The 115,343-nt window shown below is 45.9% G+C and carries 88 protein-coding genes and 1 pseudogene (1 of these 89 running past the window's edge); 72 read left to right on the plus strand and 17 right to left on the minus strand.

Annotated elements, in window-relative coordinates; all coding sequences use genetic code 11:
* Window positions 1–214, plus strand: a pseudogene (locus tag IE165_RS11375) (hypothetical protein); the annotation flags it as partial.
* A gap of 113 nt (window positions 215–327) precedes the next feature.
* On the opposite strand, the gene IE165_RS11380 reads toward IE165_RS11375, so the two are convergent.
* Complete coding sequence (locus tag IE165_RS11380; RefSeq protein WP_189626750.1) at window positions 328–1,053, minus strand: 3-keto-disaccharide hydrolase; 726 nt, start codon at window positions 1,051–1,053, stop codon at window positions 328–330.
* A 154-nt stretch (window positions 1,054–1,207) separates the two neighbouring features.
* Between IE165_RS11380 and IE165_RS11385 the strand changes: the two genes are divergently transcribed.
* Window positions 1,208–2,038, plus strand: a complete 831-nt coding sequence (locus IE165_RS11385) for a UDP-2,3-diacylglucosamine diphosphatase (protein ID WP_189626751.1) — start codon at window positions 1,208–1,210, stop codon at window positions 2,036–2,038.
* Here the strand turns inward: IE165_RS11385 and IE165_RS11390 are convergent.
* Entirely contained in the window at window positions 2,035–2,556 is a 522-nt protein-coding gene (locus tag IE165_RS11390; protein WP_189626752.1) for an NADPH-dependent FMN reductase, read from the minus strand. The two genes, IE165_RS11385 and IE165_RS11390, sit on opposite strands and share 4 nt — an antisense overlap.
* A 219-nt stretch (window positions 2,557–2,775) precedes the next feature.
* Between IE165_RS11390 and IE165_RS11395 the strand changes: the two genes are divergently transcribed.
* The 5 genes from IE165_RS11395 to lepB all read left to right on the plus strand — a co-directional run bounded on the left by IE165_RS11395 (window position 2,776) and on the right by lepB (window position 7,622).
* A complete protein-coding gene (locus tag IE165_RS11395) occupies window positions 2,776–3,573 on the plus strand; it encodes a ParA family protein (protein ID WP_189626753.1) in 798 nt (265 codons plus the stop codon).
* Window positions 3,574–3,576: 3 nt separating this feature from the next.
* Window positions 3,577–4,494: a ParB/RepB/Spo0J family partition protein gene (locus tag IE165_RS11400; protein WP_189626754.1), complete on the plus strand. Its 918-nt coding sequence runs from the start codon at window positions 3,577–3,579 to the stop codon at window positions 4,492–4,494.
* The gene (locus IE165_RS11405) at window positions 4,494–5,249 is read left to right on the plus strand and encodes a DUF5683 domain-containing protein (RefSeq protein WP_189626755.1); all 756 of its coding nucleotides are present in this window, start codon (window positions 4,494–4,496) and stop codon (window positions 5,247–5,249) included. Before IE165_RS11400 ends, IE165_RS11405 begins: the two co-directional genes overlap by 1 nt.
* 73 nt (window positions 5,250–5,322) lie before the next feature.
* Entirely contained in the window at window positions 5,323–6,060 is a 738-nt protein-coding gene (gene dapB, locus IE165_RS11410; RefSeq protein WP_189626756.1) for a 4-hydroxy-tetrahydrodipicolinate reductase, read from the plus strand.
* Window positions 6,061–6,119: 59 nt separating this feature from the next.
* Window positions 6,120–7,622: a signal peptidase I gene (lepB, locus tag IE165_RS11415; protein ID WP_189626757.1), complete on the plus strand. Its 1,503-nt coding sequence runs from the start codon at window positions 6,120–6,122 to the stop codon at window positions 7,620–7,622.
* A gap of 132 nt (window positions 7,623–7,754) precedes the next feature.
* Here the strand turns inward: lepB and IE165_RS11420 are convergent, their stop codons facing one another.
* Complete coding sequence (locus tag IE165_RS11420; protein ID WP_189626758.1) at window positions 7,755–8,474, minus strand: pyridoxine 5'-phosphate synthase; 720 nt, start codon at window positions 8,472–8,474, stop codon at window positions 7,755–7,757.
* A gap of 124 nt (window positions 8,475–8,598) precedes the next feature.
* Between IE165_RS11420 and cdaA the strand changes: the two genes are divergently transcribed.
* Genes cdaA through IE165_RS11435 form a run of 3 tightly spaced genes read left to right on the plus strand, consistent with a single transcriptional unit; the run spans window position 8,599 to window position 13,294 of the window.
* On the plus strand, window positions 8,599–9,393 hold the full coding sequence (cdaA, locus tag IE165_RS11425; RefSeq protein WP_189626759.1) for a diadenylate cyclase CdaA: 795 nt from the start codon (window positions 8,599–8,601) through the stop codon (window positions 9,391–9,393).
* Window positions 9,394–9,438: 45 nt separating this feature from the next.
* On the plus strand, window positions 9,439–10,350 hold the full coding sequence (locus tag IE165_RS11430) for a DUF1338 domain-containing protein (protein WP_189626760.1): 912 nt from the start codon (window positions 9,439–9,441) through the stop codon (window positions 10,348–10,350).
* 10 nt (window positions 10,351–10,360) lie between these two features.
* Window positions 10,361–13,294, plus strand: coding sequence for an FAD-binding and (Fe-S)-binding domain-containing protein (locus IE165_RS11435; protein ID WP_189626761.1), 2,934 nt, complete (start codon window positions 10,361–10,363; stop codon window positions 13,292–13,294).
* Between the two features lie 43 nt (window positions 13,295–13,337).
* On the opposite strand, the gene IE165_RS11440 is transcribed toward IE165_RS11435, so the two are convergent.
* On the minus strand, window positions 13,338–14,186 hold the full coding sequence (locus IE165_RS11440) for a DUF2911 domain-containing protein (RefSeq protein WP_189626762.1): 849 nt from the start codon (window positions 14,184–14,186) through the stop codon (window positions 13,338–13,340).
* A 190-nt stretch (window positions 14,187–14,376) separates the two neighbouring features.
* Here IE165_RS11440 and IE165_RS11445 point away from each other — a divergent pair, with 190 nt between their 5' ends.
* From IE165_RS11445 to IE165_RS11695, 51 genes are all read left to right on the plus strand, one after another.
* Window positions 14,377–15,657 carry a replication-associated recombination protein A gene (locus tag IE165_RS11445; protein ID WP_189626763.1) on the plus strand — a complete coding sequence of 427 codons (1,281 nt, stop codon included), beginning with the start codon at window positions 14,377–14,379 and terminating at the stop codon, window positions 15,655–15,657.
* Between the two features lie 72 nt (window positions 15,658–15,729).
* Window positions 15,730–16,278, plus strand: coding sequence for a 3'-5' exonuclease (locus tag IE165_RS11450; protein WP_189626764.1), 549 nt, complete (start codon window positions 15,730–15,732; stop codon window positions 16,276–16,278).
* A gap of 393 nt (window positions 16,279–16,671) precedes the next feature.
* Entirely contained in the window at window positions 16,672–17,451 is a 780-nt protein-coding gene (locus tag IE165_RS11455) for a tyrosine-protein phosphatase (protein ID WP_189626765.1), read from the plus strand.
* A 30-nt stretch (window positions 17,452–17,481) separates the two neighbouring features.
* Window positions 17,482–18,531 carry a dTDP-glucose 4,6-dehydratase gene (rfbB, locus tag IE165_RS11460; RefSeq protein ID WP_189626766.1) on the plus strand — a complete coding sequence of 350 codons (1,050 nt, stop codon included), beginning with the start codon at window positions 17,482–17,484 and terminating at the stop codon, window positions 18,529–18,531.
* A gap of 137 nt (window positions 18,532–18,668) precedes the next feature.
* On the plus strand, window positions 18,669–19,037 hold the full coding sequence (locus IE165_RS11465; RefSeq protein ID WP_189626767.1) for a four helix bundle protein: 369 nt from the start codon (window positions 18,669–18,671) through the stop codon (window positions 19,035–19,037).
* 31 nt (window positions 19,038–19,068) lie between these two features.
* Entirely contained in the window at window positions 19,069–19,617 is a 549-nt protein-coding gene (rfbC, locus tag IE165_RS11470; RefSeq protein WP_189626768.1) for a dTDP-4-dehydrorhamnose 3,5-epimerase, read from the plus strand.
* 161 nt (window positions 19,618–19,778) lie between these two features.
* Window positions 19,779–20,627 carry a dTDP-4-dehydrorhamnose reductase gene (gene rfbD, locus IE165_RS11475; RefSeq protein WP_189626769.1) on the plus strand — a complete coding sequence of 283 codons (849 nt, stop codon included), beginning with the start codon at window positions 19,779–19,781 and terminating at the stop codon, window positions 20,625–20,627.
* Window positions 20,628–20,887: 260 nt separating this feature from the next.
* Complete coding sequence (gene rfbA / locus IE165_RS11480) at window positions 20,888–21,751, plus strand: glucose-1-phosphate thymidylyltransferase RfbA (protein WP_189626770.1); 864 nt, start codon at window positions 20,888–20,890, stop codon at window positions 21,749–21,751.
* A 207-nt stretch (window positions 21,752–21,958) separates the two neighbouring features.
* A complete protein-coding gene (locus tag IE165_RS11485; protein ID WP_189626771.1) occupies window positions 21,959–22,432 on the plus strand; it encodes a hypothetical protein in 474 nt (157 codons plus the stop codon).
* 108 nt (window positions 22,433–22,540) lie between these two features.
* Window positions 22,541–23,050, plus strand: a complete 510-nt coding sequence (locus IE165_RS11490; protein WP_189626772.1) for a helix-turn-helix domain-containing protein — start codon at window positions 22,541–22,543, stop codon at window positions 23,048–23,050.
* 6 nt (window positions 23,051–23,056) lie between these two features.
* Entirely contained in the window at window positions 23,057–23,536 is a 480-nt protein-coding gene (locus tag IE165_RS11495) for an adenylyltransferase/cytidyltransferase family protein (RefSeq protein WP_229826517.1), read from the plus strand.
* Window positions 23,537–23,579: 43 nt separating this feature from the next.
* On the plus strand, window positions 23,580–24,548 hold the full coding sequence (locus IE165_RS11500; protein WP_189626773.1) for an SDR family oxidoreductase: 969 nt from the start codon (window positions 23,580–23,582) through the stop codon (window positions 24,546–24,548).
* 71 nt (window positions 24,549–24,619) lie between these two features.
* Window positions 24,620–25,906 (plus strand): nucleotide sugar dehydrogenase, encoded by a 1,287-nt coding sequence (locus IE165_RS11505; RefSeq protein ID WP_189626774.1) that lies wholly within the window; start codon window positions 24,620–24,622, stop codon window positions 25,904–25,906.
* A 35-nt stretch (window positions 25,907–25,941) separates the two neighbouring features.
* On the plus strand, window positions 25,942–27,357 hold the full coding sequence (locus tag IE165_RS11510; RefSeq protein WP_229826518.1) for a lipopolysaccharide biosynthesis protein: 1,416 nt from the start codon (window positions 25,942–25,944) through the stop codon (window positions 27,355–27,357).
* Between the two features lie 4 nt (window positions 27,358–27,361).
* Complete coding sequence (locus IE165_RS11515; protein WP_189626776.1) at window positions 27,362–28,357, plus strand: polysaccharide pyruvyl transferase family protein; 996 nt, start codon at window positions 27,362–27,364, stop codon at window positions 28,355–28,357.
* Between the two features lie 12 nt (window positions 28,358–28,369).
* Window positions 28,370–29,482, plus strand: a complete 1,113-nt coding sequence (locus IE165_RS11520) for a glycosyltransferase family 4 protein (protein ID WP_189626777.1) — start codon at window positions 28,370–28,372, stop codon at window positions 29,480–29,482.
* A 232-nt stretch (window positions 29,483–29,714) separates the two neighbouring features.
* Window positions 29,715–30,956: a phenylacetate--CoA ligase family protein gene (locus tag IE165_RS11525; protein ID WP_189626778.1), complete on the plus strand. Its 1,242-nt coding sequence runs from the start codon at window positions 29,715–29,717 to the stop codon at window positions 30,954–30,956.
* On the plus strand, window positions 30,957–32,288 hold the full coding sequence (locus IE165_RS11530; RefSeq protein ID WP_189626779.1) for a hypothetical protein: 1,332 nt from the start codon (window positions 30,957–30,959) through the stop codon (window positions 32,286–32,288).
* A 14-nt stretch (window positions 32,289–32,302) separates the two neighbouring features.
* The gene (locus tag IE165_RS11535) at window positions 32,303–33,406 is read left to right on the plus strand and encodes a glycosyltransferase (RefSeq protein WP_189626780.1); all 1,104 of its coding nucleotides are present in this window, start codon (window positions 32,303–32,305) and stop codon (window positions 33,404–33,406) included.
* Window positions 33,403–34,707 carry a right-handed parallel beta-helix repeat-containing protein gene (locus IE165_RS11540; RefSeq protein ID WP_189626781.1) on the plus strand — a complete coding sequence of 435 codons (1,305 nt, stop codon included), beginning with the start codon at window positions 33,403–33,405 and terminating at the stop codon, window positions 34,705–34,707. Before IE165_RS11535 ends, IE165_RS11540 begins: the two co-directional genes overlap by 4 nt.
* On the plus strand, window positions 34,708–35,844 hold the full coding sequence (locus IE165_RS11545; protein ID WP_189626782.1) for a glycosyltransferase family 4 protein: 1,137 nt from the start codon (window positions 34,708–34,710) through the stop codon (window positions 35,842–35,844).
* Window positions 35,841–36,749, plus strand: coding sequence for an NAD-dependent epimerase/dehydratase family protein (locus tag IE165_RS11550; RefSeq protein WP_189626783.1), 909 nt, complete (start codon window positions 35,841–35,843; stop codon window positions 36,747–36,749). Before IE165_RS11545 ends, IE165_RS11550 begins: the two co-directional genes overlap by 4 nt.
* 47 nt (window positions 36,750–36,796) lie before the next feature.
* On the plus strand, window positions 36,797–37,768 hold the full coding sequence (locus tag IE165_RS11555; protein ID WP_229826519.1) for an MraY family glycosyltransferase: 972 nt from the start codon (window positions 36,797–36,799) through the stop codon (window positions 37,766–37,768).
* A gap of 29 nt (window positions 37,769–37,797) precedes the next feature.
* Complete coding sequence (locus tag IE165_RS11560; protein ID WP_189626784.1) at window positions 37,798–38,220, plus strand: WxcM-like domain-containing protein; 423 nt, start codon at window positions 37,798–37,800, stop codon at window positions 38,218–38,220.
* Between the two features lie 117 nt (window positions 38,221–38,337).
* Window positions 38,338–39,117 (plus strand): polysaccharide biosynthesis/export family protein, encoded by a 780-nt coding sequence (locus tag IE165_RS11565; RefSeq protein ID WP_189626785.1) that lies wholly within the window; start codon window positions 38,338–38,340, stop codon window positions 39,115–39,117.
* 15 nt (window positions 39,118–39,132) lie between these two features.
* Window positions 39,133–41,541, plus strand: coding sequence for a GumC family protein (locus IE165_RS11570; RefSeq protein ID WP_229826520.1), 2,409 nt, complete (start codon window positions 39,133–39,135; stop codon window positions 41,539–41,541).
* A gap of 261 nt (window positions 41,542–41,802) precedes the next feature.
* The gene (locus tag IE165_RS11575) at window positions 41,803–42,774 is read left to right on the plus strand and encodes a nucleotidyltransferase family protein (RefSeq protein WP_229826521.1); all 972 of its coding nucleotides are present in this window, start codon (window positions 41,803–41,805) and stop codon (window positions 42,772–42,774) included.
* Window positions 42,775–42,866: 92 nt separating this feature from the next.
* Entirely contained in the window at window positions 42,867–43,574 is a 708-nt protein-coding gene (locus IE165_RS11580; RefSeq protein WP_189626787.1) for a response regulator transcription factor, read from the plus strand.
* Between the two features lie 54 nt (window positions 43,575–43,628).
* Complete coding sequence (locus IE165_RS11585; RefSeq protein WP_189626788.1) at window positions 43,629–44,384, plus strand: tyrosine-protein phosphatase; 756 nt, start codon at window positions 43,629–43,631, stop codon at window positions 44,382–44,384.
* A gap of 481 nt (window positions 44,385–44,865) precedes the next feature.
* On the plus strand, window positions 44,866–45,303 hold the full coding sequence (locus tag IE165_RS11590) for a hypothetical protein (RefSeq protein ID WP_189626789.1): 438 nt from the start codon (window positions 44,866–44,868) through the stop codon (window positions 45,301–45,303).
* Window positions 45,304–47,032: 1,729 nt separating this feature from the next.
* On the plus strand, window positions 47,033–48,451 hold the full coding sequence (locus IE165_RS11595) for an exopolysaccharide biosynthesis polyprenyl glycosylphosphotransferase (RefSeq protein ID WP_189626790.1): 1,419 nt from the start codon (window positions 47,033–47,035) through the stop codon (window positions 48,449–48,451).
* A gap of 54 nt (window positions 48,452–48,505) precedes the next feature.
* Window positions 48,506–49,246, plus strand: a complete 741-nt coding sequence (locus tag IE165_RS11600) for a hypothetical protein (RefSeq protein WP_189626791.1) — start codon at window positions 48,506–48,508, stop codon at window positions 49,244–49,246.
* A gap of 24 nt (window positions 49,247–49,270) precedes the next feature.
* On the plus strand, window positions 49,271–50,899 hold the full coding sequence (locus IE165_RS11605; protein ID WP_189626792.1) for a hypothetical protein: 1,629 nt from the start codon (window positions 49,271–49,273) through the stop codon (window positions 50,897–50,899).
* Window positions 50,900–51,220: 321 nt separating this feature from the next.
* A complete protein-coding gene (locus IE165_RS11610) occupies window positions 51,221–51,961 on the plus strand; it encodes a tyrosine-protein phosphatase (RefSeq protein WP_189626793.1) in 741 nt (246 codons plus the stop codon).
* Window positions 51,962–52,005: 44 nt separating this feature from the next.
* Window positions 52,006–52,815, plus strand: a complete 810-nt coding sequence (locus IE165_RS11615; RefSeq protein ID WP_189626794.1) for a polysaccharide biosynthesis/export family protein — start codon at window positions 52,006–52,008, stop codon at window positions 52,813–52,815.
* Between the two features lie 57 nt (window positions 52,816–52,872).
* On the plus strand, window positions 52,873–55,242 hold the full coding sequence (locus IE165_RS11620) for a GumC family protein (RefSeq protein ID WP_189626795.1): 2,370 nt from the start codon (window positions 52,873–52,875) through the stop codon (window positions 55,240–55,242).
* Between the two features lie 17 nt (window positions 55,243–55,259).
* On the plus strand, window positions 55,260–56,774 hold the full coding sequence (locus IE165_RS11625; RefSeq protein ID WP_189626796.1) for a lipopolysaccharide biosynthesis protein: 1,515 nt from the start codon (window positions 55,260–55,262) through the stop codon (window positions 56,772–56,774).
* A gap of 125 nt (window positions 56,775–56,899) precedes the next feature.
* A complete protein-coding gene (locus IE165_RS11630; RefSeq protein WP_189626797.1) occupies window positions 56,900–58,222 on the plus strand; it encodes an O-antigen ligase family protein in 1,323 nt (440 codons plus the stop codon).
* Window positions 58,219–59,328, plus strand: a complete 1,110-nt coding sequence (locus IE165_RS11635) for a glycosyltransferase family 4 protein (protein WP_189626798.1) — start codon at window positions 58,219–58,221, stop codon at window positions 59,326–59,328. The genes IE165_RS11630 and IE165_RS11635 overlap by 4 nt, the downstream gene beginning before the upstream one ends.
* Window positions 59,321–60,262, plus strand: coding sequence for a glycosyltransferase family 2 protein (locus tag IE165_RS11640; protein ID WP_189626799.1), 942 nt, complete (start codon window positions 59,321–59,323; stop codon window positions 60,260–60,262). The genes IE165_RS11635 and IE165_RS11640 overlap by 8 nt, the downstream gene beginning before the upstream one ends.
* A gap of 1 nt (window position 60,263) precedes the next feature.
* A complete protein-coding gene (locus IE165_RS11645; protein ID WP_189626800.1) occupies window positions 60,264–61,235 on the plus strand; it encodes a hypothetical protein in 972 nt (323 codons plus the stop codon).
* A 10-nt stretch (window positions 61,236–61,245) separates the two neighbouring features.
* Window positions 61,246–62,346, plus strand: coding sequence for a polysaccharide pyruvyl transferase family protein (locus IE165_RS11650; protein WP_189626801.1), 1,101 nt, complete (start codon window positions 61,246–61,248; stop codon window positions 62,344–62,346).
* Between the two features lie 18 nt (window positions 62,347–62,364).
* The gene (locus IE165_RS11655) at window positions 62,365–63,570 is read left to right on the plus strand and encodes a glycosyltransferase (RefSeq protein WP_189626802.1); all 1,206 of its coding nucleotides are present in this window, start codon (window positions 62,365–62,367) and stop codon (window positions 63,568–63,570) included.
* Between the two features lie 4 nt (window positions 63,571–63,574).
* Window positions 63,575–64,408 (plus strand): glycosyltransferase family 2 protein, encoded by an 834-nt coding sequence (locus IE165_RS11660; RefSeq protein ID WP_189626803.1) that lies wholly within the window; start codon window positions 63,575–63,577, stop codon window positions 64,406–64,408.
* Between the two features lie 12 nt (window positions 64,409–64,420).
* Window positions 64,421–65,473: a dTDP-glucose 4,6-dehydratase gene (rfbB, locus tag IE165_RS11665; protein WP_189626804.1), complete on the plus strand. Its 1,053-nt coding sequence runs from the start codon at window positions 64,421–64,423 to the stop codon at window positions 65,471–65,473.
* Window positions 65,473–66,021 carry a dTDP-4-dehydrorhamnose 3,5-epimerase gene (gene rfbC / locus IE165_RS11670; RefSeq protein WP_189626805.1) on the plus strand — a complete coding sequence of 183 codons (549 nt, stop codon included), beginning with the start codon at window positions 65,473–65,475 and terminating at the stop codon, window positions 66,019–66,021. Before rfbB (IE165_RS11665) ends, rfbC (IE165_RS11670) begins: the two co-directional genes overlap by 1 nt.
* A 64-nt stretch (window positions 66,022–66,085) precedes the next feature.
* Complete coding sequence (gene rfbD, locus IE165_RS11675) at window positions 66,086–66,937, plus strand: dTDP-4-dehydrorhamnose reductase (protein ID WP_189626806.1); 852 nt, start codon at window positions 66,086–66,088, stop codon at window positions 66,935–66,937.
* Window positions 66,938–66,993: 56 nt separating this feature from the next.
* On the plus strand, window positions 66,994–67,848 hold the full coding sequence (gene rfbA / locus IE165_RS11680) for a glucose-1-phosphate thymidylyltransferase RfbA (RefSeq protein WP_189626807.1): 855 nt from the start codon (window positions 66,994–66,996) through the stop codon (window positions 67,846–67,848).
* 10 nt (window positions 67,849–67,858) lie between these two features.
* On the plus strand, window positions 67,859–69,379 hold the full coding sequence (locus tag IE165_RS11685; RefSeq protein WP_189626808.1) for a capsule assembly Wzi family protein: 1,521 nt from the start codon (window positions 67,859–67,861) through the stop codon (window positions 69,377–69,379).
* 29 nt (window positions 69,380–69,408) lie between these two features.
* Window positions 69,409–70,791 (plus strand): nucleotide sugar dehydrogenase, encoded by a 1,383-nt coding sequence (locus IE165_RS11690; protein ID WP_189626809.1) that lies wholly within the window; start codon window positions 69,409–69,411, stop codon window positions 70,789–70,791.
* A 176-nt stretch (window positions 70,792–70,967) separates the two neighbouring features.
* Window positions 70,968–72,134 (plus strand): alginate lyase family protein, encoded by a 1,167-nt coding sequence (locus tag IE165_RS11695; protein WP_189626810.1) that lies wholly within the window; start codon window positions 70,968–70,970, stop codon window positions 72,132–72,134.
* A 549-nt stretch (window positions 72,135–72,683) separates the two neighbouring features.
* Here IE165_RS11695 and IE165_RS11700 read toward each other — a convergent pair.
* The 4 genes from IE165_RS11700 to IE165_RS11715 all read right to left on the minus strand — a co-directional run bounded on the left by IE165_RS11700 (window position 72,684) and on the right by IE165_RS11715 (window position 77,240).
* Window positions 72,684–72,899 carry a helix-turn-helix transcriptional regulator gene (locus tag IE165_RS11700; RefSeq protein ID WP_189626811.1) on the minus strand — a complete coding sequence of 72 codons (216 nt, stop codon included), beginning with the start codon at window positions 72,897–72,899 and terminating at the stop codon, window positions 72,684–72,686.
* Window positions 72,900–73,473: 574 nt separating this feature from the next.
* Entirely contained in the window at window positions 73,474–73,752 is a 279-nt protein-coding gene (locus IE165_RS11705) for a hypothetical protein (RefSeq protein ID WP_189626812.1), read from the minus strand.
* A 224-nt stretch (window positions 73,753–73,976) separates the two neighbouring features.
* The gene (locus tag IE165_RS11710) at window positions 73,977–74,270 is read right to left on the minus strand and encodes a hypothetical protein (protein ID WP_189626813.1); all 294 of its coding nucleotides are present in this window, start codon (window positions 74,268–74,270) and stop codon (window positions 73,977–73,979) included.
* A gap of 438 nt (window positions 74,271–74,708) precedes the next feature.
* The gene (locus IE165_RS11715) at window positions 74,709–77,240 is read right to left on the minus strand and encodes a Kelch repeat-containing protein (protein ID WP_189626814.1); all 2,532 of its coding nucleotides are present in this window, start codon (window positions 77,238–77,240) and stop codon (window positions 74,709–74,711) included.
* 276 nt (window positions 77,241–77,516) lie between these two features.
* On the opposite strand from IE165_RS11715, the gene IE165_RS11720 reads away from it, so the two are divergent.
* From IE165_RS11720 to IE165_RS11760, 9 genes are all read left to right on the plus strand, one after another.
* A complete protein-coding gene (locus IE165_RS11720; protein WP_189626815.1) occupies window positions 77,517–78,995 on the plus strand; it encodes a glycoside hydrolase family 76 protein in 1,479 nt (492 codons plus the stop codon).
* A gap of 135 nt (window positions 78,996–79,130) precedes the next feature.
* Complete coding sequence (locus IE165_RS11725; protein WP_189626816.1) at window positions 79,131–80,939, plus strand: MSCRAMM family protein; 1,809 nt, start codon at window positions 79,131–79,133, stop codon at window positions 80,937–80,939.
* 3 nt (window positions 80,940–80,942) lie between these two features.
* The gene (locus IE165_RS11730) at window positions 80,943–82,382 is read left to right on the plus strand and encodes a glycoside hydrolase family 76 protein (protein ID WP_189626817.1); all 1,440 of its coding nucleotides are present in this window, start codon (window positions 80,943–80,945) and stop codon (window positions 82,380–82,382) included.
* A gap of 28 nt (window positions 82,383–82,410) precedes the next feature.
* Window positions 82,411–85,590, plus strand: a complete 3,180-nt coding sequence (locus IE165_RS11735; protein WP_189626818.1) for a SusC/RagA family TonB-linked outer membrane protein — start codon at window positions 82,411–82,413, stop codon at window positions 85,588–85,590.
* A 42-nt stretch (window positions 85,591–85,632) separates the two neighbouring features.
* Entirely contained in the window at window positions 85,633–87,693 is a 2,061-nt protein-coding gene (locus tag IE165_RS11740; protein WP_189626819.1) for a RagB/SusD family nutrient uptake outer membrane protein, read from the plus strand.
* Window positions 87,694–87,755: 62 nt separating this feature from the next.
* Complete coding sequence (locus tag IE165_RS11745) at window positions 87,756–88,571, plus strand: DUF3823 domain-containing protein (protein WP_189626820.1); 816 nt, start codon at window positions 87,756–87,758, stop codon at window positions 88,569–88,571.
* A 23-nt stretch (window positions 88,572–88,594) separates the two neighbouring features.
* Window positions 88,595–90,775 carry a hypothetical protein gene (locus tag IE165_RS11750; protein WP_189626821.1) on the plus strand — a complete coding sequence of 727 codons (2,181 nt, stop codon included), beginning with the start codon at window positions 88,595–88,597 and terminating at the stop codon, window positions 90,773–90,775.
* Between the two features lie 122 nt (window positions 90,776–90,897).
* Window positions 90,898–93,198, plus strand: coding sequence for a GH92 family glycosyl hydrolase (locus IE165_RS11755; protein WP_189626822.1), 2,301 nt, complete (start codon window positions 90,898–90,900; stop codon window positions 93,196–93,198).
* A gap of 134 nt (window positions 93,199–93,332) precedes the next feature.
* Complete coding sequence (locus tag IE165_RS11760; RefSeq protein ID WP_229826522.1) at window positions 93,333–95,813, plus strand: glutaminase family protein; 2,481 nt, start codon at window positions 93,333–93,335, stop codon at window positions 95,811–95,813.
* A 111-nt stretch (window positions 95,814–95,924) separates the two neighbouring features.
* Here the strand turns inward: IE165_RS11760 and IE165_RS11765 are convergent, their stop codons facing one another.
* Window positions 95,925–96,128, minus strand: coding sequence for a hypothetical protein (locus IE165_RS11765; RefSeq protein ID WP_189626823.1), 204 nt, complete (start codon window positions 96,126–96,128; stop codon window positions 95,925–95,927).
* A 187-nt stretch (window positions 96,129–96,315) separates the two neighbouring features.
* Window positions 96,316–96,591, minus strand: a complete 276-nt coding sequence (locus IE165_RS11770) for a hypothetical protein (protein WP_189626824.1) — start codon at window positions 96,589–96,591, stop codon at window positions 96,316–96,318.
* 435 nt (window positions 96,592–97,026) lie between these two features.
* On the opposite strand from IE165_RS11770, the gene IE165_RS11775 reads away from it, so the two are divergent.
* On the plus strand, window positions 97,027–98,133 hold the full coding sequence (locus IE165_RS11775; RefSeq protein WP_189626825.1) for an Rpn family recombination-promoting nuclease/putative transposase: 1,107 nt from the start codon (window positions 97,027–97,029) through the stop codon (window positions 98,131–98,133).
* A gap of 1,272 nt (window positions 98,134–99,405) precedes the next feature.
* On the opposite strand, the gene IE165_RS11780 is transcribed toward IE165_RS11775, so the two are convergent.
* The 3 genes from IE165_RS11780 to IE165_RS11790 are packed head-to-tail and all read right to left on the minus strand — an operon-like array spanning window position 99,406 to window position 108,207.
* A complete protein-coding gene (locus IE165_RS11780) occupies window positions 99,406–101,340 on the minus strand; it encodes an OmpA family protein (RefSeq protein WP_189626826.1) in 1,935 nt (644 codons plus the stop codon).
* A 21-nt stretch (window positions 101,341–101,361) separates the two neighbouring features.
* Complete coding sequence (locus IE165_RS11785; protein WP_189626827.1) at window positions 101,362–102,378, minus strand: PorP/SprF family type IX secretion system membrane protein; 1,017 nt, start codon at window positions 102,376–102,378, stop codon at window positions 101,362–101,364.
* 3 nt (window positions 102,379–102,381) lie between these two features.
* Window positions 102,382–108,207: a CLIPPER-2 domain-containing protein gene (locus tag IE165_RS11790; RefSeq protein WP_189626828.1), complete on the minus strand. Its 5,826-nt coding sequence runs from the start codon at window positions 108,205–108,207 to the stop codon at window positions 102,382–102,384.
* 1,219 nt (window positions 108,208–109,426) lie between these two features.
* Here IE165_RS11790 and IE165_RS11795 point away from each other — a divergent pair.
* Window positions 109,427–110,950: a gliding motility protein RemB gene (locus IE165_RS11795; protein WP_189626829.1), complete on the plus strand. Its 1,524-nt coding sequence runs from the start codon at window positions 109,427–109,429 to the stop codon at window positions 110,948–110,950.
* A 197-nt stretch (window positions 110,951–111,147) separates the two neighbouring features.
* Here the strand turns inward: IE165_RS11795 and IE165_RS11800 are convergent, their stop codons facing one another.
* The 4 genes in view from IE165_RS11800 to IE165_RS11815 are tightly spaced (at most 18 nt apart) and all read right to left on the minus strand, a layout consistent with a single transcriptional unit that may run on beyond the window.
* The gene (locus tag IE165_RS11800; protein ID WP_189626830.1) at window positions 111,148–112,323 is read right to left on the minus strand and encodes a glycoside hydrolase family 76 protein; all 1,176 of its coding nucleotides are present in this window, start codon (window positions 112,321–112,323) and stop codon (window positions 111,148–111,150) included.
* A gap of 9 nt (window positions 112,324–112,332) precedes the next feature.
* The gene (locus tag IE165_RS11805) at window positions 112,333–113,463 is read right to left on the minus strand and encodes a glycoside hydrolase family 76 protein (protein WP_189626831.1); all 1,131 of its coding nucleotides are present in this window, start codon (window positions 113,461–113,463) and stop codon (window positions 112,333–112,335) included.
* Window positions 113,464–113,474: 11 nt separating this feature from the next.
* Window positions 113,475–114,620: a SusE domain-containing protein gene (locus tag IE165_RS11810; RefSeq protein ID WP_189626832.1), complete on the minus strand. Its 1,146-nt coding sequence runs from the start codon at window positions 114,618–114,620 to the stop codon at window positions 113,475–113,477.
* A gap of 18 nt (window positions 114,621–114,638) precedes the next feature.
* Window positions 114,639–115,343, minus strand: partial view of a RagB/SusD family nutrient uptake outer membrane protein gene (locus tag IE165_RS11815; protein WP_229826523.1) — the final stretch only. 930 nt of this gene lie beyond the right edge of the window; only the last 705 of its 1,635 coding nucleotides appear in the window; the start codon falls outside the window, past its right edge; the stop codon is at window positions 114,639–114,641.

Here is a 115,343-nt window from a genome sequence, read left to right on the forward strand (position 1 = left end):
GTACCAATCGACTTATTCCGGCAAGAACATCAACACCATCGGGAAAAAGAACAGTGATTTCCAGGCTGCCACCTTCAACAGCAATTCACAGCCGCTGTATGTGATCGTGGATACCGAAGGAAAGGTGCTGCTACCTCCCACTGGGGCAAACTACGATGTGGATGCCTACAAAGCATATCTTCAACAAGGGATCGATTTGTTCAAAAATAGATAATGGGACATCGAAGTCTACGCAGGCATGGCGAGTAGGTTCATCTACTCGCCATGCTTTTTTTTTGACCAATCCAGGATTTAATTTGGTATGCGCCGTGAGCCTCCGTCTACGGGCTACAGTCTCCTTATCTTGATATTTCTGAATGCAACGGAGTCGGTATGGTTCTGCAAAGCGATATGGCCCGATGCATATTTTCCGAATTGCGGATAGGCTTTCATGCCGCTTTGCTGTATGCCTTGCTGAAAAGCTTCGCTTTGTACATCGTCCTCAAACGTTAACATATCATTGAGCCAAAAGCTAACTTTCCCGTTCTTTTGCACGATACGACTTTTATTCCAGTTGTTGTATGCATGTGGTTTTGAACGTTGCCCGCTGCACGCAACAGCATATAGACATCCTGCCCAGTGTGTCGAATCAATTTGATGGCGGTGCTCCGCATTTTCGTTGTCCAAAAGCTGCATTTCCAGTCCTGTGGCAAATGTCGCTGCAAAACGGCTGTCTTCCTGTACGTTTAAAAATACGCCGCTATTCCCGCCTTTGGCTACTTTCCATTCTAAGGCCAGCTCAAAATCGCGATACAGGCTATCGGTCACTAAATCGCCAAAAATACCTTCCTTTTTCTTCGGGTCGCAAACGAGTTCGCCTCCGTTTGCCGTCCACTTGGAAGCCGTATCACCTTTATTGTAAAGATGCCAGCCATGGAGGGAATTGCCGTCAAAAAGAAGGTGCCAGCCCGCGGCCTGTTCTTCCTGGCTAAGCCGGTTGTGCTCTTCTTTCTTAGCGGTACAATTTGTGCAGGTCAGGAGTATGGAGAAAAGTAGTAGGGGTAGAAATCTCATGTTACTTATTTTAGTATATACGAATATAGCGTTTGTTGGGAGGAGTGGCAAGGCTGATACGGTCACGAAGTAATTACTGAAAAAAAATTGATAATTATTTAACGTATTGACAATCATCTATTCATATAAGAATGGTTACTTTGAAAAAACGCATATGAAGCGAGAAGTTGAATTAGTCGTTATTTCCGATGTACACCTCGGAACCTATGGATGTCGATCGGAGGAATTATTACGGTACCTGTCATCCATCAATCCCAAGAAGCTTATTCTTAATGGTGACATCATCGATATTTGGCAGTTCCGGAAAAGCTATTTCCCAGAGTCCCATTTACGGGTTTTGAAATATATCCTGGATCTGGCTTATCAAGGTTGCGAAGTAACCTACATTACCGGCAATCACGACGAGATGCTGCGTAAATTTGGGAAGATGCAGTTTGGGCATATCACCCTGACCAATCGCCTGCTCTTGGATCTAGACGGGAAGAAAAGCTGGATTTTCCATGGCGATGTTTTTGACGCTTCGATCCAGCATACCAAGTGGTTGGCGAAACTCGGCGGCTGGGGATATGATCGTTTGATCCAGCTGAACAACGTGGTGAATTGGGTGCTGACCAAATTTGGAAGAGAGAAGTATTCGCTGTCTAAGCAGATTAAAAATTCGGTCAAGAAGGCCATCAAGTTTATATCCGATTTTGAAGAAACCGCCTCGCACCTGGCCATAGAAAACAAGTATGACTACGTGATCTGCGGCCACATCCATCAACCGCAAATTCGTCGTATAGATACAAAAAAAGGAAGCTGCATATACATGAATTCCGGCGACTGGATTGAAAACCTTACGTCATTGGAGTACAACCAAGGTGTCTGGGAGATGTTTAGCTACGACGAGAAGAAAGACGTTCTTTTGGATTATCCGGCCGAGGCTATGCAGTTTCGCAGCAATTTGGAGGAGCTGCTGGAAAATATCATCAAGGGTACCCTTTAAAACTTGCTGATTTCAGCCATTTGCTCCCATACAAATTTCTGCGTCAGCTCGTCTTTCAATTGTCCCGCTGTGTCGAGCTCATCTTGGATTTTTGGCAGGTGGATTTTTAGCGGTAATACGTGCATACGCAAGTAATTGCATACACCAGTGAAGTGGTCCACACCGCGGACGTTCCCGAATTTGCCAGTAGACAGCCCCACTAAGGCCACCTTTTTGTGGTAAAAAGATGCCGGGAAAGCACATGCGTCGATAAAAACCTTCAAGATGCCGGGAAAGCTGCCGTTGTATTCGGGGATGATGAAGATAAATTTTTGCGCTGCGGAGACCATCGCCTGTATAGGTTCAAAGGCAGCGCTACGTTTGCCATACAGGTCGGTGCTGCTGATGTCGGCGGGTAGGTCTGATAGCGAGAAAACGCGCCATGATTCGCCGCGACGTTGCAGCTCATCTTGGTAATAATGAGCTACTTTCAAGGAGTTGCTCCGTTCTCTGTTTGTTCCTGATATGATTACATTCATGTGATAAGTGCACTAACAAAAAGGCCCAAAATCTTTGTAAAGTGATAACGCTATTTTTCGTATCTTAGCAGCCTTAGCCTTTGATTAAGGGCTTTTGCCAAAAATACTAATTTTAACATCATTTAAGCATTTCCTTCATGTGGACAATGTAAATTTGCGTTAATTTTGGGCAAGATCGATATCATCGGCATTTAGGTTTTTAGAAAGGATTTCAATCTCATGGGAAAAATTATAGCAATTGCTAATCAAAAAGGTGGCGTAGGGAAGACAACAACTTCGATCAATTTAGCGGCTAGTTTGGCTGTTTTGGAGCACAAGACGTTGCTGGTTGATGCCGATCCGCAAGCGAATTCCACGTCGGGTATTGGCTTTGATCCGCGGGGCATAAAGGCCAGCGTATACGAATGCTTGGTCAATGACCTTGATCCACGTGAAGCGATCCAGCATACCGAGACACCTAACTTGGACTTGCTTCCCGCACATATTGATTTGGTAGGTGCCGAGATTGAAATGATCAACATGCACGAGCGCGAGTTCAAGATGCTCAAAATGCTAGAAGTGATCAAGGACGATTATGATTTTATCATCGTCGACTGTTCGCCATCATTGGGGCTTATTACAATCAACGCGCTAACGGCGTCCAACTCGGTTATTATCCCGGTGCAATGTGAGTATTTTGCCTTGGAGGGATTGGGGAAATTGTTGAATACCATAAAGATCGTCCAGACCCGTTTAAATACCAATTTGGAAATCGAGGGCATTTTGCTGACGATGTATGATGTGCGTCTACGTCTTTCCAATCAGGTGGTAGACGAAGTGCGTACCCATTTTAGCGAGTTGGTTTTCGATACGATTATCCAGCGGAACACCCGATTGAGTGAGGCGCCGAGCTTTGGAATCTCTGTGATCATGCATGATGCGTCCTGTAAAGGTGCGGTGAATTACCTGAACTTGGCGCGGGAGATCCTTCAAAAGAATGGTTTAGTTACAGAAAATACGCAAACAGCGACAGTATAAAGTATGGCATTACAGAGAAAAACAGGGCTAGGAAAAGGGCTTGGCGCCTTATTGCAGAATGAGGATGTTCAGATGCCGCAACGTGCGGAGGCGAACGATGCTGGGGCTAAGGAGGGGAGCGGCGGCGCCGCCGGCAGCATTAATTTTATAAAGATTGAACAGATTGCTGTCAACCCTTTTCAGCCGCGTACCGATTTTGACGAACAAGCCTTACGTGAACTTGCAGATTCCATAGAAACACAGGGATTGATTCAGCCCATTACCGTTCGGCAGCGAAGCAAGAATGAGTACCAACTGATCAGCGGTGAGCGACGGTTACGGGCTTCCAAGCTTGCCGGTATCGAAGAGATACCCGCTTACGTCCGCACCGCCAATGATCAGCAAATGTTGGAAATGGCATTGATCGAAAATATTCAACGGGAAAACCTGAACGCTATCGAAGTGGCTTTAAGCTTCCAGCGAATGATTGAAGAGTGTAACCTGAAACAGGAGCAACTTGGTGAGCGTGTCAGTAAAAATCGCTCGACCGTAACCAACTACCTACGTTTGTTAAAGTTGCCGCCAGCGATACAGGCAGGCATTCGGGACGGTGAAATTTCAATGGGCCACGCCCGCGCGTTGATCAATGTGGGCGAGGTGGATAAACAGCTTTTTGTTTTTCAAGAAATTGTCGATAAAGGCCTTTCCGTGCGAATGACAGAGATATTGGTGCGCAACATTCAGCAGCAGAGCAAACCGGCAAAAGCCCCGGTGGGCAAACAGCTGGATTTCCAGTATCAAAAGATCGAAGACGATCTGGCGTCTCGTTTTTCTACCCGCGTACGGGTGAATCTAAAAAATAGCAAAGGTAAAGGGGCTATAGAAATCCCCTTTGATAGTGAAGATGATTTAAGCCGTATCTTGGAGTTATTGGATTGGTAATGCGATATATAGTTACAGCGTTATTTTTGTTTTTTTCGTTCTTTGTAGTCCAGGCGCAACAGGATTCGACGAAGGCGGCTACCTTAAAGGAGAAACTGCAGACCGCCGATTCTATAGCCACCGCGCAGGATACGACGAAGAAGGATACGACGAAGAAGGAGGAGACGAGAAAAGAGCGGAGAGAGCGGGAAAGGGCGCAGAAAGAACGTGATAAGTATTACTACAAAGGCATCAAAAAGGATTCGGCCCGTTTGGCGATCGAGCACGTCTCCCGCGTAGCATGGAAACGCTCGTTGATGGTGCCCGGTTGGGGGCAGTACACCAACGGCGGGCTATGGTGGGTCAAAGTACCGATTATCTACGGGGGCTTAGTTACGGGGTATCTCGTTTTCGACTACTGGCAGTGGTATTATAAAAAATTTCTCGACGAGCTGGCGTTTCGGGTGGAAACCAATGGACAGGAAGGCTCGCGCGATCCCGACTTACAATTTTATAGCACACAGGGATTGGTCACACAGAAAGACTATGCACGGCGAAACCGCGATCTAACGATTTTGATAACCGTCGGGTTTTGGGGCCTTAACGCGATAGAAGCCTATGTAGATTCCATGTTGAAGAACCGTTGGAACATCGGTTCGGCCATCACGATGAAGGTCGGCCCGACATTTGTGCCCTCCTATGGATTTTCCGGAAATAGCGTGTTGGGCGGCTATGGCATGGCGCCGGGCATAAAGCTAACCATGAATATTAAATAAACAACATCGGTTGCACGGTAGGAGACGTCAAGTCCTCCCATGGTCTTCCGTAAATAACCAAAAAGATAGTTAAATGAAGATAGTACTATTAGGGTATGGAAAAATGGGGCAGCAAATCGAACAGTTTGCGCTGAAACGGGGCCATGAAATCCAACTCATTGTGGACAAAGACAATCGAGCATCGATCATGGCGGCCGATCTGTCGGAAGCCGATGTGGCAATCGATTTTAGCGAACCGGCTGCCGCTATACACAATATCAGCCTGTGTTTTGAAGCGAATCTGCCTATCGTTGTCGGAACGACGGGCTGGTACGATCATTTGGATGAGATAAAATCGGTCTGCGAAGAAGCAGATCAATCCTTGCTTTATGGATCCAATTTCAGTATCGGTGTCAATGTATTCTTTCATGTAAACCGGCTGTTAGCAAAGGCTATGGCCCCCTATAAACAATATGATGTGCAGGTGGAGGAAATCCATCATATCCATAAGTTGGATTCGCCCAGCGGCACCGCCATCACCATTGCCGAAGGCATATTGGATGGGGTGGAGGACAAGTCTAAGTGGATAAACAACCTCGTCGGTGAAGGGGAAGAGCTGGTGCCCAAAGCAGATGAACTACTGATCGAGAGCCATCGGATCGACGAAGTTCCGGGTACACACACCGTGCTTTATAGTTCGGAGGTCGATCAGATCGAGTTCAAACATACGGCACATAGTCGTGCAGGATTTGCCTTGGGCGCGGTAGTTGCGGCCGAGTGGCTGCGGGGCAAAAAGGGGTTCTACCAAGTTACTGAAATGTTTAACTTTTAGTCGGTAGCACCATGCTCGTGCGACTTTTACTTTAATTTTTGACTTTATAATTTTAAGACATGTGGTATATCATTTTTACAGTATGCACCGTTGCTGCGATCTACGGCCTTTGGTTGCTCTACAAAAAGGCAGGTAAACAAGGCTGGGAGGCTGTTGTCCCCTTTTACCGGGAATATGTCATGGCGCAGCTTACCGCAAGACCTACCTGGTGGGTTGTACTACTGTTGGTGCCCATCGTAAATATTTTTATTTTCTACGGACTGTACCTCGACCTCTTGAAAAGCTTCGGGAAGCGCCGCTTTTGGGAGACAGCTGTAGCAATATTGCTTCCCTTTATCTTTCTCCCCCTATGGGGACGTGACCCCAAGGTGGTATATTTAGGGCCGTCGAACACCGATGAGTTCCATAAAAAATATCCGTACCACAAATCGGTCGGTAGGGAATGGGCGGATGCCATTATTTTCGCTACCGTGGCCGCTACGTTGATCCGTGGCTTTCTATTGGAAGCGTACATGATCCCGACGGGATCCATGGAACGTAGTTTGCTGATTGGGGATTTTCTTTTTGTAAGTAAGTTAAACTATGGACCACGCGTACCGATGACGCCCTTGGCCTTTCCATTCGCACACCATACCATGCCGGTTACGGGAGGCAAGGCATATTCAGAGCTTATCCAGCTACCCTACAAAAGACTACCGGGCTTCCAAAAGATTGAGCGGAATGACGTGGTTGTCTTCAACTTTCCTGCGGGAGACACCGTCGTGCTAGAACACCAAGACCAAACCTATGCCGATATGGTTCGCTATATGGGGAAAGACGTGGTGCACAACCAATTTACCGTCGTGACGCGTCCTATAGATAAGCGGGAGAATTATATCAAGCGCTGTGTTGGACTGCCAGGAGATGTGGTGTCTATGGAAAACGCGCAGCTCATCGTGAACGGTGCACCTGGATTTGTGCCACCGGAAATGCAAATGGATTATTTGGTGTATACCGACCAAAATGGGCTAAACCCAGAACGGATGAAAGATCTACGTTTGGAGTATGGCGGAACCGACAATCCCGAAATCTTTCGGGTTTTTATGACCGCCGATGAAGCTGCTGTGGTAAAAGGCTGGGGAAATGTGAAGGATGTTGTGATGGGGGTGTTGGACAAGTCGCAGATGATGGGCGATACCTATCCGCACGATAAACATTACAGATGGAATTTCGATAATTTTGGTCCTATTACCATTCCTGCTGCAGGCTGGACCGTGACCTTGGATTCTCTTTCTACACCGATGTATGCACGAGTGATCCGAGATTACGAAGGAAACTCCTTGGAGAAAAGAAACGATGGATATTATATCAACGACCAAAAGGTAACGAGCTATACGTTCAAGCAAAATTACTACTGGATGATGGGGGATAACCGCCATAATTCCCTAGACTCGAGGGCTTGGGGTTTTGTGCCGGAAGACCACATCGTTGGTAAGGCTTTATTTACTTGGATGAGCTATGATGAACAAGGAAGCTTTTTGAGTAAAATCCGTTGGAGCCGGATATTTAAGGGAATTAAATAGCAGGTCGGATCTCACTGCACACATTCCTGTCATCTGCGTCATAAGACGGCGACACTGATGCAGGTTTTCGATATGTTCGAGCGGTAGCACTAGCGCAAGTATAGCGTGTTGTGCTACCGCTCGCGTTTGTTATTAAGCTTTTAGTTCGGCTAAATAGCGTTTTATCGTTTCCTCTAGTCCCCAAAAAAGAGCATCGGCGATCAAGGCGTGCCCGATACTCACTTCCAGCAAGCCAGGTATATGTTCGTTAAAGTAGCGCAGGTTATTGCAGTCCAAATCATGGCCCGCATTTAACCCAAGGCCTACTTCCTGCGCTTTTTTCGCAGCTTTAAAGTAGGGCGCGATAGCCGCTTCCTTGTCGAAGCCAAATTTTGCGGCATAAGCCTCCGTATACAACTCCACTCGGTCGGTTCCGGTTTCTGCAGCCGCCTCCACCATCTCCTCCTCCGGATCCACAAAAATGGATACCCGGATACCCTGTTCCTGAAACAGCTGTACCATTTCCTGGAGGTAAGACTGATGTTTGATGGTATCCCAACCATGGTTTGATGTTAGCTGCCCCAATGTGTCCGGCACCAAGGTTACCTGTGTCGGCCTATTTGCCAATACCAAGTCGATAAATTTCTGTTCTTGGCAATTGCCTTCAATGTTGAATTCCGTGCGGATCTCTGCTTTTAAATCGTATACATCTTGGTAGCGGATATGCCGCTCGTCGGGACGTGGGTGCACCGTAATGCCCTCGGCACCATATCGCTCGCAGGCGAGCGCCGTGGTCAATACATTGGGGATATTGCCTCCACGCGAATTGCGCAGCGTCGCAATTTTATTGATGTTTACAGATAGCTTCGTCATCGGTTTTTTTGTCTTTCCTACAAACTTATCGAAATTTACGTTTATATAAAATTTAATTTGGAGCGTTTCCAAACCCTGCTAAAAGCAAAAAAGTACTTTATATTTCTTAAATTGCACTACGTACATGGAAAATTTCGATCTGAATATATTTAGTGGCTTTCGCTTGCTCGACATCATAGATATCTTTTTGGTAGCTATCATTATTTACTATGTCTACAGTTTGATCAAAGGCACGATTGCCGTTAATATCTTGCTCGGAATAGCCCTGTTCTATGGTATTTATTTGGTCGTTAAGCAGATGGAGATGCGGTTGCTGACCGAGATCTTCGGCGGTTTTATTTCGGTGGGCTCGATTGCACTCATTGTGGTGTTTCAGCAGGAGATCCGTCGCTTTTTGATCCATATCGGGAAGAATATTTCGTTACGGCGGAAGAAGTTCTTTTGGTCATTCCTGACAGCCAAAAAAACCAATCAGGTTGATAACAGCGAGCGGGTGAAACCTATTGTAGATGCTTGCCGGAGCATGTCCAAATCACGTACGGGTGCACTATTGGTGTTTTCCCGGTATTTTGATGAAGAGTATTACCAATCGAGTGGCGAGTATATCGATGCGCCGGTATCAAAGCGTCTGCTTGAGAGCATTTTTTTTAAAAATAGCCCCCTGCATGATGGAGCCGTGGTGATTGTCGATTTCAGGATTATGACAGCGAGCAGTGTGCTGCCCCTCTCCGACAGTGAGGATCTTCCTCCGCAGTTCGGATTGCGGCATCGGGCGGCGATTGGGGTCACCGAGGTGTCCGAAGCTATTGCGGTTATCGTGTCGGAAGAAACCGGCGAGATCTCATTGGCCAAAGATGGCAATGTCAACATGAACCTCAGTCCGGAAGAACTGGAAAAGCTGCTGCGGGAAGAGCTGTGATTTTTTTCCTATCTTTAGGATCGGTAAACCTTAAATAACGGCATTATGTATTTCGACGAGCAAAAACCTTTGGATATTGTGCTGAACGATCTATTTGCACATTACCGTGCCCATGTGGCCGATGTCAATAAAATTACGGATGCGTTGCTGGCAGAAGGGGTGGTCGCCTCACAGGATGATCTCGTAAACGATCACATTGCTTTCCGGACATTGGGCGTTCCACATCTAGGTATCGCTTCCTTTGAAAAGATCTTTTTGGCCTATGGCTACCAGCGGCGAGACCACTATGTTTTCGAAGCGAAGAAACTGGATGCCTATTGGTATGCTCCACCAGCCGCCCACTACCCGAGGATTTTTGTGTCCGAGTTGCAGGTACATGCCTTAAGCGCCGAAGCACAATCTATTATACGTCACTATACTGATCCGATTCAGGCAGATCCTGTAGACGGTCTGGATTTTTCGGATGGTGCTGCCGTTGCCGCTTTTTTGCAGCAGCCCTTATGGCCCTTGCCTACTTCAGCCCATTATCAACGGCTCTTGGAAGAAAGCGAGTATGCCGCTTGGGTGATCTATAACCGATATTACTTAAACCATTACACCATTAGCATTCACGAACTGAAAGATGGCTACCATACTTTGGAAGCATTTAACCGCTTTTTGGAAGGTATCGGCATCAAGCTTAATAGCGCTGGAGGCAAGATAAAGACGAGTGCAGATGGCCTGCTACGGCAAAGCAGTACGGTTTCAGCGCTGTACGAGGCCACTTTTTCAGATGGGAGGTCGTTGGCTATTGCTGGAAGCTATGTGGAATTCGCGGAGCGTAGCCCCTTGCCATCCTTTCGGCATCTTCCGAAAGAGGAATTGAAGCCCGAGCACCGGCGAGACGGCTTCGAAAACAACAATGCGGATAAAATCTTTGAAAGCACGTATACGCAACAGATAAAGGGCGATAAGTAGCAGCAAGCCTATGGACGAACAATTGCGCGAATTGGCGGCCGAAATGGCCGGGGAACTGCATTGGGATGCCAAAATGCGTATCCTCTACGCGACGGATGCCTCTGCATATCGAGCATTGCCCCTGGCGGTCGCTTTTCCACGGGATGTGCACGACCTCCAATTGCTCATCGCCTTTGCGCGCCAGCAATGCACCTCCTTAATACCACGCACTGCAGGCACCTCTTTGGCCGGTCAGGTAGTCGGCAACGGTATTGTCGTTGATGTGTCTCGCTATTTTACCGAGATACAGGAAATCAACAGCGTAGAAAAGTGGGTGCGGGTGCAGCCTGGTGTGGTGCGCGACGAGCTGAATCTCTTGCTCCGGCCTTACGGACTTTTTTTTGGTCCCGAAACATCAACCGCAAACCGAGCCATGATCGGCGGTATGGTGGGCAACAATTCCTGCGGTTCCAATTCGTTGATTTATCAAAGCACACGCGAGTATACACTGGAGATCGAAGCGCTGCTGAGTGACGGTTCCGCGGTGTCGTTTAAGGCGCTATCCTTTGCGGATCTCTGTGCTAAATGCACATTGCCCAGCCTAGAAGGCAATTTGTATCGGCATATGCGATCGCTTTTAAGCGATTACGGCAATCAGGAAGAAATACGAAAACAGTTTCCTAAGAAAGAGGTTACCCGGCGCAATACAGGCTATGCGATCGATTTATTGTTGGATTCCGATCCATTCACCGCAGGGGCAGATCCGTTTAATTTCTGCAAATTGATTTGTGGGTCGGAAGGGACGCTAGCCTTTATCACCTCGGTGACATTGCGGCTTGTGGATTTGCCCACAGAACCTTCTGTGCTGCTATGTGCCCATTTCAGTCAGGTCGAAGATGCGCTATCGGCCAACCTGATTGCGCTTCGGTACAAGCCCTTGGTCAGTGAGCTGATGGATCGTTACATACTAGATTGCACAAAAAACAATATAGAACAACGGGAAAACCGATTTTTTGTGCAAGGCGATCCCGGAGCAATCTTGGTGGTGGAGTATGCTGGGCGAACAGTGGAAGAGGCCTACGCGACGATAGCGGACGTAGAGCAAGCTATGCGTCAGGCTGGTTTGGGCTATCATTTTCCGGTGGTATCGGGGTCGGATAAAAAGCGGGTTTGGAATTTGCGTAAAGCCGGTTTGGGTTTGCTGAGCAATACGCCAGGCGATGAGAAGCCTGTTGCCGTTATTGAAGATACGGCTGTTGCGGTGGAAGATCTGCCCGCCTATATTGCGGAGTTCAATCGCTTACTAGCGTCTTATGGGCTTTATGCGGTGCATTATGCGCACGCAGCCACGGGCGAGCTGCATCTGCGGCCCATCCTCAACCTGAAGACCGAAGAGGGGCGTAGCCAGTTTCGGCGGGTAGCCACAGCGATTGCCAAGCTTGTGAAGAAGTACAAAGGATCGTTGAGCGGTGAACATGGCGACGGACGCCTACGCGGCGAATTCATTCCGCTCATGATTGGCCAGCATAACTATAGGTTGCTACAGGCCATAAAAAAACAGTGGGATCCACATGGGATTTTTAACCCGGGCAAGATTGTCGATACGGCAGCCATGGACAGCGCGTTACGCTACGACGAGGTCAAGCCCTTTCGGCAAGCAATCCCGTCGGTCTTCCGTTACGAGGGGCAGCATATCCTGCAGCATGCAGAACAGTGCAATGGCTCTGGCGACTGCCGCAAAACCGAGCTCTCGGGAGGCACGATGTGCCCCTCTTACATGGCTACTCGAAGGGAGGAAGATACCACGCGTGCGCGCGCCAACATCCTGCGGGAAATGCTGTCTACTTCCACAAAAGCCAATCCATTTGATCACGAAGAGATCAAAGAGGTCATGGATCTCTGCTTGAGCTGTAAAGGTTGTAAGTCCGAGTGCCCGTCAAATGTGGATATGGCAAAGCTAAAGGCCGATTTTCAGCAAGCATATTATGATGCTAACGGCGTGCCTTTGCGCAGTTGGTTGATTGGACATGTCGATCGGATCATGCGTTTTCTCGTGCCGATATCGCCGTTGTACAATTGGGCTGTTAGCCATCCCGTCGTAGGCCGTTGGGCCAAGCAACTGCTGGGTTTTGCGACAGCGCGAAATCTTCCGCTGCTGGCAGGGCAATCCCTTGCCAATTGGTTTAAAAGTCGTCCGCGCAAGCAAGCGCTACAGCGAAAAAAAATCTATTTCTTTTTTGATGAGTTTACCAATCTACATGATGTGGAAATCGGCAAAAAAGCCATTTTGTTGTTGGAAGGTTTGGGTTATGGTGTAGAGGCCATCAAGCATCCGGCCAGCGGACGGGCGCTGCTTTCCAAAGGGTTTTTGCGCGAAGCAAAGCGTCTTGCCAATAGGCAAGTAGCCCTCTTTTCGTCGCTTCTGCAAAAGGATCATTATTTGGTTGGGGTGGAGCCATCCGCTATCCTCAGCTTTCGGGACGAATATATCGATCTGGTGGAAGAAGATCGCCTGGGCGATGCAAAGGCATTGGCCAGACGGGCCTTGACCGTAGAAGAGTTTCTCTATCAAGAGTTGGTTGACGGCGCCTTCGCTGCCGATCGCTTTCATGAGGAGCCGAAGCATATGCTATTGCATGCCCATTGTCAGCAAAAGGCTTGGGGACTGCAAGATAAAGTCGCGCAACTGTTGCGTGTGCCTAAAAACTATACGGTAGATGTTTTGCCATCGGGCTGTTGTGGCATGGCCGGATCCTTCGGCTATGAGCAGGAACATTATGTGCTTTCCCAACAAATAGGCGAGTTGTTGCTGTTTCCCAAATTGCGGGAGAAACCAGCAAACGCTGTCGTTGCAGCGCCCGGAACATCCTGCAGGCAGCAGATAAAGGAAGGGCTTGCCGTGCAAGCCCTTCATCCGGTCGAAATATTGTTTGCGGCGCTAAAGCCCGGCGATGGCAGCCGTTAACAGCTACATCGTCGAATCGTTACCCGTAATACGCCGGCGTCATTTATTTTTTTGCGGCCGTGATAACCTGTGTATTCAGCTTAACATACTCCGCGTTGTTGGCTGCTTTCGCCATTTCCATACCCTCGGTAGCCGTCTTGATCGCGCCTGCTTTATCGCCTGCCTTCAATTGGATCTGTGCCTTCCAGTATTTGATATGCGGTGCTTTGGTGTTACCTTTGTCTGCTTCATTGGCCCAGGCAAGGGCTTGGTTGATGTCCAAGTTGTTGTTGAAATAATACTGTGCAGCCTGAAAATAAGGTTTCTTTTCCCCTTTCATTGCTTCATCAATAGACGCCAAGATCTCTTTTGACTGATCAACCGCGATCGGGAAGGTAACTTTGGTGTTTTCCCAAGCGAGGGATAGATCCGCACCCTTTGGGGTTACATTTTCGAATGTCATGGTAAAGGTTTCCACCTTATCGTTCAATTTCTTGGCTTTGGCCGCAAAGCGTAGGAAATCCTCTTCCTGCTTGTACTGATAGGCGCCCCATTGGTTCGCATTTTTACTCAAGATAATGGTCCAGTCACCAGTTTTTTTTGGGATAGTAAAGATGCCGTAGGTACCAGCGGGAACTTTGTTTCCTGCAATGCTTACTTCCTCTTCGAATGTGATGCTTGGAATATTATTGGCTCCGGTGCGCCACACTTGGTCATAAGGCTCCAATGCACCAAAAATGGCTCGTCCGTTGGTGTTGGGGCGCTGGTAAATCAAGGTTACCTTCTTAATGCCCAATCCTTGTTCGATCTTGGTGCTGCTGCTTGCTTGCGGGAGTTTTACTTGCGCCTGTGTTTCTGCCAAGCTAACGAAAATAATGCCTGCGGTAAGCAAGGCTAAAAATCTCTTTTTCATGTTGTTCTCTCTTTTAATGTTCTCCCGGCGGCTCGCCAGGTTCACGTTGTTAAAATTACAAATTTTTTTACGCTATTGCGCGATGTGTAGGCTGCTTTGGGCAAGAAAAGTGCTGCTTTTGCCAGCCGGCGTCGGCGGTTGCAGGCTTCTGCAAAGAAAAGTACAGGTCGAAATTGCTTATCTTTGTAAGATGGCAACAGCAATACCTTTAGCAGAGCGGATGCGGCCGAAGCGCATCGACGATTATATTGGGCAGGCGCACATTATCGGCGAGGGGGCGGTATTGCGCAATGCCTTGCAGCAGCAGACAATTCCTTCCATGATTTTTTGGGGTCCGCCGGGCGTGGGAAAGACGAGTTTGGCTTTTCTGATGGCAGGCGAGCTAAATCGGCCTTTTTTTTCATTGAGTGCGATCCAGTCGGGGGTGAAGGATATTCGGGAGGTTATCGATAAGGCAGAGAAGCTGCGTAATTTTAACCAGGAGCAGCCTATCTTGTTTATCGATGAGATCCATCGTTTCTCCAAGTCCCAGCAAGATTCCCTCTTGGGGGCAGTTGAGCGCGGGCTGGTCACGCTGATTGGAGCAACGACAGAAAACCCTTCTTTTGAAGTGATATCCGCTTTGCTTTCGCGCTGCCAGGTCTATGTGCTGGAACACCTCTCCGAGCAGGATTTACATCACATTCTTGCGCAGGCCATCGAGCGCGACAGCTATCTGCAGCAGCATCCGGTACAGATTGATGAATACGAAGCCTTGTTCCGTTTGTCTGGCGGTGATGCGCGTAAGCTCCTTAATGTGTTCGAGCTGGTCGTACACGCCGCGGTGAGCCAACAGCAGGTGATCACCAATGATTTTGTCCTGAAACAGGTGCAACAGAACATGGCGCGGTACGACAAAACCGGCGAGCAGCACTATGATATTATTTCCGCTTTTATCAAGTCTATTCGCGGGAGCGATCCCAATGCCGCGGTCTACTGGCTGGCGCGCATGATCGAAGGTGGCGAAGATCCTTCATTTATTGCACGGCGCCTGCTGATCTTGGCTTCCGAAGATATCGGCAATGCAAACCCGAATGCGCTTTTGCTGGCCAACAACTGCTTCCAGGCCGTCAACGTCATTGGTTGGCCAGAATCCCGTATTATCTTGTCGCAAACAGTGACCTATCTTGCTTCATCAGCCAAGAGCAATGCTTCGTATGAAGCGATCAACAAAGCACAGGCGCTCGTCCGTCAAACGGGCGATCTCTCGGTTCCCCTGCACCTGCGGAACGCGCCCACCAAGCTGATGAAGGATCTGGACTATGGATCCCAGTATAAGTATGCCCATGCGTTTCCCGGTAATTTTGTCTTGCAGGAATTCCTTCCGGACAAACTGCGGGGCAGTTTGCTGTATGATCCGGGATCCAATCCGGCGGAAAGCAAGCTGCGGGAATCCCTCAAAAGCAAGTGGAAAGATAAGTATGGTTATTGATCGGTTGTTCTAGTTAATCGGGCCAAACCACATATCCCATAAAATTCACTATCTTTGTACAAATATCACACAATGACCTTTACAGCGATAGATTTTGAACTGGCGACGGCCGTTTATACGAGTGTGTGTGCGGTAGGTATCGTAAAGGTGGTCGATGGCGAGATCGTGGAGCAATTCCATAGTTTAGTGCGTCCGCCCGACAACAAGTACATGTGGCAAACCACCCGTGTGCACGGCATCAAGCCGCGCGATACAGCTTCCGCCCCTACCTTCTTGGAGCTTTTCCCACAGATTGAGCATTACCTGCAAGGTGCCTTCATGGTCGCGCACAACGAGAAGTTTGATCGGGAGGTGCTGATGAAGACCATGGCGCTCTACGGGCTCAATTACAAAGCGCTTGCGCTATCGCCTACCTGGGCGTGCACCAGCGTTATTTATCGGGCCAAGGGATTCAAAAAGACCAAGCTTAGCATTTGCTGCCGCATTATGGGCATCGATCTCAGTCATCACGATCCACTTTCGGACGCGAAGGCGAGTGCACAATTGTTTCTTCTGCAGGATACGGTCAGCAGTGCGCTCATCGCGCAGCATTTTCCAGACGACGAGCAAGAGACTGGATAGGTTAACATCTGTTTCGCCTTTCGCAGCTACTTTCCGGTTTTTCTCTTTTTTATTTTTGCAGATCAACCTGCAGAAACGCAGTTCTTCACATCTTGAAATGAGTAATTTCTTGCTGACCCAGGGCCTTATGTCCAAGCTTTTTGATTTTGTTCCAAAACAAATCGCATCCTTTTTTGTTAAAAATAAAAACCAGATGTAGGAATGGCACAATATATGCATACGGCTTAGGTGCAGCAAGTTAATTGTACTTTCTAACGATCAAAAAACTCGGTTTCTGCGTTTATGTCTTAAATTGTAGCATATTGGTTACATTTTTCGTTTCATAAAAAGAGATAAAGAATGTATAATTGCAGTTCAACCTAATTTGAATTGTTAATAAAGTAAGATAGAAACATGTCATTTTGGAATAGATTATTTGGGCGTAAAGAAAGAAGCAATGAGTCTGACGGTAGGTTAGCTTGGGTGGGCTGCGATATGCACAACCACATTCTGCCAGGCATTGATGACGGCAGTAAAACAGTGGAGGAATCATTGCTGCTGCTGCAAGGCTTAAAGGATTTGGGAATTAATAGGTGTGTGTCAACGCCGCACGTCATGCAAGAGGTGCATAACAATACGCCCGCAACGATAGCTGCAGCGCATAAAGCGCTGAAAGCAGGCATAGAGGATGCGGGAATGAAGTTCGATATACAATACTCAGCCGAGTACATGATCGATGATCAACTGCAGACCATTATCAACCAAGACCAAGTTTGTCTGTTGCCAAACCAGCATATGCTCATTGAGATGTCCTACCTCGCCGAATCCAAAGCGCTGTTCAAAACAATCAAAGATATCCAAGATAAGGGCTACCAACCAATATTGGCACATCCCGAACGTTACAATTACTACCACCAAAATTTCAAGATCTACAAAGAAATCAAAGATGCAGGCTGTCTGCTGCAGCTTAACCTGCTTTCTATATCTCGGTATTACGGAGAGCATGTCAAATCGGCTGCGCTGATGCTGATTAAATCGGGTATGTATGACTTGGTCGGCACCGATATGCACCACGAACGCCATCTCCATGCCTTGCGCCAAGTTGCGGTGAAATATGATAGCTATGCCTTGTTAAAAGATAACCCCATAAAAAACGCGACCATTTTCGACAATAGCCAAAAGCTCGCTATTTAGAATATACTTTCTTTCGGTTATCTTTGGTCTATGCAAAAGACCATCATCATTACCGGCGGCGCTGGATTTATCGGATCGCACGTGGTTCGTGAGTTTGTTAAAAAATACCCACATTATCGTATTATCAACATCGATGCATTGACCTACGCGGGCAATCTCGAGAATCTACGCGATATTGAACGGGAAGCGAACTATTTCTTTGTCAAAGCCGATATTACCGATGCAGCGCACATCTTGTCCATTTTTCAGGAATACCAGCCCGATGGGGTGATACACCTTGCTGCCGAATCCCATGTAGATCGATCCATTACCAATCCTACGGCGTTTGTGATGACCAACGTTATCGGGACGGTCAACCTGTTGAATGCAGCGAAAGAGATATGGAAGGATAACTACGAAGGAAAGCGCTTCCACCATGTATCTACCGATGAGGTATTTGGCGCCTTGGGCGATACCGGTCTATTTGCAGAAGATACCAAGTACGATCCGCATTCACCCTATTCGGCATCAAAGGCTTCGTCAGATCATTTTGTACGGGCGTATCATGATACTTATGGGCTTCCGATCGTATTAACGAACTGCTCGAATAATTACGGGCCAAACCACTTCCCCGAGAAATTGATTCCGCTTTGCATCCATAATATCCTTCATGGAAAGCCGCTGCCTATCTACGGAGATGGCAAGTACACCCGCGATTGGCTATTTGTCATTGATCATGCTAAAGCCATCGATTTGGTATTCCACCAAGGGAAAAATGGCGATTCCTACAATGTGGGCGGCTTCAACGAATGGCAGAACATCGATTTGGTAAAAGAATTGTGCAAACAGATGGATGAAAAACTGGGACGGCCAGCGGGTACTGCTGATCAGTTAATTACGTACGTGAAAGATCGTCCCGGACATGATCTCCGTTATGCGATTGATGCCAGCAAAATCAACGAGGAGTTAGGTTATAAACCATCTGTAACTTTTGAGCAGGGCTTGTCGATCACTATTGATTGGTTCTTGAATAATGAAGAATGGTTGAATCATGTCACTTCGGGGGATTACCGGAAGTATTATGAGGAACAGTATAGATAGTTAGAGGGTGATAGGGTTAGAAGGTGATATAGTTAGAAGGTGATAAAGTTAGAGGGTGATATGGTTAGAAGGTGATATAGTTAGGGTGTTATATATAGATCAGGATATAAGGTTAAAAAGTTAGAGGGGGTAAGTCTATGGTTACTTCGCATAAGGATTTAAAGCTGTGGCAAGAAAGCATGATACTTGTTGAGGATGTCTATAAAATTGCTGTAGACTTTCCAAAAGAAGAAATGTTTGGTCTAACCAGTCAGATTAAAAGATCAGCCGTTTCAATTCCTTCTAATATTGCGGAAGGGGCTGGAAGAAGAGGAAAGGCCGAATTTATTAGGTTTCTTTATATTGCATTGGGATCGACAAGTGAACTCGAAACACAATTGGAAATTTCTGTTCGGTTGGGCTTTATGCAGAAGAATGAAGAGATCTTTAAGCGAGTGTATTTTGTTAAAAATATGATAACTAAACTGATCAAGAGTTTAAATAATAAACATGCTTATATCCATTAACCATTATAACTTTATCAACAAAAAGTTAAGCATGAACGTAACAGAAACAAAAATAAAAGGTTGCTTTATTGTAGAGCCAACAAAGTTTGGCGATAGCCGCGGTTATTTTTTCGAGAGTTTTAATGAACAGACTTTTAATAAACTTACGGGCACGGAAACGCATTTTGTGCAAGATAATCAATCCTATTCCACGCGAGGTGTTTTACGCGGATTACATGCCCAGGCTGGAGAGCATGCGCAGGCTAAACTTGTACGTGTATTGGAGGGCAAAGTAATTGACGTTGCGGTGGATGTAAGACCCGGTTCGCAAACCTTCGGGCAGCATGTGGCCGTGGAGCTTTCTGTGGAAAATAATCTACAGCTATTTGTGCCTCGGGGATTTTTGCATGGCTTCGTGGTTTTAAGCGAGACAGCAACTTTCTTTTATAAGTGTGATAACTTCTATAACAAGGCAGCGGAATGTGGTGTGAAGTTTGACGATCCGGAGTTAGCCATTGATTGGGGCATTGCTGCTGACGAATTAATTATTTCGGATAAGGATCAAGTGCTTCCGAGCTTTAAAGCGCTGTTTGTTGATTAATGGCGTGAAGAGGATATAAAGTGAAGAGGTTATAAAGTGAAGAGGATATAAAGTGAAGAGGTTGTAAAGTGAAGTGGTTATAAAGTGAAGAGGTTACATAATATAAAACATCAAGTTATTTGTCACTGTGTTACCGGATCACCCTATCACAAAAAAATTACATGAAAATACTTATTACAGGATCTTCAGGGCAGTTGGGGTCGGAATTGCGCGAGCTGTTTGGAGAATCATCTGGGCATGAGCTCTATTTTATGGACAGCAAGCAGCTGCCTTTAGAGCAGACGATGATCATACAGGGTATTTTGGGCATATATCAGCCAGAGCTGATTATCCATGCTGCTGCGTATACCGCGGTGGACAAAGCGGAGTCCGAAGGCCTTGTTGCCGATCAGGTGAATCACCTGGCATCCGAAGAAATTGCGCAATATTGTCGATTGCACGATGTGAAACTGATCGCTATATCGACAGATTACGTGTTTGATGGCTCTTCAGCCAGTCCGCTGACAGAAGATGCAGCAGCGGCGCCAATCAATGTTTACGGCGAAACAAAACTGGCGGGCGAGCAGGCCATCCAAAAATGGGCGCCACAGTATATCATTATCCGAACATCTTGGGTCTATTCTACCTATGGCAGCAATTTTGTAAAGACGATGATGCGATTGATGACCGAGCGGGAGGAGATCTCGGTTATCGCCGATCAAATTGGTTCGCCGACCTATGCCCGAGATCTCGCCGAAGCTATTATTCATATTATAGAAACGGGTAACTGGAAAAATGGTATCTTCAACTTTAGCAATGAAGGGGAGATATCTTGGTACGATTTGGCCGTCGCCATTCGCGACATAAAAGGATTGCAGTGTAAAATCAACGCCATCCCTACGGAGCAATATCCAACACCTGCCAAAAGACCAAAATATTCCCTGCTTGATAAAACAAAAATTAAAGATAGTTTTGGGGTGGAGGTGCCCCAGTGGAAAGATAGCTTGGTAGCGATGTTGGGGCGGATGTGAGGTGGTGATAAGGTGAGGAAGTGATAAGGTGAGGAGGTGAGGAGGTGAAGAAGTGATATGGTGAGGAAGTGAAAAGGTGATAAGGTGAGGAAGTGATAAGGTGAAGAAGTGATATGGTGAGGAAGTGATAAGGTGATAAGGTGAAAAAGTGATAAGGTGAAGAAGTGATATGGTTATAAAGTGACAAATAGGTTGTCGATTAAGACTTCGTCACTTTCATCACTATGTGACCTCGTCACTATTTTAAAAATAAAACAACGATGAAAGGAATTATACTAGCCGGCGGTTCCGGCACGCGTTTGCACCCACTAACCTTAGCTGTCTCCAAGCAGCTGATGCCTGTTTACGACAAGCCGATGATCTATTACCCCTTGTCGACGTTAATGTTGGCGGGGATCAAGGATATATTGATTATCTCGACACCGCAGGACTTGCCTAACTTCCAAAAGTTACTGGGTGATGGGACGCAATTGGGCTGTCGCTTTTCCTATAAGGAACAGCCTTCGCCGGATGGTTTGGCCCAAGCTTTTATCTTGGGCGAAGAGTTTATTGGCGATGATAAGGTGGCTTTGATCCTAGGGGATAATATTTTCTACGGATCGGGTATGTCCAAATTGCTGCAGTCCTGTGCCGATCCCGATGGGGGGGTCGTATTCGCTTATCCGGTACACGATCCAGAACGCTACGGGGTAGTTGCGTTTGATGGCGACAAACGTGTCGTATCTATCGAAGAAAAGCCCAAAGAGCCGAAGTCTAACTATGCCGTTCCGGGGCTTTATTTTTACGACAACGAGGTGGTGGAGATCGCAAAAGCCATGCAGCCTTCCGAGCGTGGCGAGCTGGAAATTACGGATATCAATAAGGCCTACTTGGCAAAAGGGAAGCTGAAGGTGGGTGTCTTTGATCGGGGAACTGCTTGGTTGGATACCGGAACGATACAGTCGCTGATGCAGGCGGGCCAGTTTATCCAAGTTATCGAGGAGCGCCAGGGCATGAAGATCGGCGCGTTGGAGGAGGTGGCCTACCGCATGGGCTACATCGACAAAGATCAATTGCTGTCGCTCGCCCGCCCGTTGATCAAATCGGGCTATGGCTTGTATTTGAGCCGCTTGGTCGACGCGTAGGCCCGCTTAAGTACCGCGCTTCCCGTCATCTTTTTTACGGCAGCATCCAAAATAATTTGCATGCAAATAAAAGTGAATGCTAATTTTACTTTATTTGTATGCAAATTGTTACATATGCCTAACCTATATACCTCCGTTTTTTATTCGCCGATTGGCTTCGCATGCCATAGCGTACGTTTTTCCCCACTACCATTATATGTTTAACCGATGGATGATTTTAGCTACGAAATTATTGGTACGCTTGCTGTCGTAGGCTTCTTGTTTTTAGGTCTAAGCGAATGGGCGAAATACCGACGCTTTAAGCGCTATATCCGTTTGGTTGCCGATATACGGTTGCACCCTGCACAAAAACAGGGGCAGCACGTCGTTACGGGTAGTTTGGGCTTAACGATGTCGCAAGCCGAGCCAGGCGTCAAAGGCCTTGCGGTGCTGTCGCTTTCGTTTCGCCACGATGCCTTTTCTATTCCCACAGCCGACAAGCTGTATTTTAAAGCAGACAGTATGCCGTATCTTTCTGTCGGTTTTCGAATACGGCGGCATGATCTGCGACCGCTTCGCGGCAAGCGGGTATCGATTCGGGTGAAAGGGCGCCTCCATTTTAAAGATGGTGGCCAGCGCTGGGTGAAGGCGACTATCGCAGTCGGCATACCACTTGAAGAAGCCATGCCTGATGCCCATTAATGGCCATCGTGCTAAGCGTGCTTGGTGGAAGCCCATAGTGGATGTCACCCATAACTTGCATAAACGGAAAAGAAAGAGTACTTTTGTTACTCGATTATACCCAGCGCTATGTTAGATGCATTGATAACGTCAAAAACACGTTTAAAATTACTGATCAAGTTTTTTGTGTCGGCCAAAAATACGGGCTATCTGCGTGGTATTGCCGAAGAATTTGGTGAATCGACCAATGCCGTGCGCAAGGAGTTGAACCTGTTGACAGAAGCTGGCTTTCTAGAAAAAGCGCAGGCACAGCGCAAAATTCTGTATCAGGCGAATACGCAGCATCCGCTATTCAGTCCGCTGCAGCGTCTGGTACACTCTTTCTTGGGTATTGATCAGGTCATTGATCAGGTATTGGAGCGGGCGGGAGACGTGGATCGTGTGGTGTTGATTGGCGCCTATGCTAAGGGACAGGAAGCGGAATGTGTGGATATCGTTATTTTGGGCGAAAACCTAAACTCGGCATATTTATTGCAGTTAGCGGAGAAAACTTCGCCATTGATCAAAAAAAAGGTAACCGTGTCCTTTGCAATGCCCCAAGAGGCAGGCCATATTATCCTGTATCAAAAAGCAAGTTAATCTTACATGAAGGAAGAACATCGAAAACAAACACCTATGGATAACCATGCAGACACTCGTGTCGGTATCACGTTTTCTACTTTTGATCTGTTGCATGCCGGGCATATCATGATGTTGGCGGAAGCAAAGCGGCAATGTGATTATCTGATCTGCGGCTTGCAGATGGATCCTAAGTTGGATCGTCCAGAGAAAAACAAGCCTACGCAAACGGTAGTAGAACGCTATATACAATTGCGCGGCTGCCAGTATGTCGATGAAATCGTGCCCTACTCCACCGAGCAGGATCTGGAGGATATCCTACGTTCCTTCAAACTCGATGTACGCATCGTGGGCGATGAATACAAGGATAAAGATTTTACCGGACGCAGCTATTGCGAGGCGAAAGGTATTGAGCTGTATTACAATAGCCGCGATCACCGCTTTTCGAGCTCGGGCTTACGAAAGATTGTAGCCGAGAAAGAGGTGGAGAAATGCAAAATCCAGTAGTTTATCCAAAAAAATAATCAGTGTACATATCAATAAAACAATCATGAGTAAAATATTAATCACGGGAGGCGCCGGTTTTATAGGATCCAATCTTACCGAGTATTTTCTTTCGAAAGGTCATCAAGTTGTTGTTTTAGACAATTTTGCGACCGGCCACAGGCACAACCTGAGTCAACATGATGCTAACCCTGATTTTGAGTTGATCGAAGGCGACATTCGAAATATGGCAGATTGCGAACGTGCGGTACAGGGGGTAGACTATGTCTTACATCAGGCTGCTTTGGGCTCCGTGCCCCGTTCGATTAAAGATCCACAAACTTCCAATGAGGTTAACGTATCTGGATTCTTAAATATGTTGGTTGCAGCGCGCGACGCTGGCGTTAAGCGTTTGGTTTACGCAGCTTCCTCATCTACATACGGTGATTCTGAAGCCTTACCTAAAGTTGAAGATAAAATCGGAAAACCGCTTTCCCCTTACGCCATTACGAAGTATGTAAACGAGTTGTATGCTGATATTTTTGCGAAAACATATGGATTTGAAACAATTGGCTTGCGTTACTTTAACGTCTTCGGTAGACGTCAAGATCCCAACGGCGCTTATGCAGCGGTGATCCCCTTGTTTGTCAAGAAATTTATGAACCACGAGAGTCCGGTTATAAACGGTACCGGGGACTACTCGCGGGACTTTACCTACATAGATAATGTCATTCAAATGAACGAGCGCGCAATGTTAACGGAAAACCCGGAAGCGGTTAATACGGTGTACAATACGGCGGTCGGCGATCGTACGACGTTAAATGAATTGATAGGCTATTTGAAAGAGTTCTTAACCGAGTATGATCCAGCGATAGCGCAAGTCGATGTTATCCATGGCCCCAATCGGCAGGGTGATATACCGCATTCTTTGGCTTCGGTAGAGAAGGCTAAGAGGTTATTAGGCTATGAGCCAACGCATGTTATCCGCGAGGGTTTGGAGGAAGCTGTAAAATGGTATTGGAACAATCTTAGGTAGCCATAATACCATTGCCATTAGAACAAAAAGTGATTTCGTTCATCGAATAAAATAAACAGAAAATTAATAAAATGAAAAAAATAGCAGTTATCGGTTTAGGGTATGTTGGATTGCCTTTGGCACGTTTATTTGCCACAAAATATCCCGTTATTGGCTTTGATATCAATCAAAAGCGTATAGACGAACTTCGATCAGGAAAAGACCTGACCTTAGAGGTTGAAGACGATATTTTACAGGAGGTGTTGGTTAAAGAAAATCCTTTTGCTACGGAAGAAACAGGATTGTATTGTTCTAACCAACTTACTGATATTGATGCTGCGAATTTTTATGTGGTTACCGTCCCTACTCCGGTAGATAAAAACAACCGTCCCGATCTCACACCGCTGTATAAGGCTTCCGAAACTGTAGGTAAGGTACTGAAAAAAGGCGATATCGTCGTTTACGAATCTACTGTCTATCCAGGAGTTACCGAGGAGGAATGTATCCCTGTGTTAGAACGTGTTTCTGGATTGAAGTTCAATGAAGATTTTTTTGCGGGCTACTCTCCTGAACGGATCAATCCAGGGGATAAGGAGCATACCGTGGAAAAGATTTTAAAAGTAACAGCGGGCTCAACACCAGAGATAGGTAAGGAAGTCGACGAGGTCTACAAATCGGTTATCACCGCTGGCACGCATTTGGCACCTTGTATAAAAGTTGCTGAAGCCGCGAAAGTAATTGAGAATTCCCAACGTGATATCAATATCGCATTTGTCAACGAGCTAGCTAAGATCTTTAATATTTTGGACATTGATACGCATGCAGTCTTGGAAGCCGCAGGAACGAAGTGGAATTTTTTGCCCTTTAAACCAGGGCTAGTTGGCGGGCATTGTATTGGAGTAGACCCATATTATTTAGCACAAAAGGCACAAGAACATGGGTATCACCCCGAAATTATTTTGGCAGGACGTCGCTTAAACGACTCCATGGGGGAGTATGTAGCATCGCAAGTGATCAAATGCATGATTAAGAAAGGAATCAATGTAAATGGTGCGGAAATTTTGATGCTCGGCGTTACCTTCAAGGAGAATTGCCCAGATGTACGTAACACGAAAATTGTGGATGTCATTGCAGCGTTGGAAGATTATGGCGTGAAGGTAACAACGTTTGATCCTTGGGCAAATCCAGCGGAAGTAGATCATGAGTATGGACTTAAATGCCACAACAACTTATCTGAGGGGACTAAATATGATGCGATCGTTTTGGGTGTTGCTCATAAGGAGTTTTTAGGGATTGATTTGAACAGTTTGAAGAAGGGAAACGCTATCATATACGATGTGAAAGGTATTATTTCGGATAAAGCAGATTCTAGATTGTAGTCGTTTTACTTTCGCCAACATTAAAACAAAATTAGGTGGTAAATAATAGGAAGAGCCTTCTCTCGTTAACTGTAATTTACACTATAGGAAACTTGTCGTCGAAATTGATAAGTTTCCTTCTTGTATTTTTTACTACATACTTTCTAAGTAGGGAAGAGGTTGGACAATTTGATTTGATTTTAATCACGGTAAATCTCTTGCTCCCTATCGTTTCCTTTCAGTTATCAGATGCTAGTTTGCGCTGGCTCCTAGATGCTAAGATCGATATTGAGAGGAAGCGAGGCGCCGTTTCAACTATATTTTTTTTCCTCATATTCTCCTTAACGGTTTTCTCTTTCGGGTATCAAATTTACAATCATTATAATCCGTCGCCTTATTCTTCGTACCTTAATATCCTTTTGATATTGCAGGTTTTCTATATCTTTTTGCAACAAACAATCAGAGGGATGGGGTTGAATAAGCTTTATGCATCCAACAGCGTCATTAACGCGATTATTTATTGTTCGTTAGTAATAGGTCTTTTAAAAAATTCTGATTTAAGGTTAGAGGCCCTATTAATATCAAATATTGTAGCATTGGCTGTAACGGCCTCACAATTGGTTTTAAGGGCCAGATTATATAGCTATATAAAATTCAAGTATTCTTCTGTCAGTCAGCTGCGATCTTTTCTTAGCTACTCGATACCATTGATGCCTAATTCTTTGAGTTGGTGGGCCATATCTTCCTCCAACCGTTATCTAATATTGTCGTATGTTGGCGCCGTGGGAAATGGAATTTTTGCAATATCATATAAAATACCAACAATAATGACTATGCTATTAGGCATATTTTCGCTTGCTTGGCAAGAAAAGTCCATACTATCTTACGAGGATGATGAAAGAGATAATTACTATTCTTCGGTATTCAAAAAATATTTGAAAATAGTTTTTTCAATATCGTTTTTAATAGTTGCAGTCAATCAACCTTTTATTAAATATTCCGTCTCAGATTCTTTTTTCGAATCTTATCAATACACCCCCATACTGATCCTTTCAACAATTTTGAGTTCTATCTGTGGCTTTTATGGGACGGGTTTTCTAGGGGCAAAAAAAACTAGAGGTCTTTTGATCAGTAGTATAATCGGTGGAGTCGTAACGATATTGTTTTCATTTCTGTTGATTCCGCTAATTGGACTTTTCGGCGCTGCATTTTCAATCGTTATAGGCTATTTTGCCTTATTAATAATTCGAATAATTGATTCACGAAAATTTTTCCGTTTAGAATTCCCGATTAAGGACTTCATCGGATACTTACTAATTTATTTGGTTATAACCTTATTAGGGTATATCGAAAATATATATTTTATTATTATAAATGTGCTTATAGCTTCTTTATCTGTGTTTTTATTAAATAAAACGATGATTTATAAGGGTTACGCGGTTTTTCTAAAAAAAATAAAATCTAAAAAATAAAAGTATGAAATTCGGACTTTTTACATACAAAAATCGGAATAATAGCTTTAATGTAGGTGATCACATTCAAAGTTTAGCAGCAAAACAGTATCTACCGCAGGTTGATAAACTCATTGAACGTGATTCTTTGAGTCTTTTAAAATTGGAGGATAAGATAGCTGTAATTATGAATGGCTGGTTTACTCATCATCCAGAGAATTGGCCTCCGGTGCCTAATATTGTGCCATTATTTGTGTCATTTCACCTGAACTCTGCACATGCCGCGAAAGTCTTAAATAAAGAAGAAAATGTAAAATACTTCAAAAAGCATTCTCCAATAGGCTGCCGAGATACAGGAACTGTTAAATTCCTGAAGGAAAGAGGGATCGATGCATTTTATAGTTCGTGTCTGACTACTACGCTCGACAAGAAATATAAGTCAAATGAAAGAGGGGAAGATATATATATGGTTGATGTATTATATAAAGACGATATGTTTTCGCAGTATAAAGCATCACCAAGAAGAATTCTTTCAGATATAAAATCAGGAAGAATTTTAAAGTTGTTTAAAAGAGGCAGACAAATAAAGAATATTTTTCCTAAATCTATTTTAGCCAAAGCACAATATATAACTCACTCCTACAGAAATGATGATTATAACGAAGCGGAGAGATTTGCCTTGGCTGAAGATCTCTTGAAAAAGTACGCTCGAGCTAAGCTGGTGATAACCTCAAGAATTCATTGTGCATTACCTTGTCTAGCGATGGGAACCCCTGTTTTGTTTATAACAGGTGGTGGATTGTTCAATAAAAGTGAGATGTCGAGGTTGCAGGGCATCATTGAGCATTTAAACGTTGTTTCTACGGAACCATTAGTTCTTGATAAATCGATTGCAACTGTTGCTAGAACTTTGGATCCAAAGACAATTGATTGGGATAACATAACGAACCCGTCCAGTCATACTAGTTATGCAGAAAAATTGAAGAGTACTTGTGAGACTTTTATAACCAACCTTAGGTAAATTGTCTGTTATATGAAACTTCTATTTTTTATTTCTTCTTTGAGAGGTGGTGGTGCTGAAAGAGTTTTATCTACTGTTTGTAATGAGCTGGTGGATCGAGGTCATGATGTTTTTTTGGTAACAAACTTGCGAATCAATTTTGCTTACGACATAGACCCTAGGATAAAAACTATTGAGCTTTTTCCTGTGCCTCATCTAAAGCATAACGTTGTTAAAAGATACTTTTCATTATATAGACATATAAGAAAAACAGTAAAGGAGATAAGGCCAGACATTGTCACAAGCTTCATGGTTGACCTTAATATTCATATTATATTAGCCAATATGCTCTCGAAGGTTCCGATTGTCGCTTCGGAGCACTATTCATTTGATAGTAAGCATTCTTTTTTTCGTTATGTAAGTCGATTCTATATCAATAGACTTGCATCAAAAGTCGTGTTATTGACTAATTATGACTATGAATTTTTGGGTAAAAGACTTCCAAATAAAATCGTTATACCAAACCCTATAAATTACGAACCAGTTTTGGAAGATATGGTCCGACAACGTACCATTTTAGCTGCCGGTAGTATAAACCGGTGGTTTCAAAAAGGGTTTGATAATCTGTTAAGGGTTTGGTCGGAAATTTACAGTAGTTATCCTGATTGGACATTGAAAATCGCGGGTCAAGGTAGTGAAGAAAAATTGAACTACCTTAAAAATCTCGTATCGCAAATGGGGTTATCTGAATCGGTCGTTTTTATGGGATTTCAATCGGATATGCAGTCTGTTTTTCAGGAATCTGAGGTATTCGTGTTATCTTCGAGGTACGAAGGTTTGCCTATGGTTTTAATAGAGGCGATGTCGCAAGGATGTGCTTGCATAAGTTTTGATTGTATATCAGGTCCTCGAGAGATTATTGAAGATCGAGTTAGTGGTGTTTTGATTGAAAACCAAAATTTGGACGAAATGAAAAATAAATTGATCGAGGTTATGTCAAATTCTAGATTTAGAACCCAGCTTCAAAGAAACGCTGTAATCGAATCATTGAGATTTAGCAAAAGTAAAGTTATCGATAAATGGGAAATGATGTACAATGAGCTATTAGGAGCTAGTGCAAACTCCTCGGTAGATAAAGCTAAGTAGGATAACGGTTAGATAATATGGGGAATTAATCTTACAACCGCGAGTCTGCTTTTTTGTGTGCATGAGGTTATTTATCCATAGTAGAAGATTGTACTTCGACGCTACTCGTAGCAATTATTTCTGAAATTTCGGATTTTTGATATATTTATTATGTTTTCAAGTGATGTATAAATTATTCGCCTACATTTATAGGATTTTGGCAACTCCCAAGATTTTAGTGACATTTAATCTGTTGAAAAAGAATGAACTTACCGATACATATGGTAATTTTAAACATCAAAGGTTCAAATTACAGCTATTGCTAACACAAACTCTGTCTAATATCCCGCTTTACAAAGATGTGGATTTGAATGTGCGATCAGATGATTTTGATTATTCTGAGTTTCAAAAATTGCCTATTATAAGTAAGGAAATTATTAGGAAAAATTCTGCTGATTTACTGAATGCCAATTATAGCAAGCCAAAAGAAGTTTTTCCGCATACCTCAGGAGGATCGACAGGATCGCCAGTACGTTTTTTTAGAACTAAGGATCAAACAAACCAAGGGTTAGCAAACTTTTATTATGCGGTTCATTCTAACGAAGTAAATATTTTTGATCGCTCAGTTGATCTTTGGGGAGCAGAAAGAGACATGCATAATCCAAAGAAATTCTTCGATTACAAAAAGCTTATTTATAACAAAACTACATTAAACACTTTTGTTTTAAGTGATGAAATAATAAAACGGTATATTCATAAGCTTAACGATGTAAAGCCAAAATTTATTAAGGCTTATGTTCACTCCATATATGATATAGCAAAATTTATAAACAGTAATAACTTGAAGATTCTTTTTACCCCTGTCATCCATTGCACAACAGGACCTCTTTATCCAGAAATGGAGATTGAGATACGAAAAGCTTTCAACAATTGCCATGTCTATAGCTTTTATGGTTCAAGAGAGGTGTCTGCAATCGCCACTGAAACACCGACGAAAGATGGTATGTACGTTTTATATGATAACGTTTTCGTAGAAATACTAAATGACGAAGGGGAGCCTGTAAAGTATGGGGAAGAAGGCGAAGTTGTAGTTACTACGTTAAATAATTTTTATATGCCATTGATTAGATATCGTATTGGCGATCGTGCCATTAAAGGAGATCATCATAATTTTGGCACATTAATCTTAAAGAAAGTAGTTGGCCGGACACTTGGGAGTATTAAAAGAAAAGATGGGAGCTCCATCGACGGACAGTTTTTTACAACATTGTTTTTCAATAAAAAGGGTATAAAAAATTTCCAATTGATTCAAAAAGATATCTTGTTTTTAAAACTTAATATTGTTAAATCGGAAATATTTGATTCAAAAGAGTTAGATGAGATAATTCAACGGGTTAAAACTGAACTTCCGGATGTCGTTTTGGACACGGTTTTCTGTGAAAAAATCGATTTGACGTCGACCGGCAAGATTATGTACGTTTATTCAGAACTGTAAATGAATACAAAGGCTATTTCTTACTTCTCGGTACTTCTTGGGATCTATTTTACAATTTATACAGGTATTCTATATAAGGATCCTACTTTTGTAATAGTAATTGTAATAATGGCTTTGTTGAGCTTAATTTATAAACCAGAATTAAGACAGATCTACTTAACTGCCTTGTTCAGTTGTGTTACCATGGGTGCAATTATGATAGGAGTCTTTCAAGAGTCTGGGTCTTTTTTCGATCTCGGTGGGGATGATAGTAAGTTTTTTAGGTATTTTCTTGAAGCAAGTGACGGCAATACCTCGTTGTACCAATTCAGATACGGCAACTACCTCGCTCTTGGTTCAGGTTTTGTTTCTTTGTTGAAAATCTTCGGCCTCGTTCAAATCACGCCTTTATCTGTTTATCCGCTAAATTGGTTTATTGGTGCGAATGTCTGCGTAGCAACCTTCTTTTTAGCCAAGAGATTCGGACTAGATTCTGCAAGATCAAAAATGGTGGCAATATTACTATCCATTTATCCCTTTTTTGTGTTTTATGAGGTGAAAATTTTAAGAGATATTTTCTCGGGTCTTTTATTAATGTCTTTTTTACTTCTGTACACTTCGCGGCTAAAGATAATCGTTCGTATATGTTTTATGGCAGTTATTGCGTTGATTTGTCTGAAAGTTCGCGGAGAATTTATTCTTTACATGGTGGGATATGTTGGGGTAGACAAGTTTTGTGATTTGTATTACAGTAACCAAAGATATAAAGCTATTTTTCTAGCCTTAATTGCAGGTGTTGTTCTGTTGTTCAGCTACAATATCATAATTGGGTTGAGTGGACGAGAAGCAAATGAAGTCAGTGAATTATCTGAATCATATCAGGCAAGTCGAACTAGCGAAAGTTCTGAAGGTTCATTGGGAGCAAAGCTGAAAAGCGGCGGCCCTATATTTACTCCGATAATAATGTTATATATGTGGCTAAGCCCATTCCCACCTCCATTTTTTTTAAAGCAGAATGCCTATAATCTAATTATTTCGGTCGGGGTGATATTTTGGTACTTATCATGCCTCAAAATGCCATTTTATATAAGTAGTTTTTATAAAAGAAGTTCCAACACTGAGAAAAGGAGAGTTATCAGTAAGTTGTTAATCTATATTGCTTTAGTGTCGGCTATGATAGCACTGACGTCAGCAGATTCTAGGCACCTTATATCCTTCTACCCGCTCGCTTTTATATCCTTTGCACTTTTAAAGCAAGATTTTCCGTTATCCCGCTATGGGGTTATGAATTTCTTAGTAGCGATTGGTGTAGTTATTATTATTACAATATATTTTATTCTTAAGATTTTCTAAGCAGATTTTTAGATATGAAAAAAAAGCAAATTCTCATCGCGCTGCCTAATGATGTATTAGGTGGAGCGGAGCAAGTACTAAAAATGATTGCGAAATACTGGTTAGAACAGCATGCATGTGTTCATATTTTCTTCCTAAAGAAGCGAAGCACAGGTGCATGGGAGAGTCTAGATGGCGACTTAAATTTACACTACACGAATGCTGCTTCGGAAAAGAAAGGCCTAATTCAATTTTTTTGGAACCTCCGAAAATTTAAAAGTATAACTTTTGATTATACGTTTACCTCGCATGTTCATTTAAACGGTTTTTTTGGTTTGTTGCGGAAATGTAATGTTGTTAGAACGGAATTTTTTGTAGCTCGCGAATCGACTTCCATATTTGAACGATATTCAGGTTTAAAAAAAGCTTATTTTTCAGCTTACTATTATATGGGGTATTCTGCAATTGATCTTCTTATCTGCCAAACAGAAGGAATGAAGTGTTCCCTTGTGGAGGCATTACCATTTATTGAAAAGAAAGTTGATGTAAAAGTAATTCACAATCCGGTTGATTTGAAGGCTATCCAGTCTGCGGAACAATCAAACGATCTTGTCCAGTCATTCGGGAAATATTTTGTGGCCGCTGGAAGATTGATTCCAGAGAAGGGCTTTGATCTTTTGATCCGAGCTTTTGCAGAAATCAAAACAATCGATAGAAACTATAAACTTGTTATTTTGGGCGATGGCCCTCTTAAGGGAAGATTGGAAGATTTAATCTCTGAATACCGATTAAGTGATTCTGTAGTCTTAGCGGGCTTCGTAAAAAATGTTTTTCCTTTTTTTAGGGGCGCAGAATTGTGTATCGTATCTTCTCGAATAGAAGGATTTCCAAATGTGCTTCTTCAGATGATGTCACAAAATAAGAAAGTAATTTCAACTAACTGTGCGCATGGCATCGAGGATATTCCAGGTTTATTTATGGCCGAGAAGGAGAACGTTACATCCCTAACAAACGCTATCTCTTTAGCGCTAAAGACGGATGGAACCAATAACCGCATGATTTTTGATGAAGAGTTGAAATTACGTTCGATAGATAGCTTTATCAATAGCGTTTTAAATTATGTAAACAAAAAGCAATGAGAAATTTAGTAATTCTTCAAATCATTTTTCTTTTTTGTGTCCAGAGCTATGAGGCGATAGGCCAGATAGACGTTAAACTTTATGGTGCTAAAGGAGATGGTAAAAACGATGATACGCCTAGTATACAAAAGGCAATAGATGAAGCCTCTAATAGAGATGTAGAAGTTTTATTTCCAGCAGGAGTATACAAGGTTTCTACAATTAATATTAAAGCTAGTCTCAGAGGGATTGGAACTGTTAGAATAGTCCGGGGAAATTTTGCCTCCGCGGATCATTACAATTTTTGTAAAGCCCAAAATCAACAAAACTTAGTCATCCAAAATATAATTTTTGATGCGAATGTCGTAGCTAGCAAAAGCTCTAATGTAAGATCAAAAGGTATACCGCTCTTTGTGGTTTCCTGTAAGTATATTGAGATAAAAAATTGTGCATTTAAAAACTCAAGCCGAAGCGGATTAAGAATTGAAAACTCTTCGCATATCAAGGTCAATAGCTGTAGCACTGAAGGAACTCGAGGCAATTTTGGAGATGGTTATTACATAGCCAAAAGTAATCAAATCAATTTTTCAGACTCTAAAGCGAATGATTATACAAGAATCGGCTTCGTAGTTGAGGAAGGTTCTTCAAACATTGTTTTTGAGAATTGTTTGGCATCGTACGGGCATAGCGCCTCGAAACTAACCGGCGGTACAGAATATAATGCGGGATTTTGGTACGAAAACTCTTCGAACATCACGACGAAGAATTGCATAGCAAGGAATAATACCCATAGAGGGTTTGTAGCTTCGAATGGGAAGGGAATTAATACCGATGCAAATTTTCTGTTCGAAAGCTGCGTAAGTCAAAAATGTCCGATCGGTTTTTCCTTTTCATCGAAAGGAAAAACAGCCGTTTTCGTAAATGCGATCAAATGTAAGGCCTATGATGTTGATCGAGGTTTTGTTGCTACAGCTAGAACAGATAGAGATAAGTTTGAATTTAACCAATGTGAAGTGTACATGAAAAAGTTGGCAGCAAATGCAGCTAACAGCATAGCTTTTATGTGGGAAAGCCCATCTTCAACATTAAGTAAGACTAGAGTTGGATCGAAACCAAAATTCATATATTCTAACTCAAAGATATTCTATGATAAAAATGAAAATTTGTCGTTGATAACGAATGGGAGAGTAAACAATGGAGATATCAGTACGCATAGCGGCGGAGAAGTCGAGATAGTAATCAACAATGTTTCGAATTCTTTTTCGAATTCAAAACTCATTTTAAAATCAAGGCGAGGAAAACCGAGTTATATTAATAAATAAATGGAAGAATCAAGATCAATTTTGATTGTAACAAACGTCGATTGGTTTCTTATTTCTCACCGCCTTGTATTGGCTGAAGCAGCATTAAAGGCGGGTTGGAGAGTTTACGTTGCATGCGAAGATTCAGGGCGAAGTGATGAGATAAGGGCTAGTGGGGCAGAATTTATACCTTTTACGTTTTCTAGGTCTGGAACCAATATAATACAAGAAGCGAGGTTATTTTTTCGGTTTAAAGAATTATATAAAAGGCTTCGACCCGATGTTGTGCATCAAATCACGATTAAGCCCGTGGTTTATGGAAGCCTTGCTGCTCGATTAGAAGGGATACCTGGAATCGTTAACGCAATAAGCGGTTTAGGTTATATGTTTGCGCATGGGGAAGTGGGTGTATTTCAGCGATTTATTTTGAGATTAATGAAAATAGGTGCAAATCGAAGAGGTGTATCGTTCATTTTTCAAAACGATGATGATAGGTCTATTTTGACCCGGTTTAATGTTTTAAATCAAGCGAACAGGGTTGAGATAATTAAAGGTTCCGGTGTCGATTTAAAGAAATTTGGTTTTTCTCCGCTACCAGATACTGGCTTGATCAAAATATTATTACCGTGTCGTATGTTGTGGGATAAGGGTGTAAAGGAGTTACGGGAAGCAAGTGAGTTGCTCAAAGCGCGTTATAGTGATAAAATACAATTTGTTTTGGTAGGGATGGCCGATGATAAAAATAAAGCAGGTGTCCCCGAGACATATCTTAGGGATTGGGATGATGGAAAATATGTTGTTTGGATGGGACAACAGTCAGATATGGTTAAATTCTATAGGGCGTGTCATATTGTTGTATTGCCTTCATATCGCGAAGGTTTACCAAAGACGTTGATCGAGGCCTGTGCGATTGGACGGCCAATAGTAACTACAGATGCTGTAGGTTGTAAGGATTGTGTCGATCAGGGAGTAAATGGCATTAAAGTTCCTGTTAAAGATAGTTCGGCGTTAGCTACAGCCCTCGAAGAAATGATTAATAATCGGGAATTGATGATAAGAATGGGAAGCGCTGGTCGTGAAAAAGCGGAAAAGGAATTTGATGTAGTTGGTGTGATCGATAAACACCTGCAAATTTATAACTCAGCTTTGAAAACGTGAATGTGACCGTAACAGGTGCGTCGGGATTTGTTGGACAAAACCTCGCACGATTTTTTCTGAAGGAAGATATCAATTTTTTTCCGCTTTCAGTCCGAGATCGGAAGTGGGAAGAGATGATGCCGATGGTAGGGTCAGCTTTAATTCATCTAGCTGGCAAAGCTCACGATACATCGAACACTACAGATCAACGAGTTTATTTTGAGGTTAATAGAGATTTGACAATCAGGATATTTGATAGATTTTTGGCATCCGAAATACGTGATTTCTTTTTCATAAGCTCTGTAAAGGCTGTAGCGGACACTCTCGTTTCCCCATTGACCGAAGAGATAGCAGGATCTCCCCTCACTCCGTATGGAAAGTCAAAACGCGAAGCGGAGGAGTATTTATTAAATCAACAGTTGCCTGAAGGAAAGCGTTTGTTCATCATTCGACCCTGTATGATCCATGGTCCCTACAATAAAGGGAATCTAAATCTACTTTATAATGTTGTGCGAAAAGGAATTCCGTGGCCGCTAGCAGATTTCCAAAATGAACGTTCATTTTTAAGTGTAGATAACTTATGCTTTTTGCTGGGAAGAATGATGCGGGATGAGACCTTATCCTCTGGCGTCTACAACTTCGCGGATGATAGTCCTATATCTACTAACGCGTTAGTGGGGCTTATCGGAAATTGTATAGGCAAGTCGACAAAGTTATGGCATTTTCCAAAGACTATTGTTAAAAGTATAGCAAGCATTGGCGATGCTATACCTTTTCCACTAAATTCAGAGCGACTTAAAAAGTTGACGGAATCTTATGTTGTATCTAATGCGAAAATTAAGCGTGAATTGAATTTAGATAAGTTGCCTTTAACGGTAGAAGATGGTCTGAAAAAAACGATCCTTTCGTTTGTTAAACCAAGCTGATAGGTAGCTGAAGAATCTACCATATTAAAAACGTGAGCATAATTGACATGATAGCATATTTTGCAGTATTTTTAACCCTATTTATCATTGAGCTTTTTTATTTTAAAGTTGCGAAAAAGTTCAATATTATAGACAAACCCAATCTGCGGTCGTCGCACACAAATGTTACTCTGCGGGGAGGAGGTATTATTTTTTATTTCGGAGCCGTTATCTATTTTTTCTTTTCTGGTTTCCAATATCCGTGGTTTTACTTGGGGTTAACATCGATGACCATCGTTTCTTTTTTAGATGATGTTTTCACCTTGTCGAATAAGATACGGTTACTATTCCATTTTGGATCAGTCTTATTGATGGCTTACCAATTAGATGTTTTTGAAATGCCTTGGTATTTTTTGCTTATAACTTTTATTGTAGTAGTGGGGGTTATCAATGCTTATAACTTTATGGATGGTATTAACGGTATAACAGCATGCTATAGCCTGGCAGTTGGCGGACTATTGATGGTTGTAAATCGGCAGATCAACTTCGTGGAGCAAGATCTCCTCGCTTATAGTATGCTTGGTTTATTGGTCTTTACATTTTTTAATTTTCGAACAAAAGCAAAGTGTTTTGCGGGAGATGTGGGATCGGTTGCCATTGCATATATCCTATTATTCGCTTTAGGTGCGCTAATTATCAAAACTGGTAACATGATATATTTTTTATTCTTAACTGTATACGGCGTTGATACTGTTTGGACTATCCTCCGCCGTATTTACAGACGGGAAAATATATTTGAAGCGCATCGGTCACACTTGTACCAATATTTGGGTAATGAAGCTGGAGTCAATAAGCTTGTGGTTTCATTTGCTTACGGTGTATTGCAGCTTATTATTGGTTGGCTCGTAATTAATATGGCCGACACTGACACACAGTCGCAGTTATTATTTTCCATTTCCTTATTATCCATCACTAGTATAGCGTATTTATTTTTCAAGCAAAGGGTCATTAAGGAATATGTTAACGGATCAATAAGGTAGAAACATCAAATTAAATTAACACAGACAGTATGGTTGAGATTCTACACGGAGGAAAGGCTCAGGATCATAGAGGACAAATAAGATTTGTCAATGATTTTGATATGTCGAATGTGAAACGATTTTATATTATAAAAAACACCGATACTAAACTTGTGCGCGGCTGGCGGGGACATCGCATAGAGCAGCGTTGGTTCTACGTATTGTCTGGGTCTTTCACTATCGATTTAGTAAAAATAGATGATTGGGATATGGCTTCGAGGGATTTACCTGTTGATAGAAAATTATTAAATAGTACCGAGCAGCAATTACTACACGTGCCGGATGGTTATGCCACTGCTGTACAAGCAAACGAAGAAAATTCAGAGCTGTTGGTTTTCGCTGATTACGGAGTCGAGCATGCGTCATTTGACGATTATACTTGGAGCACAACGCACTTTATAAATAGAGTATGAGCAACAATTGGTAAACACGCAAGGTGTATTCCAAATAAAAAGCTATTTTTGTAGCAATGTCGGAGAAAATTGGAGAGCTTTTTGCTTTCAGGAATCGAATTAATTTAAAGAAAATATATGTGTAAACGTATCATAGGTGTAGGTGTTTCGCTTATCATAGCCTTAGCGTTATTCTGCACCTCCTGTGCCAGCAGAAAAGATATAGTCTATCTGCAGCCTGACTCGGTGGAATTAAATGCTAGCTATTCTATTAATGCCCCCAAATTACAACCAGGCGATATTTTAGCTATTTCTGTAACGGCAGATGATGTGAGAGCAACGCAACCGTTTAACCAAATTTCTTCCTACCAAGGAACAGGCGGATCTATACAAGCCGCAAACCCGTTTATTCCAACCTATACGATCGACAGTAATGGTGAAATCGATTTCCCAAAGCTCGGTAAGATAAAGTTAACAGGGAAGACGAGAGTGGAAGCCTTGGACATGATACGAGACGAAGTCAGCAAATATATTGTTAATCCAGGAGTCAGTGTAACCGTTAGAAATTTCCGGGTAACTGTGCTTGGAGAAGTTTCTCGTCCAGGTACATTTCCTATAGATAACGATAGGATAACAATTCTCGAAGCACTCGGCCTCGCCGGCGATCTAACTATATATGGTAAACGACAAGATATACTTGTAGTCCGCGAACAAAATGGAAAGAAAAAGGAATACAGATTAGATCTGACAAAAAGAGAGACTTTCAACTCACCCGCTTATTATTTATCGCAGAATGATGTGGTGTATGTTGAACCAAATGGTGCTCGTATACAGACTTCTAGATATACTCAAACTACATCAGTTTTTGTCTCGGTTGTCGGTTTAATTATTACAGTGATCTCTGTTCTCACGCGTTAATCTTTAATGTTTAGTATGATGAAAGATAAAGTCTACCAAAAGTCGCGAGATATGGATGATCAGGACATTAATCTGAAACAATTAGTAGAGCAATACGCGTTTTACTGGAAATGGTTTGTTTTATCAATTTTTGTCTGCCTCTTCGGAGCATTTCTTTACCTTCGTTACGCGCAGCGCATTTACAACGTAAACGCTAAGATCTTGCTGCAAGATGAAAAGCAGGCTTCTGGCGATATGGCAGGGTTATCGGAATTATCGAATATGTCTGGAATTGGAGGTACTTCAGGCGCATTCGTCAACGATCAAATGGAAGTAATTAAATCGCGACGAATAATGCGAAAGGTAGTCGAAGCGAATCGTTTAAATATATCTTATTACTCTAAGGGGAGTATAATATCATCTGAAATTTTAGAAAGTGAGTCTCCTTTAAAACTGATTTTAAATGAGTCTAATACAATTCGTTTAGATTCTATAAGCTATTCTTTCACAATTAGTAAAGTTGGAAAATCCGTTAAAATCAAAGATGAGGTAAACGGAATTCGTGATTATAAATTGGGAAGTCCGATTTCATCACCGATCGGAAATATTTCGCTTGTTCCTCAGAGAAATACACAATGGGAAGGCGATTTGACAATCGCTTATCAGCCCACTGATGTTGTTATAGACGGTCTTAGATCGTCCGTCGAAATATCCCCTAATAAGGAACGACAATCATTTTTGATTAATTTCTCGATGAGTCATACATCTAAAGACAAAGCTCGGCTCGTTTTGAATTCGTTAATTCGTCAATACAATGCAGATGTTACGGAAGATAAAGCCATGGTTACAAAAGCGACGTCAGCATTTATTGATTCAAGATTGGGATTGATTTCTAAAGATCTTGCGTCAGCAGACACGCGCGTTGCAGATTTTAAAGATCGCAACAATATGGTCGATATGGCGGCAGAGGCACAATTATATATGCAGAACGCAACCACCAATGAACAGAAATTGGTTGAATATCAAACACAATTGCGTCTTGCAGATATGATGAGGTCTGCGATAAGTGATAAAGATATCTCTCTTTTGCCTTCTAATATAGGATTAAATGACCCTTCTATTCAGGGAAATATACAAGGCTATAATGATTTGATATTAGAGCGGGATGATTTGTTAAAGTCTGCTACTCCTGATAACCCGGTTATACAGAATTTAAATAAAAATATAGCAGAAATAAATAAGAGTCTGAATTCATCGTTGGATAATTACAGACGAGTTTTACAAAGCAACGTTAGCTCTCTTCAAGCTCAGAAAAATAAGTTTGAAGGAAAACTCGGACAATTGCCCAACCAGGAGCGCGGATTTAAAGATATTTCGCGGCAACAACAAATTGTGGAATCACTTTATCTTTTCTTGCTACAAAAGCGAGAAGAAACAGAGATTAAGGCTTCAGCAACACCTGCTAATTTGAAAATTGTGGATGAAGCATATGGGTCGAATATACCTGTGGCTCCAAAAAAATCAATAGTTTTGCTGGGTTCCTTTCTAGTTGGATTACTTATCCCGTTAGGAATTCTTTATCTGAAATTCCTTCTCGACAACAAGATCCATTCTCGAAAAGATATTGAAGAAGCCTTCGGTGCGCCTATTCTTGGCGAAGTACCCTCTTCGGACCATCCAATTATCGAAGAAAATGATCGATCATCTTTAGCTGAAGCTATTCGGATATTGCGCACCAATATTTCCTTTATGTTGGGGCATAAGAAAGATCAGTCTTCAGTACTTTATGTAACGTCCACGACATCCGGCGAAGGAAAATCGTTTATTGCCACCAATCTCGCGAAGATACTTGCGATGTCGGGAAAGAAAGTACTGTTGATTGGTGCCGATATCCGCTCGCCGAAGGTATTGGATTATTTGGGACTATCGCACCTACAGCATACGAATATCGGGATTACGCAATACCTGATCAATCCCGAGATGTCAGTGTCTAATATTGTGATCAAGAAGCCAGAACCCTATAATTTCGATATTATCTATTCGGGCTATATTGCACCCAATCCGGCTGAGCTGTTGATGAATGGGTACTTTGCGGATGTCATTGCCTATGGGCGTATGCAGTATGACTATGTGATCGTGGATACGGCGCCAGTGAGTTTGGTGACGGATACGCTGTTGATTGCCGAACATGCGGATATGACCATCTACGTAGCGCGTTCGAACTACTTAGATAAGCGTTTGCTTAATGTGCCTAAGGAACTGTATGAAGATGGCAAGCTGAAAAATATGGCCGTTGTCATCAACGATGTGGATTTCAAACGCGGTTACGGCTATGGCTATGGCTACGGCTATGGCTATGGCGAAGGCACGAAAGAGGTATCCCTTCGCAAACGGATCAGCAAGTTTTTGAAAGATCCCTTCAACAAAAAGAAGGATAAGCTTTAGACTCGCTCGCCTGTTTCGAAAATCCCGATAGATTATCCCTATCGGGATTTTTTTTCGGACAGGGCTTTAGCTTTATTCACTCGGCAAGCAGCGCGATTGCTCGATATGCGCAACACCCTATAAAACTTTTTTTATAGGCAATCCGGCAGTTCGCTTGGCATTAAACTTGCTTTAAGGATTGCCGTCAACCTACTTCCATGTTTTGTTCCCTCCTTGTTGGGTGATGGCATACGGTTGGCCCATAGTACATAAAAAGAAGATATGCATACAACAGATCAGGCGATGAAGCCTATATTGGTGATTTTGGCCGCAGGCATGGCCAGCCGTTACGGATCGGCAAAGCAGGTGGATGGCTTCGGGCCAAACAATGAAACGATTATCGACTACTCGATTTACGATGCGATCAAAGCAGGCTTTGGCAAGGTGGTCTTCGTGATTCGCGAAGAGTTTTTAACAACCATGCAGGCTAACTTTGATGCCAAACTACGGGGCAAGATCGAGGTAGCCTATGCGTTCCAAGATTTCAACTTGAAGAAATTCGGTGTGGATACGGTCGTGGAGCGCGAGAAGCCGTGGGGAACGGCGCACGCTGTGATGAGTGCCGAGCAGGCGATTGATCGCCCTTTCTGTGTCATCAATGCTGACGATTTCTACGGTTTCGATGCCTTTCAAAAAATGCACGACTTCCTCGTCAACGAGGCGCACGATGAGGAGATGGCCATGGTGGGTTTCGAAATCGGCAATACGCTGTCCGATCACGGCTATGTGTCGCGCGGTGTCTGCGCGATCGACGATAAGGGCTACATGCAAAGTGTGACAGAGCGCACGAATATCTACCGCGGTGCGGATGCCTGCGCCGACAGCATTGTCTATAAAGAGGGCGAGCAGGAGCACCCTTTGTCGGCGGAAACGCTGGTGTCGATGAATTTCTGGGGCTTCACGCCCAAGATTATTGATGTGGCGCGTTCCCTGTTTCCCGATTTTGTGCAGAAAAACAAAAGTAATCCCAAAGCGGAATTCTTTATCCCGTCCATTCCGGATTACATGGCGAAAATGGGCTTGGCACGGTTTAAGGTTATCCCCACGTCATCGCCTTGGTTCGGGGTGACCTATAAAGAAGATAAAGAACAAGTGCGCGACAGCATACGTCAGCTCGTAGCCTTACAGACGTATCCCCATACGTTATATGCGGCAGACAAACGGGTGGATGCTGCCTTGTATTTGGAACAATAGCACGAACATAGCGCGCTATCCGTTCGAATAGAGCTTGTTTATCGTTTCAGGGCAAATCTCTGTTACAACATTATTTTTTAAATCCCACCCTTTTGGGTGGGAAAGTTTACGCCCTGCTGCGGTATTTTTGGATTATCATCTACCTACGAAAAGCAATGGTTAATCTAAATACGTACAGCATGGCGGTAATCGATAGCCGACCGGCTTATTTACAGAAATTGCGCGACTATTTCCAAGAGTCAACGGCATTCCATTCCATAATTGCCGTGGGTAGCATTGACGAGTTTTACGATCACCTGGGGAGGCAAGAATTCGATATCGTACTCTGTGGCATAACGCCGGCTCTGCAACCTGTGCAGGCTCTGTTCCGTGATTTGCAGAGCCGGTCTACCGCCAACAAAACGGTGCTGCTTGCGCCGTTGGAACAAAAAGCCGACATTTTTCGGGGCATCTGTTTTGGTGCCACGGCATTTCTGCCGGAACGCCTGCCGCTACCGATTATGGAGCAGCGGCTGCTTTTCCACCTGCAAGACAACTACTGGCTCCATGCCGAGCTTGCCCGGCAGATGCTGCATTACTTCGAGCAGCAGTATGTCTGTACCTCCGGCATCCTGCATCCGTTAACCGAAGCGGAGCATGCCTTGCTCTTGCTTGTTGGCGAAGGAGCCTGTCTGCAAAAGGTCGCCGAAGCGCATAAGCATGAAGAGAACCAGATCAGGTCCCTTGTTGGGGGTATTTTTTACAAACTGCATCTCATACATCGAAAGGAAAGGGCGCTGTCCCTTTGTCCAGTCAGTTGAGCCGATCTACCAGCACCATAAATAGCAGCCTAAACCATTTATTTTTTTCACGCCATGTTCTCTATTTTTAATCGTAAAAGACGCTATAATGATTTAAGTTGGATGGCCGTAGATATGCATACGCATGTGCTGCCCGGTCTGGATGATGGCAGCACCTCGGTGGCCGATAGCACAGCGATGATTACCCGCATGCACCAATTGGGTATTGTGCAGTTTTATGGTACGCCCCATGTGCAGCAGGATATCTACCCGAATGATAATGAGGCGATCTTATCTGCCTACCGGCAATTGGAGGATGTTCCTGTCCTTAAAAATATCTATATCGACTATGCGGCGGAATACACGGTAGAGCAGGCCTTCCTGCAACAGATTTCCCATACAGCGGACAGTCTCTTGCCGCTCGCTGGCCGCTACATCCTAATTGGCATGTCCTACGTCAGCGAGAGTCCGGACATAGTTGCGGTGATCAATGCCTTGACGCAGAAGGGCTACACCCCGATGTTGGCCAATGTCGAGCGTTATGTGTATTATCACCAGGATATGAGTCCGCTGAAAAAATTTAAGGACCTCGGCTGCTTGCTGCAAGTGGGGCTGCTGTCCTGCTACGGCTATTACGGCTCTAAAGAGAAGCAGGTGGTAAAAAGTTTGCTGGACCAGGGTCTGATTGACCTGCTGGCCACTGATATACACTACGAACGGCATGTGAAGGCTATTGAACACTTCGTCGGAAAACAGGATCTTTCTACCTACTTCGCTGCCAAAATCAAGAACAAAACGTTGTTCTTGGCCAATCAGGGTATCGATGCCTAGCATGCCGCCCATGCGATCGCATGCCCAAACCTTTGCAAAACCAATCCTCATATACAGGTAGTTTCCTTTCGGAGCTTCGGTGTCTGTGGTGGGAGACCGCTCCATCTGCAGGACTGCCTTTTTTTTAGCACAAGATGTTTCTGCTCGCAAGAGAGAACGCTTGTGCTTTTTTTTGTCCCTCGCCGTGACCAGGTTGTCCCTCGCCGGGACAGGGGCGTTACTTTTGAAGGGCAAAAGTAACCAAAACCCCGTCGCTGATTTTTGTTGCATCCTTATTGGGCAGTGCATGGGCAAGTTCCTACAGACGCAACAAAAATGATGCGACATTGCTGTTAATGATGGGCAGAAGCGATAGTGAGCGTGCTGCTGATGATCGCGTTACGCTAAAGCTGTTGTGTATTACGTGAAGAAGTGAAAAGGTTAAGATGTCATAAGGTTAAGATGTGATAAGGTGATGAAGTGACGTGCCAGCTCTTAAATAGTGAGCAGAAGCGATAGTGAGCGTGTGCCTGAAGATCGCAATACTGTAGATAGCGAACGACAACTTTTTGATAAGGGAGAGCATGCAACGGAACTTTTGGGTCTCCTTGCAAGTGCTGGCTGGCAAAGAGCATGTTTGGCGGTTTTGAGGGCAGGGCAAGCATGGAATCATGTCGCCATCGCATCCAAAGCGATGGCGGCGTTATTCCGGCTTCGGCCAAACAGGGTGCTTTGCGCAGGAAGGGCCTGTGCGACAGAGCACCTCAAGGAGACCAAGGCTTTTGATCACTTTTGGCCTTCAAAAGTGATGCCCTGCCGCGACGAGCGGCGAAAGGGATTAAGGGAAGCTACCAAAGGATTGAACAGCAACCCCGCGGAAGCGACATGCATCCTTGTGGGGCAGTGCATGGGCAAGTCTCTACAGACGCAACAAAAATGATGCGACATTGCTGTTAATTATGGGCAGAAGCGATAGTGAGCGTACTGCTGATTTTCGCGTTATGCTAAAGCTATTGTGCCTTGAGTGGAGAAGTGAAAATGTGAAGAAGTGAAAAGGTTTAAATGTGATAAGGTGAAGAAGTGATAAGGTGAAGAGGTGAAAAGGTTAAGATGTCATAAGGTTAAGATGTGATATGGTGATAAAGTGACGTGCTGGCTATTAAATAGTCGGCAGAAGGGATAATAGTTTGCTGCTGATCATCGTAATCTGCATTACTGTAAGATAGCGAACGATTGCCGTTGATAAGGAAAAGCGTATAACGGAACTTTTAGGTCTCCTTGCCTGTGCTGGGTGGCAAAGAGGATGTTTGGGGGTTTTGAGGGAAGGGCTAGCATGGAATCATGTCGACATCGCATCCAAAGCGATGGCGGCGTTATTCCGGCTTCGGCCAAACAGGCTGCTTTGCGCAGGAGGGGCCTGTGCGACAGAGCACCTCAAGGAGACAAAGGCTTTTGATCACTTTTGGCCTTCAAAAGTGATGCCCTGCCGCGGCGAGCGGCTATTTAATATAAAAGGGCCGCCGAGGCGACCCTTTCACTGCTTATGAAAATTATGTTTCCCGGGGAGAGAAACGATAAGTCAAAATTACAAATAAAATTTGATCAACCTGTTATCCAATAAGAAAAATGTTGTAACATTTATAATAGTTGTGGCGTTTTTCCTACAACACAATCGATTGTTCTTTTTTGTGTCTTTTTCACCTTTTATCCTGACTCAGGTAGTCAAGGCTATTCCATCGACCTTTTTTGAGGTGCCATTTCGGCAAAATTGCCTCGAGCCCTTCTAAACTTGACAGCAAGCGTACCTAGACTTAAGTCTAGTTCTGCAGAAAGTGCTGGAAATCAGTTTTTTTAAAGTCTTTGGCCTTTCTGTACCCCTCAAAGGCTTGTAGTTGTTGGGTGTCGCGGTTATTTAACCCCTTCTGACCGCGGGTCGTTTGATGAGGGTAATTCCAGCAGTAAAAAATATTTTTTGTTTGGAGTTGACAGCTAAGATAAAAATACTATTTTTGTGGCCATTAACCTACACGGTCAATGCTACTGCTGAGCGGCCGTTTAAGAAAAGGAAAAACATGCGGATCGGACGACACTGATCATCAATAAATAGTTTAGTTCGATTTGTTACAATAGATACCATGAAAAATATGATTTTCGTTACATTTTAACTGTGAAAAATACGGTTTTTATAAGATTTGTAGTCAATTAATATAAAATTAGCGATAATGTAGCATAATGTTTACAATTAATAGCTATATTTGGGTCTACAATTTACAGATTAACACCGAGTGGGGCAAAACCCGCGGATATTGTACGGCAAAATACATCAATCTAAGCTAAAAACTTGTAAAAAGGCTGTACTTATGAAAATTTTGAACAAAATTAGTGTTTACGAAGACTAAAAATTGAAAAAAACAGAAAGCATTAGAATTAAATAGTCTTTTTGAAGAAGAAATCAAGAAAAAACAGCTTGTTCGTGTTAATTTCATATTAACCTAACATCAGGTTTTGGAAGATCCCATCTTATGCATGAAAAAACATGCATGGCTGTACCTCTTTTGCTTATTGTTTAATCAATACGAATGAAGATTCACTTATAGGAATGTCATTTCCTATAGCGTTCTTTTTAGTCTGAATAGGTAAATATGAAAACGAATTAATCTTGTAGAACTATGCATAGATATGTCCAAAACCGCGTGCTGGCATTTTTAAAGATACTCCTTGTCATGACCGACATCGTATGTTTGAATATTGCCTTCGTTGTTGCCTTCTCGTTGGTGACAGCCTATGGCCTTGTAGACGCCACAGAGGTAAAAAGTAGCAATTACTTCTCGCTATGGATGATGTTCAACCTTATTGCTGTCGTTTCGGCGATGTTTTTCAAGCTGTATGCGGACAACACCATCGAGCGTTTGGAAAATGTTTTCCGCATGACGGCGCGTACCGTTGCCACGCTGCTGCTGATCTTCGGCGGCTGTACATTTATCGGCCACACGTTCTCCGGCATGCCTTATTTCTTAGGGGCCGTTTTCGCTACGGTGCTCTTCTACACGGCGGTGTCGCGCTTTCTGCTTACCTATGTATACACCGTGCTGCCGCGCCGCCTGAAATGGAGCAAGCGCGTGGCTTTGATCGGGCACAACGATCACCTGGGGCCTCTTGTTGGAAGCTTTTCGCCCAACAACCCTTTCTACAGCGTGGATACCATCCAATATCACGACGCTATGGAGAAAGCCAGCAAAGACGAGAAGGTCGCGCAGTTCAAGCGTTACTTCGAGCAGGTATCCAAACTGGGTATCCACGATGTTTTTCTGGTCAGCACGCCAGATATGACCAGCTACAGCAAAGAGCTGATCATGGCTGCCGACCACGAATGTGTGCAGCTCAACTTTGTGCCGGCTGTGACAGCCAGCATCAACTATGGCAACGAAGCCACTGAGCGCGTCACGATGCAGCTGCCGGTATTGCGCTCGCACGAGGAATCCCTGTCCACCATGGAAAACCGCATTAAGAAGCGCTTGGTGGATCTGTTTATCTCCAGTATGGTGATCGTCTTTATCCTAAGCTGGTTGGTGCCCATCATTGGGCTGATCATCAAGATACAGAGCCCCGGCCCAATTTTCTTCAAGCAGCCGCGCTCCGGACGCAACAACAAATCCTTCGGCTGTTACAAGTTCCGCAGCATGGTAATCAATAATGAGTCTGGCAACAAGCAGGCAACAAAAGGCGATAAACGTATCACACCGATCGGTGCCTTTCTGCGCAAGACCAACCTCGACGAGTTTCCGCAGTTTATTAATGTCTTCTTGGGGCAGATGAGCGTCGTCGGGCCGCGTCCGCACATGCTTTCGCACACCGAGCATTACAGCCAGCTCATCCAGCACTACATGGTGCGTCAGTTCGTGAAACCCGGCATTACCGGATGGGCGCAGGTCAATGGCTACCGCGGCGAAACAAAAGAACCGGAACTGATGGCCAAGCGCGTCGAATTTGATATCGAGTACATGAGCAACTGGTCGGCCATGCTGGATTTTAAGATCGTCTGCATGACTGCCATCAACATGGTTCGGGGAGAAAAGAACGCCTATTAACAAACGCGTATAGTAGAAATCCAGATAAATTTTAACACCTATTCAGAAGTAATTATGAACATTAGATTTACTTATTTAGCGATGCTGATAAGCTTACTGACCTTCGCTGCCACCACCGAGGCAGTAGCAGGGGACGGGGAGCGCGACAGCATTCCGGAGTCGGCCTATGAGTACGGCTACCCCAATCCTTTCGCACTGGGCGTGCATGTGGGTACCACCGGTGTGGGGCTGCACATTTACCAACCGTTGGGCAACCACTTTGGTCTGCGCCTTGGTGGATCCTTTATGCCGTTCCGCACCAGCATCGTGGGCAACTATGGCAACCGCGATGTCCGCTCGGACGTATCGGCCAAAGCCAACAACGTGTCCCTGCTTGTCGGCTGGGCGCCATTTGCGCAGCAGCGCGGGTTTTTCCGCACGTTCAACATCCAGGTGGGGGGCGCTTATTTCTTTGACCTAAGCGGCAAATTGGAGTCGCGCTTGGTGGATGGCTATCAGTATGGCGACATCAATGTGCATCCCGATCGCGTCGGAACCATCACCACGCATGTCAACTGGAAAGAGACCGTAAACCCCTATGCCGGAATCGGCTGGAGCAACATTGTGCTGGATAGCCGCTTTTCGGTAAGTATAGACCTGGGTGCCTACTACCTGTCCAAACCAAGTGTCAGCATGGAAGCAACCGGCCTGTTGGAAGAAAACGTCAACAATGCACCGACGATCGAGAACAACATCCAGAATTACCGCTATTTGCCGCGTGTAGAAGTTGGTTTTAGCTACAGGTTTTGGAAATAGGTAAACGTTAAAATTATTGTGATCATGAAATTCAGAAAATTAGCGATATACAGCTTGGCCCTGGCGCTCGCAGGCAGTGCGGCGTCATGCGAAAGTCCGTTGAAGGACTTCAACCTGCAGATCAGTACCGAGGTCATCCAGCATTACGCTACCCTCCGTGTGGTGAACAGCAACAATGCATCCGTTGCCAACGCAACCGTGACGTTGGTATCGGGCGATACCCAAGATATTTACAATTTGGACGGCCGCAAGGACTTCAAAATAACGGGCGACTTGGTATCCTTCGGTTTGGATCCGGCGCGTATGCCTACCGCAGCAAATCCGGTGCGTTTCCGCGTCGAGATCAGCGCTCCCGGCTACACCACACAAATCGTTCCCGTAGCAATTACCGACGCTTCGGCGGGTATTGAAACCATCGTCTTGACACAGCCGGCCAACTTGCCGGAAGGTGCCGAACAGATCGTGGAAAATGTACCGTTGACCAGCACCGGTGCTACGACAGCAGCCACCACCGTTGCCGTTGCTTCGGCTACCGAAGGGACAGCCGGAAACGTACAGCTCACCATTCCTGCCGGTACACAGTTCTTAGATGCGCAGGGCAACACCTTGGTTGGTTCTTCCGTGCGCATCACCATCACTAGTGTGGATGCCAACAACGACGAAGCCGTAGACCTATTGCCAGGGGGCAACCTCGTAGCGGATGAGGTGGTCGCCGAAGATGGCAGCACCACATCAGGAGCCTTTGCTTCGGCAGGCGTCGTGGACGTGAAAATGTTGGTTAATGGCGTTGCGGTCAAATCGTTTAGCCAGCCTATTGGTCTTTCCATGCCGTTGAATCCAAATTATGTGAGCCCCGCTACCGGCCAGGCCCTTACCACGGGACATGTGCTGCAGATCTTCAGCAATAGCGATAGCGACCGTGTTTGGACATTCGAAGAAAACAATGCCGTGGTTGGAACTGCCGCTACCGGCTTCCGTGCCAATTTCAGCATCGACCACTTGACGTTCTATATGGCGGGCGAGTTTGGCGAAGCCTGTGAGGCCGCGCGCAGCGTGGTGTTCTCGGGCGACTGGATGGCGAATGGCTCCACCTATCCGATCATCGTGGAAACCTGGTGGGGCGGCCGTGTGCTGACTACAACGGACTATTCCATCAGTGCAAGCAACGCAACGATTGCGATCAACAATGTGCCGGCCGTCGGAACATCCATTGTGGTGAAAAGCGGTGCCGGTAATATTTTGGAGCAGGCTCCGCTGGGCGCTTGTGGTGCCGTGACCAACATGCGTTTGCCAAATCCAGGCGATGCAACCGGTACGGTTTCTACCTTGCAGCTGTATGTACGCTGTCCAGATGCCACATCCACCATCACCCTGTTGCCAACATTCCAACTGTACTACCGCGTGACGGGAACATCCGAATTCAAGTACCTCGGTGCGGTGGATAACGGGTTCTTGCGCACCACCTTGTTGAAAACAGACGGTACACAGTATGATTTCCGCGCTATTTGGAAAAGCCACGTGAAAACGGTAGGTGCCAAAACAATCCAGGCAGACAACAGCGCAACGGTGGGCATCCAGCCGGGTGATATCATCGGCGAAAAAGCAGGTGCCACCAACTTGGCCATCTTGACCGAGGAATGTGGTAATCTGTAACGAATACGAATAAAGAAAAACAAAACGCTCGTAGCCGAGCATGCAAGATCTCAAGTGTTAAGCTTGTAATTGTAGGGGAATATCCCGGCAGGTCGCTCCTGCCGGATATTTCTTACAAACATCAAGTCCACCGCAGATCGAAAGGAAATGTAAACAGCGTCACCTGTGTTTACCTTGACCTGTGCATTATCAGGGAAATGCGAACAATGTCACGTTGTTTTCATCACCTTGTCAGTATTAAATACATCAACCGGCAGGTTTAGCGTGCGGTCAGAACAACGTCACCTCAACATGCTGTCATTTTGCAACTTGTAACAACACATGTTCCATATCTTCAACAAAAAACGCAACAATACCCTCGAATGGCTACAGGTCGATATGCATTCGCATATCCTGCCCGGCATAGACGACGGCTGCAAGACGGTTGAAGACAGCGTGGATTTACTGCAGCGCTTATCGGCATTGGGCTTAGATACCTTTTATTTTACGCCCCATATCTTTCAGGATATGTACCCCAATACGCCCGAGCGCATCGGCCAGGCCTTTCAAAGCCTACAGGCTGCTGCCACACCCTTGCTATTGGGGGGCTATGCAGCAGAATATATGGTAGATGGGCATTTTGACCAGCGCATGGAGAAGGACGATCAGCCTTTGGCCAGTCTTCCCGGCAAGCATGTGCTTATCGAGATGTCCTACATCCAGGAAAGCAAAAGCGTGGAAAAGAACATTTTCGATTTACAGATCAAAGGTTACCAGCCCATCTTGGCGCATCCGGAGCGTTATGTGTTTTATCACGAAAACCCCAAAGCCATCGAGCGGTTTAAAGATCTGGGTTGCCTCCTGCAGCTCAATATCCTTTCCGTCTTCGGTTACTACGGTTCGCGCGAAAAAAAAGTAGCCAAATATCTTTTGGATAGGGGGCTCATTGACTTTGTCGGAACGGATGCACACCATGATCGGCACGTCCAGATGCTGGAACGCGGACTGAAAAAGGAGGATATCAAACCTTACTTTAAAAAATGCAACCTAAAAAACCAGTCCTTGCTGCACTGTACAACATAAAGAAGCAAAAACTACAACTACAACTACAATACAAGTTTAATCACATGAAAGAAACAATCCCTAACCCACCACAAGTACGCCTCACATGGCTGGCGCTTATCGCCTTGTTTTTTATGGCGAGTTGCGCCTCGGTAAAAAATACTGTTTACTTTCAGGATCTACCCATAGATTCTGTGCGTGTTGTCAAAGAGGCCGCCGCATTTACTGAGCCTGTTATTCAGGCTGATGATATTCTGAGCGTCACGATTCAAACCATTGATCCAACAACAGCAGCAGTGGCCAATCAGGCTGTAGCTGTACAGGCCGTCGGCGCAAGTTCTGCAACTAGTTTGGGAAATCAACTAATTTCAGGGTTTCTAGTCGATAGAGATGGCTATATCCACATGGCGCTTATTGGTAAAGTTGATGTCAAGGGTTTAACTACTTACCAAGCTCGTGAACGTATTACTAGCTTAGCGACACAGTATTATAAAGATCCTACGGTACAGGTTCGTTTTGCTAACTATAAAATCACCGTATTAGGCGAAGTTGCACGCCCGGCAACTTACACGGTGCCGAACGAAAAAGTATCGATATTGGATGCTTTGGGTATGGCGGGCGATTTGACGATCTATGGAAAACGAGAGAATGTTTTATTAGTACGTGAGCAGAATGGTGCAAAAGAGTTGATTCGTCTTAATCTAAATGATAGTAAACTGTTTCAGTCACCTCATTTTTATCTCCGCCAGAATGATGTGTTATATGTAGAGCCAGGTAAAGCCAAAGCAGCTGCGAACAATGCTGCTCGGACGCAAACTTTCGCAATTATTGGGTCAGTTTTGTCATTATTAATCGTTGCTGTCACTCGACTGTAAAATAGGCAGTAGCAGCTTGGTGTCTTTACGTAGATTTTAATTTCAATAATGAAAGTTATGAACGCAAAAAATGAATGGGATTCTGAAATTGTTTTGGAAAAAAAGGTTATAAATAATAAAGAACTTCTCAAGGGATTAAACAAAGCTATCCTAAATTGGTACTGGTTTCTTCTATCATCTATAGTGTGCATTGCTCTTGCATTCTTCTATTTGCGATATACTGTGCCGCAATACAAAGTTCATGCTAAATTGCTTGTATCTGATGATAAAAAAGGTGGTGGTATGATGTCTTCCACAGCATTGGTCGAGTTGAGTGGATTAATGGGGGCTACAAGTTCTGTAGATAATGAAGTCGAAATATTAAAGACTGCTGATTTAATGCGAGAAATGGTGCTGACAGAAAAAGCATTTATCACTTTTTATATAAAAGGAGCAGTTCACGATATACCAACTTATAAGACTCCATATAATATTGAACTAATTAGTTCTCCAGATTCTGTTATTGAAACTAGACGCTTTTCAATAAGTGAAAAAGCGGCAGGATTGCTCGAGCTGACAGATACAGATACTCTATTTAAAGTTAAAGCAGGAGAGCCTTTCTATATTCATAATGTAGGAAATGTTCAAATTTCGAAGATATTAGATAATGAAGAGCAGCTTCCCGCATCTTATTCATTCAGTATAACTCCAATTGCTGATGTAATCGATTCTTATACAGGGGCGTTAAACGTCGAAATAACCAATAAAAATGTTTCGACAATTGATTTAACCTTTGTCAGTTCAATCCAAAAACAGGGCGAGCAATATTTGCGTACATTTATTGATAAATACGTAGAACGTAATCTTCATGATAAAAATGTAATTGCTGATTCCACTTTGTCATTTATTAATAGCAGACTTAAACGAATCACTAATGAATTGGCCGGTGTTGAAGATAAGATTTCAGGATACAAACAATCAACTAAATTATCCGACATTTCGGAGCAAAGTAGAATTCTGTTGGAGACGTCAGCATCCAATACCAAAAGCTTAGCGGAAGTTGAAGTACAGCTCGCTGCAATAGAGAGCATGGCTGCGTATTTGAAAGATGATAAAAACCCCCGTGTCGTACCCTCGTCAATCATTCCTCAGGATGTCGCATTTAATAGCTTAATTTCAAGGTATAACGAACTTGTCTTGCAAAGGGAACGACTGCTTTTGGCGAATACTGAAAATAATCCTCTGGTAGAAAATATAAATTTACAGATCTCAGGAGTTCGTACTGATATGGTGACGAATTTGGAATCTACCAAACGAAATTTGCAATTGCTTAAAGCCAATCAATTAAATACTTCTAACAACATTACTAATCAAATACAGCAAGTTCCGTCGATTGAACGTGGGTATATTGATCTCGCTCGCTTGCAGCAGATTAAACAGGCCCAGTACATCTTTTTACAAGAGAAGTGGGAAGAAACCGCAATTAGTCGGACTGCAAATGTGTCCAATTCGAAGGTTATCGATACTCCCAAATCTGAAAAATATCCCTTCTCTCCCAAAAGGAAACTAATTTACTTTATGGCATTGTTTATTGGAGTACTTATTCCGGCTGCTGTTTTGTATGTCAAGGAGATGTTCAGTTTCCGGATATCTGATATTGAAGAACTGAAAAATATTAGCAATGTTCCTATTCTTGGATTTATTTCACACTCTAATGAGGATGGTCATGTCGTCATCAATAAGAGTTCAAGATCTCCAATAGCTGAACAATTTCGAGCTCTCAGAACTAACTTAGAATTTAGTTTAAATGGCGGAAAGAAAATCCTCTTCACATCGTCGATGTCGGGGGAGGGCAAATCTTACGTTGCATTAAATCTAGCAGTTTCATTAGCATTGCTCCAAAAAAAGGTTTTACTTATGGAATTGGATTTACGTAAGCCTTCAATCACTTCTAAATTAGGTTTGCCTGCGGGAAAGGGGTTTTCTCATTACATCGTTAGGCCTGATATGATTTTAGAGGAAATTATCATGCCTTCTCAAGCTCACGAAGATGTAGATTTAATACAGGCGGGAGCGATTCCTCCAAACCCAGCAGAATTGCTGCTAAGCGAACGAACGAACGAACTGATGAAGATTTTAGAAGATAAATATGATTTTATTCTAATTGATGCTCCGCCCGTCGGCATGGTAACGGATGCTCAAATCCTGTCAAGATATTCGGATACCTGCTTATACATTATTAGGCAAAATTATACCTTCAAAGAGCAATTGAGTATTCCAAAAGATTTAGTTCAAAGCGGTAAGATTGGCAACATTCAGTTTATTGTAAACGATGTGAAGGCTCCGGGGGGATTTTATAGCAATTACGGTTACGGTTATGGTTACGGTTATGGAAATTACGGAGACATTAATAATAAAAAGAAGTTTTTGCCTTTCTTTAAAAGATAGGCGGTCGTTGAGTTGATATGGCAAATAAGAGAATACTAAAGAATACATTCTATTTGTATGTCAGAATGATTGCTACAGTTGTAGTGACATTGTATACATCCAGAGTTGTTCTGCAAATGTTGGGAATATCAGATTTTGGTATTTATAATGTTGTTGGTGGGTTTGTTTTGATGTTTGGAATTTTTACAAATAGCATGGCATCGACATCGCAACGTTTTTTTTCTTTTGCTTTGGGAAGTAATAATATAAAGAGATTTAATGAGGTTTTCAGTGTCACGATGTCTATATATATATTATTGTCTATTGTGGTTCTGTTGCTAGGCGAGACAATTGGATTATGGTTTCTGAAAAACAAATTGGTGATCGAACCTTCCAGACTTGAAGCGGCTCAATATGTTTATCAGTTTTCTTTGTTGTCTTTCGTAGTTACTATAATTAGAATACCTTTTAATTCGATAATAATCTCTTATGAAAGAATGAATTTTTACGCTGCTATAAGTGTTTTAGAAGTCATCTTAAAACTTTTGTGTGTGTATATATTAGTTGGATCTAGTAGGGATAAATTAATTGTTTACAGTATTCTATCGTTCTTTGTATTAGTATTAATCACCTTTTGCTTTGTTTCATTTTGTTTTATTAAATTTAAACGGATCAAATTCGTCCTAAATTTTAATAGACAACTTTTCTCTGAAATCGCGAGCTATTCCGCTTGGTCTACTATTGACAGTATAGCAAATATTAGCAAAAATCAGGGCGTTAATGTACTTCTAAATATTTTTTTTGGTACGGTAGTCAATGCTTCTAGAAGTGTAGCTGTACAAGTTAATTCACAAGTGGTTTCTCTTGTAGGAAATCTTCAACTAGCTACCGCCCCGCAATTAACTAAATTGTATGCTTCTGAAAAATTTGATGATCTCAGAAAGCTTTATTTTCAAAGCTCTAGATTAACGTTCTTTATGTTATTTACGCTTACCTTACCGTTGTTTCTCGAAATTGATCAATTAATAAGTTGGTGGTTGGTTGAGGTTCCGGCAAAGACAATCTCTTTTACTCGCCTAATGTTAATTAATTCTTTGGTCGACAGCTTTTGTGGGACAACAAACATCTTAGCACAAGCTACTGGCAAAATTAAAATTTACCAATTAATAGGTGGGCTGATTATGTTTCTTAATTTGCCTATTTCTTGGCTACTATTGAGAATTGGCTATCCACCAGAGTCCACATTTTTTGTGTCTATTGCAATCAGTTTTTTAATAGTGCTCAGTCGGCTGATCATAGTTGAAAGACTGACTAAATTTGCAGCATCACGGTATGTGAAGTCAGTCATATGGCCAAGTCTTCTTGCTAGTTCGATATCGGCTTCGATAGGCTTTGTTATTCACAACGTTCTACCTCGAGGTTTTTTCTCTTTATGCATAGTTTTTTCTATTTCAATATTAGCATCTGTTTTGAGCTTCTATTTTATAGCAGCATCCCGCAATGAAAGAGGAATTGTTCTAAACTACATTCAATTAAAGCTGAAATTGAAATAAATGGTAGTCTTTCGATTAATAAGTTATAGAAATGGAGGATATTGCTAGTGACGATTTCCGATAAGAATAGAGAAAAGATAATTATTGCGATCATGGGGCTAGCGATATTTTTGACAGTGCCACTTATGATAAGTAAGTATTTATTAATTGTCCCATTTTTTTGCGTTCTTTCGATATATTTTTATCTCAAAAACAGACAGAGCGTAGCAGTAGCCATATTATTTTTTATAGTGATGTGTACTCCTTGCTTCCAAATTCAGGGTGTCGATGGACAAATCACTAGACGAATATCATATTTTATTTATTTTTCCGTTATTCTATTGCTTCTGGTTCATCATAAAACTCATGGAAAGTCGAAAATGCTTGGATTTTCTCCCATTTGGTATTTAGGTGGAGCAGTGATCTTTGTCGAGTTTTGCTACTATGCTATTGGACTGAACGAATCAGATTTTCCACTGAGGCACAGTATCTTTAGAATGATCGAGTTTGTATTAGTTTTCATCTTGATTTACAAGAGCGACATCGGTATCAATAAGTTCTTCTACCTTATGTCAGTCGGTTTTATTGGAATAAGCGCATATGTTATTTTAGAGACATTTCTAAATTTCGCACCCTATAAACTCTCTAGTGCTGGCGAACAGAACGTTAATTCTAATATCGAAGCATATCAAATAAGAGCCAAAGGCCTGTTTATGCACCCCCTATTGCTTAGTGCATATACACTCTTTTATTATACATTAATCTTAGTAAGATATTTCTTGGTCAGGCGCCTTCCAGTTTTTATGCTATTACTTTGTGTGTGTACTGGAATCTTTTCAATGTCAAGGACAACAGTTCTTCTATTTATCGTAGGATTTATAGTGTTTGTAGTTTTAACCAAAATGTATAAGAATATTTATTCTCTTATCGGAATAGTATTACTACTTTCGATATTCTGGTTTCTCGGAAATTTATATCTAGATGACTTTATTGAAGGCAATCTTGCGAGATTTCAGCAAGTTGATAATCAAAGTCACCGATTTGCGGGTTATGAGACAGGTTGGAATGTGTTTTCTTCAAACTTTTTTGGACTAGGTGTGGAAGATCTGATGAATAAGATAAAAGTTAAAAAATTGAATGCGATAGGGCTTTGGACTGACTTTGGAACCTTAGACAATTTTTTTATTACACACCTTGCGAGTTATGGAATCTTGGCGATAATACACTTTAGCTTCTTCTACTTTTACCTATTTAAATCTTACAAATTTTATGGTGTTAATAGCAATTACTTTAAAGCGCACTTTTTTCTTTATCTCATCATGTCTTTGATTGGTCTATCTTTCGATTTAGAATTCTACACAATTATTTTAATTCTTTGGGCCTCTTGTTCTGCTATACTTCTGAAATATAAACGTTTAGAAAATAATGGTATTAATGTATATCCTTTTTCTAATAAATCCTATTTATGATGTCAAAGAAAAAAATTTACGTCTGTCACGAAACCGGTAATAAAAATCATTATATCGGATTAGAAGCATACTGTGATGCTAACGAAATCTACTGCTGTTACAGAGAATTTGCACTTTTTTACCAAATAAAGATGATTGTAAAAACTGGAAAATTAAGTCTTTTACTCAAGTTATTTGTAAATGTTGGTTTTTTGATTTCTCTGTTAATTTCGAAAAATAAAATTGTGGTTTTAGGCGCGGCACCTTATGACTGGTCTATGCTTATATTTTATCCAATGTCCTCAAAACACATGTTTTTTTATCATAGTTCTTGGGTTAACTGGGATGGGAGCTGTGTTCCTAAGTCGGCTGACCATTTTCTTTCCAAGAGAGTTAAAGCGTCGTGGCGATCTTTTCTTGAGTGTGGCGTTAAGGGAGTGTTTTGTGTTAGTAAAAGGACGCAAAGTGAGATTTTAAAAGCATATCATGTTAATTCACCTACATCAGTCGTGAACCATTCTCTGGATAGAAATATTTTTGGACGTGAATCAAGGGTTAATCATTCTGGAGATTTATTAAAATGTCTTTATGTCGGACGAATAGTTGAAAAGAAGGGGATTGCAGAAATTCTATCTTTAGCATCAAGGCTTCCTCACATTGAATTTGGATTTGTCGGTAATGGGGATAAGCTCGAGTATTTGAAGATCAACAGTAAAGGGTTAAGCAACATAAAAATTTACGGTCATCAGGTCAAATCTAAAGTCGCTGATATCATGAGAAAATATGATATTTTACTTTTACCATCTAAAAAAGGATATGGTGCATGGCAAGAACTTTTCGGTATTGCGCTAATTGAGGCTATGTCTATGGGTTTGATTCCCTTAGCAAGTAACCACTTTGGCCCAAATGAGATTATAACAGATGGTTTTGATGGATATCTGATTGACGAAAAGAAACTTGAATCTGAGATGTATGAGAAAATTTTGTTTTTACAGAATGCGGAGCCAACTTTAATAACCGACATTAAGCAAAATGCCGTTTTAGCATCATTGCAATATGACAAGAGTGCAATAGCAATCAAATGGGGACTTATTTTGCAAAAGTATTTAAAAGGTAGTGATGTCTAAACTAGCAGTTGTAATTCCGGCTTATAAGCCGGATTTTTTGGAAGAGGCTTTGGAATCTCTGAAAGCACAAACCAATACTGAATTTGTTGTTTATGTCGGGGACGACTTTGGCCCGAGCGAGATTAAGATTATATGCGATCGTTACAGATCCGATCTCAAGTTATTTTATGTTCGATTCGATTCTAATATGGGCGGTTCAAATCTGGTAGGACAATGGAATCGCTGCTTGGAGATGGTTCAGGATGAGGAATGGGTTTGGTTGTTTTCGGATGACGATACTTTAGATGAAAATTGCGTTCAATCTTTTTACGAGGAATTGAATAGCGAAAATGATCATATCGATATTTTTCACTATAACATCAATATAATTGATGATGCTGGTACCGTTAAATCCGCTGAAAAACCTTTTCCCGAGCTACTGGATGTTGAATCATTTATATTACAAAGAAGTTCGGGAGTAATTAAATCGTATGTCGTTGAGTATATTTTTAAGAAAGAAATTCTGACAGATTTAGGTGGGTTCGTGGATTTTCCTACCGCTTGGCATAGTGACGAGGCAACGGTAATGTATGCCGCTAGAAAAGGTGAGATTAAAACAATAAATGGAGCTCGCGTCAATTGGCGTTCAAGTCCATACAATATCACTCCTAATGCGAAAAATAAAGACGTTGTTTTGCAAAAGGTCAAAGCCAGCGTTGAATTCGCATCTTGGTTATACCATTTTATGAAAGAAAACAATTTAAATTTTAGTAGCAAATTAGGATATTATATGTGTAAACGTTTTAGCTATGAACTGTATATGTACAGACGCGTTTTGCCATTCACTGTTCTGGTGAATTATCTTGTTTCATATCATAATAACCTGCGGATAAAGTCGCTCTTACCCTTATCCTTTCTGATGCTACTAAAATACGAGTTGTTTAAATCGAAATAGCATGAAAGCATTTGTATACCCGATGAAAAGTTTAGATTCACTTGAAATGGAAAATCCCTACCTAAGCCGATTTGTCAAGGCTGTGGATCGAAATTTTCCCGTTGTTAACTTAGGTAAGAAATCCGTCGGCATGTTATCCGCTATTAAACACGTCTCAAAGGCCGATGTTTTTTTTCTAAATTGGGTAGAGGGTTTATCATGGTATCATTTGCCTTTTTTTTATCTTTTTTTGCTCTTGTCTAAGGTACTAAAAAGGCGTATTATTTGGATCCATCATAATATTGAACCACACGGAGGGAAGACGTTTTCTTCCAGGGCAATTATCCATGCCTTAGAGCGGTTTTCGTCTAAAATAATTATACATACGAAGCAAAGTTACAACTATTTAAATCCGTCCTGTCATGGTCGCTGCATCTACCTATTGCACCCGTATTTTAGCACAAGTTTAGCGGTCGGAGCTAAAGAAAGGTTTGATATTTTGATTTGGGGCACTGTGAGAAAAAGTAAAGGTATCCTAGAATTTGTTACCTATCTGAAAGACCATGACGCTAAATTGAAGGTTTTAATAGTGGGTAGATTTCAAGATGACGTTTACTATAACAACGTATTAGAAATGTGCTCAACTAGCAGCAATATAGTTATTGAGAATCGATTTATTAAAGATGAAGAGTTTTTGGATTTACATGCCGTAGCAAAGAAAATAGTGTTCATCTACAATGGTCCCAGTGTTTTGAATTCAGGAGCGTTAATCAAGTCTCTTTCAACCGGTCGGGACATTATCGGACCGCATAGAGGAGCTTTTGTAGACTATGAAGAATTAGGACTAATTAAGACCTTTACTAATTTCGACGATATTATTTCTCTAGCAAAACAGAGTTCCGATAACAAAAAAAGGATGGCAACGCTTGAAAGTTCTATCGAAGAAAATACTTGGGATAAGTTTGGTGACATTTTAAATGAAAAAATAGCGTAATATACTAAGGATGAATATCTTATTTTATCAAGGAAAAACACAATATTCTAATACTGGCGATGCTTTAATTAATAAAAGTTTAGTAGAACATTTTCGACCTTACGCAAATATTCTAATAAATGACAAAGGTATGCCTTCCTCTTATCTAAAAGAGCTGAATTTGAAGCAAACGGAGTTATCAGGCGAAGGTGGCATTGGTTTTATCTCGCTACTAATAAGGACGGCGTTTATCAATTTGTCGCGTAAAAAAACTCGAATATATTATTTAGCAACCCCCCCCGGACATCAATTTGGCGGCGGTGCAAAGAATTTTATTAAACACTGTTTGTTGCTGGTCCTATATTTACTACTCTCTCTCTTAAGGGTAAAGATAATTAAAATAGGTTTTTCCATTGGTCCTATCGACAAAGGAGCTGAATTTTTGGAAAGATGTAAAAGTTGTTTTGTGCCTTATTATTTTGTGAGAGATCCGCTATCATTGGCACTGGTCCATCGTATAGGCATTAAGCACGCTTCGCTTTTTCCTGATCTTGCATGGACATATAACGCGAATCCTACGGAGGTACCCACGGACGCAATCTTTATTTCTTTTAGAAATCAAGTGGTCACCGGAATGGATGGTAGTAGATATGCTAGCGAACTTGTTCATAAGATTTGTGACATTGTTATCAGCTCATTTTCGAGGTACAAAATTGTTATTGGTTATCAGGTTCAAGAGGATCGTGAATTTTGTAGATCGTTATACAATGTAATTAAATCGCATAGAGATGTAGAATTTGACGATACTCAAATTTTACTTGAATCAGCTGAGCGTTTCTCTAAATATAGTGTGGTATTAACGAACCGGTTACATGTAGCGTTATTAGGCTATCAATATGGTGCTCTTCCCATAATTTTGTCGGATATCAATAAGCATCAGAAAATAAAAGGCATTTTTGAACATGCAGAAGCATCTTCTTTGCTTCTCGACGTAAATACTAGTCAAACAATACTCACAAATTCTGTCAATAACTTAGTCGCTAACTTAGCAACCCATTTGAGGAACCTCGAAAGCAAAGAATTGCAATACGCAGACCTCTCAAAAAAAGTTGTTAGGCATATTTTTCATTAACTACGTTAGCAGTTCAGTATGAAAAAGAAAATTCTATTGCTCACAACGATTTATCCCTCTCCGGATATGACGTTATTAAACGGGACGAATGTTTGCCACTACTTCGCAAAGGAATGGGTCAAGCAAGGGTATGAAGTCCGTGTGATATTTAATTATCCAGTTTATTCAAAGGTCGTCCATAAAGTAGCTGATTTTTTTGGACGGCGTGCAGCTTCAATCGGTCAAAGTTACTTTATAACAAAAAGGATTAGTGAAAAAAAGCATTATATAATGGATGGTGTTTCTGTACTTAGAATACCCCTATATAAATGGTTACCGAAAGTTGCTGTAAAGAAGCCAATTTTGTATAATCAGATCGAGTTGATAAAGACTGAGCTAGATCAAAATCAATTTAGGCCAGATTTTATTGTAGCTCATTTTTGTTATCCACATCTGGAGATAGTCGCTAAATTGGGCAAGTTTTACAATGCAAGAACGACTATAGTAAACCATATCCAATCTTTGCCTTTACATAGATATGTTGGAAGAAATTATAAAGATTATTTCAAAGCCATAGATGTCTGGGGTTACCGATCAGAGAGCATCAAAAAAGATTTTGAGACCCAATTTGGCACGCAGAACAGATCTTTTATCTGTTATTCGGGAGTTCCAAAGGAATTTATTTTGGATAATCCTAGATCTTTCCGTGATAAACTTTCAAGATACGTTTACGTTGGTTCTTTGATAACTCGCAAATACCCGCTCGCGGTTTTAAGAGGTATTTTAGGCGCGAAATCAGTGAATAATTTCAGTTTAGATTATGTTGGGGAAGGGGCTGAACGATTAAAAATTGAGAAGTTTCTGTCCAGTTCGACGGAGAAAGCAAACGTAAAATTATGGGGTAATTTGCGTAGGGAAGATGTGCTGGATAAGTTAGATGCCGCCGAATGCTTTATTATGATAAGTCGTGGTGAAACGTTTGGATTGGTCTATCTTGAAGCCATGTCAAGAGGTTTAATCGTCATTGCGTCTCGGGGAGAAGGGATGGAGGGAATTATTGAAGATGGTGTAAACGGTTTTTTTTGTGAACCAGGAGATCACATACAGTTGGCGGAAGTAATTGATCGAATAAATACCCTCTCTTCTGGAGAGAAGGCAACTCTGTCGAAGAATGCAATTGATACAGCACATAAATTCTCTGATGAGAAAGTAGCGGCAGACTATCTAGAGGCTATAATAAACTAAAAGAATGCAAATATCTATTGTTACCGTTGGAATGAACCACCTTAAATATTTGAAAGACCTCCTTTCATCTATTTATACAAAAGGTGCTATTGAGGCTTCCTTTGAAGTAATTTATGTGGACAACTGTTCATCGGATGGATCCGTGGAATATATCTCTGAAGCCTTCCCACAGGTTCGGATTATCCAGAATACATCACCAAAAGGATTTGGAGAAAATAATAACGTAGGCGCCGAGGTAGCGGCAGGAAAGTATTTAGCGATAATAAACCCTGATATAATTCTTTTTGAGAACAGTCTGGACCTTTTGCTCGCTTTTGCAGAATCTTACCCGAATGTGGGTATTGTTGCGCCAAAATTGTTAAATCGTGACGAAAGCTACCAGTATTCTGTGAGACGGTTTATTACACCTTGGTTATTTTTATCGAGGGCTATTTCCAAAGGGGACGATGCCGGTAAATTTAAAGGTAATGCTTATTATTTATCCAAAGATATAGACATCGATAAAACGCAATTTATAAATTGGGCCGTGGGGGCAGCTTATTTTATTTCGAAAGATTTTTACGATGATTTGAATGGGTTTGATCAGGACTATTTCCTTTATATGGAAGATGAGGATTTATGTCTCCGAAGTTGGAAAAGAAATAGGCCTGTCGTTTATCATCCGCAAGCAACGTTGATACATAATCATATGCGTTCCAGCAAAAAAATCGGTAAGAGTATGAGATACCACTTTGAGAGTTTGTTTACTTTTTGGCGGAAACATGGAATTAGTTTAGGGGATTATGCAAGATCAGCTGAAGAGCGTGGCAGTAGTGGTAACAAATTTTTTAATGTGTAAAATAAAAAAATAATGGAAAGTACTATCCTAATCACCGGCGGAGCTGGATTTATCGGCTCCCATGTCGTTCGGGAGTTTGTTAATAAGTATCCGAACTATCAGATCATCAATCTCGATGCGTTGACCTATGCTGGAAACCTTGAGAACCTATCGGATATCAAAGATGCCCCAAATTACAGCTTTGTAAAAGCGGACATTACCGACGCAGGTCTGATACTTGAGATCTTTAAGCAATATCGGCCTGACGGCGTCATCCATTTGGCAGCCGAGTCGCATGTTGACCGCTCCATTGCCGATCCCACGGCCTTTGTGATGACCAATGTCATCGGTACGGTAAATCTTCTAAATGCCGCAAGAGAGATTTGGAAGGACAATTATGAAGGGAAGCGCTTCCACCATGTTTCCACGGACGAAGTGTTCGGTGCATTGGGCGAGACAGGTCTATTTACGGAAGAAACGAAGTACGATCCACATTCGCCCTACTCTGCCTCGAAGGCTTCTTCGGACCATTTTGTACGTGCCTACCACGATACCTACGCATTGCCCATCGTATTGACCAACTGCTCCAACAATTATGGGCCGAACCATTTTCCGGAAAAACTGATACCCCTGTGCGTCCACAATATCTTGAACGGCAAGCCACTGCCGATCTATGGCGACGGGAAATATACCCGCGACTGGCTGTTCGTGATCGACCATGCCAAGGCGATCGATTTGGTGTACCATAGCGGTGTGAACGGATCATCCTATAACGTTGGAGGATTCAACGAGTGGCAGAATATCGATTTGGTAAAAGAGCTTTGCAAGCAAATGGATGAAAAGCTGGGACGCCCTGAGGGCACCGCTGCCCAGTTGATCACCTTTGTGAAAGATCGCCCGGGTCATGATCTGCGTTACGCCATCGATGCAAGCAAGATCAATAGAGAACTGGGATACGAACCTTCTGTCACCTTTGAGCAAGGTTTGTCGATTACGATCGATTGGTTCTTGAGCAATGAAGATTGGTTGAACAATGTAACCTCTGGGGACTACCAGAAATATTACGAAAAACAATACGAAGATTGATGAAAGCCACAGAAACAAAATTAAAAGGCTGCTTTATTTTGGAGCCAGCCAAATTTGGGGATAGCCGGGGTTATTTCTTTGAGAGTTTTAGCGAGCAGACCTTTAATCGGGTGACCGGTACCACGACGCAGTTTGTGCAGGACAACCAGTCGTACTCGACTAGGGGCGTGCTACGTGGCTTACACGCACAGGCCGGCGAATTTGCGCAGGCAAAGCTGGTTCGTGTCCTGGAAGGAAGGGTGGTCGATGTAGCCGTAGACGCCCGCCCCGGTTCAGCAACCTTTGGGCAGCACGTGGCCGTGGAACTGTCCGCAGATAACAACCTGCAGCTTTTTGTACCGCGTGGCTTTCTGCACGGTTTTGTGGTGCTAAGCGAAACGGCAACCTTCTTTTACAAATGCGATAATTTTTACAACAAGGAGTCGGAATGTGGGGTCAAGTTTGATGATCCGGCCTTGGGTATCGATTGGGGCATCGCAGCGGAAGATTTAATCATTTCGGATAAGGACCAGGTACTTCCGAGCTTTCGGGAGGTCTTTGGAGGATAGTTCGAGCGCAGAATTACGCTGAAGGCACTTAATAGAATCAGTTAGCAAATAAGAATAAAAAAGAATGAAAATACTCGTAACAGGGGCAGGCGGACAGCTGGGCTCTGAACTGAAAGATCTCGCTGCCCAGTATAGCACAGATAGTTTTGTGTTTGTGGATAGGGATGAAATGCCATTGGATAAGTTGGATAGGGTAAGGACTGTCTTGGCGGATGTTCAGCCAGATATTATTATCAGTGGCGGCGCCTACACGGCGGTGGACCGTGCAGAATCCGAACCGGACCTGGTCGATGTGATCAACCACCTGGCTGTGGAGGCCATGGCGCAGTGGGCAAATGCCAATGATAGGAAATTGATCCATATCTCGACCGATTACGTTTTTCAAGGTACGAGCGCAGCACCACTCAAAGAAGATGAGCCTACCCATCCGATTAATGTTTATGGCTTGACAAAGCAAAAAGGTGAAGTGGCCATCACGGACTCGGGGGCCGATGCAGTCATCATCCGCACGGCATGGGTGTATTCGGCCTATGGTGCCAATTTTGTGAAGACGATGATTCGGTTGATGGGCGAGCGGGAGGAGATATCGGTCATTGCGGATCAGGTCGGATCACCCACCTATGCGCATGACTTAGCGAAAGCTATTTTGGATATTATCTATACCGATAAGTGGCAAGCAGGTATCTACCATTTCTCTAATGAGGGCGAAATCTCCTGGTATGATTTTGCTGTGGCGATACGTGACCTGAAAGGCTTGAACTGTAAGATTAATGCAATCCCAACCGCGCAGTATCCGACACCGGCCAAACGTCCTAAGTTTTCGCTTTTGGACAAAACAAAGATCAAGGCACAGTTTGGTGTTGCCGTACCGGAATGGAAGGAAAGCTTAAAGCGGATGTTAGAGAAGTTGGGATAATTGATTTTCTGCACATACCGCTTTACATATAAAGAAACTACCAATCGATAAAAAATATGAAAGGAATTATACTAGCCGGCGGATCCGGCACACGTTTGCACCCCTTAACACTTGCCGTTTCCAAACAATTGATGCCGGTGTACGACAAGCCGATGATCTACTATCCACTATCAACCCTGATGTTGGCCGGGATCAATGAAATTTTAATCATTTCCACACCAGAGGATTTGCCTAACTTCGAGAAATTGTTAGGTGATGGTTCGCGTATAGGCTGTAAATTTACGTATAAAATACAGCCTTCGCCAGATGGTCTTGCACAGGCTTTTGTCTTGGGAGAGGAATTCATCGGTGCTGATAAGGTAGCTTTGATTTTGGGTGATAACATTTTTTATGGTTCCGGTATGTCGAAGTTGTTGCAATCCTGTGCTAATCCTGACGGTGGATGCGTTTTTGCCTATCCGGTGCATGATCCGGAGCGTTATGGTGTGGTTGAATTCGATCAGGAGAACAAGGTGGTGTCGATTGAGGAAAAGCCGAGCGAGCCGAAATCAAGCTATGCCGTACCGGGACTATATTTTTACGACAACGAGGTAGTGGACATCGCTAAGAATATTCAGCCATCCCCACGCGGTGAACTGGAAATAACCGACGTTAACAAAGAATATTTGAAACGCGGTAAATTGAGCGTAGGGATATTTGATCGGGGTACTGCTTGGTTGGATACTGGAACCATACAATCGCTGATGCAGGCCGGACAGTTTGTACAGGTTATTGAAGAGCGTCAAGGGCTTAAAGTTGGCGCTATCGAAGAGGTCGCCTACCGAATGGGCTGGATAACCAAAGAGCAATTGCTGGAAATTGCTCAACCTCTACGAAAAAGCGGTTATGGAGAGTATTTATTAAGGATTTAAAATGCTGGACATGCGTAAACGATTTTTAGACAAATATCTCAAAACTGTAGGAGCCTTGCTGTTAGTGTGTGGTTGTAGCAGCGCCTTTTCTCAGGTCTGGACAGGGGAAGCTGCGTTGCAAGGAGGGTATACTTCAGGCAGTTCAGTGCCGTTGTGGATGCGGGCGCGACAATTCGGATCAATACCAATAGATGGTGCCTCAGGATCAGTTTTTGCAAAGATTGAAAGAATATACGTTAGCAGTTTCGACACGATAGTCTGGAAGCCTGACTATTCCGTGGTTTTTGATGGTCGTGGCAATATTGGTAATCGTTTGAATGGACAACTGATTGAAGGCAAGGTCTCGTTAAAATATGGTTTTTTCGAATTGATAGCTGGTCGGGAAAAAGAGTATTCTGGTTTGGTTGATAGTACCCTATCAACCGGATCTTTCTCCTTATCCGGCAATAGTCTTGGCGTTCCGAAAATCGAACTAAGAATTCCAAACTATGTATACATACCTTTTACTTCGCAGGTAGTATCCTTTAAGGGAAATTTATCTCATGGATGGATGGGAAAGACTCCTATTCATTACGGGGATAACCGCGGTGCAGAGGTCACAACATATCTCCATCACGTATCCGTTTTTGGACGAATAGGTAAACCTACATGGCGTCTAAAATTGGATGCAGCAATCAACCACGATGTGCAATGGGGATCGGACAATTTTATTTTTGGTGAGCAGTATGATTTGACTAATTTGGAAGCGTTTTGGTATGTTGTGACAGGTAAAGCATATAAAGGGGCCGGAGGGTACGATGGTCGCGTTGATATATCCAAGATAGGTAATCATCTTGGAACGATCGACCTTGGTTTTACATATGATTTCGAAGAGTTGGAAGTGAAGGGTTACCGCCAATTTTTTTATGAAAAAGGTGCATTGCGCTATGCTGCAAACATAAGGGACGGCATTACCGGCCTTCGGTTTCAAAATAAAGGTACTAATCACGTTGGTTTTTATTGGGATAAAATATTGTTGGAGCATTTCTTTAGTAAAGACCAAGCTGGCCAACCAAATGCGCCTAAAACGCCCTCTGGCCCCGAGTACTATTACAACCATGGGGTCTATGCAGAAGGATTTTCATACAAGGGGATCGGGTTAGGGAACCCTTTGATTACCGAAGCTAGGTTCGCACGAGAAGGATTGCCTCGGAATCCGAAGGATTATTTTATTAGTACGCGTGTTTCTGCTTTTCACTTGGGTTTTATTGGAGGCATTGACAGTTGGCACATGAGTAGTAAGGTTACTTTCGCAAGGCATTTTGGAGACTATCATACAAGCGGACCGGCCGAGCAATGGTTCAATGGCCAGCGTATACAACAAGATTTCTCTTATGGTAAATTTACTCCTGTTAACCAGTTTTCCTTCTTTGTGGAAGGGGGGAGAAGTTTGATGGAGCATTTTGATATTTCTGCAACACTTGCAGGCGACTATGGACGGCTTCTAGAAAATACAGTTGGCGGTTTTGTGCGTATTAGTCGAAAATTTTAAAAAAGGTTTTAAACGGAATTGTATTAGATATGAAAAATATTAAAAAAATAGCATGTATAGGTGCAGGATATGTAGGAGGCCCTACAATGTCCGTTATTGCACAGAAGAATCCCAATGTAGATGTAACAGTAGTGGATTTAAACCTAGTGCGTATCGCCGCTTGGAATGACGCTGATTTAAGTAACTTACCTGTTTACGAGCCAGGTCTAGACGCTGTGGTTGGAGAAGCCCGAGGGAGGAATCTCTTTTTTTCCACCGATGTAGACAAGGCGATTGACGAAGCCGATATGATTTTTATCTCGGTGAATACCCCGACCAAGACCTATGGAAAGGGAAAAGGACAGGCGGCCGATCTAAAATTTATCGAACTATGCGCCCGGCAGATTGCTGCCGTCGCCAAGTCGGATAAGATCGTGGTCGAGAAATCAACACTACCAGTGCGCACAGCGGAAGCCTTAAAGAGTATTTTGGATAATACAGGAAATGGCGTAAACTTCCATATCCTGTCCAACCCCGAGTTTTTGGCAGAGGGCACCGCCGTAACGGATTTACATAATCCCGATCGCGTATTGATTGGTGGAGAAGATGCAGAAGCGATTGAAGCCCTCGTGCAAGTTTACGAAGCTTGGGTGCCCCGTGAGCGCATCTTGACGACCAACCTCTGGTCTTCGGAGCTATCGAAGCTCGTCGCTAATGCCTTTTTGGCACAACGTGTATCATCCATTAATTCCATTTCCGAGCTTTGCGAAGTAACGGGAGCGAATGTGGATGAGGTTTCACGTGCAATTGGACAAGATACCCGCATTGGTTCAAAATTTTTAAAAGCATCCGTCGGTTTTGGCGGATCATGCTTCCAAAAAGATATCCTAAACTTGGTCTATATCGCGCGATCCTATAATTTGTATGAGGTGGCCGATTATTGGGAACAAGTTATTCTATTAAATGACCACCAGAAAACCCGCTTTGCCGAAAAAATTATCAAGACCATGTACAATACGGTAAACGGCAAGCATATCGCTTTTTTAGGCTGGGCCTTTAAAAAAGACACCAACGATACACGGGAGTCGGCTGCGATTTACGTCGCCGATCATTTGCTAGACGAAGAGGCTAATGTGATTGTATATGACCCCAAAGTAACGGCTGAACAGATTTACAAAGACTTGGATTACTTGGGTACGCGTTCGCCGGAAGATAATCGACGCTTGGTGAAAGTCGTGGACGATCCATATGAAGCTTTGGAAGGTGCACATGCCGCGGCGGTATTGACTGAATGGGACGAGTTTAAAGCGTATGATTGGGCAAAAATAAAAGAAGGCATGAAAAGACCATCGTTCGTCTTTGACGGACGTAAGTTGCTAAACAGAAGAGATTTGGAAGAGTTTGGTTTTGCATATTATGCTATTGGGGAGTAAGTTTTATTTTTTATTGTTATTACTTCATATCGTTAATTTCTGTATCTATCAAAAATTTATTTTTAACTTCTAATTTGGTTTATAGCGGTTTTTTAAGACTAAAGGTTACGTTGGCGTTTATATGTATTCCAGTATTAGTCAATAGCACCCTTGGTTTTTCATGTTTTGAAAAGAATGTGAGAATAACTGATGATTTTGGAAATTCGAACTACAAAATCATCAGTTTCGATTACAGTTTGCTGAAATCTAATCTTGCCTATGTAAATTCGGGCGGGAAATTATTTACATTATCACTAAATGTATTAGTAGAAGAAGCGAATAAACTATTGACAGCTCCACCTTTCTCAGTTGTCGATGGCGATCTTCCTCCAAGCGGTGACCTGCATGATTTTTATTCTATAGGTAAACTATCTTGGATGAACCCAGAAGAAAACAATAATCATTACGTTAGACGAGACGGTGAATCAAATCCCGAAGCTTTTAGTGATAAGTACGATTTAAAGAGATTTGAGAGGGTGCTTCGACGTATCAACATATTAAGTCTAGCATTTTTTTTTACATCGGATAATCGTTACGCGTCTAAAGCAAGTAATATAATAGATGTTTGGTTCCTCAATAACACCACGCGTATGAATCCAAATATGAATAACGCATCGGTACAAAAAGGCGTGAATGACGGCATGGCAATAGGCATAATTTTTACCGTTTCACTTATTGAGACCTTAGATCATATTCAATTATTACGCACATCGCGTTACTGGAGTTTAAACAAACACAAAAAAATGCAACAGTGGGTTGCCCAATATACAAAGTGGCTGGAGTCAAGCAAATTTGGTAGGCAAATTAGTAAGGCGGATAACAATCACGGATCTTGGTTTTATGCCCAAGTCGCATCATATAAATTATTTTCAGGTAACTTCGAAGGGTTTGACAAGATTTTTGATGAAGCGAAGAAGCATGTATCTGCCCAAATTGAACCGGACGGTCGGCTACCCGCAGAAATTGAGCGTGTTTCATCATTTTCTTATTCCGTTTATGGACTTAGATCTTTTGCAACATTAGCGAAGGCGCTTTCTTTCGCAGGATATTCCTTATGGACATATAAAGCTCCAAATCACAGTGGGTTAGAACGAGCATTCAGCTTTCTTGCCCCCTACATGCTTGATAAAAATGCGTGGCCTTATAATAACGGTGGTAAAAATGTTGATGATACTAGTTTTTCAATATGGCGAAACGCTTATACCGTTTATAAAAATCCACAGCATCTCCATGTATACAATCACATAGTAACAATGTTAAAAGAAAAAGGTGACTGGAGAATGTTGTATACGTATTATCGGTAGCTATTAAACTTAAATTTTTAGTAGTCGCCATTTCGAGTACAATTAACTAACGAAAGCATAACCCCGTATTTTCCGCAAAAAATCACACATTTCCCGTTTTATTATTTGCGAAATACCTGTTTGCGATTAAATAAATGCGCGTTGCGATTTTTTTTGGCAAACTGGTACGCCGTTTGAAAGTATCTCTGTAAATAAGCAAAAAATTAAAAACGTAAAATAAAATCAATATGGAAAATATAGCACTTAACGCCGCGAAATTAGGATTGGATCAAGGATATTACCGTCTATTGATGGCTATCTTGGAGGAGCCTTCCGAGCAGGAAGAGGCAGCTGCCAGCAATTAATCTGCATACAACACATATACACATATATTTAATCCCTAAGAGCAAAGTAATTTTCTACTTTGCTCTTTTTGTATTCTGTACTGCCGTAGATAAATTTGAGCGCAGGTTGGTTTTTCTGGCTGTCGCGATGGTAAAAACGGTTGCTTCGAAGAGGGGTGGCAATGCGAGACTTAGATGTAGGGATACTAAAGGATCCCTACGCACATTATTTACTATCCGGCCATTCCGTTGGATAAAACAAATCCCTAATGTCTATTTTAAGAAATTCGGCTATTTTATATAGTTTATGAACGTCGGGCTGCTGCTTATTATGTACCCACCGCGATACGGTTGATTCGGAAACGTCCAATAGTTCCGCAATCCGACGGTTGTACACGTTGTGTTCTATAAAAACTTGCTCCAGTCTATTTATTTTAACCATTCAAAAATTTTCTTACAAAAAGTTTGACGTTTGAAATCAAACTTTTATATTTGTATTGTGCTGCTGATACCTATGACATTTTAAAAATGGTATCTAGCTTCATTAAAAAATGTCCCCTAGGTATAGCGCGCAGATGCAGATTAAAACCAAGTAAACGATATATGATAACAATCACTGTAAACAATCACGATCAAGGATGCGGATACCAGTTTTCAGATAGCCTAAGGGTTTATCTGCAAGCAGCCTGTATAAGAACGTAAAGCATCCATCGGCATAACCGGGGAATCGGTAAAAAACAGACAGACCTTCAAGTGGCGCGTTGGCGTCCATCCCATATGGACGTCGCTCAAATTCTACACACCAAATAGCGCGTTCACCCAGCAGGGTTTAAAAATTGTCTGTACCGGTCGCCTCCATTATGGAGCAGATAGCCATGTGCCTGTATGGCACCGATCAGTCCACCGAAGCAAACGATTTATACTTTAGCTTTTATAAATCTAAATCTTTTTTTTCTGATTGGCAAGTATGGTGTATGCATTCCAGTATTCCCAATAGGGAGGGGTGACCGGTTTCTTTATTCGTCGTGCGACGCAGCGCACTTATCGCTGGTGCGCCTGCTGCTCAATCCTTCGGCAGCTTCCCCTCCCATAATCCCTTTCCGCCGCTCGCCGCGGCAAGGCATCACTTTTGAAGGCCAAAAGTGATCAAAAGCCTTTGTCTCCTTGAGGTGCTTCGTCGCACAGGCCCCTCCTGCGCAAAGCAGCCTGTTTGGCCGAAGCCGGAATAACGCCGCCATCGCTTTGGATGCGATGTCGACATGATTCCATGCTTGCCCTATCCTCGAAACCCCCAAACATGCTCTTTGCCAGCCAGCACTTGCAAGGAGACCTAAAAGTTCCGTTAAACGCTTTTCCTTATCAACGGCAATCGTTCGCTATCTTACAGTAATGCGATCTTAAGAAGATACGCCAGTTATCGCATGTCACTTTATCACCCTCTCACTTCTTCACTCAACGTGCAATATCTTTAACATAACGCGAAAATCAGCGGTACGCTCCCTATCGCTTCTGCCTTTTATTAACAGCAATGTCGCATCATTTTTGTTGCGTCTGTAGAAACTTGCCTTTTCGCCGGCACAAGGTCGCCGCTCGTGCCTTCGAGATGTGCCCTTCCCACAAACCCTTTCCGCCGCTCGCCGCGGCAGGGCATCACTTTTGAAGGCCAAAAGTGATCAAAAGCCTTTGTCTCCTTGAGGTGCTCTGTCGCACGAGTCCGCCCTGCGCAAAGCACCCTGTTTGGCCGAAGCCGGAATAACGCCGCCATCGCTTTGTATGCGATGTCGACATGATTCCATGCTTGCCCTGCCCTCATTCCCCCAAACATGCTCTTTGCCAGCCAGCACGAACAAGGAGACCCAAAAGTTCCGTCACACGGTATTCTTTATATTTCAGTTATCGTTCGCTATCTTACAGTATTGCGATAATCAGCGATACGCTCACTATCGCTTCTGCCTTTTATTAACAGGAATGTCGCATCATTTTTGTTGCGTCTGTAGAAACTTGCCTATGCACTGCCCCACAAGGATGCAACAAAAATCAGCGACGAGGTTTTGGTTACTTTTGCCTTTCAAAAGTAACGCCCCTGTCCCGGGCTTAGGGACGCCCAGTCCCGGCGAGGGACATAAGCGTATTGGTCATGGTGGTACGGCAACCTATTATTTGCGGCGGCAGCTCAACTTTTGCCCTACAAAAGTAACGCCCCTGTCCCGGGCTTAGGGACAACCTAGTCCCGGTGCGGGACAAAAAGATATTAGGCGATGCGCAGCCACACCTCTTCGAAGGTATAGTCATAAGTTTCACCCATTAGGCGGAGGTAGTTATCGGTAAAACGTTTGTAGAACGCGCGAGCGCGAGACTCCAGTTTTTCCTTGTGCAGGGCGTATAGCCCCTGTTCAAAGGCCAGCTCGTTGGTTGCATCCACCATGGTCAATGCATCAGCAGCGCGAAATAGCGAAGGCCAATCTTTTTCTGCCCGGCTTTTCGAGATGCGATTTTGCAGGCTATCGATCAGCCTACTTTCAATATCCTGCTTAGCTTTATCAAAAATAGGGTCGTCCAGGCCTAGTAGGAACTCGCCACGCTCCATGACGTGTAAAATTTCTGGAGAGAGGATATCCGCATCTTGGGCGAGAAGTTCCTGCAGGCGCCAATAGTCGCAGTAGCAGCTAGACTCGAACACCACCCGGTAATGCCCTTCTTCATAGATAATCTCTATCCCATCCAGTTCGCTCAGCACCTTCCGGAGGTTATTGATAGCGACGCCCCGCGAAGTCTTGGCTTTATCTTTCGGTTTATCGGGCCACAGCAGGTGCGTCAGCAGATTGGAGCTGATACCCGTATGGGCGCTATGGAAAAGCACCAGACAAAAAACCTGTTGCAGACGCGTGCTGAACAGATGCGAAATATCCACGCCACGGCGATCCAGCACTGTAAAATCTCCGAAAAGATTGATGCGGTTGACGGCCGGCTGCACCGGTAGCTTGGGTGCATCGGGCAGCACCGCTGCAGTGGCGGGATGCTGCTTACGTCGGTATCTGAAATAGAACAACAGGGCGAGGCAAAGCAGGCCGAACCCCCACAGGTAGAACCCTATGTTCGTCTTGCTGACCGAACTCGGGAATGCATCCAGTTCGGATGCGCTGATTGCCGGGAAGTCCAAGCTGTAAACGGTGAGGGACGATCGTACATCATCGTCAGACTCCTGCACGAGAGCCACCAGCTTATTTAGGTTGGGGTCAAAATAAAGGTTGGCATGCGTGCTGATCCGATCCGAATAAATTGGGATCGAGTCGCCGAGCACTTCATATTCGCCGTCGGCTATGGCGAAGCGGCGCAGTTTGATAAACGAATGCGTCAAGTGCTCTGGGTAGCCGAGCATGTAGATCCAGTTGGAATCCGGGATCACCAAGCCGCGGGCCGGAACGAAAGGACCATCCTTGCGATCCACGTTCCACAGTTTCTTGCTGGTGCCGCTTGCCGGATCCACGCTATAGAGGTCGTAGAAATATTGCCTGCCAACGATATGTTGACCAGACTCGTTGCCCATGCCGCCAAAGATGTAGATCTGGTGGTCTACGGCAGATTGCCCGGCAGAAGTGAAGTAACGCGGCAGGATAGAGTCTCCGCGCATCTGTCCTTTCGACCAGTTTTTATCCGTTAGGCTGTAAAATAGCAGGTCATTGCTATAAACCATATCCCCATAGCCGCCAAACAGCATCAGCTGGCGGCTCTCGGGCAAGTAGGTGGCTGCATGGTGATTAAGTTCGCGTTGCAGGTAGTCGTCGCTTTCCATGCGCCAGCTAAAATCCGTCAAGTCCAAACTAGCCACGGTAGGGCCGCTGTATGGCGTGGTGTAATGCGTTTCATACACATACAGCCGATGCTCTTCGGGCGCGATAAAGCTATTTCCGAGCTTGATTTGCACCGGGCAAGGGTTGGCAAAGCGAATCTGGCGTTGCTGGCCAGTTTGCACTTCGTAAATCAATAAAGAGTCCTGGTTGACGTAGTATATCGTTTTAGTCTTGGTATCATAAGTAGCACCCGAAGGAGTAGAAGACTGCATTTGGATGTGTTTGTGCCAGTGGTAGGCATCGTTCAGCAGCCAAGTGCCGTTGGTTACCTTGCCCATGGCCTCGCCGGTGGCACTATGCAGTTTATCCCCTTTGCTCTCGCGCAGTGGAAACACAATTTCCCGATTGTCATTGCCGATTCGGAAATTTCGAAGGGAGAACGATGGCACGTCGATCATATAGTCGCTACGGCCGAACGTGACGTTGGGCACATAGGGCGACTTGATCGGCACTTTGGCATACTGTGCCGCTTTACGAGCAATCTGCAGTTCGATTTGCCCTTTGCGCAGATCATAGGCGATGTGCACAGGAAACCAGTGCTGCTCGACCAAGTGGGCCAGCGGAATCCGTAAGGTAATCAGATTGGCTTTTCCCTCTTCATTCAGCCGAAATACAGCCTGCTCCTCCTCCTTCTCGTAGTGCAGGTTGATAATGGACCGTTGGTCGTCCTCTTTGATGCGGACAATATAGCCCATGCTACCGTTGTTGGGCAGCTGCAGGTCAAAATCTATCGCAAACCGGTCGTGAAAGGTAAAGGCGGCCTCCGAGAAGAACGTCGCCGAGGTGCGCTTTTCAATGGGCTGGCTGCTGCCGGTAAAGCGGATGCCTTGTCCAAATATAGCAGCCGGCACGACCAGCAGGGTCATCAACAGAAAAAGACAATAGGTGTTATATCGTGTAAGGTTGCTGTGCATCACTAGACTTGTCATCATCGTCATCATCACTCCCGTATACTAGGTATGACTTGTTGCAAAGGTAGCTAATATTATACGAAAAAATTAAGTGCCGTAGGGATAAAATGGGCACCTGTTCAGGATTCGATGCGGGCGGTAAAAATACATTTGTGTGGGGGGTTAATGTTTTTTTTACCGGTTAATTGCCGTTTTTAACCCTAGTTTTAATCCCGTCGCTCCTATTTTGCTTTCGAAATGTGTGGGAAGACCATTTCACCAATTTAAAATTGTGTTATAAACCCTATCAGTTACGGAATGAAGTTTTTTTTCATGGCCATTACTTGCACCATACTCAACGGTTTGGTCTCGGCAGCAGTTGTTCGATCAGGCGACGTGGGCAGTCCTGCGACGGCCTATGGCAAACAAGATCGCCAGCAGGCAGACCCGCAGGCGCTGGCCAACCAAAACCTGCAACGCGCTATTGGACTGGTTGATGTAGCCTTGGCATCCTACTTCGATCCGCAGACCTTCGAGATGCGCCGCTTCTATAACCCAGTCACCAAAAAGAAATCGGATGAGCGCGCTTCGGTATGGATGTATACAGCTGGGATCGAAGCCGTAAATGCGGTGCTGTATGGGCTGAAGGCCGGGCAGCAGCAAGGCGGCCAACGCCTCTACGATCAGCACTATGCACGCTACGTGCAGTTGCTGGATAAACTGTATGCCGAGGCAGATTACTACTTGGGGACCATGGAGCTCGTTTCGTATACGCAAACGAAGAGATGGTCGGTGTATGCCGTCGATCGCGTCAATCAGAAAGGGCAGGCAAATGTTACCGGTGTGCTGAATGTGTATGACGATCAGATGTGGCTGATCCGCGAATTGCTGGATTCGTACAAGCTGACCGGGAAGCAAGCGTTTTTGGAGAAAGCCGAATACCTGACAGCCTATGTGCTGGACGGGTGGGACGTGACCCGCGATAGCCTAGGTAAAGAAAATGGCGGCATCCCCTGGGGGCCGGGCTACACCACCAAACATGCCTGTAGCAACGGGCCGCTGATCAGCCCGTTGGTTTGGCTGCACGAGCTGTATAAAGGCAAAAACGACCCGATCGAACACCGCTTTATCGATGCGGCCGACCGGAAGACGCGCCGCACGGAGCGCATGGAGAAACAACAATACTACCTGCGCTATGCGCGGGCCATCTATGCCTGGCAAAAGCAGCACCTGCTAGACGGAGCTGGCGTATATACCGATATGATGGGCGGCTGCGTGCCCGATTGCGGAATCCGCTACGAAGAGGTGGAAGGGCAGCGGTACCGTGCCCACACGGCGCTAACCAAAGCCGTTGGAAAAGCCTATACCTATAACAGCGGGACGATGCTATCCGCTGCTGCAGATCTATACCGCGCAACGGGCGAAGCAGCCTATGCCCAAGACGGGCGGCAGCTTGCAACAAACAGCTTTCAGGCCTTTGCGTCCTTGGGAAAGGATGTCGAGTCGTTTTATAGTTTTGACAGCAGGGGCTTTAGCAACTGGTTTAATGGCGTGCTGCTGCGCGGCTATGCAGAGGCTACAGCCTTGGACGCCGGCATCGGCAATTACCTGACGGCCTTCCAGCGCAACCTGGATTATGGTTTCGACCATTTTCATCGCGAAGGCTTTCTGCCGACCGACCTGTTGAAGGGTTGGGCTGCGGAAAAAGAACGCCAAGGCGTGGAGGGCATGTTTATGTTTTCCTATGCCGCACAGTATGCGGTCTTGGCCAAACACCAACTGGAGACGGCCCATTAACCGACCGCTCACACCAAGTAACTAAACCACCTAAAAAATGAATGTATCGATAGCAACAATGTACAATCCAAAGAATCCAAATAAACCAAAAAACAGATAACCTTAAAAAATCACTGACCTTTAAAAATTAATCGGATGAAAAACCTAAAAAAATTAGTGCAGGTGGCATTGATCGTGTTCACGGTCGTGTTGCATGTCTGCTGCAAAAAGGAGCACGATTCGCCGGACAACCGACGCGGGCAAGTTGTCGGAACCGTGACCAGTGCCGATGGGCAGCCTATTGCGGGGGTAAAAGTTACCCTTTCGGGGATCAAAGAAGAAGATCAGACGACTACGAGTGGGAGTGACGGCAAATATGCCTTTGCGGATGTAACCTACCGCACACATGCCGTAACCTTCGAGAAAGACGGATGGATGGCTGTAGGCCTTACGGTAACAGCAGCCGGCTTTGGAGATGCAGGCATAGCCACGGTAGACGTGGCGATGATCAGTGCCTCGGCGCGCATTGTCGGAACCGTAACGGATGCGCTCAACGCGGGGCAGCCACTCGCCGGTGTTACCGTCTCTATCGGTACGGTGGGCGGAACAGTGACCAGCGATAACAACGGTACATTTGCCATCCCTAACCTGATTGAAAATACCTACAGCGTCTCGTTCACCAAAGCAGGATACATCAGCGTCGTACGCAGCATTTCGCCAGCCGACTTTGTGGACGGTGTGGCCACCCTGACCCTACAGATGGGCAGTGAAGAACTTCTTCCGGGATTAACCACCATCGATCTACAAGGGGCTGAAAAATGGTATTACAACGAATACCGCGGAGGAAGAAATGCAGATGCTTATCCACATTGGGATTGGGCCTGTAACTACATGAGCACGCTGAACTTCAGAGGTGCGTGGCAAGAGCAGAACGAAGGAACAACCTTGCAGATCCGCAACAGCGGCGACGACCGCAACAATCCTGCAGACCTGGATGTTTTCGATTCGTTTGTTTACGGTAGCAAGACCATTACCGAAGACAATAAGATCCTTTCCTTACGCGTGCAGACCCACAACGCGGACGCAGCGGCACCGGCCTACTTTGGCGTACAGGTGATCGACCTGAGTGCCGCCCAGCCGAAAGCCCAAAAAGTGGGCAACAACCGGACCCACGCGGGCGGCTATACCGATTTTGACTTTGATCTAAGTGCCTATGTCGGTAAAGAAGTGATCATTGCCGTTGGTATCTACAGACAATCTACAGGCGATTATTGGAAGCAACTGGTGTTGCGGGCGATCCGGTTTGCGGATAGAAAAGTGGAAAACTGGGATTGGCTGCCGGGCACCGAAGTCGTACCGGGATGGAAGCTTTCGCAGGAAACCGCAAGATCGACCATGCCGCATACCAAAAAGACGTTCACCGGTTTGAGCCCGATCAGTGGCAACCGCGACAACTATGTGGACGCCTACCGCGCCTGGCGCAATGTGGCCCATGTTGGCGCCGAGTGGATGTTCATGCCGTTGCGGAAAGATCCAGAGGTATTCCCTTCTGAAGGGTATATCATTAAAACACGCAATACAGCAGATGTCGATACCAAAGTGCCCGAGTCTTATCTCTATGCCAAATTCTCGATCGCAGCGGGAAGCAACCAGCTGACGCTGAGCACGCGAAATTTTGGTAACAACTTTACCTATTTCAAACTGACAGCAATTGGGAACGATGGCACGGTGACCCACCTGTCGCCTGCGTCCAACACGGCACAGCAAGCGTCGGCTGCAGATGATGGATGTTGGCGGTTCAAACATGGCGACGGCGGCGCCGGCAATCCGGAAGCATACGCCCTGTTTACCTACGACCTATCGGCCTTTAACGGTACCGATGTCACCGTTGCGCTTGGCGTGTACAACGGGGAAGCAAATACCGGAGAGAATAAACTGGTGATACATAACATTAAAATAAACTAACTGATGAGAAAAAGTATGATGATCGCGATGGGAAGCCTACTGTGCTTCTTCATCTATGCCTGTGACAAGGCAAAGAGCGATGAGGGGAATATGCCACCGGAGGATACCAATGTGGCGAGCAGATCGTTGACCCGCGCTATGGAGATTACGGATAATGCACTGAGCGCCTACTTCACCGGAAGCGGAATGACCATGGCCCGGTATTATAACCCCTATACGGACAGGCGATCGGATGAGGTAGGCAGTGTATGGATGTATACGAGCGCGATCGAGGCCGTTACCGCTATTTTGCACGCCTTGGAAACCGAGAAAGAAAACGGGGACGCAACGCGCTATGACGCACATTTTAGCCGGTATGAACAAGAGCTGATGAAGCTCTATGACGGTGCCGAGTTCTATTTGGGCACGTTTACCCTGACGTCCTATACCGGCACCAACGAGTGGACCGTGTATGGCGTCAATCGTGGCAGCTCGAAAGGCGGTGCGCGCGTGGAAGGCATTGAAAACGTGTATGATGACCAGATGTGGCTGATCCGTGAATTTTTGGAAGCCTATAAGGTAACGGGAAAAGCGGAATTTTTAACCAAGGCAGAATACCTAACGGAATATGTGCTGGATGGCTGGGACTGCACGATCGATGCAAACGGCAACGAGGTAGGCGGCATCTCCTGGGGGCCGGGCTATGTGACGAAACATGCCTGTAGCAACGGGCCAATGGTGAGCCCGTTGGTGTGGCTGTACGAGCTGTATAACGGGAAAAATGACCAGACAACACATCATTATATTGACGGAACCGACCGGAGAACGCGGAGACAGGCGCAGATGAACAAGGCCGACTATTACCTTATGTTTGCCAAAAAAATCTACGACTGGCAGAAAAGTGCGTTGCTTCGCGCCGATGGCGTCTATGACGATATGATGGGTGGCTGCACACCGGGCTCGCCACAATTGGAGCAGATCAACGGCGTGAGCTACCGCAGGGGGATTACCTGCCGCGACCGCGTGGGACCGGCCATCACTTACAACAGCGGCACGATGTTATCTGGAGCAGCTGATCTGCTGCGGGTGACGGGCGACAGCAAATACCGGGAAGATGGTGCGGCATTGGCCAATGCATCCTTCGCGTACTTCGCGAAGAAGGGCGTGAATGTGGCCGACCACTATACCTTCGATATCAGCGGTTTCAGAAATTGGTTCAATGGGGTGCTGATGCGCGGGTATGTCGATCTTTATCCGGCTCATCAAGCTTCGGAAGACTATATCGCGGCATTTCAGCATAACCTGGATTATGCCTATGATAATTTCTACCATAACGGACTTCTGCCGACAAACTTATTGGTAGGCTGGAACCGCGATCGCGGCAAGAACGACACGGAAGGCATGTTTACCTTTGCCTTTGCCGCGGAATATGCGGTTTTGTCCAGATATGAACAAACAAAATAGCTCATCAATAGCGTTAAAGAAAACCTGTATGATCAAGAATTTTAAGATGGAAATGAGCGTATGGATGCACACAGTGTGCATGGTACTGCTCCTTATTCCTGGCCTGTCGTTGGCACAGAACATAAACGTGTCGGGCAGCGTCACCAGCGCCGACGGGCTGCCATTGGCCGGCGTATCCATAATGGTGAAAGGTGCCACACCGCAAATCGCGACCAGCACCAATACAGACGGACAATATAGCCTGCAGGCACCCCAAGGGGCAGTTTTGCGCTTTTCCTTTGTCGGTTTTGCCGATGCCGAGAAAACGGTGGGCGCACAGGGTCGCATAGACGTCGTCTTGCAACCCGACGAATCTTCGTTAGAAGAAGTGGTGGTAGTGGGCTACGGCGTGCAACGCAAAGTGAGCCTGACGGGCGCCGTTTCCAATATCAAAGGAGATGAAATGCGGCGTACCAAAAACGAAAACCCACAGAATATGCTGACAGGGCGCGTTCCGGGTGTGCGCGTGTGGCAGCGCAGCGCAGAGCCGGGATCGTTCAACAATAGTTTTGACATCCGCGGCTTGGGTAGCCCGTTGATCGTAATCGATGGAATACCGCGCACAACGGCAGACTTCCAGCGCCTTAATCCCACGGATATCGAAGATATTTCGGTGCTGAAAGATGCCTCTGCCGCGATTTACGGGGTGCGGGCAGCGAATGGCGTGGTACTCGTGACCACCAAAAAGGGAACGAAAACTGGGAAAACGAGTGTTACGCTGAACAGCTCCTATACGTTTCAACGCCCATCAGGATTGCCCACACTGGCCGATGCTTACCAAGCCATGACGATCGAAAACGAGCGCGTTCGGAACAATATCGCATCGCCTTATAACACTGTTTTTCCGGAGAGCACGTTTGAAGATTTTAGAACAGGAAAGCGCCGCACAACCGATTGGACGTCCTTGATCTTTTCGGACTACTCGCCGCAAACGCAGCAGGATATGAGTATCACGGGAGGAGGCGAGAAATCGCAATATTACATTGGCGCAGGCCATCTCTATCAGGAAGGATTTTTTAAATCGGGCGATTTGAACTATAGGAAGATCAATCTGCGATCCAATGTCAGTGCGGAGGTAACAAAGGGACTGAGCTTCGACCTAAATTTGGCCGGCGTTTCGGACCAAACCAATAGTCCTTACTCGAGTTCGGCCGATATTATCCGGAACTATTGGCGTCAGGGTGTACTGGCGCCTGCCTATGCCGATCCCGATAATACCATGCTCAATTATGACGGCCTGGATCTGGAAGAAAATACCGTAGCAAAGATGACCGCCGATATCTCTGGCTATCGCAAAAGGGCACAGAAACAGTTCCAATCGTCTGCAAGCCTGAATTACGATTTTGGTGTGGTGAGCGATGCGCTGAAAGGCCTTTCTGCCAAGGCGTTGATCAGTTACGACTACCGAATGGATAATATTAACATCAATCGCAGAGAGTACTATCAATATGCATTCGATCAAATAAGTGAGTTGTACGTATCGAAGTTATTTGATCTCAGTTCGCCTAACCAGATACGTCGGACGATGTTTGACAAACAGCAGGTGCTCGGACAGTTCATTGCAAACTACAACCGGGAATTCAATGGCCGGCACCAAGTGAGCGGTCTTTTGGGCGCGGAAGTGCAAAAGCAAACGGGGGATAACTTCTTTGCCCAACGTGACCTTGCTTTTGCCATGGATTATCTCTTTGCCGGTGTGACGCTAGGTCAACAAGGAGGCATGAGCAGAGCGCTGAACGATCTTTACGAAACATCCAACGCCGCGCTTTTTGGAAGGGCCAACTATACGTTTGACAACCGCTATATCGCGGAGGCTCAATTCCGTTATGACGGTTCGTCGAAGTTTCTTCCGGGCCGTCAGTGGGGGCTTTTCCCTTCGGCATCCGTGGCATGGCGTATCTCGGAAGAGCCTTTCTTTAAAGATTGGTCGGCGATGTCTTTCGTGAACCAACTGAAGCTACGTGGAAGTTATGGTGTCTTGGGAGACGACGGCAGCCTGCAATATGACTGGGCTACCGGCTATGACTATCCGGCAACCTCCGGAAACGAAGAAAAAGGTTACTACAATCAATATTCTCCTGGGTATATGTTTGGGAACCAGTTTATCTACGGCGTGTCTACCTTGCCTTTACCGAACCGAATGATCACTTGGTTCACCTCCAATACCTTAAACGTCGGTGTCGATTTTGAAGGATGGAATGGGCTTTTCGGCTTTGCCGTCGATTATTTTGAGCGGGAGCGTAAAGGGCTTTTCGCACGGCGTTCGGGCGACCTTCCTACCGTAGTGGGGGCTACCGCACCGCGGGAAAACCTGGATAGCGACAAGCATTTCGGGATGGATCTCGAGCTTTCACACCGCAACAGCATCGGCGAGTTTTCCTACCGGATGAAAGCCATCGGAACGATTACCCGGCAAAAGCACCTCGTGGGCTCCGAGAAAGGGCCTTGGGGAAATTCTTACGACAGGTGGCGTAACGACAACCTGAACAACCGGAACCAAGGTATGCAATTTGGGTATCAGGGGGCAGGACGCTACCTTGATTGGGACGATATCCGAAGTTTTCCGATCTACAAAGGTAACCAGACCTTGCCGGGCGACTATAAATATGAAGATTGGAACGGTGATGGCGAGATCAACGGCTTGGATATGCGTCCCCTGTTTTTTGACAGCACGCCTTGGTTGAACTTTAGTTTCAGCTTTGATGCCAATTACAAGAACTTTGATATGAACTTCCTCTTGCAAGGAACGGCCATGGGCTCGATGCAGTATTTGGAACCCCTTCGCGCAATCTGGGGCACCAATGGCGGCGGGATATTGGAGCAATATACAGACCGTTGGCATACCGTTGATCCGCAGGCCGACCCTTGGGATCCGGCTCAGGAATGGGTAAGTGGGTATTACGGCTTCACGGGCAACTACCCGATTGAGACCTCGACCTTCAACCGGGTGAGTACAGCTTATCTGCGGCTGAAAAGCGTCGAGCTGGGCTATACATTACCGAAATTTAGACCTTCGTCCACGATGAACCTTCGGGTATTTGCGAATGCCTATAACTTGTTTACCATAACGGGTGTAAAATTTGTGGATCCGGAACATCCCGAGGATGAACTGGGACGCCTCTATCCGTTGAACAAAACCATTACAGCGGGTCTTTCGCTCGCCTTTTAATCCCTTTGTGTTATGGACAATATGAAGATAAAAAACAATCGTATGAAAAAAATATATCAGCTGACGCTGGCCATCTGTGTTTTATTTGCCTCCTGCTCCAATTTTCTGGATATCCCGCCCAAGAGCATTATCGGCGATAACGACTTGTTTACCAGCGAGTCGGGCGTGGAAGTGTACTTGGCAAGAATGTACAGCAATATGCCATTCGAAGATTTCAAGTACATGGCCCAATGGGGTGTGGAATTCAACGGATGGTTGGCCGCTATGGGTATTGAAGGGACGGGAGAAGCCTTGAACCGCGACGGAATCAGCTCGGCCTTTACCGGCGAGCGAACCCCCTATTGGGGTAAGGGCATGACGCTCTTGCGGGATGCAAACTATCTCATCGAAAATTTTCCAAAGTATAAGGATGCTTTTCCGGAGATTACCTACAACCACTACCTAGGCGAAGCCTATTTCGTTCGGGCATTCGTATTCAATGCGATGGCCAGACGATTTGGGGGCGTGCCCTTGGTGACGAAGGTGATCCCCTATCCGGCAGAGCAGGCCGAGCTGGAAGTGCCGCGCGCAAGCGAGGAGGAAACCTGGAACCAGGTGCTGGCCGATTTTGATCAGGCCGCAGCATTGCTATCGCCGGCAAGCATCAAAAGAGGTTATGCCAACAAGTATGTCGCGCTGGCTTTCAAATCAGAGGCGATGCTATACGCCGGAAGCGTGGCAAAATACAATGAAACGGTACCGGGGCGCCTGACCGGCTTAGGTGAAAAAACGGGCGTTCGCGTTATCGGCTTCGCCGAAAACACCTGGCAGGCAGCATCGAAAAAGTATTTCAGGGAGGCCTACCTTGCAGCCAGAGAGATTATGAGCGCAGGCAAATATGCCCTATACAAAAAAAGGTGGGCCGCAGGCAACCCGGAAGCCCAGTACCAAAATATGGTCGATATGTTCAGCGATGTGGAGAGCCCGGAAAATATTTACATCAAGGAATACACGTTCCCAATTTCCACGCATGGTTATGATGCATACAGCGCGCCTTTTATTTTTAAAGCACCGTTGGCATCAGGCACCTGTCCTACGCTCGATTTTATGGAGCTCTTTGAAGGATTTGACCGCTATCCCGATGGGACGATCAAGGTGACGACCGGTAACTCCAATACGCAAGGCGATTATTTGCTGTATGATAACCCTATGGACTTCTTCAGCAATGCCGAACCGAGGTTACGGGCATATGTTATTTTCCCTGGAGACCGGTTCAAAGGCAGGGATATCGAAGTGCGTGCGGGTGTGTATACCGGTGCGGTGCCGGTGAAGCCGCTGTTCAGTGATTATTCCTATCAAGCTGCCGAAAATCGTTACCAAAACCTCAATGCCTACCGGGGCACGCCAAAAACGTTGTTCTTGAGCCCCAGAGAAGGCGCTGCCCAAGAAGTTGTGGATTATAACGGGACGCAAATAACGGCTGCCGGCGCAAACGGTCCATTCTTTGACAACGGCGAAGGAAACTTGACCGGGCTTTACGGCAGAAAATGGCTGAATCCTGATCCAGCTTTTACAGCGGCAGAAGGACGATCGGACCAGCATTTTGTCTTGATGCGGTATGCCGAAGTGCTGCTGAATGCAGCGGAAGCCGCTGTCGAGCTATCGCTCGCTGGGGAGGGCTCGCCAGACGGGTCAGACCTGATGCAGGTAGCGACGCAAGCGGTGAACGATATTCGCGAGCGTGCCGGAGCATCCTTGCTCCCGGGTGTACTGACAGCAACAGAAAGCGGCCGCAACACCGTGCGCAAGGAAAGAAGAAAAGAGCTGGCGCTGGAACACAAGTCCAAATGGGATATCCGCCGGTGGCGGGTGCAACATTACGAGGGGCGTAATGGTTTTTGGGGAGAGAACAAAAACAAGGATGCTTTCAGCAATAACATCCGCTATCGTTTCCGTGGGCTGTATCCATTCTTATCAACCGCGAGCGGGAAATACTTTTTCGATGCACGATTCCAATGGGTAAGTTTAAAAACCTTTGAATACAACGTCATCGACTATTACTTTGCGATTCCGGGCGGAGAAGTTGCCAAGAGTGGGGTGATAGACCAACAACCAAACCGCTAGGGATGCGTGTGACAGCGGTTGAAGTAAACATAATTGAACAAAGAAAATCTAAAAATAATCAGATGAAAAAGACAAGCATATTTATCTCGTTGACGTCGCTTTTCTTGATGGCTTCCTGCAGTTTGTTTGAGCTGGATAACTATCCGGCTCCGGCTGAAACACTGAAGGGGGAAGTGGTGGATGTCGCTACCGGTGCGCCGGTACTGACCGACCAAGGAAGTGAAGGTATTCGGGTGCGCCTCATAGAAACCAGTTGGGGCGATAACGTGACGCCCAATCCGGACTTTTTCTGTATGCCGGACGGCAAGTTCCAAAACACGAAAGTGTTTAAGGGGCGTTACAACGTCCAGTTGGACGGGCCATTCATTCCTTTGCTGCGCGAGGATGAACGTGGGGTGCCGATTGCAGATGAAACAAAGGACATCGACATCGAGGGCGTTACGGAAGTTAAGTTTGAGGTGCAGCCCTTCCTAAACGTGGAATGGGTAGGGGAGCCGCAAGTGGTGAATGGCAAGATACAGGCGCAGGTTCGGGTGAGCCGCGGGGTAACGGAAAATGAATTCCGTGAAAAAATCGAGCCCATGGGTGGCTACAGCAGCAGCTTTCAAAACGTAACGGATATACAGCTTTTTGTGAGCTATTCATCAACAGTAGGCTACCGCGCCCGGGATGAGCGATGGACCAATGCCATCAACTATACGGGATCATCGTTCAACAGCTTGCTGGGTCAAACGGTGACCATCGAGTCAAACGGCACGATCCCGTCCGGTCGGATTGTTTTTATCCGCGCGGCAGCGCGCATCAACTATGATACGCCCGTAGGAAGCGGTACAAGACGGTATAACTATACCGATGCGAAAGAAGTATTTGTCAAATAAAAAAGGTTATAAGAAAGAATGGTATGACATATTGGAACTTATATATAGGAATTGCCTGTGTGCTGGGAAGCGGAACGGTTTGTGCACAACAGCAAACCGATCAGGTAAAAACAACCTTTCAGACATCGCGGGAATGGCGTCCTACGATCGATAATCGCGCCGATGCGGTGATGATCTACGGCGTAGGGGGCAATCCCTCCGACAAGCATAAACGGTTGCCTTTTGCCGAGCGGGTAAAATCCTGGAAAGACCGTGGTTATACCATTCATTTCATGACCGGTATTGCGTGGGGCGAGTACCAGGATTATTTCACGGGACAGTGGGACGGGAAATGGCATTTGGATGAAGGACAGGTAACGCAGGCACAGGACACGATATGGCACGGACACCTCGTGCCGTATATCGTGCCCACCGACAACTTTCTGAGTTACCTAAAGGAACGCCACATCAAGCCGGTGATCGACGCTGGAATAGACGCCATATTTATGGAGGAACCGGAATTTTGGGCGCGGGCAGGATACAGCGCTTCATTCAAACGGGAATGGAAAAAGTACTATGGCTTTGACTGGCGCCCGCAGCACGAATCGCCGGAAAACACCTATCTGTCGAACAAGCTAAAGTACCAACTCTATTACAAGGCTTTGGAAGAGGTGTTTACCTTTGCCAAAGCCTACGGAAAGACCAAGGGCATGGATGTCAAATGCTATGTTCCCACGCATTCGCTCGTTAACTACGCCCAATGGATGATCGTATCGCCCGAAGCCAGCTTGGCCTCGCTGCCGGTGGTGGATGGCTATATCGCACAGGTGTGGACGGGAACCTCCCGCGAACCAAACTACTTTAATGGAAAGGAAAAGGAGCGCGTGTTTGAAACAGCGTACCTGGAATATGGTTCGATGGCATCCATGACCGCGCCAACGGGTAGAAAGATGTTCTTCCTAACCGATCCTATCGAAGACCGCGCGAAAGACTGGGTAGACTATAAAACCAACTACCAGGCGACATTTGTGGCGCAGTTGCTGTATCCGCAGATTGCTGATTACGAGGTGATGCCCTGGCCGGAGCGTATCTACGAGGGCCTTTACCGGACCGCTTCGAACAGCGATGAAAAACAGCGTATTCCGCGTGCTTATGCGACGCAGATGCAGGTCATGATTAACTCGCTGAACCAGATGCCGTTGAGCGACAACAAGCTTTCGGGCAGTGAGGGCATATCGGTATTGATGGCCAATTCGTTGATGTTCCAGCGGTTTCCCACGCATGCCGGCTACGATGATCCGCAACTGGCAAATTTTTACGGACTGGCGCTTCCTTTCCTGAAACGCGGTGTGCCCATAAAGACGGTGCACATCGAAAACTTGGGATTCGAAAAAGCACTGGCCGATACCAAGGTCTTGCTGATGACCTACGCCAATATGAAGCCATTAGATCCGATAGCGCACCAGCAATTGGCGGATTGGGTGAAATCGGGCGGGCAATTGATCTATTGCGGAACCGATAAGGATCCGTTTCAGACGGTGCAGGAATGGTGGAATACCGAAGGGAATACGTACCGGGCGCCTGCCGACCACCTGTTTGAAAAAATGGGGATACAAGCTGCCGCCAAAGAGGGCGTACACCCCTTTGGTAAAGGATCTGTACAGATTGTACGGATAGATCCGAAAGATTTTATTTTAAAAACAGACAACAGCGAGCAGCTGGTAAAAATGGCTGAAGCACGCTATAAAGCCGCTGCGGGCGGTACATTGGCATTCAAAAACCATTTTCACCTGCAACGCGGCCCTTTTGAGCTGATTGCTGTATTGGATGAAAGCGTCGATACGGAAGCCTACCGCATACAGGGAACGTTGATCGACCTGTTTGATCCGGAACTTCCGGTATATCGTGCACAGGCTATCGCGCCAGGCAAGCAAGCTTACTTTTTTAATGTAGATTTGGTGAAAGACAAGAAAAAGCCACAAGTGCTGGCTGCGGCAAGTCGGGTGTATCAAGAGCAGACAACAGCTTCCGGCTATGCCTATGTCGCGAAAAGCCCGATAGAAACAACAAATATTTCGCGGGTGTTGCTGCCCAAACGCCCGAAAAGTGTGACGGTAGATGGCCGCGAGGTGTTTGACGCGCAGCAGTGGGATAAGGCATCTAGCACCTACCGCCTAGGTTTTGAGAACAATCCGGATGGGGTAGCGGTTAAATTTTTATGGTAAATGGCCCGGCTGGGGGGCATACCGCAGGCAATCAACTTAGTAAAAAAATGGAATGTCCCTGTTTTGCGTTCTACAGAACAGAAATGTTGCAAGGCAACGTATAAAATGATAATAACATACCTATGAAATATAATTCTTTTTTCCTGTTTGCATTAATGGGAATGCTGTCCTTCCAGAAAATCGCTGCGCAATCGACAGAACCGGTCGATTACGTGAGCACCTTGGTGGGCACGCTATCCAAATACGAGCTTTCGACAGGGAATACCTACCCCGCTATTGCGCGCCCTTGGGGCATGAACTTTTGGACACCGCAGACGGGAAAAATGGGAGACGGATGGGTGTATACCTACACGGCAGACAAGATCAACGGTTTCAAGCAAACCCACCAACCTAGTCCCTGGAACAACGACTATGGGCAGTTTGCCTTGATGCCGATAACCGGAAAGCCAGTTTTCGACCAAGATGCGCGAGCAAGTTGGTATTCGCATAAAGCAGAGATTGCCAAGCCTTACTACTATAGCGTATTTTTGGCAGACCACGGCATAACGACCGAGTTTAGCCCTTCGCAACGGGCCGTGATCTTCCAATTTACCTTTCCCGAGACCGATAGCGCGTATGTGGTCATCGATGCTTTTGACAAGGGGTCTTTCGTGAAGCTTATACCCGAAGAGAACAAAATCATCGGATATAATACGCGTAATAGCGGAGGCGTGCCCGATAACTTCAAGAATTATTTTGTGATTGAGTTTGACCAACCGATGGATAGCCATATGGTCGTGGATAATGGACGTCTGCAGGCCAAACAGCGCCTGGAGGTAACCACCGATCACGCGGGGGCCATTGTGGGGTTCAAAGGCTTGAAAAAAGGACAGCAGGTAACCGCTCGTGTCGCATCCTCGTTCATCAGTTTTGAGCAAGCAGATCTAAACCTGAAGGAGGTGCATGGAAAATCGCTGCAGGAAGTGGCCAATGCGGGAAGGGCGGCATGGAACGATGTCCTTGGACGGATACAGATCAAAGACAAGAACCTGGACAGATTGCAAACTTTTTATTCTTGCCTATATCGGTCTACGCTTTTTCCGCGCGATCTCTCCGAAATAGATGCTGCCGGAAACCGGGTGCACTATAGCCCCTACAATGGGAAGGTATTGCCTGGTGAAATGTTTACCGACACCGGTTTCTGGGATACTTTTCGCAGCCTGTTTCCCTTATTGAATCTGCTCTATCCGTCGATGAATGACCGGATGCAGGAGGGCTTGGTGAATGCCTATAAAGAAAGTGGATTTTTACCGGAATGGGCTTCGCCGGGGCACCGGGCATCCATGATCGGGAACAATTCGGCTTCTGTTGTGGCGGATGCCTATCTTACCGGCCGGAAGGGCTACGACCCGATGGTGCTGTGGGAAGCTGTACAATGGGGCGCGCACCATGTGCACCCTACGAACACGTCTACAGGGCGCTATGGCCATGAGCTCTATAACACCTTAGGATACATCCCGGCGGATGCAGGAATCTCGCAGAATGCCGCGCGGACATTGGAGTATGCCTATAACGATTGGTGCATATACCAGTTTGGCAAAGCGCTGGGACGCCCCGATGCGGAAACGGCTCCCTATGCGAAAAGGGCGCTTAACTACAAAAATCTGTATGATCCGTCGACAAAGTTGATGCGTGGAAAGCGGAAGGATGGGACCTTCGTCAAAAATTTTGACCCAAGCGCTTGGTCGGACGAATTTACAGAGGGCAACTCCTGGCACTGGAGCTTCTGCGTATTCCATGACCCTCAAGGGCTGAGCGATCTGATGGGTGGCGACAATGCTTTTACGGCCATGTTGGACACCGTGTTTTTGGTGCCCAGCCAAGAGGGAATGAAAAGCCGCGGCATGATTCATGAAATGCGCGAAATGCAGATCATGAACATGGGGCAATATGCGCATGGTAACCAGCCCATACAGCACATGCCCTATCTGTATAACTACTCGGCTGCACCATGGAAGGCCCAATACCGGGTTCGTGAAATCATGGATAAATTGTATGCTGCAGGCCCTGATGGCTATTGCGGAGACGAAGACAACGGACAGACATCGGCTTGGTATGTGTTTTCATCGCTCGGTTTCTATCCGGTGGCACCCGGCGCTGGCGAATATGTGTTAGGATCGCCGCAGTTTGATGAGGTGATCGTAAACTTAGAGCACGGCAAAAAAATAGTTATTGCCGCAGCAAATCAATCCAAAGAAAATGTCTATGTCGACCAGCTACGCGTCAATGGGAAAAAGTATGCGCATAATTTTTTGCGTATCGACGATTTGCGCAAAGGCGCGAAGCTGAACTTCAGCATGTCTGCGCAACCAAACTTGTCGCGCGGTACTGCAGCATCGGATAAACCGTATTCGTTTTCCAAGGAATACACAGCGGAAAATTAGCAAAACCGTGCCGCCAGCAAGGGCATGGCAAGAGGAACGATTTGCGTCGTTTTTAAAAATATTTTGGACGGTTGGGGCTTGGTAGCTTATCGTATCTTTGACCCAACCGTTTCTACACTGCGTTAACATAACATATGATAGCAACAATGAATTTTAGGAAGAAAGCAATGCATATTGCCCTTTGGCTTTTCGCGTCGGTTATTAGTGTATGGTCGGCCTTTGGCCAAGACTACAATACCCGGAAAGCGCCGGCTTATCCTTTGGTGACCCATAACCCGAACTTCAGCATTTGGTCCACAAGTGATGTGCTGACCGATAAGGCGACGGAGCATTGGACGGGGGTGGCGCATGGACTGACCGGTTACTTGGAAGTGGATGGCCAGATGTACCGCTTCATGGGTATGGATGCGCCGCGCTACCAAAGCGTGATCCCGGAAGCGGGGAATACGGCGAAAATAAAGGTACGCTATAGCGAGCAGGCTCCTTCCAAAGGATGGAATGCGGTAGCCTTCCAAGCGTCCGCCTGGAAGGAAGGTCCCTTGCCGATTTCAGATAATAAATCGGTATCGGGTACATTTTGGGAATCGGATGAAATATGGGTGAGAAGGGAATTTTCGCTGGACAGGGTGAACCAGCAGAACCCCTTGTTCCTGAAATTGCATCATGATGATAACGTGGAGGTGTATCTGAATGGAAAACTTATATTTGAAAAAGATGGTTGGAATAACCGTTTTGAATATTTTGATATTTCCGACAAGGCAAAAGGATTGCTGCAGAGGGGCAAGAATGTGCTTGCCATCGCGTTAAAAAATACAGCCGGCGGTCGGTTTTTGGATATCGATTTGGTCAACAAATTGCCTGCTGATAAAGGGGATGTGGCTGTGGCCCAGCAAACGGGGGTGCAGGTGCATGCGACCCAGACGTTCTATACGTTTGCCTGTGGCGGCGTATCCCTGCAGGTCACATTTACGTCGCCCCTCTTGATGGATAATCTTGACCTCTTGGCGCGGCCTGTTTCGTATATTTCCTATAAGGCCGTCGCTAATGATGGCAAGCAGCACCAAGTGAAGGTTCACCAAGAAGTATCATCCGATATTGCGGTGTATATGGCCGACCAACAGGAAGTGGAGGGACGGGCTTATGAAGATGGCGGTCTTTCCATCCTCAAGGTGGGTACGGTAGAGCAGCCGATATTACAGAAGGGTGCCGACGATATGCGTATCGACTGGGGCTACCTGTATGTTGCGGCCCCAACGGGCAAAGATGTCAAGCAATACCTAGCTGGACAAACAGCCAAAGGAAAAGACGCTCCTTTTCGGGGGAAATCGCTATCGCTGCATACAGAAATATCGTTAGGAACTGTTGCCGCTACGCCGGTACAACGTTTCCTGACCATCGGTTATGACGAGGTGGTGGCTATTCAATATTTTAAGCAAGACCTGCGCCCCTGGTGGAACCGAGATGGGGGCCGTGCCTTCGAATCGCAGTTGCAGGCGGCGGTGGCAGACTATACGGAATTGATGCAGCGCTGTACAGCTTTTGACAAAGAGCTCCTGCAGCAGGCGAATGAGGCTGGCGGAGCAGAATATGCCCACCTCTGCGCTTTGGCGTATAGACAAAGTATCGCTGCGCATACCTTAGTGGAAAGTCCAGCGAAAGAAGTATTGTGGCTCTCGAAAGAGAACAATAGCGGTGGGTTTATCAATACGGTGGATGTTACCTATCCTTCATCCCCACTCTATTTGCTGTACAACCCGGTGTTGCTGGAAGGCATGCTGAACGGCATTTTCCACTTCAGCGAAAGTGGCCTGTATCCGCATCCGTGGGCGGCACACGACCTAGGAACGTACCCACGCGCCAACGGACAAACCTATGGGGAGCCGATGCCCGTGGAAGAATCTGGCAATATGCTGATTATGACGGCGGCGATAGCCCAAGCGCAGGGCAATGCGGCCTATGCCGCCAAACATTGGGACGTACTGACCAAATGGACAGATTACCTTGTCAAAGAAGGCCTGGATCCGAAGACGCAGCTGTGTACGGATGATTTCGCCGGACACCTTGCGCGTAACGCCAACCTCTCGCTAAAAGCAATCATGGGCATAGCGAGTTATGCCCGCCTTGCAGACATGTTGGGCAAACAGGATGTTGCTGGCCAGTACCGGAAAATTGCCGAGGAGATGGTGCCCAAATGGATGAAGATGGCTGACGCCGGAGACCATTACGCGCTGACGTTCGATGATACAAACACGTGGAGCCAAAAATACAATTTGGTGTGGGATAAGGTTTTGGACTTTGGCTTGTTCCCGAAAGAGGTGGCAACCAAGGAAATTGCGTATTATCTGCCGCGAATGAATCGTTTTGGCTTGCCATTGGATAGCCGCAAAAACTATACGAAAAATGATTGGATACTGTGGACAGCAGTTTTGGCAGATGACCAACCGACTTTTGAAAAGTTTGTAGACCCCGTGTATCGACATGCGCTAGAAACACCGTCGCGCGTGCCGCTGAACGATTTCTATGACACAACAAATGGTATCCGGGAGAATTTTAAGGCACGGAGCGTGGTGGGAGGGTTCTACATGAAAATGTTGGCCGAAAAATGGGGAAGGTAAGCTTTCCCATTTCGCCGCTCGCCGCGGCAGGGCATCGCTTTTGAAGGCCAAAAGGTCTTGCTTGTAGCGTCGTGCGACGCAGCGCACTTATCGCTGGCACGAGGTTGCCGCTCATACCTTCGAAATGTGCCCTTCCCACAAACCCTTTCGCCGCTCGCCGCGGCAGGGCATCACTTTTGAAGGCCAAAAGTGATCAAAAGCCTTTGTCTCCTTGAGGTGCTCTGTCGCACGAGTCCGCCCTGCGCAAAGCACCATGTTTGGCGAAGCCGGAATAACGCCGCCATCGCTTTGGATGCGATGTCGACATGATTCCATGCTTGCCCTGCCCTCGAAACCCCCAAACATGCTCTTTGCCAGCCAGCACTTTTAAGGAGACCCAAAAGTTCCGTTATACGCTTTTCCTTATCAGCGGCAATCGTTCGCTATTGTGTAGCACTGCAGATTACGATCATCAGCAGTACGCTCACTATCGCTTCTACCCCTAATTAACCGGGATGTCGCATCATTTTTGTTGCGTCTGTAGAAACTTGCCTTTTCGCCGGCACAAGGTCGCCGCTCGTGCCTTCGAGATGTGCCCTTCCCACAAACCCTTTCGCCGCTCGCCGCGGCAGGGCATCACTTTTGAAGGCCAAAAGTGATCAAAAGCCTTTGTCTCCTTGAGGTGCTCTGTCGCACGAGTCCGCCCTGCGCAAAGCAGCCTGTTTGGCCGAAGCCGGAATAACGCCGCCATCGCTTTGGATGCGATGTCGACATGATTCCATGCTTGCCCTGCCCTCATCCCCCAAACATGCTCTTTGCCAGCCAGCACTGTTAAGGAGACCCAAAAGTTCCGTTACATGCTTTTCCTTATCAAAAAGTTATCGTTCGCTATCTTACAGTATTGCGATCTTCAGCAGCACGCTCACTATCGCTTCTGCCTTTTATTAACAGCAATGTCGCATCATTTTTGTTGCGTCTGTAGAAACTTGCCTATGCACTGCCCCATAAGGATGCAACAAAAATCAGCGACGGGGTTTTGGTTACTTTTGCCTTTCAAAAGTAACGCCCCTGTCCCGGGCTTAGGGACGCCCAGTCCCGGCGAGGGACAAAAGCGTATGGGTCATGGCAATATAACTACCGATGGTAAACATTTATAATCGTATATAAACATTTGACAACCGACTATTACCGAGCAACCTCTTTACCTTAGCCCCTGAAACCAATTTATACATACATGGATGCGCACAGGTACATCGATTTGACGACGGATTTCGGCTTCAAGCGGATCTTCGGGTCGGAGGGCAACAAACCTTTTTTAAAGGCCTTCTTGAACGAGCTGTTCCAGGGCCGCCTGCAGATCGCGGACCTGCAGTACGGCAGGAACGAGCACGTGGGCGATACGGTGGAGATGGGTACGGTGATCTTCGACCTGCTGTGCAGCACGGAGGCGGGCGAGCATTTCCTGATCGAGGTGCAGCGCAGCACGCACCTGAACCTGAAGCGGCGGATGCTGTACTATGGCAGCAAGCTGATCGCCGACTCGGCACCCCGCGGGCAGCGCCGGGACTGGGACTATGCGATCAGCGCGGTATACGTGGTCGTGCTGCTGGACGGCTTCCCGATCCCCGGCGGTGGGGGCGGCGCGGATTACCTGCAGGAGATCTGCCTGTGCAACCGCCGTACGGGCGAAGTTTTTTACGAGGAGATGGCGTACCTGTACGTGGAATTGGTTAAATTTGTGAAGCAAGGGGCTGATCTGCAGAGCGATCTGGACCGTTGGCTGTACGTGCTGAAGAACATGTCCAAGCTGGCCGGTCTTCCGGTGCACCTGCGGCAGCCCATCTTTGAGCAGCTGTTCGAGATAGCTGCCTACACGCAACTGAACAAGGAGGAACGCCATATGTACGATGTAAGTTTGAAACGCAAGTGGGATGCCGCAGTCGTGCGGAAATACCAGGAACAGGAGCAGGCAAAAACCAGGGAGGCCCTGAAAGCTGCGGAAACCGCCCTAAAAGCTGCCGAGGCTGCCGAAGAAGCCCTCGTAACAGGCCTGAAAGAAGCCATGGATAAAGGCTTGATCGAAGGATTGGAAAAGGGTTTAGAAAAGGGTTTAGAACAGGGTTTGGAGAAAGGTTTAGAGCAAGGGATGGAGAAAGGGATCGAACAAGGGATGGAAGAGGGTTTGGAGAAAGGATTAAAACAAGGCTTAGAGCAAGGTGCACACAGAAAGACGATTGCGATTGCAACCACCATGCAAAAAAATGGCCTATCTGCCGAAGATATTGCTATCTATACGGGTCTTTCCCTTGCTGATATCGAGGCACTGAGCAGTAGTAAGTAATATGTAGTGCGAGGCATCGCGCTATTTGCCGGCGGGCGGTTGCTGCCCATGCATGCTGGAGGCTACCCCCCTCACAAATCCTTTCGCCGCTCGCCGCGGCAGGGCATCACTTTTGAAGGCCAAAAGTGATCAAAAGCCTTTGTCTCCTTGAGGTGCTCTGTCGCACAGGCCCTTCCTGCGCAAAGCACCCTGTTTGGCCGAAGCCGGAATAACGCCGCCATCGCTTTGGATGCGATGTCGACATGATTCCATGCTTGCCCTGCCCTCTTCCCCCAAACATGCTCTTTGCCAGCCAGCACTTGCAAGGAGACCTAAAAGTTCCGTTATACGCTTTTCCTTATCAACGGCAATCGTTCGCTATCTACAGCAATGCGATAATCAGCGATACGCTCGCTATCGCTTCTGCTCAATATTTAAGAGCTGGCACGTCACTTTATCACCTTATCACATCTTAACCTTATCACCCTCTCACTTCTTCACTCAAGGCACAATAGCCTCAGCATAACGCGAAAATCAGCAGTACCCTCACTATCGCTTCTGCCCATCATTAACAGCAATGTCGCATCATTTTTGTTGCGTCTATAGAAACTTGCCTATGCACTGCCCCATAAGGATGCATGTCGCTTCCGCGGGGTTGCTGCTCAATCCTTCGGCAGCTTCCCCTCCCTTGACCCTTTCGCCGCTCGCCGCGGCAGGGCATCACTTTTGAAGGCCAAAAGTGATCAAAAGCCTTTGTCTCCTTGAGGTGCTCTGTCGCACGGGTCCGCCCTGCGCAAAGCAACCTGTTTGGCCGAAGCCGGAATCATGCCGCCATCGCTTTGGATGCGATGTCGACATGATTCCATGCTTGCCCTGCCCTCGAGACCCCCAAACATGCTCTTTACCAGCCAGCACTTGCAAGGAGACCTAAAAGTTCCGTTATACGCTTTTCCTTATCAGCGGCAATCGTTCGCTATCTTACAGTAATGCGATCTTAAGAAGATACCCCAGTTATCGCACGTCACTTTATCACCTTCTCACCTTATCACTTCATCACTCAAGGCACAATAGCTTTAGCATAACGCGAAAATCAGCAGCACGCTCACTATCGCTTCTGCCTTTTATTAACAGCGATGTCGCATCATTTTTGTTGCGTCTGTAGAAACTTGCCTATGCACTGCCCCATAAGGATGCAACAAAAATCAGCGACGGGGTTTTGGTTACTTTTGCCCTACAAAAGTAACGCCCCTGTCCCGGGCTTAGGGACGCCCAGTCCCGGCGAGGGACACCACCTTATTGGATCACTTCGAGCTCGGTACGCCTATTGGCTTGGTGTTCTGCTTCGCTGCAGTTGGCTATTTCAGTACAGAGGTTTACGAGCCGGCTTTCGCCGTAGCCACGAGCTTGCAATCTGTCGGCGGCTATGCCGCGACCCACCACATAATCTACTGCTGCCTGTGCTCTTCGTTGGGAGAGCTTCATGTTGTAATCGTCGCTACCGCGGCTATCGGTATGGCTGGACAGCTCGATTCGCAAGCCCGGATTGTCTCGCATGACACGTACCACTTGGTTCAATACCAAAGCTGCGTCGGGCCTGATATCATGTTTGTCAAAATCATAATAGAGGTTCTCCAGCACAATTTTATCCCCGACCTTATTCAATGGTGCGAGGTACAGCGCGACGTGGACACTGGTATCGCGCAGGTTATCCATTGGCGCAAGACGAGTGGAGTCGGCCATATAACCTTTATGGTCCGCAAAAACCCAATGTGTTTGGCCTGGCTGCAGTGCGAAGCGGAAGAATCCGTATTCGTCCGTTTGCTTGCGAGCCAGCAGCTCGCCCTGATCATCGAAGAGCGTCACCATCGTTTCGCCAAGGCCATCACGCGTTTTTCTATCGTGTGCCCGACCCTCTAGCGTGATCTGTCGGCTAGGCTGGTGCAGCTTTACGGTGTATAGGTCGTCGCTACCGAGTCCGCCGCGTCTGTTGGAAGAAAGAAAGCCCTCGAACGCATCATCATCCACGAGCAAGGGAGCCATCCCAAAATCATCGCCAGCCGTATTGATGGGGTAACGTAAGTTTTGGCGCGTACGGTACTCGCCGCGACTCCCCTGTGCTACGAAAATATCGAAGCCTCCCATGCCAGCAAAACCGTCACTGGCATAGTAGAGGGCATCGGCAAAGATGTTCGGGAATAGCTCGTCTCCGGGCGAATTAACCATTGATCCGGCGTTGACCGGACGACCCCAGGCACCTTTCGCGTCGCGGATGCAATACCAAATATCTACGCCGCCCATACCTCCTGGGCGATCGGAAGCGAAATAGAGCGTTTGTCCATCTGCCGCGAGGCAGGCATGGCCTACGGAATACGCTTCCACCTTGTTGTAGGGGAAATCCTCTTCGCGCCACTGCTCGCCCTGCCTGACATAAAGCTTCAGCTCTAAATTATGCTTACGAAAGCGGCGACCGTCTTTTCGGTAACGCTCGGTATGCTTTCCTACGGCGGTGCGTGTAACATAGAGCGTATCGCCCTGTTCACTGGCGGCGAGTGGTCCGATATGGTAGCGAGCATCATTAAAAGTAACGTCAAATGGTTCGGCAAAGGACAGTTCGTGACCTGCGCGGTTGGCAGTGAACAGCCGCAAGTAAGACTGGCCACTCATGCCGCTTCGGCTTTTGCCCGAGCTACGCGGTTCGCCCACATAGTATAGTTTGTCTTTTAGGGGGAAGGGCGCAAACTCGGCGAGTGCCGAGTTGACCTCCCGGAGGTTGTGAAGGCGGTGTGCGGTGGGGGAGGCGATCCAACGTATCGCAGAATCGCAACCTTGGATGGCCAGCTGCACTCGGGGTGAATCTCCATATTGGCGTTGATAGTCGAGGAGCTGCACCTTGGCTTCGGTATATTTGCCATTCTGCCGAAGCGCCTGCACATATCCCCACAGAGCTTCTGGCCGATGTCGCGGCGTTTGCACCGCGCGCGCATACCAGTTTTCGGCCTGTTCATAATCATTGATGTATAGAAAGGCAGAAGCGAGGCGTTCCATATCCTTTACATGAGGCTTCTTTACTTGCAGTAGGTACTCATACAATGGAATGGCCGCAGCATATTCCATCCGTTCATAGCATTCCTCGGCCTTATCCCGAAGTGTTAGCTGTTCCTGCCCGAATGCGGGGCAAAGCGCAATGAGCATGATAGCGATGGTGTTGATCAGAAGGGTAAATTGCATAGCGATGCGGTTAATGGTGAACTAGAAATACCTTGGACTGAGCATTTGTTGCAAGATACGGCCCATTGTGAGGCCCAGTGTAATCTCATGAGTGCCGCTCTGTAGCCCGCGCATCTGATTGATCATAAAGTCATAGGAGTAGCCGATGCGCAAGTTGTTGCTTGCATAGAACTGGGCAATACCGGATAGGGCATTTATGGCGCTAAGCTTCATGGGCGACTGATCGTAGTAGGGACGGTCGAACAAGCGGGCGCGGGTGCGATAACCTGCTCCGATCCAAAAACGTCCTTGAAAGATCAGCATTGCGTTGAGATCGAGCGAGGTGGGGCCTTTAAAATCGTCCTTCACCAAAAGGCTGGGACGCAGGTGCAACCCCTCTTCAATGTTGATCAAACCGCCGGCAATCAAATAAGCATTGCTCGTGCGATAGAGGCTTTCGAGGCTATTTTGGTTGAAACGCATGGCATTGTTCCGATTGTCGTTAGCAAACAAGTCTTGCACCGCCAAGCCGACATAGAGCCTTGGACTGGAATAGTAGATGCCTAATCGGATATCGGGATTCCAAGTTGACATATAGCCCGGTGGAATGGCTTCATCCTCTGGATTGACGGGCTGCAGCTTGCTGCCGTCCAGCCCGTATTGCGTACCGCCCACCGCAATGCCTAGGGCAAGACGCTGCGCATCCCGATCATCCAGCTGCAGTCGCAACGCATAATTTGCGTAGATCGAGGTTGCGCTCTGTGCGCCCAGTTTGTCGGCTGTGAACTGTAAGCCCGCAGCATGTCGCTTGCTGCGCGGATCCAGCACCCCGTCGACGGACAGCGATCCTGTACGTGGTGCACCGGGCCAGTCTGTCCATTGGCTGCGCAGACCAACCTGCGCAAACCACTCTTCCTTGTAGCCAGCGTAGGCTGGATTGACACTGATCGAGTTGAAGATATACTGCGTGAACTGTATATTTTGTTGTGCATAGCCTTGCGCTGCCGTAAGGAGCAGATAGAGCAAGGTGCTGTATAGGATATGTTTGGTTTTATTCATTTGTTATTTGATCATTACCCAGCCTTTGAGCACGTTGGTTTCTGAACCTTTAATCGTGGTGATATGGTAATAGTAGGTGCCTTCAGGAAGGTTGCTTCCATTCCAGTCGTTATCATAATGCTCATTTTTGTACACTTCGTTTCCCCATCGGTTGATCACCAGTAATTTGATGCGATCAAACTGCTTATGACCGATAATCTCGAAGGTGTCGTTGATACCATCTCTTGTGCGCGGTGTAAATACATTGGGGATAAAAAGCTCGGAAGAAATATCGATGGTAGCGACAGCCTGCGCGCAGTTGTTTGGATTCAGCACCTCACAGATGCGGTAAGGGAAGCTATAGCGGCCCGGGCGGATTCCAGCTTGAAGCGTAATGGAACCATCGCTGCCCATCGTTAGTGCTGCATCACTCGGTAGGCCGGGATGCAGTAGCACATCCGTGAGGATGATAGCCTTGCCATTGAGCTGGTCGTTGTCCAGCACCGAGATCGTCTGTTGGCTTTCGCGGCTCCAACTGACGGGGATATGCTCGTCTCGCGCAACAATGGGAGCAGGAACGATCTCGATAAAGGCCATTGCCTCGCTACAGTTGCTGGGGTTGAGTACTTCGCAAATACGGTAGCGCAGCTGGTAACTATTGGTTGGTTGCTTGCCGTTTATGAATATGGTGCCATCAGGCCGCAAATCCAAGCCACTTGGTGCTTCGTCGATCCAGGTGAGGCGAACATCCTTGGGTAGGAGTGCCATGTCGTTCAGCTTATCATTCTCCAGCACCGAAGCGGTGAGTCCGCCATCTTCGCCAACAACCGGGATAAAATGGTCGTCTACGGCTAGGATCAGCGCCTGCGCTACCCGCACGCGTGCTACGGCCTCGGCACAGTTGTTAGGGTTGAGGACTTCACAAATCCGATAGGGCAATTCGTATAGACCGGCAGCCGTACCAGCCGCGATGTGGATGCTGCCATCCTGCTGTATCTGCATGGCTCCGACTTCGGTATACACGCTGTGAAGGGCAATGTCTTGACGGACGACAGCTTGTTGGTTCAGGCTGTCGTTGCTCAAGATGCTGCTGGTGGTACCACCTACTTTACCATTGATCGTGAAATCATCGTCTAGCGCTAGTATTTGCGGGGCTATAACCTCGATGGTAGCAACAGCCTGAGCGCAGTTGGAGGGGTTTCGGCGTTCGCAAATCTGGTATGGATAGCGGTATGTTCCTTCAGGCACACTGGAGGAGACCGCTATGCGGCCATCCGCCTGCATAGCTATACCAGCGCGTGGTGCCACGTGCGGTGTTAAAAGTAAGTCGGTCGCTAAAACGGGAAGATTGGCTAGCCTGTCATTCCGCAGCACGGTTTCCGTGTGCACTCCTGATCGACTGCTGACACCTTTGAAATGGTCATCCAGTGCTTCCAGCTTCTTCCACGGCAGTGGCGCGATGGTGCACTTGGGGCAGGCAGGGTCGGTGGGATCTTCGGGCTTCGGCGTATTGCCCGGTTCGGATTCCTGCTCGATAGGCTTGCCCTGTGGCCCCTGCCCTTGGGCAAGTGCAATATTGGCTACATAGCCGCGATCCATATCAGCTTGTGTAATGGTGTGGTAAGCCGTTAACTCGGCAGTTTCGCCCACAGGCAGCTCAACGATGTGGCCTACTTGCGGGTTATCGGCGTTTGCATCCGTTACCGCAATTTGGCGTAGGGTTACATTTCCTACATTACGCACAGTAATACGATAAGCCACTCGCTCGCCGGCGTAGCGGAACAGCACCGACAGATCCGCCGTTTTTACGACTTGGAGTGCAGGTGTTTGATCGATGGGCGTAACGGTGCAATCCGGACAGTCGGGGTGCGGGGCGGGCGTATCGGGATCATGCTGATGCAAGGGATTGCTATCGGTAGAATGTGCTTCTACCGTGCGTCCGGCCGGATCTTCGCCCGTGACGAGGGCGATATTGTAGACGGCTCCCCGATCGACATCGGCTTGTGTAATGGTATGGGTGGCGGCGAAGGTTTGGCTTTGGCCCACTTCCAGCTGCGCCATGGTCGCCACCTCGGGCGTGTCGGCCTGCTCATCGCTGATGCGTACATTCTTGAGCGTTGTGTTTCCGCTGTTGACCACGGTGATGCTATAGCGGATCACATCGCCTGGAACACGATAGCGTTGGCTGCGATCGGTCGTTTTTACCAAGCTTAAAGCGGGATCTTGCTGAACGGGCGTGATGGTGCAGGTGGGGCAATCGGGGTGCGGCTCGGGGTAGTTAGGTTCGGCAGGGTCAAGTGGATTGCTGTCTGCAGACTGTACTTCCACATTTTTTCCCCGCGGATCATGCCCCTTTGCAACGGCTAAGTTGTATACTGCGCCGCGATCCACATCAGCTTGGCTGATGGTATGGTAGGCCAGAAAGCGACGCGTTTGCCCGACTTCCAGCCGAGATACCTGCCCCACGAGGGGATCATCGGCATTCGCGTCTGTAAGTCGTATGTTGAATAGCGTGACATTGCCGCTATTGGTGAGGGTTAACCAATACATGATCACGTCGCCGACATGTTTGTAGACTTGATTTCTATCTGTCGTTTTCAACAGCTGCAAAGCTGGATTTTGCTGCAACAAGGTGATGGTGCAATCGGTACAACCGGGTTTGAACCAAGCTTCGGATTCCGGTAGGGGGTCGGTGTCGACGGAAAGGCTTTCCAACAAATTTCCCTCGGAATCGCGTGCCCACACCACGGCTTGGTTATATACGGCACCGCTATCCAGGTCCATCTGCGTTACGGTATGTGTAGCCGTAAACTGACGACTTTGCCCTACGGCGAGGTTGCTGATAGATCCGACATAATTGGCGTCGGCGTTTGCATCCGTAATTACCAAATTGTTGGCCGAGCGGTTTCCCTCTTTATGCACTTTTATGCTGTAAGTGATCACATCGCCCACCTTGCTGTAGTTTCGGCTACGGTCGGCAGTTTTTTGCAAGACTAAACGATCGATGTAGCCCACCGGCGTCACGGTGCAACTGGGACATGCCGGATCAAATAACGGATGATTGGCCGGTAACGGCTGGCTATCCACCGATGTCTGCTCATAGGGCAGCCCGCCATACACAGCCTTTAACGATGCTTGGTTGTAAACGACCCCCTGCTGTATATCGGCAGCGGTAATGCGATGCGTTGCGCTAAAGCTACGGGTCTCGCCGACAGCGAGGCGATCCGCGCTGCCTACATCCTGCACATCTGCGTTGTTGTCCAAAATATGGATAGCTTGCAGCGTCACATTTCCATTATTGGTAACCCGGATCGTATAGTCGATCAATTGTCCCAATTGGTTGTACACGGCCGATCTGTCATAGGATTTGCTAAAGGCCGTTTTCGGTAGTTGCTGCAAAGGTACCACGGTGCAGGTGGCGCAAGCTGGATCGACAAGAGGATCTAACGGACTGAGGGGTAGCCCATCTTCCGAAAGCTGCTGTAACGTATTTCCTCGCGGATCGGTCACGGTGGCGGTGGACTGCGTGTATACGGCACCCCGATCAAGATCCTCTTGGCTGATGATGTGGGTTGCTGCAACAAGATGGCTCTGCCCGACCTCCAGCTTGTCGATATTGTCTACATCGGTTAGTGCGAGTTTTTCGGTATGTAGCACCATGTTCCGTAGGGTTTGGTTGCCTGTATTTTTTATCTGGATGTTGTAGCGAATGATGTCGCCTACCTTTTGGTAAGCAATCGTTTTATCGGCGGTTTCTAGCAATTGCAGGGCAGGAAGCTGGCGAAGGCCGACTATGGTGCAATCGGGACAGTCGGCCGCTATCGGGGCGCCTGTAAGAGGCTGTGGATCGGTCGAAGTTTGTACCAGTGTGTTGCCTGCTGGATCTACGGCGGTTACCTGTGCCAAGTGGTAGGTAAACCCGCGATCGAGCTCGGCTTGGGTGATGCTGTGGCTAGTGCGGAAGCTGCGCGTCGCGCCAACCTCCAGCGTGGCTATGCTGCCGATGTGGCGCGGTTCGCCCATAGCCGCCGACAGCTCGAGCTTGCTCAGTGTGGTATTGCCCATATTGCGTACGGTAACGGTATATTCGACGACGTCGCCGACTTTCGTGTACACGAGGCTATGATCGGTCGTTTTATGGAGCCTGAGCGCCGCATGTTGCTGCACGGCAACAACTGTGCAGTGGGGGCAGGCAGGATCGTAAAGCGGATCGCTGGCGGCTAAGGGATTACCATCGGTAGATAGCGCCGTAACTTGTGCCCCTTTTGCGGTTCGACCCGATACGCTGGCTACATTGTAAATGGCACCACGATCGATATCAGCTTGCGTAATGCGGTGTGAAGCGGTAAAGCTACGTTCTTCACCTATGGGTAGCAGTGCGATATTGCCAACGGTTCTGTCGTCGACCAATGGATCGCTCACCGTAATCTGGTGTAGGGGCACATTTCCAGTATTTTTTACGCGTATGGTAAAGTGCACCAAATCGCCGATCTTCGAGCGCACCTGTGTCCGATCGGCCGTCTTGATCAGTGTAAGCTCGGGGCTTTGCTTAATGGGAGCGACGGTGCAGCTTGGGCACGATGCGTCGTACAGCGGATCGGCAGGCAAGAGGGCACTGGTATCCATCGAGATGGTCGAAATGCTGTTTCCGTCGGGATCTTTGGCCAGCACGGTGGCTTGGTTGTAGACAGCCCCGCGGTCAATGTCTGCCTGTGTTACGGTACGTTTGGCCTGTAATACCTTGACTTCGCCAGCTGCAAGATTTGTGAAGCTGACGGCGCCTTGCAGTGTCGCATTATTGTCTGTTACGTGCACATCGCGTAGCGTCACGTTACCGGCATTGGTCAGCGAAATCTGGTAGACCATCTCTTGGCCGATATGCTGGTATGTTTTTGTGCGGTCGATCGTTTTGATAAGGTGTAATTTGTATTCCCGCAGGATGGGTGCCACCGTACAGTCCGGGCAACCGGGTGAACGCAAAGGGTCGGTTGTGCCGAGCGGGTTGCCATCTACAGAGAGCTGGCTTATAGCTGTGCCATGGCTGTTGGCATTGGCCTGCACCTGCTTGTAGACCACCCCGCGGTCGATATCCGCTTGGGTTATGCTGTGGGCAATGGTGAACGTCAAGGTTTGGTTGACGGCTAAGTCAGCGGCTTGTGCCAATAGGGTTCCTTCCATATGTTTGTCCACGATGCGCAGCTGTCGCAGCGTGGTGTTGCCGGTATTGCGTACCCGAATATCATAGTTGATCAGTTCGCCCTCTTTTGTATAGCGACGGCTCCGGTCGGTGCTCATGACGACCTGCAATCTTGGAGATTGCACGATAGGGCTGATGGTACAGTTCAAACAACTTGGATCGGCTGCAGGTGTAGCTGGATCGCTCGGATCGAGAGGCGCTGTATCGACAGACCGTAAGCTGAACGTGCTGTTGTCCGCATTTTTTCCTGTGAGGACGGATTCGGCGTAGATGGCGCCGCGATCGATATCGGCTTGGGTAATGCTGTAGGAAATGATAAAGGTGCGTTGCGAGTTGGCATCGATAGGGGAGATGGGTGCAGACTGCGTGTTCTCCGCTTTGGTATGGGTGAGTGTCAGGTTGCTAATGGTACCGCTGCTGCGGTTGCTAACGATCACGGTATACTCGACGACGTCGCCTACTTTTTGGTAGACACGCGAGCGATCGGTAACCCTCGTGAAACGGATGTCGGCCGACTGTTGTACGGTTAAGGTGGTTGGCGATGTCGCGTAAACCGACCAAGGCCACATAGCAGCCAACAGGAGGACCAATGCGCTAAGAAAGGTAAGCTTTTCCCCCAAAAAACTTCCCGTACGCTGGGTTTTACTTATCATAGTATGTCTGGGCAGGGGTAAGACACGCTTACCTGCCGGCACTTGTTTTATCTAGCGGGTTTTAGTTAATAAATTTGGTTTCGCCCCATACCTTTGAACTCATAAGCGCTTATTCAAAAGAGGCGTGTTTTATCTTTCGTTGTTTGCCGGTAAGATGAACAGGTATCCTATTTACTAAAACTCAATTATTATGGCAAAGATATTATCGTGAATAATGAATTATCCCACCCTTTCGGGTGGTATTATTGTTCTTTTTGCACTATATGTTGATTTATGTCAATGTTTATGCGCTGGTTTTTACGCTATAGCGTCATGCGTAGCGCGACGCGCTAGGTGCTATCTGCGGGCTTGCTGCGCGTGCCATTCGGATTTCTTTCCTTCCCACAATCCCTTCCGCCGCTTGCCGCGGCAGGGCATCACTTTTGAAGACCAAATTGATCAAAAGCCTTTGTCTCCTTGAGGTGCTCTGTCGCACAGGCCCGCCCTGCGCAAAGCAAGCTGTTTGGACGAAGCTGGAATAACATTGTCATCGCTTTGGATGCGATGTCGACATGATTCCATGCTTGCCCAGCCCTCGAAACCCCAAACATATTCTTCGCCACCCAGCACAGGCAAGGAGACTTAAAAGTTCCGTCATACGCTTTTTGTTATCAAACGCTTATCGTTCGCTATTATAGAGCACTGCAGATTACAGCCATTAGTTGCAAGCTATTATCGCTTCTGCTCACTATTTAAGAGCCGGCACGTCACCTTATCACCTTATCACTTCTTCACTTAAGGTGCAAAAAGGATTAGCATAATGCGATTATCAGCAGCAAGCCCATATTGCTTCTGCTCACTATTTAAGAGCCGGCACTTCACCTTATCACTTTCTCACCTTATCACTTCTTCGCTTAAGATGCAAAAGTATTAGCATAATGCAATTAGCCGCAGCAAGCCCATATTGCTTCTGCTCCCAATTAACAGGAATGTCGCATCATTTTTGTTGCGTCTGTAGAAACTTGCCTATGCATTGCCCCATAAGGATGCAACAAAAATCAGCGACGAGGCTTTGGTTACTTTTGCCTTTCAAAAGTAACGCCCCCCGTCCCGGGCTTAGGGACAAACTCGTCGCGAGCTTAGCAATGCCCATTTCTCGCGAGGAACACCTTATCGTATGATTAAACCGTCCGTATGGACGAACAGGTACGATTATTGTTATATTCGCGTAAATTTAACGATGAGAAAACTAAGTCTGTTCCTTTTTGTGTTGCTGTATGTGCAACAGGTTGCGGCCCAAATATATTACCAGCCCTACTCTTTTCAGCAATATCATCGGTATGGGAAGGCTGTATATGGCGAGGCTGGTACCCATACAGCCGTAAAGCCTTTTGTGGTGGGGAAGCAGCTCGATAGCGTCTACGACATTGTTCCGCGGGACAGTAGCAGGGGATGGCTGCACCGCAAGTTATTTCAGGAACACCTCATCGAAGTCAGGAAAGATGATCACCGTTTTTATGCCGACTTTCTACCCGATTTTGTCGTTGGACGGCAGACCGGCACGAACAGCAAGACACTGTGGACCAATAGCCGAGGTGTGCAGGCCGGACTTTCTGTGAAAGACAACTTTAACCTTTATTTTAATTTTTTTGAAACGCAAGCACGTTTTCCCACGCACATCGATAGCACCGCGACAGCATTGGGCGGCCTCCCGGGGCAAGGCTTTTCCAAAAATCTGGAAAATCACGAGTACGATTGGATGAATACCACGGTGCATATGAGCTACCGTGTAAGCGATGGTTTTCAAGTGGAATTGGCCTATGATAAATTGCACATTGGTGATGGATATCGATCAATGTTGCTATCTGACAATCCGTACAATTTTACCTACGCCAAATTTTCAGGACAGAAGAAGCGTTTTCAGTACAATTCCGTTTGGGCCTATATGCTGGATCGCCGTAATCCACGAGTCCAGCTGCTGGAAAACCAACAGAGTGTTCGTCTTGGTAACGCATCCAAATATGCGGCCTTCCAGTATATTGATTATTTGGCCAGTGATAAGCTGACGGTAGGGCTGTTTCATTCGCTGATTTGGTCACGGTACAGCGAGGACAATACCAAAAAAGTGAACGGAGGTTTAGGCTTGAATGTCAAATACCAACCCTGGGACAAGTACATGTTTTACGGGCAGATGTTTGCAGACGATCTGAGCAAAATTTCTTTCAATAAGGACAGAGATCGGCGGACGGCCTATCAGCTAGGTGCCCGTGCTTTCGATGTTTTTGCGGTGAATAATTTAAATATCACGGCCGAATTTAACCAGGCGGCTCCGTATACCTACCAACATAGTAACAACCGAATCAACCACAGTAACGACGGAGAGCCATTGGCGCATCCCAATGGGGCTAACTTTCGGGAGATACTTGGTATAGCCACCTACCGTTGGAAGCGTGTAGACCTTTATGGGCAAACGATGTTTGCGCGATATGGCACGGATCCTTCCGCTACGGCTAATTTTGGCGGGGATATTTTTAAAAGCCAGCAGCCAGCAGGGGGCTTTCGTATTGGACAGGGACAGGCTATCGATTTGTTCTACAATGAGCTGCGTGTGGCATATGTCCTAAATCCAAAATATAATTTGCGATGGGAATTGGGGCTGATTAATAGACAGCAGAAACCCCTCAGCGGTGGCGATCGGGTAAATGCCAACATCTTTACCATCGGCCTTCGCTCGTCCTTCCGAACATTCCAAACCGAGTATTAAGAAGAGGGCAGGATACGGCGTATAACTTCCTGCGATATGGAAATATAATGCCCTATAAACGGGCTGCGTCATTGGCAGGCCGTCAATAGGGCATCATGGTTATCATGGATGTTTGGAAAATCTCAAACAAGTCCTGCCCGCGTCCCGATACACCCTGTCAACCCTCGTTCCCTGATCTACTCGGTGATGCTATCATCTTAATGTTTTATTCCTGCCAAACGCGCATACATCTCCGCGATGGCAAATTGATCCAATAGCCATTTCTTATCGCTATTCTTGTCTTTTCCTGACCACTCTTTTCCAAACAAGCCGTTGTTATCGCGCATAGCTGTCCAAGCATGGTCTAGATTGGCCTGAAAGGCATCTAGATATTGGGCGTTGTTGTCTTGTTGGTAAAGTTCGATATAACCACGTAGCATGATGGCAATAAACCAATTGTCACTTTTCTTCAAGACCGGGTAGCCCGACGTCTCTTGGCTCGTGAAAAAATAGTGCAGTCCGGATCTTGCCGACTCTTGCGCCTCCGTTAGGTATCGCTTCTCCTTGGTTAGCTTGTACAGCAAAGCACCGGCTTGTATCATCTGTCCTGTATTATACGGATATTTGGCTTGCTGTACATTTCCTGTCAAACTTACGTTGTCCCAATATAGCTTGTCGGAAGGATCTTGCAGGTTTTTCTTCGTCCAGGCATATAAGTTTATTGCCTCGTCCAGGTATCCTTTCGCGTTCGTTGCTTGGTAAAGCTTCAGCAGGTAGACCACGGCGGGGGCATTAGAGCAGGTATTTTTGGACTCCTTTTTCTGCTCACACCAATAAATACCACCACCTAACTTATCATCCATGCCGCTCTCCACGAAGGTCCATATCTCTTGCGCTTTGTCCAAGTATGTCTTTTGCTTGCTATGCAGGTACAGATCGACGAAATCTATGCCCAGCCAGATATTATCGTCGTAAAAGCGGTCGGAAAGTGGCGCGCTGTTTACATACGATGCATAGCCGACAGGTTTGCGCTTATCGAAGTAATTTTCCAAACCCGGCAGGACGGCGCGGTCGATATGTTGTTTGGTCGAATCATCGTCTTTTGTTTCGAGCAAGGCTACATAGGCGGATAGGCTTCCGGAGAAGGGCCATAGGTACGAATAAGCATTCGCTTTTGGCTGGTTGTTGTTATCTGCCAGGTACGTGGCGCTATAGCTGTCGTCGAACGGGAAAGTTTCCCGAAAAAGATGCTTGCCATCGTTTACGGCATAATGCTTTTGGATGGTGGATAAACTTGCTGTAGCCCGCGCATAGTTGACGTTTTCGGGCTGCTTTTGCCCTTGTAGGCAAGATGCCCACAAGAGCGCCAGCGTGGCTCCTAGAATTTTTCTCATGTGTGTTCCTTATTTACTGTTTTTTTCGAAATACGCTATACTTTCAAACAACATGGCAGCGCTTGTTTGTCCTGTTAGTTGGGCATCGCCTACGGGGCGTTGTGCCCAGGACGAGCCAAAGAGCAGAAAATTTTGGTCGGCGCCTTGTTGCCAAGCTACTCGGCCATTGTTGCGCAGGAAGTTTTCAAACTTCAAGCGAAAGCTATCGTCTACACCGTCGCGTTGCAACAGCTGCACGAAATAGCGCATAAATATCCCTTTAAATAATGCGCCGTCACCACCGCCTTCATCGCGCAGCACATTACTGCTCGCATCGATGCATTTGGAAATGGTGTAATTGGCCGTTTTCTGTGCATCGTTCATATAAAGTGGATCCTGTGTCACATCGTAGAGTTCCACTGCTGTGCCCAAGAAAGTACCCTGGTTGTAGGTAAGGGCCACCGTATTGATCACATCGGTTTCGCCGTTGATATTATCAAACACGGCTCCCGTGGCGCGATCGAAGAGGATGTCTTTTTGCCACTCGTAAATCCGTTTTGCCCAATCGAGGTAAGTCTCATCGGTGGTCAGTTTGTACAGACGTACCGCCAATATGCTGGCAGGGCCATTGGAGCATGCATTTTTGGAATATAGCATGTCCTTGCGCCAAGCCAATCCTCCACCTGCATATTCGGTGTTCCAAGCTTTCAGGATATCTGTCCAAAGCAAGATCGTGGCATCCATGTATTGCTGTTCTTTGGTAATCTCGTATAGTCGTAAAAAGGTTAAGGCGTTCCACTCCATATCGTCGTAGAATACATTGTAGTAATTGCCACCATTTTTGATGCGAACGCCCTCGAACCATTTTGCAAAATAAGCGCTGTATTTTGGATCGTTGGTTCGGAGGTAGGCATCGATCACGGCATCCATGGCGTGCGCATTTGGCCAATACTGGAAGCCTAGATCCGAGCGGTCGCTCCCGTAGTTGAAATATCCATCTTCGTTCCAGAACTGTCGAATAAGCGTGTCGGTCGTACGGTTGGCCATCTCCTCCCAGGAGATGGGCAACTCGTCGTTATACTGGTATTCGTCGTTGATCTTGCCACAGCCCACCAGGGTGAGCATGGCGATCAGCGTGTATCCTATAGCTTTACATGTCATCGGTTCGAGGTTTAGTTCACTTTAACAATATGCGTATACTCCTTGTCGCCCTGCAGCACGACGCTGATGGTGGTCGACTTGCCATCTACGGCACCATCAAACTTCCATTTGTCGTCCCATTGTGTCACGGCATTCAGCAGTTTCAGGTGGTAGTAGGATGGATCGCTTGCCGCTGTTGGGCGGCTGTCGGTTGGGTTTTTCGCACCAAATTGTTGGGTAACGTTGTTCCCGTTTGCTACCGTTGTCAACTGGAATTTGTAACGCTCGTCGCGCCCCCAGCTTTCTTGACGGAAGGTTACGGTACCCGTACCGCTCCAGATGCCTTTACCTTGGTAAGGAAGGTTAAACAAGATTTTGTTTTCTGGCGAGAACCAAAGGCCGATGGACCGGATTTCGGTAAAGCTAACGGTTGCGACGTTGAAATCGAGCGTAATGCGGTATACCCCCGTTTGGCTGACCTGCATATTGGTGTCGTCAGTGGCTTCTTTCAGTTTGGCTTGGTCGTCGGTGAAGAACTTGCGGGCATTTGCATCCTTGCGGTCAAGGAATACATAGCTTTTTCCTGCTTCCAACCGCGTGTAAATCTCGAATTCACCGGTCGCCGTTTGTTTGAAAGGTAGTGCTGTTGCGACGGATGTTCCGCCTTCCGAGCCTTCTCCTGATACATATAGCTCGTCGGGAATATCGGCAAAACCTTCTAAACTGCTGATGTTGAGTCTGCGTACGGCAGATGACTGCACGCGATTGATCCCGCGCGAAGCGATTACTGTCCATTGTACCTCGCCGCTTTCACCTGGATTTACGCCCGAGGAAATGGCCACGGCATTGAGCACCTTATGGGTAACGTAGGCGTTGTTGGCAAAGCCTTTATTGTTGGACATCAGCTTGTATAGGGGTTTCGAAAAGTCACCGCCCACTTTGTCAAAAACTATTTCATACAGCGGCGCTCCGCCATCTTCGCTAAGCGCAGCTTCCCATTCAAAAAACAAGGAGGCCGTGCTGGAACTCACTAGTTTCACGGCCTTGTTGTCCAAGGGTTCAAAGAGCGTGTTTACTGCCGTGACCTGCACATCGCTATAGTTCATATTATCGGTTTTGCACGCTCCAAAGCAAGCGAGCAGGGCTGAAAGCCAAATAAAAATAGAAATTCTTTTCATGATTGCTTAGATTATTATTTAGTTAGCATGGCCGGGGTTGTTCGGCAATAAATTCTTGTTTAAATCAGTTTCTACTTGCGGCAACGACCAAAGGTAGTCTCTGTTCTCGTCGAAGCGCCGGGTATCGAGACGGATGTAGTCGCTGTTGCCATTGGCAAATTTTGCGCCATATACCGGGCCATCAAGGTACGTTTTACCGGCTTTCCAACGGACGATGTCGAAGTAGCGCAAGCCTTCCAAAGCAAGTTCGCTCCGGCGTTCGTTGCGTAGCAGCGTCGTCATGGCTGCGCTGTTGAGGCCGACAGGAAAGTCTAGTGCCGAGGCAGCTTCAAAGCCCGCCCGTTGGCGGATTGGGCGTATGGTCTGGTTCCAGACGGTGGCATCCAGTTGCCCGAGCTGTTGTTTTGCCTCGGCATACATCAAGAGGACATCCGCGTAGCGAAACATGATGATGTTTAGACCCGATTGAAACACCTCGGTAGCTGTTCTGTCATAATATTTACGCACGTAGTAACCAGTGGGCGATGCATTGGCGGCTGTGCCCGTATATACATCCATGCGCTCTTGCTCGCTGCTTCCCGTGCCCGGTCGGGTATAGATGGTGCGTGTGGTTCCGTCAAAGTTGACCCACTGTGCACCATGATGTACGACCGTTGCAGTTAAACGTGGATCACGGTTGACATAGGGATTGTTTTCGTTGTAACTCGGGGTATTGCCGATGCT

Origin of the sequence: Sphingobacterium griseoflavum (genome assembly GCF_014653155.1) — a bacterium.
GTDB classification, from domain to species: Bacteria; Bacteroidota; Bacteroidia; order Sphingobacteriales; family Sphingobacteriaceae; genus Sphingobacterium; species Sphingobacterium griseoflavum.

What these genes read in the sequence shown, in the direction of transcription:
- IE165_RS11380 (WP_189626750.1), bottom strand. Translation starts at nt 1,053, where the DNA reads ATGAGATTTCTACCCCTACTACTTTTCTCCATACTCCTGACCTGCACA.
- IE165_RS11385 (WP_189626751.1), top strand. Translation starts at nt 1,208, where the DNA reads ATGAAGCGAGAAGTTGAATTAGTCGTTATTTCCGATGTACACCTCGGA.
- IE165_RS11390 (WP_189626752.1), bottom strand. Translation starts at nt 2,556, where the DNA reads ATGAATGTAATCATATCAGGAACAAACAGAGAACGGAGCAACTCCTTG.
- IE165_RS11395 (WP_189626753.1), top strand. Translation starts at nt 2,776, where the DNA reads ATGGGAAAAATTATAGCAATTGCTAATCAAAAAGGTGGCGTAGGGAAG.
- IE165_RS11400 (WP_189626754.1), top strand. Translation starts at nt 3,577, where the DNA reads ATGGCATTACAGAGAAAAACAGGGCTAGGAAAAGGGCTTGGCGCCTTA.
- IE165_RS11405 (WP_189626755.1), top strand. Translation starts at nt 4,494, where the DNA reads ATGCGATATATAGTTACAGCGTTATTTTTGTTTTTTTCGTTCTTTGTA.
- dapB (WP_189626756.1), top strand. Translation starts at nt 5,323, where the DNA reads ATGAAGATAGTACTATTAGGGTATGGAAAAATGGGGCAGCAAATCGAA.
- lepB (WP_189626757.1), top strand. Translation starts at nt 6,120, where the DNA reads ATGTGGTATATCATTTTTACAGTATGCACCGTTGCTGCGATCTACGGC.
- IE165_RS11420 (WP_189626758.1), bottom strand. Translation starts at nt 8,474, where the DNA reads ATGACGAAGCTATCTGTAAACATCAATAAAATTGCGACGCTGCGCAAT.
- cdaA (WP_189626759.1), top strand. Translation starts at nt 8,599, where the DNA reads ATGGAAAATTTCGATCTGAATATATTTAGTGGCTTTCGCTTGCTCGAC.
- IE165_RS11430 (WP_189626760.1), top strand. Translation starts at nt 9,439, where the DNA reads ATGTATTTCGACGAGCAAAAACCTTTGGATATTGTGCTGAACGATCTA.
- IE165_RS11435 (WP_189626761.1), top strand. Translation starts at nt 10,361, where the DNA reads ATGGACGAACAATTGCGCGAATTGGCGGCCGAAATGGCCGGGGAACTG.
- IE165_RS11440 (WP_189626762.1), bottom strand. Translation starts at nt 14,186, where the DNA reads ATGAAAAAGAGATTTTTAGCCTTGCTTACCGCAGGCATTATTTTCGTT.
- IE165_RS11445 (WP_189626763.1), top strand. Translation starts at nt 14,377, where the DNA reads ATGGCAACAGCAATACCTTTAGCAGAGCGGATGCGGCCGAAGCGCATC.
- IE165_RS11450 (WP_189626764.1), top strand. Translation starts at nt 15,730, where the DNA reads ATGACCTTTACAGCGATAGATTTTGAACTGGCGACGGCCGTTTATACG.
- IE165_RS11455 (WP_189626765.1), top strand. Translation starts at nt 16,672, where the DNA reads ATGTCATTTTGGAATAGATTATTTGGGCGTAAAGAAAGAAGCAATGAG.
- rfbB (WP_189626766.1), top strand. Translation starts at nt 17,482, where the DNA reads ATGCAAAAGACCATCATCATTACCGGCGGCGCTGGATTTATCGGATCG.
- IE165_RS11465 (WP_189626767.1), top strand. Translation starts at nt 18,669, where the DNA reads ATGGTTACTTCGCATAAGGATTTAAAGCTGTGGCAAGAAAGCATGATA.
- rfbC (WP_189626768.1), top strand. Translation starts at nt 19,069, where the DNA reads ATGAACGTAACAGAAACAAAAATAAAAGGTTGCTTTATTGTAGAGCCA.
- rfbD (WP_189626769.1), top strand. Translation starts at nt 19,779, where the DNA reads ATGAAAATACTTATTACAGGATCTTCAGGGCAGTTGGGGTCGGAATTG.
- rfbA (WP_189626770.1), top strand. Translation starts at nt 20,888, where the DNA reads ATGAAAGGAATTATACTAGCCGGCGGTTCCGGCACGCGTTTGCACCCA.
- IE165_RS11485 (WP_189626771.1), top strand. Translation starts at nt 21,959, where the DNA reads ATGGATGATTTTAGCTACGAAATTATTGGTACGCTTGCTGTCGTAGGC.
- IE165_RS11490 (WP_189626772.1), top strand. Translation starts at nt 22,541, where the DNA reads ATGTTAGATGCATTGATAACGTCAAAAACACGTTTAAAATTACTGATC.
- IE165_RS11495 (WP_229826517.1), top strand. Translation starts at nt 23,057, where the DNA reads ATGAAGGAAGAACATCGAAAACAAACACCTATGGATAACCATGCAGAC.
- IE165_RS11500 (WP_189626773.1), top strand. Translation starts at nt 23,580, where the DNA reads ATGAGTAAAATATTAATCACGGGAGGCGCCGGTTTTATAGGATCCAAT.
- IE165_RS11505 (WP_189626774.1), top strand. Translation starts at nt 24,620, where the DNA reads ATGAAAAAAATAGCAGTTATCGGTTTAGGGTATGTTGGATTGCCTTTG.
- IE165_RS11515 (WP_189626776.1), top strand. Translation starts at nt 27,362, where the DNA reads ATGAAATTCGGACTTTTTACATACAAAAATCGGAATAATAGCTTTAAT.
- IE165_RS11520 (WP_189626777.1), top strand. Translation starts at nt 28,370, where the DNA reads ATGAAACTTCTATTTTTTATTTCTTCTTTGAGAGGTGGTGGTGCTGAA.
- IE165_RS11530 (WP_189626779.1), top strand. Translation starts at nt 30,957, where the DNA reads ATGAATACAAAGGCTATTTCTTACTTCTCGGTACTTCTTGGGATCTAT.
- IE165_RS11535 (WP_189626780.1), top strand. Translation starts at nt 32,303, where the DNA reads ATGAAAAAAAAGCAAATTCTCATCGCGCTGCCTAATGATGTATTAGGT.
- IE165_RS11540 (WP_189626781.1), top strand. Translation starts at nt 33,403, where the DNA reads ATGAGAAATTTAGTAATTCTTCAAATCATTTTTCTTTTTTGTGTCCAG.
- IE165_RS11545 (WP_189626782.1), top strand. Translation starts at nt 34,708, where the DNA reads ATGGAAGAATCAAGATCAATTTTGATTGTAACAAACGTCGATTGGTTT.
- IE165_RS11555 (WP_229826519.1), top strand. Translation starts at nt 36,797, where the DNA reads ATGATAGCATATTTTGCAGTATTTTTAACCCTATTTATCATTGAGCTT.
- IE165_RS11560 (WP_189626784.1), top strand. Translation starts at nt 37,798, where the DNA reads ATGGTTGAGATTCTACACGGAGGAAAGGCTCAGGATCATAGAGGACAA.
- IE165_RS11565 (WP_189626785.1), top strand. Translation starts at nt 38,338, where the DNA reads ATGTGTAAACGTATCATAGGTGTAGGTGTTTCGCTTATCATAGCCTTA.
- IE165_RS11570 (WP_229826520.1), top strand. Translation starts at nt 39,133, where the DNA reads ATGATGAAAGATAAAGTCTACCAAAAGTCGCGAGATATGGATGATCAG.
- IE165_RS11575 (WP_229826521.1), top strand. Translation starts at nt 41,803, where the DNA reads ATGCATACAACAGATCAGGCGATGAAGCCTATATTGGTGATTTTGGCC.
- IE165_RS11585 (WP_189626788.1), top strand. Translation starts at nt 43,629, where the DNA reads ATGTTCTCTATTTTTAATCGTAAAAGACGCTATAATGATTTAAGTTGG.
- IE165_RS11595 (WP_189626790.1), top strand. Translation starts at nt 47,033, where the DNA reads ATGCATAGATATGTCCAAAACCGCGTGCTGGCATTTTTAAAGATACTC.
- IE165_RS11600 (WP_189626791.1), top strand. Translation starts at nt 48,506, where the DNA reads ATGAACATTAGATTTACTTATTTAGCGATGCTGATAAGCTTACTGACC.
- IE165_RS11605 (WP_189626792.1), top strand. Translation starts at nt 49,271, where the DNA reads ATGAAATTCAGAAAATTAGCGATATACAGCTTGGCCCTGGCGCTCGCA.
- IE165_RS11610 (WP_189626793.1), top strand. Translation starts at nt 51,221, where the DNA reads ATGTTCCATATCTTCAACAAAAAACGCAACAATACCCTCGAATGGCTA.
- IE165_RS11615 (WP_189626794.1), top strand. Translation starts at nt 52,006, where the DNA reads ATGAAAGAAACAATCCCTAACCCACCACAAGTACGCCTCACATGGCTG.
- IE165_RS11620 (WP_189626795.1), top strand. Translation starts at nt 52,873, where the DNA reads ATGAACGCAAAAAATGAATGGGATTCTGAAATTGTTTTGGAAAAAAAG.
- IE165_RS11625 (WP_189626796.1), top strand. Translation starts at nt 55,260, where the DNA reads ATGGCAAATAAGAGAATACTAAAGAATACATTCTATTTGTATGTCAGA.
- IE165_RS11630 (WP_189626797.1), top strand. Translation starts at nt 56,900, where the DNA reads ATGATAAGTAAGTATTTATTAATTGTCCCATTTTTTTGCGTTCTTTCG.
- IE165_RS11635 (WP_189626798.1), top strand. Translation starts at nt 58,219, where the DNA reads ATGATGTCAAAGAAAAAAATTTACGTCTGTCACGAAACCGGTAATAAA.
- IE165_RS11640 (WP_189626799.1), top strand. Translation starts at nt 59,321, where the DNA reads ATGTCTAAACTAGCAGTTGTAATTCCGGCTTATAAGCCGGATTTTTTG.
- IE165_RS11645 (WP_189626800.1), top strand. Translation starts at nt 60,264, where the DNA reads ATGAAAGCATTTGTATACCCGATGAAAAGTTTAGATTCACTTGAAATG.
- IE165_RS11650 (WP_189626801.1), top strand. Translation starts at nt 61,246, where the DNA reads ATGAATATCTTATTTTATCAAGGAAAAACACAATATTCTAATACTGGC.
- IE165_RS11655 (WP_189626802.1), top strand. Translation starts at nt 62,365, where the DNA reads ATGAAAAAGAAAATTCTATTGCTCACAACGATTTATCCCTCTCCGGAT.
- IE165_RS11660 (WP_189626803.1), top strand. Translation starts at nt 63,575, where the DNA reads ATGCAAATATCTATTGTTACCGTTGGAATGAACCACCTTAAATATTTG.
- rfbB (WP_189626804.1), top strand. Translation starts at nt 64,421, where the DNA reads ATGGAAAGTACTATCCTAATCACCGGCGGAGCTGGATTTATCGGCTCC.
- rfbC (WP_189626805.1), top strand. Translation starts at nt 65,473, where the DNA reads ATGAAAGCCACAGAAACAAAATTAAAAGGCTGCTTTATTTTGGAGCCA.
- rfbD (WP_189626806.1), top strand. Translation starts at nt 66,086, where the DNA reads ATGAAAATACTCGTAACAGGGGCAGGCGGACAGCTGGGCTCTGAACTG.
- rfbA (WP_189626807.1), top strand. Translation starts at nt 66,994, where the DNA reads ATGAAAGGAATTATACTAGCCGGCGGATCCGGCACACGTTTGCACCCC.
- IE165_RS11685 (WP_189626808.1), top strand. Translation starts at nt 67,859, where the DNA reads ATGCGTAAACGATTTTTAGACAAATATCTCAAAACTGTAGGAGCCTTG.
- IE165_RS11690 (WP_189626809.1), top strand. Translation starts at nt 69,409, where the DNA reads ATGAAAAATATTAAAAAAATAGCATGTATAGGTGCAGGATATGTAGGA.
- IE165_RS11700 (WP_189626811.1), bottom strand. Translation starts at nt 72,899, where the DNA reads ATGGTTAAAATAAATAGACTGGAGCAAGTTTTTATAGAACACAACGTG.
- IE165_RS11710 (WP_189626813.1), bottom strand. Translation starts at nt 74,270, where the DNA reads ATGAGGGCAGGGCAAGCATGGAATCATGTCGACATCGCATACAAAGCG.
- IE165_RS11715 (WP_189626814.1), bottom strand. Translation starts at nt 77,240, where the DNA reads ATGATGACAAGTCTAGTGATGCACAGCAACCTTACACGATATAACACC.
- IE165_RS11720 (WP_189626815.1), top strand. Translation starts at nt 77,517, where the DNA reads ATGAAGTTTTTTTTCATGGCCATTACTTGCACCATACTCAACGGTTTG.
- IE165_RS11725 (WP_189626816.1), top strand. Translation starts at nt 79,131, where the DNA reads ATGAAAAACCTAAAAAAATTAGTGCAGGTGGCATTGATCGTGTTCACG.
- IE165_RS11730 (WP_189626817.1), top strand. Translation starts at nt 80,943, where the DNA reads ATGAGAAAAAGTATGATGATCGCGATGGGAAGCCTACTGTGCTTCTTC.
- IE165_RS11735 (WP_189626818.1), top strand. Translation starts at nt 82,411, where the DNA reads ATGATCAAGAATTTTAAGATGGAAATGAGCGTATGGATGCACACAGTG.
- IE165_RS11740 (WP_189626819.1), top strand. Translation starts at nt 85,633, where the DNA reads ATGAAAAAAATATATCAGCTGACGCTGGCCATCTGTGTTTTATTTGCC.
- IE165_RS11745 (WP_189626820.1), top strand. Translation starts at nt 87,756, where the DNA reads ATGAAAAAGACAAGCATATTTATCTCGTTGACGTCGCTTTTCTTGATG.
- IE165_RS11750 (WP_189626821.1), top strand. Translation starts at nt 88,595, where the DNA reads ATGACATATTGGAACTTATATATAGGAATTGCCTGTGTGCTGGGAAGC.
- IE165_RS11755 (WP_189626822.1), top strand. Translation starts at nt 90,898, where the DNA reads ATGAAATATAATTCTTTTTTCCTGTTTGCATTAATGGGAATGCTGTCC.
- IE165_RS11760 (WP_229826522.1), top strand. Translation starts at nt 93,333, where the DNA reads ATGATAGCAACAATGAATTTTAGGAAGAAAGCAATGCATATTGCCCTT.
- IE165_RS11765 (WP_189626823.1), bottom strand. Translation starts at nt 96,128, where the DNA reads ATGGAATCATGTCGACATCGCATCCAAAGCGATGGCGGCGTTATTCCG.
- IE165_RS11770 (WP_189626824.1), bottom strand. Translation starts at nt 96,591, where the DNA reads ATGAGGGCAGGGCAAGCATGGAATCATGTCGACATCGCATCCAAAGCG.
- IE165_RS11775 (WP_189626825.1), top strand. Translation starts at nt 97,027, where the DNA reads ATGGATGCGCACAGGTACATCGATTTGACGACGGATTTCGGCTTCAAG.
- IE165_RS11780 (WP_189626826.1), bottom strand. Translation starts at nt 101,340, where the DNA reads ATGCAATTTACCCTTCTGATCAACACCATCGCTATCATGCTCATTGCG.
- IE165_RS11785 (WP_189626827.1), bottom strand. Translation starts at nt 102,378, where the DNA reads ATGAATAAAACCAAACATATCCTATACAGCACCTTGCTCTATCTGCTC.
- IE165_RS11790 (WP_189626828.1), bottom strand. Translation starts at nt 108,207, where the DNA reads ATGATAAGTAAAACCCAGCGTACGGGAAGTTTTTTGGGGGAAAAGCTT.
- IE165_RS11795 (WP_189626829.1), top strand. Translation starts at nt 109,427, where the DNA reads ATGAGAAAACTAAGTCTGTTCCTTTTTGTGTTGCTGTATGTGCAACAG.
- IE165_RS11800 (WP_189626830.1), bottom strand. Translation starts at nt 112,323, where the DNA reads ATGAGAAAAATTCTAGGAGCCACGCTGGCGCTCTTGTGGGCATCTTGC.
- IE165_RS11805 (WP_189626831.1), bottom strand. Translation starts at nt 113,463, where the DNA reads ATGACATGTAAAGCTATAGGATACACGCTGATCGCCATGCTCACCCTG.
- IE165_RS11810 (WP_189626832.1), bottom strand. Translation starts at nt 114,620, where the DNA reads ATGAAAAGAATTTCTATTTTTATTTGGCTTTCAGCCCTGCTCGCTTGC.